The 115,343-nt window shown below is 54.6% G+C and carries 93 protein-coding genes and 1 pseudogene (2 of these 94 running past the window's edge); 49 read left to right on the top strand and 45 right to left on the bottom strand.

Annotated features, from left to right (window positions below):
* Window positions 1–685: the 5' portion of a sialidase family protein gene (locus VN12_RS20610; RefSeq protein WP_146678568.1), read on the bottom strand. It extends 491 nt beyond the left edge of the window; the window shows 685 of its 1,176 coding nt (coding positions 1–685); the start codon lies at window positions 683–685; its stop codon lies off the left edge, out of view.
* Between the two features lie 146 nt (window positions 686–831).
* Here VN12_RS20610 and VN12_RS20605 point away from each other — a divergent pair, with 146 nt between their 5' ends.
* Both VN12_RS20605 and VN12_RS20600 read left to right on the top strand, forming a co-directional pair.
* Window positions 832–3,873 (top strand): DUF1553 domain-containing protein, encoded by a 3,042-nt coding sequence (locus VN12_RS20605; protein ID WP_168164535.1) that lies wholly within the window; start codon window positions 832–834, stop codon window positions 3,871–3,873.
* The gene (locus tag VN12_RS20600; protein WP_146678566.1) at window positions 3,863–5,359 is read left to right on the top strand and encodes a DUF1501 domain-containing protein; all 1,497 of its coding nucleotides are present in this window, start codon (window positions 3,863–3,865) and stop codon (window positions 5,357–5,359) included. The genes VN12_RS20605 and VN12_RS20600 overlap by 11 nt, the downstream gene beginning before the upstream one ends.
* A 35-nt stretch (window positions 5,360–5,394) precedes the next feature.
* Here VN12_RS20600 and VN12_RS20595 read toward each other — a convergent pair whose 3' ends face one another.
* Both VN12_RS20595 and VN12_RS20590 read right to left on the bottom strand, forming a co-directional pair.
* Window positions 5,395–9,513, bottom strand: a complete 4,119-nt coding sequence (locus VN12_RS20595; protein ID WP_168164534.1) for an SdrD B-like domain-containing protein — start codon at window positions 9,511–9,513, stop codon at window positions 5,395–5,397.
* Window positions 9,514–9,691: 178 nt separating this feature from the next.
* On the bottom strand, window positions 9,692–10,867 hold the full coding sequence (locus VN12_RS20590) for a WD40 repeat domain-containing protein (RefSeq protein WP_146678564.1): 1,176 nt from the start codon (window positions 10,865–10,867) through the stop codon (window positions 9,692–9,694).
* 322 nt (window positions 10,868–11,189) lie between these two features.
* Here VN12_RS20590 and folP point away from each other — a divergent pair, with 322 nt between their 5' ends.
* On the top strand, window positions 11,190–12,044 hold the full coding sequence (gene folP / locus VN12_RS20585) for a dihydropteroate synthase (protein WP_240491208.1): 855 nt from the start codon (window positions 11,190–11,192) through the stop codon (window positions 12,042–12,044).
* A gap of 136 nt (window positions 12,045–12,180) precedes the next feature.
* Here the strand turns inward: folP and VN12_RS20580 are convergent, their stop codons facing one another.
* From VN12_RS20580 to eboE, 3 genes are read right to left on the bottom strand one after another with little or no spacing between them, the layout of a single operon-like run.
* On the bottom strand, window positions 12,181–13,389 hold the full coding sequence (locus VN12_RS20580) for a hypothetical protein (protein ID WP_146678563.1): 1,209 nt from the start codon (window positions 13,387–13,389) through the stop codon (window positions 12,181–12,183).
* A gap of 26 nt (window positions 13,390–13,415) precedes the next feature.
* The gene (locus VN12_RS20575; RefSeq protein WP_146678562.1) at window positions 13,416–14,804 is read right to left on the bottom strand and encodes a hypothetical protein; all 1,389 of its coding nucleotides are present in this window, start codon (window positions 14,802–14,804) and stop codon (window positions 13,416–13,418) included.
* A 10-nt stretch (window positions 14,805–14,814) separates the two neighbouring features.
* On the bottom strand, window positions 14,815–16,086 hold the full coding sequence (gene eboE / locus VN12_RS20570; RefSeq protein WP_146678561.1) for a metabolite traffic protein EboE: 1,272 nt from the start codon (window positions 16,084–16,086) through the stop codon (window positions 14,815–14,817).
* 144 nt (window positions 16,087–16,230) lie between these two features.
* On the opposite strand from eboE, the gene aroC reads away from it, so the two are divergent.
* The 3 genes from aroC (at window position 16,231) to VN12_RS20555 (ending at window position 18,785) form a co-directional block, all read left to right on the top strand.
* Window positions 16,231–17,379, top strand: coding sequence for a chorismate synthase (gene aroC, locus VN12_RS20565; protein ID WP_146678560.1), 1,149 nt, complete (start codon window positions 16,231–16,233; stop codon window positions 17,377–17,379).
* Between the two features lie 223 nt (window positions 17,380–17,602).
* The gene (gene ykgO / locus VN12_RS20560) at window positions 17,603–17,755 is read left to right on the top strand and encodes a type B 50S ribosomal protein L36 (protein WP_146678559.1); all 153 of its coding nucleotides are present in this window, start codon (window positions 17,603–17,605) and stop codon (window positions 17,753–17,755) included.
* 13 nt (window positions 17,756–17,768) lie between these two features.
* On the top strand, window positions 17,769–18,785 hold the full coding sequence (locus tag VN12_RS20555; protein WP_146678558.1) for a Gfo/Idh/MocA family protein: 1,017 nt from the start codon (window positions 17,769–17,771) through the stop codon (window positions 18,783–18,785).
* A gap of 79 nt (window positions 18,786–18,864) precedes the next feature.
* Here VN12_RS20555 and VN12_RS20550 read toward each other — a convergent pair whose 3' ends face one another.
* Window positions 18,865–20,430 (bottom strand): DUF4912 domain-containing protein, encoded by a 1,566-nt coding sequence (locus tag VN12_RS20550; protein ID WP_146678557.1) that lies wholly within the window; start codon window positions 20,428–20,430, stop codon window positions 18,865–18,867.
* Between the two features lie 207 nt (window positions 20,431–20,637).
* On the opposite strand from VN12_RS20550, the gene VN12_RS20545 reads away from it, so the two are divergent.
* The 10 genes from VN12_RS20545 to VN12_RS20500 all read left to right on the top strand — a co-directional run bounded on the left by VN12_RS20545 (window position 20,638) and on the right by VN12_RS20500 (window position 29,007).
* Window positions 20,638–20,928, top strand: a complete 291-nt coding sequence (locus tag VN12_RS20545; protein ID WP_146678556.1) for an AtpZ/AtpI family protein — start codon at window positions 20,638–20,640, stop codon at window positions 20,926–20,928.
* Window positions 20,925–21,308: a hypothetical protein gene (locus VN12_RS20540; protein WP_146678555.1), complete on the top strand. Its 384-nt coding sequence runs from the start codon at window positions 20,925–20,927 to the stop codon at window positions 21,306–21,308. The genes VN12_RS20545 and VN12_RS20540 overlap by 4 nt, the downstream gene beginning before the upstream one ends.
* A gap of 15 nt (window positions 21,309–21,323) precedes the next feature.
* A complete protein-coding gene (gene atpB / locus VN12_RS20535) occupies window positions 21,324–22,655 on the top strand; it encodes a F0F1 ATP synthase subunit A (protein ID WP_146678554.1) in 1,332 nt (443 codons plus the stop codon).
* Window positions 22,656–22,737: 82 nt separating this feature from the next.
* Window positions 22,738–23,037, top strand: a complete 300-nt coding sequence (gene atpE, locus VN12_RS20530; RefSeq protein ID WP_409994260.1) for an ATP synthase F0 subunit C — start codon at window positions 22,738–22,740, stop codon at window positions 23,035–23,037.
* A gap of 70 nt (window positions 23,038–23,107) precedes the next feature.
* Window positions 23,108–23,731: a F0F1 ATP synthase subunit B gene (gene atpF / locus VN12_RS20525; RefSeq protein WP_146678553.1), complete on the top strand. Its 624-nt coding sequence runs from the start codon at window positions 23,108–23,110 to the stop codon at window positions 23,729–23,731.
* 57 nt (window positions 23,732–23,788) lie between these two features.
* Complete coding sequence (gene atpH, locus VN12_RS20520; RefSeq protein ID WP_146678552.1) at window positions 23,789–24,412, top strand: ATP synthase F1 subunit delta; 624 nt, start codon at window positions 23,789–23,791, stop codon at window positions 24,410–24,412.
* Between the two features lie 153 nt (window positions 24,413–24,565).
* Window positions 24,566–26,071 (top strand): F0F1 ATP synthase subunit alpha, encoded by a 1,506-nt coding sequence (gene atpA, locus VN12_RS20515; RefSeq protein ID WP_146678551.1) that lies wholly within the window; start codon window positions 24,566–24,568, stop codon window positions 26,069–26,071.
* Between the two features lie 24 nt (window positions 26,072–26,095).
* Window positions 26,096–27,013: an ATP synthase F1 subunit gamma gene (atpG, locus tag VN12_RS20510; protein ID WP_146678550.1), complete on the top strand. Its 918-nt coding sequence runs from the start codon at window positions 26,096–26,098 to the stop codon at window positions 27,011–27,013.
* Window positions 27,014–27,114: 101 nt separating this feature from the next.
* Window positions 27,115–28,569 (top strand): F0F1 ATP synthase subunit beta, encoded by a 1,455-nt coding sequence (gene atpD / locus VN12_RS20505; RefSeq protein WP_146678549.1) that lies wholly within the window; start codon window positions 27,115–27,117, stop codon window positions 28,567–28,569.
* Between the two features lie 42 nt (window positions 28,570–28,611).
* Window positions 28,612–29,007: a FoF1 ATP synthase subunit delta/epsilon gene (locus VN12_RS20500; RefSeq protein ID WP_146678548.1), complete on the top strand. Its 396-nt coding sequence runs from the start codon at window positions 28,612–28,614 to the stop codon at window positions 29,005–29,007.
* A 343-nt stretch (window positions 29,008–29,350) separates the two neighbouring features.
* Here VN12_RS20500 and VN12_RS20495 read toward each other — a convergent pair whose 3' ends face one another.
* The 5 genes from VN12_RS20495 to VN12_RS20475 all read right to left on the bottom strand — a co-directional run bounded on the left by VN12_RS20495 (window position 29,351) and on the right by VN12_RS20475 (window position 34,330).
* A complete protein-coding gene (locus VN12_RS20495) occupies window positions 29,351–30,679 on the bottom strand; it encodes a replication-associated recombination protein A (protein ID WP_146678547.1) in 1,329 nt (442 codons plus the stop codon).
* Between the two features lie 100 nt (window positions 30,680–30,779).
* Entirely contained in the window at window positions 30,780–31,175 is a 396-nt protein-coding gene (locus VN12_RS20490) for a DoxX family protein (RefSeq protein WP_146678546.1), read from the bottom strand.
* Complete coding sequence (locus tag VN12_RS20485) at window positions 31,172–31,645, bottom strand: VOC family protein (protein WP_146678545.1); 474 nt, start codon at window positions 31,643–31,645, stop codon at window positions 31,172–31,174. Before VN12_RS20485 ends, VN12_RS20490 begins: the two co-directional genes overlap by 4 nt.
* 37 nt (window positions 31,646–31,682) lie before the next feature.
* A complete protein-coding gene (locus VN12_RS26500) occupies window positions 31,683–32,438 on the bottom strand; it encodes a YciI family protein (RefSeq protein ID WP_146678544.1) in 756 nt (251 codons plus the stop codon).
* Between the two features lie 116 nt (window positions 32,439–32,554).
* A complete protein-coding gene (locus VN12_RS20475; RefSeq protein WP_146678543.1) occupies window positions 32,555–34,330 on the bottom strand; it encodes a hypothetical protein in 1,776 nt (591 codons plus the stop codon).
* 157 nt (window positions 34,331–34,487) lie between these two features.
* On the opposite strand from VN12_RS20475, the gene ppdK reads away from it, so the two are divergent.
* Window positions 34,488–37,289 (top strand): pyruvate, phosphate dikinase, encoded by a 2,802-nt coding sequence (gene ppdK, locus VN12_RS20470; protein ID WP_146678542.1) that lies wholly within the window; start codon window positions 34,488–34,490, stop codon window positions 37,287–37,289.
* 1,283 nt (window positions 37,290–38,572) lie between these two features.
* Here the strand turns inward: ppdK and VN12_RS20465 are convergent.
* The 3 genes from VN12_RS20465 to VN12_RS20455 form a co-directional block, all read right to left on the bottom strand.
* Window positions 38,573–39,865 carry a dipeptidase gene (locus VN12_RS20465; protein WP_205855101.1) on the bottom strand — a complete coding sequence of 431 codons (1,293 nt, stop codon included), beginning with the start codon at window positions 39,863–39,865 and terminating at the stop codon, window positions 38,573–38,575.
* Window positions 39,866–39,960: 95 nt separating this feature from the next.
* Window positions 39,961–40,728, bottom strand: coding sequence for a DUF1080 domain-containing protein (locus VN12_RS20460; protein ID WP_146678541.1), 768 nt, complete (start codon window positions 40,726–40,728; stop codon window positions 39,961–39,963).
* A gap of 99 nt (window positions 40,729–40,827) precedes the next feature.
* Window positions 40,828–41,919 carry a BadF/BadG/BcrA/BcrD ATPase family protein gene (locus VN12_RS20455; RefSeq protein WP_146678540.1) on the bottom strand — a complete coding sequence of 364 codons (1,092 nt, stop codon included), beginning with the start codon at window positions 41,917–41,919 and terminating at the stop codon, window positions 40,828–40,830.
* Between the two features lie 249 nt (window positions 41,920–42,168).
* Here VN12_RS20455 and VN12_RS20450 point away from each other — a divergent pair, with 249 nt between their 5' ends.
* The 3 genes from VN12_RS20450 to VN12_RS20440 all read left to right on the top strand — a co-directional run bounded on the left by VN12_RS20450 (window position 42,169) and on the right by VN12_RS20440 (window position 45,743).
* Complete coding sequence (locus tag VN12_RS20450) at window positions 42,169–43,434, top strand: hypothetical protein (protein WP_146678539.1); 1,266 nt, start codon at window positions 42,169–42,171, stop codon at window positions 43,432–43,434.
* A gap of 115 nt (window positions 43,435–43,549) precedes the next feature.
* On the top strand, window positions 43,550–44,566 hold the full coding sequence (locus tag VN12_RS20445) for a sugar phosphate isomerase/epimerase family protein (protein ID WP_205855100.1): 1,017 nt from the start codon (window positions 43,550–43,552) through the stop codon (window positions 44,564–44,566).
* A 43-nt stretch (window positions 44,567–44,609) separates the two neighbouring features.
* The gene (locus VN12_RS20440) at window positions 44,610–45,743 is read left to right on the top strand and encodes a Gfo/Idh/MocA family protein (protein ID WP_146678538.1); all 1,134 of its coding nucleotides are present in this window, start codon (window positions 44,610–44,612) and stop codon (window positions 45,741–45,743) included.
* A 1,490-nt stretch (window positions 45,744–47,233) separates the two neighbouring features.
* Here the strand turns inward: VN12_RS20440 and VN12_RS20435 are convergent.
* From VN12_RS20435 to mscL, 4 genes are all read right to left on the bottom strand, one after another.
* Window positions 47,234–47,956 carry a class I SAM-dependent methyltransferase gene (locus tag VN12_RS20435; RefSeq protein ID WP_168164533.1) on the bottom strand — a complete coding sequence of 241 codons (723 nt, stop codon included), beginning with the start codon at window positions 47,954–47,956 and terminating at the stop codon, window positions 47,234–47,236.
* The gene (locus VN12_RS20430; RefSeq protein ID WP_146678536.1) at window positions 47,946–48,764 is read right to left on the bottom strand and encodes a lysophospholipid acyltransferase family protein; all 819 of its coding nucleotides are present in this window, start codon (window positions 48,762–48,764) and stop codon (window positions 47,946–47,948) included. The genes VN12_RS20435 and VN12_RS20430 overlap by 11 nt, the downstream gene beginning before the upstream one ends.
* Window positions 48,761–49,411 (bottom strand): NAD(P)H-dependent oxidoreductase, encoded by a 651-nt coding sequence (locus VN12_RS20425; protein WP_205855099.1) that lies wholly within the window; start codon window positions 49,409–49,411, stop codon window positions 48,761–48,763. The genes VN12_RS20430 and VN12_RS20425 overlap by 4 nt, the downstream gene beginning before the upstream one ends.
* An 81-nt stretch (window positions 49,412–49,492) precedes the next feature.
* Window positions 49,493–49,984 (bottom strand): large conductance mechanosensitive channel protein MscL, encoded by a 492-nt coding sequence (gene mscL, locus VN12_RS20420; protein WP_146678535.1) that lies wholly within the window; start codon window positions 49,982–49,984, stop codon window positions 49,493–49,495.
* Window positions 49,985–50,205: 221 nt separating this feature from the next.
* Between mscL and VN12_RS20415 the strand changes: the two genes are divergently transcribed.
* The 8 genes from VN12_RS20415 to VN12_RS20380 all read left to right on the top strand — a co-directional run bounded on the left by VN12_RS20415 (window position 50,206) and on the right by VN12_RS20380 (window position 60,636).
* Window positions 50,206–52,095, top strand: a complete 1,890-nt coding sequence (locus VN12_RS20415) for a tetratricopeptide repeat protein (protein WP_146678534.1) — start codon at window positions 50,206–50,208, stop codon at window positions 52,093–52,095.
* The gene (locus VN12_RS20410; protein WP_240491207.1) at window positions 52,092–53,117 is read left to right on the top strand and encodes a MotA/TolQ/ExbB proton channel family protein; all 1,026 of its coding nucleotides are present in this window, start codon (window positions 52,092–52,094) and stop codon (window positions 53,115–53,117) included. Before VN12_RS20415 ends, VN12_RS20410 begins: the two co-directional genes overlap by 4 nt.
* 13 nt (window positions 53,118–53,130) lie before the next feature.
* Window positions 53,131–53,565, top strand: a complete 435-nt coding sequence (locus tag VN12_RS20405) for an ExbD/TolR family protein (protein ID WP_168164532.1) — start codon at window positions 53,131–53,133, stop codon at window positions 53,563–53,565.
* Window positions 53,566–53,568: 3 nt separating this feature from the next.
* A complete protein-coding gene (locus VN12_RS20400; RefSeq protein WP_146678532.1) occupies window positions 53,569–55,557 on the top strand; it encodes a prenyltransferase/squalene oxidase repeat-containing protein in 1,989 nt (662 codons plus the stop codon).
* Window positions 55,558–55,670: 113 nt separating this feature from the next.
* Window positions 55,671–56,429 (top strand): creatininase family protein, encoded by a 759-nt coding sequence (locus VN12_RS20395; RefSeq protein WP_146678531.1) that lies wholly within the window; start codon window positions 55,671–55,673, stop codon window positions 56,427–56,429.
* On the top strand, window positions 56,417–57,688 hold the full coding sequence (locus VN12_RS20390) for an MFS transporter (protein WP_146678530.1): 1,272 nt from the start codon (window positions 56,417–56,419) through the stop codon (window positions 57,686–57,688). The genes VN12_RS20395 and VN12_RS20390 overlap by 13 nt, the downstream gene beginning before the upstream one ends.
* On the top strand, window positions 57,663–58,946 hold the full coding sequence (locus tag VN12_RS20385) for a hypothetical protein (RefSeq protein WP_146678529.1): 1,284 nt from the start codon (window positions 57,663–57,665) through the stop codon (window positions 58,944–58,946). Before VN12_RS20390 ends, VN12_RS20385 begins: the two co-directional genes overlap by 26 nt.
* Window positions 58,947–59,268: 322 nt before the next feature.
* Window positions 59,269–60,636 carry a hypothetical protein gene (locus tag VN12_RS20380; protein WP_146678528.1) on the top strand — a complete coding sequence of 456 codons (1,368 nt, stop codon included), beginning with the start codon at window positions 59,269–59,271 and terminating at the stop codon, window positions 60,634–60,636.
* A gap of 72 nt (window positions 60,637–60,708) precedes the next feature.
* Here VN12_RS20380 and VN12_RS20375 read toward each other — a convergent pair whose 3' ends face one another.
* Complete coding sequence (locus VN12_RS20375) at window positions 60,709–62,250, bottom strand: N,N-dimethylformamidase beta subunit family domain-containing protein (protein WP_146678527.1); 1,542 nt, start codon at window positions 62,248–62,250, stop codon at window positions 60,709–60,711.
* 13 nt (window positions 62,251–62,263) lie between these two features.
* Here VN12_RS20375 and VN12_RS26495 point away from each other — a divergent pair, with 13 nt between their 5' ends.
* From VN12_RS26495 to VN12_RS20360, 3 genes are all read left to right on the top strand, one after another.
* Entirely contained in the window at window positions 62,264–63,247 is a 984-nt protein-coding gene (locus VN12_RS26495) for a DUF3467 domain-containing protein (protein ID WP_240491206.1), read from the top strand.
* Between the two features lie 81 nt (window positions 63,248–63,328).
* Complete coding sequence (gene gatA, locus VN12_RS20365) at window positions 63,329–64,807, top strand: Asp-tRNA(Asn)/Glu-tRNA(Gln) amidotransferase subunit GatA (RefSeq protein WP_146678526.1); 1,479 nt, start codon at window positions 63,329–63,331, stop codon at window positions 64,805–64,807.
* A gap of 14 nt (window positions 64,808–64,821) precedes the next feature.
* The gene (locus tag VN12_RS20360) at window positions 64,822–65,508 is read left to right on the top strand and encodes an RluA family pseudouridine synthase (RefSeq protein ID WP_205855098.1); all 687 of its coding nucleotides are present in this window, start codon (window positions 64,822–64,824) and stop codon (window positions 65,506–65,508) included.
* Here the strand turns inward: VN12_RS20360 and VN12_RS20355 are convergent.
* From VN12_RS20355 to VN12_RS20330, 6 genes are all read right to left on the bottom strand, one after another.
* Window positions 65,505–66,392, bottom strand: a complete 888-nt coding sequence (locus tag VN12_RS20355) for a sugar phosphate isomerase/epimerase family protein (RefSeq protein ID WP_168164531.1) — start codon at window positions 66,390–66,392, stop codon at window positions 65,505–65,507. The genes VN12_RS20360 and VN12_RS20355 overlap by 4 nt on opposite strands.
* Before the next feature lie 74 nt (window positions 66,393–66,466).
* Window positions 66,467–68,068: an endonuclease/exonuclease/phosphatase family protein gene (locus VN12_RS20350; protein ID WP_146678524.1), complete on the bottom strand. Its 1,602-nt coding sequence runs from the start codon at window positions 68,066–68,068 to the stop codon at window positions 66,467–66,469.
* A gap of 156 nt (window positions 68,069–68,224) precedes the next feature.
* Window positions 68,225–69,010, bottom strand: coding sequence for an ABC transporter ATP-binding protein (locus VN12_RS20345; RefSeq protein ID WP_146678523.1), 786 nt, complete (start codon window positions 69,008–69,010; stop codon window positions 68,225–68,227).
* A 4-nt stretch (window positions 69,011–69,014) separates the two neighbouring features.
* Window positions 69,015–70,079 carry a FecCD family ABC transporter permease gene (locus VN12_RS20340; protein ID WP_168164530.1) on the bottom strand — a complete coding sequence of 355 codons (1,065 nt, stop codon included), beginning with the start codon at window positions 70,077–70,079 and terminating at the stop codon, window positions 69,015–69,017.
* On the bottom strand, window positions 70,076–71,155 hold the full coding sequence (locus VN12_RS20335) for an ABC transporter substrate-binding protein (RefSeq protein ID WP_168164529.1): 1,080 nt from the start codon (window positions 71,153–71,155) through the stop codon (window positions 70,076–70,078). The genes VN12_RS20340 and VN12_RS20335 overlap by 4 nt, the downstream gene beginning before the upstream one ends.
* A 105-nt stretch (window positions 71,156–71,260) precedes the next feature.
* Entirely contained in the window at window positions 71,261–72,097 is an 837-nt protein-coding gene (locus tag VN12_RS20330) for an undecaprenyl-diphosphate phosphatase (protein WP_146678520.1), read from the bottom strand.
* Window positions 72,098–72,281: 184 nt separating this feature from the next.
* Between VN12_RS20330 and VN12_RS20325 the strand changes: the two genes are divergently transcribed.
* Window positions 72,282–73,295: a hypothetical protein gene (locus VN12_RS20325; protein WP_146678519.1), complete on the top strand. Its 1,014-nt coding sequence runs from the start codon at window positions 72,282–72,284 to the stop codon at window positions 73,293–73,295.
* Entirely contained in the window at window positions 73,292–73,663 is a 372-nt protein-coding gene (locus VN12_RS20320) for a hypothetical protein (protein WP_146678518.1), read from the top strand. The genes VN12_RS20325 and VN12_RS20320 overlap by 4 nt, the downstream gene beginning before the upstream one ends.
* A gap of 1,126 nt (window positions 73,664–74,789) precedes the next feature.
* Here the strand turns inward: VN12_RS20320 and VN12_RS20315 are convergent.
* Together VN12_RS20315 and VN12_RS20310 are read right to left on the bottom strand one after the other, a co-directional pair.
* The gene (locus VN12_RS20315; RefSeq protein WP_146678517.1) at window positions 74,790–75,299 is read right to left on the bottom strand and encodes a molybdenum cofactor biosynthesis protein B; all 510 of its coding nucleotides are present in this window, start codon (window positions 75,297–75,299) and stop codon (window positions 74,790–74,792) included.
* Window positions 75,300–75,334: 35 nt separating this feature from the next.
* A complete protein-coding gene (locus VN12_RS20310) occupies window positions 75,335–76,144 on the bottom strand; it encodes a TatD family hydrolase (RefSeq protein ID WP_146678516.1) in 810 nt (269 codons plus the stop codon).
* 780 nt (window positions 76,145–76,924) lie between these two features.
* Here VN12_RS20310 and VN12_RS25955 point away from each other — a divergent pair.
* From VN12_RS25955 to VN12_RS20280, 7 genes are all read left to right on the top strand, one after another.
* Window positions 76,925–77,476, top strand: a complete 552-nt coding sequence (locus VN12_RS25955) for a hypothetical protein (RefSeq protein ID WP_168164528.1) — start codon at window positions 76,925–76,927, stop codon at window positions 77,474–77,476.
* A 43-nt stretch (window positions 77,477–77,519) separates the two neighbouring features.
* A complete protein-coding gene (locus tag VN12_RS20305; RefSeq protein WP_168164527.1) occupies window positions 77,520–78,467 on the top strand; it encodes a DUF4238 domain-containing protein in 948 nt (315 codons plus the stop codon).
* Between the two features lie 493 nt (window positions 78,468–78,960).
* Window positions 78,961–79,299, top strand: a complete 339-nt coding sequence (locus tag VN12_RS20300) for a transposase (protein ID WP_146678514.1) — start codon at window positions 78,961–78,963, stop codon at window positions 79,297–79,299.
* 47 nt (window positions 79,300–79,346) lie between these two features.
* A complete protein-coding gene (locus VN12_RS20295; protein WP_146678513.1) occupies window positions 79,347–80,264 on the top strand; it encodes an IS3 family transposase in 918 nt (305 codons plus the stop codon).
* Between the two features lie 252 nt (window positions 80,265–80,516).
* A complete protein-coding gene (locus VN12_RS20290; RefSeq protein ID WP_146675160.1) occupies window positions 80,517–80,894 on the top strand; it encodes an IS5 family transposase in 378 nt (125 codons plus the stop codon).
* Entirely contained in the window at window positions 80,801–81,358 is a 558-nt protein-coding gene (locus VN12_RS20285; protein ID WP_146675159.1) for an IS5 family transposase, read from the top strand. Before VN12_RS20290 ends, VN12_RS20285 begins: the two co-directional genes overlap by 94 nt.
* 101 nt (window positions 81,359–81,459) lie before the next feature.
* Complete coding sequence (locus VN12_RS20280) at window positions 81,460–82,515, top strand: hypothetical protein (protein WP_146678512.1); 1,056 nt, start codon at window positions 81,460–81,462, stop codon at window positions 82,513–82,515.
* Between the two features lie 100 nt (window positions 82,516–82,615).
* Here the strand turns inward: VN12_RS20280 and VN12_RS20275 are convergent, their stop codons facing one another.
* The 3 genes and pseudogenes from VN12_RS20275 to VN12_RS26865 form a co-directional block, all read right to left on the bottom strand.
* On the bottom strand, window positions 82,616–85,036 hold the full coding sequence (locus tag VN12_RS20275) for an AAA family ATPase (RefSeq protein WP_146678511.1): 2,421 nt from the start codon (window positions 85,034–85,036) through the stop codon (window positions 82,616–82,618).
* Complete coding sequence (locus VN12_RS20270; protein ID WP_146678510.1) at window positions 85,023–85,220, bottom strand: hypothetical protein; 198 nt, start codon at window positions 85,218–85,220, stop codon at window positions 85,023–85,025. The genes VN12_RS20275 and VN12_RS20270 overlap by 14 nt, the downstream gene beginning before the upstream one ends.
* Before the next feature lie 476 nt (window positions 85,221–85,696).
* Window positions 85,697–85,882: pseudogene (locus VN12_RS26865) on the bottom strand (HNH endonuclease); the annotation flags it as partial.
* A gap of 407 nt (window positions 85,883–86,289) precedes the next feature.
* On the opposite strand from VN12_RS26865, the gene VN12_RS20265 reads away from it, so the two are divergent.
* Window positions 86,290–87,813, top strand: a complete 1,524-nt coding sequence (locus VN12_RS20265) for a sulfatase (protein ID WP_146678509.1) — start codon at window positions 86,290–86,292, stop codon at window positions 87,811–87,813.
* Between the two features lie 650 nt (window positions 87,814–88,463).
* Here the strand turns inward: VN12_RS20265 and cyaB are convergent.
* The 4 genes from cyaB to VN12_RS20245 all read right to left on the bottom strand — a co-directional run bounded on the left by cyaB (window position 88,464) and on the right by VN12_RS20245 (window position 94,084).
* The gene (cyaB, locus tag VN12_RS20260) at window positions 88,464–89,033 is read right to left on the bottom strand and encodes a class IV adenylate cyclase (RefSeq protein ID WP_168164526.1); all 570 of its coding nucleotides are present in this window, start codon (window positions 89,031–89,033) and stop codon (window positions 88,464–88,466) included.
* An 88-nt stretch (window positions 89,034–89,121) separates the two neighbouring features.
* Window positions 89,122–91,422 (bottom strand): efflux RND transporter permease subunit, encoded by a 2,301-nt coding sequence (locus VN12_RS20255; RefSeq protein WP_168164525.1) that lies wholly within the window; start codon window positions 91,420–91,422, stop codon window positions 89,122–89,124.
* Between the two features lie 5 nt (window positions 91,423–91,427).
* Complete coding sequence (locus tag VN12_RS20250) at window positions 91,428–92,060, bottom strand: HAD family hydrolase (RefSeq protein WP_146678506.1); 633 nt, start codon at window positions 92,058–92,060, stop codon at window positions 91,428–91,430.
* Window positions 92,057–94,084: a sigma 54-interacting transcriptional regulator gene (locus VN12_RS20245; RefSeq protein ID WP_146678505.1), complete on the bottom strand. Its 2,028-nt coding sequence runs from the start codon at window positions 94,082–94,084 to the stop codon at window positions 92,057–92,059. The genes VN12_RS20250 and VN12_RS20245 overlap by 4 nt, the downstream gene beginning before the upstream one ends.
* A 265-nt stretch (window positions 94,085–94,349) precedes the next feature.
* Between VN12_RS20245 and VN12_RS20240 the strand changes: the two genes are divergently transcribed.
* Complete coding sequence (locus VN12_RS20240) at window positions 94,350–95,708, top strand: DUF1598 domain-containing protein (RefSeq protein WP_168164524.1); 1,359 nt, start codon at window positions 94,350–94,352, stop codon at window positions 95,706–95,708.
* Window positions 95,709–95,774: 66 nt separating this feature from the next.
* On the opposite strand, the gene VN12_RS20235 is transcribed toward VN12_RS20240, so the two are convergent.
* Genes VN12_RS20235 through VN12_RS20225 form a run of 3 tightly spaced genes read right to left on the bottom strand, consistent with a single transcriptional unit; the run spans window position 95,775 to window position 99,326 of the window.
* Window positions 95,775–97,220 carry a DUF11 domain-containing protein gene (locus tag VN12_RS20235; RefSeq protein ID WP_146678503.1) on the bottom strand — a complete coding sequence of 482 codons (1,446 nt, stop codon included), beginning with the start codon at window positions 97,218–97,220 and terminating at the stop codon, window positions 95,775–95,777.
* A gap of 37 nt (window positions 97,221–97,257) precedes the next feature.
* Entirely contained in the window at window positions 97,258–98,157 is a 900-nt protein-coding gene (locus tag VN12_RS20230; RefSeq protein WP_146678502.1) for a hypothetical protein, read from the bottom strand.
* The gene (locus tag VN12_RS20225) at window positions 98,157–99,326 is read right to left on the bottom strand and encodes a hypothetical protein (RefSeq protein ID WP_205855097.1); all 1,170 of its coding nucleotides are present in this window, start codon (window positions 99,324–99,326) and stop codon (window positions 98,157–98,159) included. The genes VN12_RS20230 and VN12_RS20225 overlap by 1 nt, the downstream gene beginning before the upstream one ends.
* Before the next feature lie 218 nt (window positions 99,327–99,544).
* Between VN12_RS20225 and VN12_RS20220 the strand changes: the two genes are divergently transcribed.
* Window positions 99,545–100,480, top strand: coding sequence for a hypothetical protein (locus tag VN12_RS20220; protein ID WP_146678501.1), 936 nt, complete (start codon window positions 99,545–99,547; stop codon window positions 100,478–100,480).
* Here VN12_RS20220 and VN12_RS20215 read toward each other — a convergent pair.
* Window positions 100,462–101,139 (bottom strand): DedA family protein, encoded by a 678-nt coding sequence (locus VN12_RS20215; RefSeq protein WP_146678500.1) that lies wholly within the window; start codon window positions 101,137–101,139, stop codon window positions 100,462–100,464. The two genes, VN12_RS20220 and VN12_RS20215, sit on opposite strands and share 19 nt — an antisense overlap.
* 253 nt (window positions 101,140–101,392) lie before the next feature.
* Here VN12_RS20215 and VN12_RS20210 point away from each other — a divergent pair, with 253 nt between their 5' ends.
* From VN12_RS20210 to VN12_RS20200, 3 genes are read left to right on the top strand one after another with little or no spacing between them, the layout of a single operon-like run.
* On the top strand, window positions 101,393–102,214 hold the full coding sequence (locus VN12_RS20210; RefSeq protein WP_146678499.1) for a DUF1080 domain-containing protein: 822 nt from the start codon (window positions 101,393–101,395) through the stop codon (window positions 102,212–102,214).
* A 45-nt stretch (window positions 102,215–102,259) separates the two neighbouring features.
* On the top strand, window positions 102,260–105,184 hold the full coding sequence (locus tag VN12_RS20205) for a hypothetical protein (RefSeq protein WP_146678498.1): 2,925 nt from the start codon (window positions 102,260–102,262) through the stop codon (window positions 105,182–105,184).
* Between the two features lies 1 nt (window position 105,185).
* Complete coding sequence (locus VN12_RS20200) at window positions 105,186–106,754, top strand: serine/threonine-protein kinase (RefSeq protein WP_168164522.1); 1,569 nt, start codon at window positions 105,186–105,188, stop codon at window positions 106,752–106,754.
* A 57-nt stretch (window positions 106,755–106,811) separates the two neighbouring features.
* Here the strand turns inward: VN12_RS20200 and VN12_RS20195 are convergent, their stop codons facing one another.
* Entirely contained in the window at window positions 106,812–107,234 is a 423-nt protein-coding gene (locus VN12_RS20195; protein ID WP_146678496.1) for a hypothetical protein, read from the bottom strand.
* An 87-nt stretch (window positions 107,235–107,321) separates the two neighbouring features.
* Window positions 107,322–107,609, bottom strand: coding sequence for a hypothetical protein (locus VN12_RS20190; RefSeq protein ID WP_146678495.1), 288 nt, complete (start codon window positions 107,607–107,609; stop codon window positions 107,322–107,324).
* Window positions 107,610–107,825: 216 nt separating this feature from the next.
* Between VN12_RS20190 and VN12_RS20185 the strand changes: the two genes are divergently transcribed.
* The gene (locus VN12_RS20185) at window positions 107,826–108,485 is read left to right on the top strand and encodes a hypothetical protein (RefSeq protein ID WP_146678494.1); all 660 of its coding nucleotides are present in this window, start codon (window positions 107,826–107,828) and stop codon (window positions 108,483–108,485) included.
* Window positions 108,486–110,387: 1,902 nt separating this feature from the next.
* On the opposite strand, the gene VN12_RS26655 is transcribed toward VN12_RS20185, so the two are convergent.
* Both VN12_RS26655 and VN12_RS26650 read right to left on the bottom strand, forming a co-directional pair.
* Window positions 110,388–110,909, bottom strand: a complete 522-nt coding sequence (locus VN12_RS26655; RefSeq protein ID WP_168164138.1) for an IS5 family transposase — start codon at window positions 110,907–110,909, stop codon at window positions 110,388–110,390.
* Window positions 110,852–111,229, bottom strand: coding sequence for an IS5 family transposase (locus tag VN12_RS26650; RefSeq protein ID WP_146675160.1), 378 nt, complete (start codon window positions 111,227–111,229; stop codon window positions 110,852–110,854). Before VN12_RS26650 ends, VN12_RS26655 begins: the two co-directional genes overlap by 58 nt.
* A gap of 1,498 nt (window positions 111,230–112,727) precedes the next feature.
* On the opposite strand from VN12_RS26650, the gene VN12_RS20170 reads away from it, so the two are divergent.
* Window positions 112,728–113,231, top strand: coding sequence for a hypothetical protein (locus VN12_RS20170; RefSeq protein WP_409994259.1), 504 nt, complete (start codon window positions 112,728–112,730; stop codon window positions 113,229–113,231).
* 329 nt (window positions 113,232–113,560) lie between these two features.
* Here the strand turns inward: VN12_RS20170 and VN12_RS20165 are convergent, their stop codons facing one another.
* Window positions 113,561–114,016 carry a hypothetical protein gene (locus VN12_RS20165; protein WP_146678492.1) on the bottom strand — a complete coding sequence of 152 codons (456 nt, stop codon included), beginning with the start codon at window positions 114,014–114,016 and terminating at the stop codon, window positions 113,561–113,563.
* A gap of 394 nt (window positions 114,017–114,410) precedes the next feature.
* Window positions 114,411–114,950 (bottom strand): DUF1697 domain-containing protein, encoded by a 540-nt coding sequence (locus VN12_RS20160; RefSeq protein WP_146678491.1) that lies wholly within the window; start codon window positions 114,948–114,950, stop codon window positions 114,411–114,413.
* Between the two features lie 316 nt (window positions 114,951–115,266).
* Here VN12_RS20160 and VN12_RS20155 point away from each other — a divergent pair, with 316 nt between their 5' ends.
* A protein-coding gene (locus VN12_RS20155) for a GntR family transcriptional regulator (RefSeq protein ID WP_146678490.1) crosses the window boundary here: on the top strand, window positions 115,267–115,343 show its 5' end (the start). The gene runs 322 nt beyond the window's last position; the window shows 77 of its 399 coding nt (coding positions 1–77); the start codon lies at window positions 115,267–115,269; its stop codon lies beyond the right edge, outside the window.

Below are 115,343 nucleotides of genomic sequence, written 5' to 3'. Positions count from 1 at the left end.
AGACCATGTTCCCAGCTTGCCAACTTTTCCCGTGATCATCGCTGTAAATGGTCGCGGCCGCGGACGGCGCGTGCGCTCCGTCCTTTCCATAGGCAAGCCAAATGGGAACGACAAGTCGACCTGAGGAGAGCTGGACCCCATGACCTGGGCCGGTGGCGATCACGGTCCAAGGATACGAGTTTCGAAACGGCTCGAATGTGGCTGTAATCTCGACCGGCTCACTCCAGGTCGCTCCGTCATCCAGACTGCGCATCGAAAAACATCTCGCATAGTTGATGCAATACAGCATTTCGACTGCCCCGGTCTCTCGATCGACGATCATCACGGGGTTGTTCACCGTTTGCTCTCGCTCTCCCCCAGAGGCTTTCCTCGGATTCCCCTCGATCCGTTTCCCGCGATGCGCAATGTTTTGCGATGGCAACCAAGTCCTACCGCCATCGACCGAACGGCGCAAATGGATTTCGATCTCTCCCCAGTCCGCTTTTGTATTGCGCCGCGCTTCTACATACGCCAACACCGTCCCGTTCGGAGTAACGACCATGCCTGGAATGCGATAGAGGGTCACGCCCTCCATGCCAGCCGGAAAGACCTTCACGGTCTCCAACAACGGCTCGGCGCCAAAGCCTTGGGACACGAGACAGGCGATGGTCCACAACGCAATCAGAGGGGAAATGAGGCGAGTCATGAAGAACTCCGAGAGGATGATCGAGGCGGGCTAACGTAGCTGGTATGATAGTCCATTCTTCCTGCATCGGCTTCCTCCCCTCCTACCTCCCCCAAAAGCCACTTCCGATTGTGTCCTCCCATACCCACCGAAACCATCGAACCTCCATGGAATGTTTTTTAGCGGGGTGCATCGTCTGGGGAATCTCGTTTGTGATCTTCCTCGCGCCGGCCGTCGCGCAGCAGCCCCCGCTCGACACAGCCCCAATCGATATCGCCCCAATCCTCCGGGAACACTGCATCGGCTGCCATGCGGGGAGCGATCCACAAGGTGGACTGGACTTGACCACGCGGGCCCATGCCGAAGCCGGCAGCGACTCTGGACCTGTCTTGGAGTCCGATTCCCCATTGCAGAGCCTTCTTTGGCAAGTCGTCGAACGCGATGAGATGCCACCCAAGAAGCCCTTGAACGCGGAAACGAAGCGATTGCTCAAGCAATGGCTTTCGGAGGGAGCCATCTGGCCCGACGTTCCAATCGATCCGATGGCTCTTTCGAACTCCTCGCGAGCGGGACTTGATTGGTGGTCTTTGCAACCACTCCGTTCCGTCGATTTTACGAACGAACAATTCGATGCACCGACAGGATTGGATTTCTGGATCGATCGGCAGTTGCGTGAAAAGAACCTGGAGAGATCCCCGGAATCGGATCGTCGTACGCTCCTCCGACGCCTTCATTTGGACCTGACGGGTCTCCCTCCTTCCCAAGAACTACTGGATCGATTTCTCGCCGACGAATCGCCGGACGCGTACGAGCGCGTTGTCGATGAACTGCTTGCTTCACCCCATTATGGTGAACGCTGGGGAAGGCATTGGCTCGACGTGGTGCGCTTCGGTGAAACGAATGGTTTTGAATACGATGAGCCGCGCGATCACTTTTGGCACTTTCGGAACTGGGTCATTCGATCGCTCAACCAGGACATGCCTTACGATGAATTCGTTCGATGGCAGCTCGCTGGAGATGCGCTCTTTTCAGACCCTGTCCAGGGAGCGGAAGCGACAGGTTTCTTGGTGGCCGGACCTCACAATACGACCTTACCGGCGGGAAACCCTCTCATGCGGCTCGCCATGCAACAGGATGAACTGGAGGAATTAGTCGGAGTGGTCGGCCAGACTTTTCTCGGGCTTACCGTCCAATGCGCAAGATGCCATGATCACAAATTCGACCCGATATCACAGCAGAATTACTACGAATTCGCCGCCACATTGAGTGGAGTTCGGCACGGTGAAAAGTCTCTGTCAGAGCCTCTTGAGCAAGAACTCGTACAGAAACAGGAGCAGATTCGAACTGCGATGGTTGCGATCGACTCGGAGATCCACTCCTTGCTGCAACAGACGGCTCGAACCTTGCTGCAAAAGGATGGACTAACCGAGGGAGCTCCTCACCCACTCCCCATTCCCCGAGTTGGCTGGTCCGCAACGGATCTTGAACTTGAAAAGGACTCGCCACTCAAGTGGACGCCCCACGGCAAGGTCACCAGGGGAGATGGCTTTGCAGCCTTCGATGGATCGGGCGGGTATCTGGCGAGCCCACCATTCGAGCTGCGAGGAGATTCCAAGACGCTGACCGCTTGGGTCCAACTTTCAGATCTATCCCAATCGGGCGGAGGCATCGTCTCTCTCCAAACGCTCAATGGATCGCAATTCGATGCCCTCGTGTTCGGCGAAAGATCTCCCCGAGAATGGATGGCCGGAAGCAACAACTTCGTTCGCACCCGCGCCGTTCAAGGTGAAAAAGAGGGATCCGCTCTAAACACTCCTGTGCACCTTGCGATCACCTACGCGCCCGATGGAACCATTCAAATCTATCGCAACGGCGCTCGCTACGGAATCGACTATCGCACTCCGGAAAAGCTCCCCACACAAGGAGTACCGTTGCAGCTTCTCGTCGGCTTGCGTCATACCCCACCCGGTGGAAATCGGTCGCTCCATGGGAAGGTATTCCAAGCCGCCTTGTTCGATCGCCTGCTTACTGAGGAAGAATTGAGATGGCTGGCATCAGATCCGAAGCGAGCGATTGCATCGACGGAACAAATGATCGCTGGCCAATCGATCGAAGTGAGAGAGCAGATCCAATCGCTCGAGGGACGACGCGCACAGCTTCAAAGCGAACTAGCGAAATTGGCGGATACGAAAAGGAGAGTTTTTTACACGCATACGGGTAACAGCGTGGAAACCAATCGAATCTTTTTTCGTGGCGAAGTCGCCAGCCCAGGACCTTTGGTGGAGCCGAACGGACTACACGCCGTGAAATGGCCTGGGAGCGATCCATCGTTTCGCGCTTCGAAAACGGAGGCGGACCGACGTGCGGCCGTGGCACGCTGGATCACCGACTCGCAGAATGGACTCTTCGCACGCGTCATGGTGAATCGAGTTTGGCACTATCACTTCGGAAGCGGATTGATACCCACCCCCAATGACTTCGGTTTCCAGGGAGGAGTTCCCAGCCATCCCGATCTTTTGGAACATCTCGCTCGCCAATTTAAGGAGGAGGGTTTCCGACTCAAGCCACTGCACCGTTCGATTGTCTTGTCGGCGACCTATCGTCAAAGCTCTAAGCTGCGAGAGAACGCGAAACAACTCGATACGGACAATAGATGGCTCTGGCGATTCTCCCCCAAACGGCTCGATGCCGAGGAAGTGCGCGATACCTTACTAGCGATCTCGCATCGTTTGAATCGCGAAGTGGGAGGGATTGGTTATCGGGATACGCAGCACGCGTTCGTCAAAGGCACGCATACGTATACAGCGATCAACGAATCCGAGATCCCCTTCCTACGTCGTACCGTCTATCGATTCTCAGCTCGGGGTGGACGCAATCCCCTGCTCGATACCTTTGATTGCCCTGACCCTTCCGTCGCGACTCCTAAGCGAGCCGAGACCACGACACCCTTGCAGTCGCTAGCACTTCTCAACAATCCCCTCCTTTTTTCCATTTCACAATCGATCGCCCATCCTCCCAACCTCTCGCCCGATACGCTCGATTCACCTGCTTCGGTGCAACGTGCGATCGATCGCGTCTATCGCAAAGTCCTTTTGCGTGATCCAGAACCGGAAGAGCGGGCAAACGCCTCCAACTTTGTGACGAAACATGGTCTGGTACCGTTGGTGCGAGTCCTTCTCAATAGCAATGAGTTTCTCTATGTCCGATGAACAAACCGCTGCACCAGAAACATCGATCCACACCACCCAAAGCGTGCTGGCACGGCGTCAACTCCTTTCGTTAGCATCGAACTCGCTCGCAGGAGTCGCTCTCGCATCGCTCGTCCATCGGGAGGCTTCCGCGGAGCCTCCGACACGTTCCCCCGGACGGACTCCTGCCGAAGCCAGCGGCACGCCGCATCATCCGCCCCGTGCCAAGCGAGTTATTCACATTTGTTGCTGCGGTGGTTACAGTCACATTGATTCCTTCGATTACAAACCCGAGCTAACTCGGTTTCACGGGAAGTCCCTGGCTACGGAAGACCGTCCCGTAACATTTTTTGATCAGATCGGGTTGATACGGAAGAACGATTGGGGATTTCGACAACGAGGAGAAAGCGGTCTGTGGATCTCGGACTTGTTCCCACGGTTGGCAGAGGTTGCCGATGAATTGACGGTCATTCGCTCGATGGTGGCGGAGTCTGCAAACCATACGCCTGCTACCTTTGAGGAGAACACTGGCTTTCGATTGAATGGCTTCCCGGTCATGGGAGCTTGGGCCTCCTACGGACTGGGAGCCGAGACGGATGAACTCCCATCGTACGTCGTATTACCCGATGAACGAGGATACCCTGCGGGTGGAGAAATCAATTGGTCCAATGGGTTTCTTCCCGCGCAGCATCAAGGCGTTACATTCCGAAGCAAAGGGACGGTGCTTCACGATCTGCATCCTCCAAAACATTCCATTGCACCGGAGTCGGACCTTGCATCCCGCGACTTGCTTCGCGACTTGAACGAAAGACTGCTCGACCAGACGGGACCGGAAGACGCACTCCTTGCGAGAATGAAGAGCTATGAGCTCGCGGCTAAGATGCAAGTCGCAGTCCCCGTCGTGACCGATTTGAATCGCGAGTCGGTCGCGACGTTGAGCATGTACGGAATCGGTTTCGAGGAAACCGATGGTATGGGGCGGCGTTGCCTCATGGCACGAAGACTGCTCGAGAATGGAGTTCGGTTTGTTCAGTTATTCTCGGGCGGGTCGTTTGGATCCCCTCGGATCAACTGGGATGGTCATGAGGACGTTCGAGAGAATCACACACGCGAAGCAAAGCGAATCGATCAACCCGTCGCAGCGTTGCTCCAGGACTTGCGTCAGCGAGGCATGCTCGACGATACGTTGGTGCTCTTTACCACCGAGTTTGGGCGAACACCTTTCACTCAGTCCAAATCCGATGTGGTGGGGGCGGGGAGGGACCACAACATGCTCGGATTCTCGGTCTGGATGGCCGGCGGGGGACTCAAGAGAGGAATTGCTTTTGGAGCAACCGACGAGATCGGTTGGAAAGCGGTGGAGAAGCCGGTGCATTGGTACGACTTCCATGCGACCGTCCTTCATTTGCTTGGAATCGATCACACGCGGTTGACCTATTACCACAATGGTATCCAACGCCGGCTAACAAACGTGCACGGAAATGTCCTCTCAGACATCTTGGCTTAATACGCTTCGCTCACCTGCGCGGGTTTCCTCGCGCGTTACCTGGTGGCAGTGCGAGCGCTCGGTTCTTGCATCAAGGGAAGGTTGGCATAGAAGGCGGCTTCGTCGACTCCATCACCATCGAAATCGCCGACGACGACGTTCTCTCCCTCTCCTTCGATCTCGAACACTTTGTCGGTCGCGTCCCACTCACCATTGCCGTTGCTGTCGACGATCAGATCGTTGCCGCGAACCACGGCGATTTCATCGAGTCCGTCGCCGTTGAAGTCACCCACGACGGCGATATCTCCCGGCTTGCCGAACTCGAAGAACGAATCGTGAGCTCGTTCGAATCGACCATCCCCGTTGACATCGAGCTTCCAAGATCCGTTATTAAAGACCCCCAGAGTCGCGATGCCATCGCCGTTGAAGTCGCCGGCGATCGGTTGATCGGTATCGCTTCCAAATCGGAAAACGTGATCGATCACATCCGATCGTGGTTCACCGTGCTTGCTTCGCTGCATCAAACGCTCAGCCCGAATGGGTTGATCGGTGGGCGGAATATTCTTAGGCTTCGAGATGCGTCGATTTTCAGGATCGGGTAGTCCGGGTTCGTAGAGCAACGCTTCATCATCCCCGTCCCATTCGGGTCCGTAGATACCGATATCGTCCTTGCCGTCGCCGTCCCAATCGCCAACGACCGGTAAATCACCTTTCTTGCCCAAGCTCGCCCACAAATCGCCGTTATCCCAGACTCCGTTGCCATTGATGTCGAGCAGCCACTCGCCATCTTTGAACAATGCGAGCTCATCCTTTCCATCACCGTTGAAGTCCCCCGCAAGCTGCTTGGCACCAACTACATCGAATGCATCGCGTGTCGTTCGGTTCGGTTGATTGGCTCGTGTGGAAACGATGGTCCATCGACCTTGATCCATCGTATCTATGGTCCAAAGTTCCGGATTCAACACGACAGCGTTGTCCAATACCTTTTGCCGGCTGACAGTCTTGCTCTGTTGGTGACCGCGGGGTTCTCCCGCATTGATCACGCTCAAATGCCATGAGTATTCCATGACATATCCGCCGATCGGATAATCGGGTTGACCATAGACGACCGGTGGCATAACCAGCACATATTCGAACGGAAGCGAAACAGGTCCGTTGACAGGGGGTGGCTCCACATTGGGACGAGGCGTCTCAGGTGGCGGTGCAGGGGGATCGGGAGGATCTTCCGGTGGAAGCATCGTCACGATGATTTCACTGAAGTTGTTCTCGATCGCCTGATCCCCGGCATTGAGATTGATCATCAAAATCGCGTCGAAACGCGGATTGGTTCCCGTGTCGAGAGCAAGCTGTTCAAAGAGGGTTTGCTGCGAGGGATCGAGGCTATCATCTACGTTGATCGCGAAGCTACCGAAACTTGATCCTGCGGTATCACGGCCATCGAAGTAGCCTTCCGGTTGCATTTGATACACGTGGTAAGCGCCGGGCCTCAAGCCACGGAACTCGTAGTAGCCATTCTCGTCTGTTACGACACGAAGCACTTCTCCGTCGTAGATTCCAGGAAGAGCATTGCTCGACGAGATGCGTTCTCCCGTGCGCGTTCGCAACTCCAAGATCACCCCAGCGAGAGGTTTGTCGTTTGCATCTCGAAGCCCATCTCGGATCCCTAGTAGAGAAGCTGGTGGGAGACCATCGGGTGTCTGCAACGCATCGCCGTCTTGGAAGACGTATCCTGCGATCGCTGCCGGAGGAACTTCACAAAAATCCAATTCGGATTGCGTCTGCCCTGATACCAACCGGATCTCGCGAATCAGATCGGGCTGGTCGGTTAGTGCAACACCAGGAGGAGCCGTTTGTCCTCCCTGAAAATATCCTTCTGGTTGCGTTTCTCGTACCGTGTAAATACCAGGACGAAGCCCCTCGAATCGATAGTTACCCTGCGAATCGGTGAAGGTAGTTGCAATGACAACCCCGTCCTTGTTGAGCAGTTCGATCTTCACGCTTGGCAACGGCTGCTCGCCAGGATCTCGGACGCAATCCTCATCCAAATCCACGTATACATTCCCCTGCAATGCCGCTGGGCGAAACTCGCAGAAGTTGTAATTGATGCCTTCGACACCTTGCGGAACATTGATAGACCGGATGAAGTCTTGAATCGAGCCATCTCCGCCGAGCGAACCGGGCTTGGTCCCCCCCTGGGAATATCCCGCGGGCTGCGTTTCGCGAATTGCATAAACGCCGGGCGGGAGATTGTTGAATTCGTAGCGTCCCTCGGAATTCGTGTAGGTCGTTTCAAGTACGGTGCCGTCCCCATCGACGAGCTCGATCTTGACCCCCGCAATCGGCGGCTCACCGGGATCGCGCACACAATCACCGTCCATGTCTTCATAGACATAACCGCTCAAGCTGCTTGGCAGAAGCTCCCCGAAATCATAATCGATCCCGTTGGCACCCGATGTCAACACGATAGAACGGATGGTATCCGATCCGTCCAACGTTCCAACGACTTGTCCTGCGATGGTTCCCACTCGATCCTTGCCGTCGAGATAGCCATCCGGTGTGATTTCAACAATGGTGTAGGTACCGGGCGGTAGATTATTAAACTGGTATCGACCTTGGTTATCGGTCCGAGTCTCGAACGATCCGTTGGTACCAGACAACCGAACGATAACATTTCCGATCGCCGTCTCGCCTACTTGTCGAATCCCGTCGTTATTCGCATCGTGATAAACCGTTCCCGATATTTGCGCAGGGACTAGCTCGCCAAAGTTGTATTCGGTCCCGGACTCGTTCCCTTGAAGCACGATATCCGTGATCTGTTCATTGGTCGTCACGATTCCGCGCGTCTGACTGTTCACTCGCCCTGCGGTATCCTTGCCGTCCATATAGCCTGCAGGTTGCTCCCGCTGGATGACGCGGTAGCGACCGGGTGGCAGTCCTTCAAATCGGTAGGATCCATCGGCGCCCGTTCGGATGGTGCGAGAAACTGTCCCATAGGAGCTTTCCAAGGAAACGATCTGAATCTCGATATTCGCAATCCCGGCCTCACCGGTTCCGCGGATCCCATCGTTGTTTCGGTCGTGGTAAACGAAGCCGCTGATGGATACCGGCTGGGCTTCGGCAAAGTTGAGTTCTGTACCTCGCGAATCGCCTAACGGAATGCTGATGGTTGTGAGAACGTCTCGGTCGTTCGCGACGGTTTGGCCGAGAGAGCCCGCGCCATTCAGCCGACCGGGCGTTGCACCGACACTGAAGTAACCGTTCGGCTGCGTTTCACGGATTTGGTAGGTGCCCGGCATCAATCCCAGCTGTGTACCAAACTCGTAGCGACCATTGGCGTCGGTGGTTGTAGTGAAACCAGTCGAAACATACGCCCCGTTTTCCAAACGAAAAAGTTCCAGACGGACGTTCTCGATCCCTTGCTCCCCGGTCTCTTGAACAAGGTTCAGGTTATTGTCGACGTAAACCGTTCCCCCGAGCGAAATCGGCTTGGGCTTTTGAACGATGCTTGTCGCCGTTCCAGCCGTTCGATCTCGAAATCCACCTTCGTTGTCAGCCGGCAAATTCAATCCGGACGGGCCGACTACGTTGTCGTATTCGCTGTAGTAAATAGTGGAGGCTACGGCGTCCTCAAACGACGGTGCGTTGAAGTAGGCGGTCAGTTTGGAACGTGCGAACTCAGCACCGGAACTAACGGGATCCACATTGTTATTGAAATCCTGAATCGTTCCGCCTGGCGTAAAGAATTGCACTTCGTCCACATCGATGGAGAAGAGGAGGCGGTCGCCCGCTCGAAAGTTATCGAAAGTGAGAGTTAGGAGCATGCCGCCATCGCTTACTTCCGCATGCACATTCGTATTCGAAAACTTCCCGTCTTCCCCAACGACTTGGAAGGGAAACGCCAGGTCCGCACCACGGCCTCCGACTGCGAGATCGAAGAAATTATCTCCCTGCGAGAACCCCGGGATGCCTTGATCCAGGTCGATGACAAGCTTCGTAAGTTTGGTCCCGGCAGCCCCCCCCTTAAACTGGATGTAGAAGGAATCGCCGTGCAAGTCGCTCCCGCCATCCTCCTCGACGTAGACCCCTCCGACCCAAATCGGATCGACATTGAAAAGCTGCCTCGACTCGAGCAACTCGATGACCGAGCGACGTGTTCTGCTTTCTCGCGACTTCATAGGTTGGGTAGCCAATCTCTCATTCGAGAGCGAGTTTGCTTTGTTTGGTTCACAAAGCGCAGGGGAACGCATCCCGAAACTTTTCTTCCATTGATCAATGCGTCGTTTCCAAGACACGATATCGATCCTCTGAATGAAGTTCCTGTAAGGGTTGCGTCGAGTGTGTGAGGGTTCAAGGCTATTGGATAGGAGTCGAAACGAACGAACTCGGGGTCGAAGCCGCCGCGTCTTCGAACTGTGCGGCGACCGGGTGCAAGTACCGACCGTCGCGATCCCGTTCCGTTCTCGCTCTCTCTAAATCCCAAATCCGAATCGTCGTGTCAAAGCCAGCTGAGATAAGAAACTTGTCCGTTCGCTGCAAAACACAAACGGAACCGTCGTGCCCCACCAATTTCGTCTGAGGAATGGAGTCATTCCAACCCACGATCCGAATCGTGTTGTCCGCGCCTGCGACGGCGAACTGATCAGGAGCCAAAGGGATAAGTCCCATCAGTTTGCCCCCTTTGACTTCGGTCTGCCCCACAACACCTTTGGTTTCCACGTCAAAATGGACAATCCGGCGATCTTCGCCCACCGTGGTGATCGTGCTGCTGTCGTCCGAAAACTGAATGGACCGGACGCGGTTGAAGTGAACCGGTGAAGAGGCCCAAGCCGTTTTTGCATCCGCACCAAACAACTGCACTCGCAAAATGCCATCCCGACCTGCATAGGCCAAGTGTTTGCGATTCGGGGACAAAACGATCGCACGCAAATCGCTGCAATCGCTGCTGTGATCGATCGAAATGAGATTCGTACCAAGATCCAACCGATAAATATTGTTGCTGAAGCCGACGGCATAAACCGTGTTGGCATCGGTAAAGGTCAACGCGTTTAAGGCGTGCGGAACCCGGGCATCATGGAGTTGCTTCATCGATTGCGTATCCCAGATGCGTATCGATCCGTCGTTCGCACAGGAAGCGATCCGCTGTCCGTCGTCCGAGAAAGCGATGGAACGCACCCAGTCCACATGCCCTGTCCAAACGGACATTACTCGGCGATCTTGCAGCGACACAAGACGGATTGCATGATCATCCCCCGCTGCCGCGATAAATCTCCCATCCTTCGAAACGATCATCGCCGTGATCACGGGTCGTTCGATCGAGCCGGGCAAGGGTTCTAAATGGATCACCCCCATGCCGTTGTCCAGACCAGCGTTGATCGGAGCCGATTCCGCCGTCTTGGACCGAACCACAACGGACTGCAGTGCATCCTGCGCGGAGACGAAGCTCCAACCGCCGCATGCCAAGGCGGTGAACGCAATGGTTCTCAACATCCCACTGCGAGCAACCTGCATTTCGCGTCGAAGACTTCTCACCGTTGCTTCCTCCCTGAATAAATCGAGCTTTGCTTGGCTAGCAATTCAGAGGTCCTCCGAGACCTTCCGAGACGTACCCAACATCGGTTATCGACCGCAGCGCGCCGGATGCTTTGAGGAACTTGGTAAAATAAGGTGACTTTTCCGATTGCGTCGGCTTTGCGGTTCCGGTTGTAGCGTCGCGGCTTCTCCGCAAGGTAGGGAAACAGCGCAGGCCCCACCGACAACTCCCCAAAAGCTCAAATCGACAAACAGCGATCCCGCAGGGTAGGATAGAGAATTCTTCGTTGCGGGTTATCTTCCACCGGTAAGAACGGCTCCTATGCAATCCTATTCAACTTCCTGGACGCTTCGCAGCAAACGCTTGGATCTCTCGCAAGGCCCTTTGCTGATGGGGATCCTCAATGTCACTCCTGACAGTTTTTCCGACGGAGGGAGACATTTCACCGTCCAATCGGCCGTCGATCACGCGATGCGCATGGAAGACGAAGGGGCGGATATCCTCGACATCGGGGGAGAAAGCACTCGCCCCTACAGCCTCCCGGTCGACGCCGACGAAGAACTCAATCGCATTGTCCCTGTCTTGGAACGCTTGCAGTCCCGCATCCAAATCCCTATCTCGATCGATACGATGAAGGCGAGGGTGGCGAGAGCCGCAATCGATTTGGGTGCCGAGATCATCAACGATGTATCTGGCTTGGAAGCCGATCCGGAAATGATGGAGGTCGCTCTTCAAACCGAAGTGGGTGTCTGCGCGATGCACATGCAGGGAACCCCTCAAACCATGCAAGACGATCCCCATTACGACGATGTCGTCGAAGACATCCTGGGTTACTTGCTGGCTCGCAAGGAATCGCTTTTGAAATCGGGGATCGCTTACGAAAGGATCTGCCTCGATCCCGGAATCGGTTTCGGTAAAACACATGAACACAACATCGAACTTATCCAGAATGCAGCTCGATTCCACGAAACCGGGGCACCGATTCTCGTAGGCCACTCCCGCAAAGGATTCATTGCCAAGCTCCTTGGGAGCAAAGACACACCTAGAGCGATTGGGACTCTCGGCGTCTCCCTCTCGCTCGCTTTGCAACGGATTCAGATTCTGCGTATCCATGACGTGGCAGAGCACAAGCAAGCCCTGAAACTGTTCCTGGCCACCAAACCGCTCCATGGATGAGGCCATTATGGAGTACGGCCGCTATAGGTTTGGCTCCAGGCCTGCTATTTGCATTCGCAGATCCCGGACGCTGGATCGCGTCTGCCTCTTCGAGACAACTCGATGCCTCCACGATTCGTTAGTAATTGCGGAGAGACTATTCCCATCGATACAGACGGACGCCATAGCCAGGCAAGGAATCGGTGAGCTTTCCGTCCCGGCTCTCGAGAAAACGAGATTCACCCAAGACCTCAATGCGAACGCTCGAGCGAGGTGACTCCCATTCCAATTCGGTCGGTTGACCGGCCATTCCAACGACGAAGCAGTAATCGTTGCCGCCATGAGATCGCCAAGTCGCCGCGATGGAGCCATCCCCCTGACTGCTTGAAAGGGACATCAATGCCTTTTGTTCGGGCGAGTTGATGACGGCTGCCAAGGATTGGATTTGTTCGTTGATTTCGGTGATACCAGCCAGCAACTCCGCATCTTGCAACACCGATGCCTCGACAAAGTTGGGCTCGAACTGATGAACGAAGTAAATCAATCCTCGCGACCCATGGACAATAGACATCCATACTTCGGCGCGGATCTCTTCCACGGTCGGCTTGCGTTTCGCATTGCTGATACGACTGCATTCAATGCAATTCCAGACGACTTGCTCGTCCGTCGCCCATTCTCTCAACCGCTTCACCCCCTGCGCGACAAACTCCAGTTTGCCCGCCACCTCCGGTTTGTCATGAACCGCGGGATAGATATCGAAGGAGACGATGTCGCATCCTCGAATGTACTCGGGGTAATCGTCGGGATGGTTGCGTCGCGTCCCTCGCCCGATGTACTGGTCATACGCAACTCCTTGCCCCAAGTTGAGCAGTACCGGACGACTCGGATCCTTCTTTTGGATGGCCTGATAATCGCGGACAATTTTTTCGGGCAGAATAGGCGGATCGTACCCTTTTCCATCTCGCTTCGCCTGCGCGTTGTCCGGCTCATCACCGTGCATCCACGCAATAATAATGTCTCGGTGCTCGGAACGGAGCGCGACATCATTTTGATCGCAAACCACTTTCATGCCAGCTCGATCCAGTTGCTCGAGTTGATCCTCGGTGGGTCCGCTCCATAGTCCAACATAGGTATTGATCCCGGCCGCTCGGTACTTCGCGGCATTGCGAGGAGCTTGAACCCAAACCGCGATGGGAAAGAATGCTGGGTCGGTAGGAGGCCCATTCTCCCAACGCTCATAGCGTTGAGGGGGCGTACCCCACACCCATTGGGCGCAAGCCCCTAGAAGCGACAATCCCACTGGAAGCCCCATTGCACTCAACATCCAAAAACGTCGAGTTGTTTTGCGATCGACTGAACCCATCATCTACTTGCCCTCCTATTGAACGATTGTCACGAATTGTCACGTTTTCGTACTTGCAAGACCACAATCACGAAAGCGGACGCGAGAAAGAGGGACGCGGGACCCGCATAGCGCTCATTCGGCGGCTCGACAAGGATGACCAGCAGCATCTTTCCAAGGCTCCATCCAATCGCCAACCACACGATCGTTTGAGCAGCTCGCATCCTTTCGATCGCTGTCGCGCTGACAGATCTCTCCCCTACCTCGTTCTGCTGAGCGATTCGAGACGATTCCGACCGCTCCTGCATGCGCAACCAATCGTTGCACCAAAACCATCCCACGATAGCGATCGCAACCCATACCAGGGGGTTGCCACCTAAGGAACGCGCCAGTTCGATCGCAGCATGTTTCATCGCCCGCAGGAGCCAAACTCCGTACTCCTTAGGGGAGGCCATTAGGACTTCTCGCGAGAACTGGCTCAAACGAGCATTGATCTTTTTGGGTTCCCCCTCCTCCAATTCGGACGCGATCGGGACCGCGATCTCCCAAACCATCGGATTGAACTGCCGGGATACCGAATCGAAAGCACCGGACGTATCCCAATCCGATCGCTTGGATCTTTCTGCAATGATTCTGTCACCTAACTCTCGCGACTTCTCGGACAGACCCGGCAAATGCTCCGGTGCAACAAATTGTCCTGATATTCCTACGATGTTGTAACCGCCAAAGGAGACTAGTCCAAAATGCCCGACCAGCACCCAGCGCAGGGTGCACCACGCGAAGAAGGGGACGATCGCGATGAAGCTCGCTCGATAGAAACTGCGTCGAGACTCCTGGTCCCAATCGAATAGCCATCCTCTTGCGATCCAAGTTGCGATGGGAAGCCAGGGAAGCAAAAAAAGATAAACGGGCTTGGTCTGATATGCAGCGAACACCCAGACACCTGCCATCACCATCATGCCCCATCGTTTTGGAAAGTAGATAGCGACCAACCATGCGGAAGCGGCCAGGAGGGAGAAGGAGCAGGCGAGCAAATCGGGGGTGATCACCGAGGTATATCGCCAGGCGAAGGGCAATCCGTAGAGGGGGAGTGAAGCCCCTAGCGCCATCGCCCGCGGGAATCGACACGATCGGAGCGCCCCTCCCCAAACTCCGATCGAAATCACCCAAATGACCGACTGCAGACAGGGGAGCCAGTCGACTGCACGGGCTCCCAACAGGGCCCCAGCTATCTTGAGGAATATGGGGTAAACAAATGTCCGCGTCTGCTCCAAAGCGGCTGGGCTTAGTAGCGACGGAAAATTTTCATAACTTTCCGTATCGACTTGCCGGATGGGTTGCAGTGCACCGAGCGACCAAGCCAGCACCAAAAACGAACAACCTGCTGCACCATATAGGAGCATTCCGTCGCGGCGAGAAGACGACAAACGGGATTCCATGTTCGTGAAGTTACTTTCTTGCGTGGTCCAAATCCGATCGATGGGAATGGGCGTCCAGTTTCGCGTCGAGCAATCTTTCGAACCAACTCAACTCCTTGGCGATCCCTTCGCTCAAGGAACGCTGTCTCCATTCCTCAGGCAGGACCGTCCAAGCATACGTTTCGACTTCGAAATGTCCGGCAGGAAAATGGTCCGTTCCGATGCGTGGCACCAGAACGTCGAGGCAGCGCTCGATTTCCGATTGCGTCGACTGCAGGGCCCCGAAAGAGGACTGGTAAATCGGAACGTGAAAGTGAATCCGCCATTGCGAGTCTGTCGGTGCAGCCCCTTGTTTGACGAGCAGATCCGGCAAATCCTCATACAGCGTTCGATGACCTCCGGCTTGCACGTGGGTTTGGTGCAGGTAGCGATCTTCGGCGAAAGCGTGCAGTTGCTTCCAAGCCTGGTCTCGATCCCCCTGATCCATAGAGTGCCAAGGAACGTCGAGGGCCGAGGAGACTTGTACCTTGCCGACACGTATACCCACCTCGAAGGTTTGTGATAACTCGATGGCTTGATCTTCGTACATTACCGCCGCGTGGCAAATATCGTGGCAAAGCGTGACGTGCCGGCGGGCGATCTCTCGTTCCGATTCGCTGGAAAGGGAAGGAAGGAACGACTCGACGTAAAAGCGACGGAACGACTGGCTGTCGGAGAAGATGCAACCGGGTTCGGGTTCGATCGCTATGAGAATGGTGCGTCCCGTTTGCTCACGGAGCGCGTGCAGCCGGCGGGCCAGCTCCGACCACTGTTGGCAAACCCTTTCGATTTGGTTTGCAGTGAGCGGAGGGGCTCCCCAGGCGATGGGGAGGGTGGAAATGGTGCCGATCGCGTCAGGGGGGAGGAGTTGGTGGAGAAGCTCGGCGAGGCTCCATGTGTACTCCAAGCGGGCGGATTGGTACCAAGTCGGCTGATAGACTCGATGCTTGACGATGGGTTCGTGAAAGTCGCCTTGCGGAAACCCGTTGAGGGTAAAGGCGTGCAAGGACTCCGACGCGAGAAACCGACGCAGTGTATCGAGAGATCCGGGCAAGAGGGCTTCGCGAGCAGAGACTTCGGAGAACCAAAGCCCCAAGCCTAGATCTTGCGTAGGACGCGGTGAATCGGGGGTGCGATGTAGCAAATCACGGACAGGGACGGAAAATTTCTTAAGCGTTTCCAGAACGGTGTTAAGGTCGCGCCCGGCGTGAACATTGGTGCAGTACCCGGTTCGGACCGAAGCCTTTTGGGGGGGTGCGTTCAATGGAGAAGATCCCTTCGGTCGGAAAATGGAGCAGATAGGAAGGAGGGGATGGGGCCTGCGGCAGGAAACGCGGCTTGGCTAGTGGGCGCGGTGGACTAAACTATTGGTTTTAGCTGACAAGCCGCTTTTGAGAAACCTGCCTTTATGCTTCGCTATTGGACCGCTGGAGAATCGCACGGAAAGGCTTTGATCGCGCTCGTCGATGGTTTCCCTGCCGGTGTCACGATCGATAACGAATTCATCGACCGAGAATTGAGGCTTCGTCAGGGAGGCTATGGTCGAGGCGGTAGGCAAAAGCTGGAGCAAGACCATGCCGACTTTTTGACCGGCGTTTGGCAAGGGAGCACTCTGGGCTCTCCCATCACGATGCAGGTCGTGAATAACGACTACAAACTGGAGCGGCTCAAGGAATTGGAGCGGCCCCGCCCTGGTCACGCGGATCTGACGGGTGCGATCAAGTATCTCGGTTCGATCCGCGGAGTCTTGGAGCGATCCAGCGCGAGGGAGACGGCCGCTCGTGTCGCAGCAGGGGCCTTGGCTCGATTGCTTCTTCGCGAGTTCGGCATCGAGACGCTCGGCTATGTGGTCGAATTGGGGCAAATGCCGATTGGGCGTGGAGATACGCTGAACCTGACCGTTCCTGATGCGCGGGAACTTCGAGACCAAAGCTCGATTTACGCGGTGGATCCCTCGATGGACAAGGAAGCGGAGCAGTATATCGACCGAATGGCCGACGAAGGAGACACGCTAGGTGGGGTAATCGAAGTTCGCGTCGATGGCCTTCCTTTCGGGCTGGGAACCCATGCGCAGTGGGACCGAAAACTGGACGGGAAACTGGCGCAAGCAGTGATGGCGGTGCAGGCGATCAAGGGAGTGGAGATTGGGATGGGATTTGAGGCCGCGCGCCGCCCTGGTTCCCAGGTGCACGATCCGATCCACTACGACGCAGCTCAAGCACATTCCCCCAATTTGGGCTATGTGCGTCCCACCAACAATGCAGGGGGACTAGAAGGTGGCATGACCAACGGCCAAAGCCTGATCCTGCGAGCCGCGAAAAAACCGATCAGCACCCTGCGAAAGCCGTTGGATTCCATCCGCATGGCGGACAAGGTGTCTCACCGAGCCAGCTACGAGCGGAGTGACGTGTGCGCTATTTCTGCAGCGGCGATCATCGTCGAGCATGTCGTCGCGTTTGAAATCGCCGCCGCCTTCATCGAGAAGTTTGGCGGAGATAGCTTGGTCGAAATGAAGGCCAGGTACCAGCTTTTTCAGGAAATGGCCCGAGGTCGATAGATCGGGATCCCCATTCTCCTCGAGAGTTTGGGTCCAGCAGGAGATGGAGTCTTTTGTTCCTTCTCGTTGGAAAGGTTGGGCTGAGTGAGCCGATTGTGCCGATTTGCATTTGCCGTTGCTCATGCGTTTCGGAACGCTACAATTCGCGTTTCCCGCCTCGGATTTGGCGGTTTTATAACGTTCACTAAGAGAAAACCTCGTTGTTTTCCGGAGTTTAGGAAACATGAAAGTCGTTTCGTCCATCGGGGCGTTGAAGTATCGACATCCTGACTGCCAAGTGGTCCGCCGCCGTGGACGCATTTACGTCATTTGCAAAAGCAACCCCCGCTACAAGGTGCGTCAAGGGAACGCGAAGTGCAAACGCCGAAAGCGGTAGCATTCGGTAGCGTATGAAACTTCGCATCGGAGTTATCGGGCAGGGACGCGATTGGCAGTCGAGATATTTGCCAGCTCTCCGATCGATGCGAGAGAGGTTTCAAGTCGTCGGCATTTACAACAGCGTTCATGCTTTAGCGGAGAATAGCGCCCGCGAGTTGGACGCTTTGCCTTACGCCAGCTTCCGTGAGATGATGGAAAATCCGTCGCTCGACGCTGTCATGGTGCTGGAAGACGACTGGTATCAACTCACTCCCTTGCTCGCGGCCTGTGACTACGGCAAGGCAATCTTCTGCGGTGCCGAGATCGACCTCAGCGCTTCTGCCGCGATGGATTTGAAAAACCGGATCCAATCCGCCGGGATTGCCTTCATGACCGAGCTTTCGCGGCGGTTCGCCCCTGCAACGCTCAGGCTCAAGGAGCTGATCGCAACTCGGTTAGGTCGACCAAGACTCTTGTTTTGCCACCGACGGTTGACTTGCGAGAACAAAGACATTCGTCACGCGCGGTCGCTGGAGGCGAGATCCCAACGCGAGCTGGTCGAGCTCATCGACTGGTGCAATTACATCGTTGGCGAGACTCCGGAATGGGTCCAAGCGATCCGCCATGCCAGCCGCGACTCGGTCGCTACTGCCGATTATCAAATCTTCAGCTTAGGTTTCGGGTCGCCCGAGCAAGACTCCAAGGCAATCCTAGCGCAAATCAGCTGCGGTGCTTATATCCCGGAAGTATGGCATGAAGCCATCACCTACCGACCTCCAGCTGCAATACAGGTCTGCTGCGAGAAGGGACTTGCATTCGTCGATTTACCCTCCACACTCGTGTGGTTCGACGATGCAGGGAGACATCAAGAAGCCTTGGACACCGAGCTATCTGTCGGGCAACAAATGTTCAGCCAGTTCCATCGGGCCGTCACGTCGCTTGTGTGCAATTCGAGCGATCTAGAAGACGCATGCACCGCCCTAGCGATACTCGATCTGGCAAAGAAAAGCATGGGTGCTCAAGCTCGAATCCCACTGCAGCTCCCTTAGCAGAATTCGACAACCGGAGCGGCTTACGAGGCAGATTTCTTTCCACGCTCGGACTCCCTATCACCCAAATCGTGGGCTGTTACAGGTCCTCGACGTCCATCGAGAGCGGTTCCATCACCTTCGTATTCCGCTCCACGGCGATGACCACAGTCTGCTCATCCACTCCATCGCGACTCTTGGCTGTTGCAGGCAAGACTTGTCGACGATCAGGGAGGGGGAGTCGAACAGAGAAACTCCCATCGGAGCGAACCTTCACCGGCTCACCCCCCACATTGACATGGGCATCGGAATGAGTGGAACCAAAGACAATCAACTCAGCATCCACTTCGAAATAGAACTGCTTGTTGCGTTTGAGACTCCCTTCCGCGCCCGATCCGAATTGCGAGAGAACGTCGGTATCCATCGTTCGCTTGAGACGCTCTTCGAACACCTCGGCTAGATCGCCAGATTGCGTGTCCTCGTTATACCCGCCGCTCATGGCGTAGATGCGTTCGGCGTCCTTTGCAATGTCCGCCCAATGATCATCGACGACTTCTTTCGAGCCCGCCATTGGCATTGTGACCGTATTGCTCCGCACGAGCTCATAGAAACGGCCGTTCGAGGTGACATAACCCAGTTGCACTTTGAACGAGCACCCAGGCACTTCGATTTGAAGGTACCAATTGCGCACACCGCCGTGAATCTCGACGTCTTGAAAAACCGTCTCAGCGTTATTCGTCGTCCCATTGTCATCAAGCTTGAGGAGCCGAAGAATCGGCTTCGCCGTGTGCCAATGCTCCGCGATGGAAACCCGGGCCCGCTCCACGGTTTGTCGAGTGATATCCCAATGCGCATGCAGCCAAAACGCGTCCCGCACCATCAGGATGAGGCGATCCTTCCCTTTCTCCAGGGGCGGAACCTGCGTGTTGGAGACGAGGGATGGCTTGGGCGCGGGCTGCGCGAGGTCCTTGCGAGACTCCTTATTAGCCTGCGCCGATCGGATTTTGGCGACGATATCGGGATTGGTGTTGGAAGGGGGCGGTGCAAGCTCGGTTTTCTTGGCAGCCGGCTTCATTGTCTTCGCAGCGCTCGTTGGCTCCTTCGCTTTGACCGCGGATTTGGGGGTTGCCCCTTCTTTCTTGCTCACCGAAGAGGGTTTGACCGGAACAGATGCGGTGCTTTTCGCGGACTCTTTCGACGCTAATGCAGGTTTCCCGCCCTTCGATGGCTTTGGAATCGCAGCCATTTCCTTTGCCTTGGGGATCACCCTCTCGGCCTTGGCATTCTTTGCCGCCTTGGAGGACAGTGGCTTCGATTTGACCGTTCCCGCTTTCTCTTTTACCCCTTTCACTGCGCCACCTTTTGTTTTGGAGGGTGGGGGGGAAGGCTTCTTCGCAGCGGCGATCTTTTTGGTTTCTTTCGCGTCCTTCGGTGCTGCTTTTTGTGCAGATTTCGCTTTGGTCATTCCGTCAACTGACTTCTTAGGGGTCGAACGTGACTTTTCAAGGTTCTTTGCAGCCCCCTTGGCAGGGGGTTTTGATGTTTTCAGGGCTTTCGCGGTCTTTTTCGGGGCGGGAGCTTTGCCCGGGCTCCGATCCCCCCCTTTGGTGGGAGTTTTGGCGAGGTTCTTGTTGGAGCTAGCGGACTTTTTGCGTTCGGTCGACAAGGTAGCTGCTCCCAGCGTGTTCAATAAATCGGGCAAAAGCGGAGGTCACTCGACCGTCCCTGCATCTTTAATTAGTATGCTTAGCGGACTTAGGATTTCTAGAGTTTGGATGGAAAGTTAGCTAGCCCAGCCTTTCAAGCCATCGCGAACAGATTGGATCGGCTTCGCGGGTTGTCCGGGCCGTCCTCCAGAACCAATCGTGCAAATATGTCACACCAGCCTTCGAACGTCGATTCCAACCAGGGGAGCGAACCTGGCAGTGAAAGCGGGAATCGCGGAAACAAAAACTCGATCGCCCTGAATGCCTTCAGTCGCGTGATGGCCGTTTTGTTGCTAATGCTTTTGGTGGGAGTGGGCGGATCGTACCTCGACAAATGGCTTGGGACCACATTTTTAACCCTGACGGGTTTTTTGGTCGGGGGAGCCATTGCGATCGTCGGAATGATGTATGTCGTTCGAGCGGCCGAATTCGAACGCAAAGAACAAAAGCCGTCATGAAGCGGGATCTTTATTGGATCTTCGTTCTTGGGTTGGCATGCACAGCGGTGACGATTGGGATCGACCGGGTGAATCGACAGCCGGGGAGCGATCCCTGGGAAACCCTTCCTGCTCGATTAGGAGGAGTCGCTATTTGCGTTGGAGCGAGTCTCTTTAGTTGGATACTTAACACCGAGTCGTTTGAACGAAAGAACCCGGTTGCATCGGTTTTGCTCTTCACGCTGGTTCGAACGATGGTTGTTCTTGGGGCGCTCGCGTTTGCTACTGCGACAAAATGGAACAATCACAATTTTTTCGCCAGCGCCTTGGTGGGCTGTTATTTTTCTTTTCTAGCATTAGAATCCTGCCTCCAAATTAGTCGTTCCCATTCCCGAATCTAACCCCGCCTCCCAAGCATGGCCTCCGATATCCTCCATATCAAAGACGGATACTATTTCGAGTTGCCAAAGTTCATGTGGCGCAGCTCGCGAGAGAAAGCCGCGGACTTCCCCAAGTGGATGGTAAGGCTTGACTCTGGATTTCAATCCGAAGAGGCCGACACGATCATCGCGGGCCTGAAGGAAATGGGTGTCAGCGACGGAGATTTGACTACACTCAAAGAAGACTGGCAGCATTGGCAGCACGAGTCGGCGGGCAATCATAGTTGGCCGTTGGATGCATACCTAGAGAAACAATCTGCCATCGTTATCTCGCGAGCTAAGAATTGGGCAAAGACCAAAGCTCCGAGCGCAGTCGATGGCGTCAAAGCTTATTTGGCCGAGAATCCACAGCCAAAAATCGAATGGTTCATCGATATCCAAAGCGATGAGGCGACCGCTGCCAAATGGCGAGCCTTGAAGGCTTCGATCAATTCGGACGAAGTGGTTTCCAAGTTCGTCACCGAGGGATCCGGCAAGGATTGGTCTTCGGAAAAAATCGCCGAATACAATCAGAGCCTTCATGGCAAGGTTTTGATCCCTCAACCGTTCGCTCAATTGCGAAACGCATATGAGGTGGAATCGGGGTTCGGTATCAGTCGCTACATGATCATCGAGGTCTTGGTGGCGATTGTCGTCTTGCTCATCTTCCGCTGGCTCGCCAAGAGGGTCTCGACGACGGATGCACCGAAGGGCAAGGCTTGGAATTTGCTGGAGGGATTTGTTCAAGCGGTTCGAAACAACGTCGTCGTACCAGCGATGGGCGAACACGATGCAGACAAGTTCATGCCGTTCTTTTGGTCTTTGTTCTTCTTCATCCTTGGCTGCAACTTGGCAGGGATGATTCCTTGGGTTGGAGCTCCGACCGCTTCGTTTGGTACGACCTTCGCGTTAGCATTGATCGTCTTTATCGTCGGTGTAGCGATGGGTATCAAAACGTTTGGTGTCGTCGGTTATCTCAAGAACATTTGTCCCTCCATGGGGCTTCCCATTTACTTGGCAGTCTTTATTGTTCCTTTGATTTGGATCATCGAGTTTGCTTCTTTGTTTATCAAGCACGGCGTGTTGGCGGTGCGATTGTTGATGAACATGGGTGCAGGTCACTTGGTCCTGTTGGGGATTTTGGGGATCGGTATCAGTTTGCCGGTCGCTTCTTCTCTTAGCACTCCTGCTTGGATGGGAGTCGCGGGGATCTCGGTTTTGGGAACGACGCTGTTGAGTGTGATGGAGTTATTCGTCGCGTTCTTGCAGGCTTATGTTTTCACGTTCCTCGCAGCGCTCTTCGTAGGAAGCGCGATGCACCACCACTAAGAATCCATCTTTGGCTCGTTGGTGAGTCAAGGTCGTTCAGCTCATTGTTTTTCACTTGCTCTGGAATCAGGAGATTTTGAAAGTGTTTAATGTTCTTCGAATTGGCTACATGGCCCTCGGTATCGTTGCTCTGATGGCGTTGCCCGCTTCCGCACAAAGCACTGGCGGAATGCCAGGAGCTATCGGTGCTGGTCTCGCTGTGATCGGTGCTGCACTCGGCATTGGTATGCTCGCCAAGGGAGCTGTTGAATCGATCGCTCGCCAGCCAGAGTCCTCCGGAACGATCCAAGTTGCGATGATCATCGCAGCGGCTCTGATCGAAGGTCTCGCGTTCTACGCTGTGTTCGTTTGCTCGCAACAGAACCCATTCGCTGGATCGTAATGTCGTTTGCCGATCCGAGAGGGTCGCAGCCGTTTTTGAATCGTCTTCAACTTTGTGTTTAGGGCCGACCATGGTTCGCCAGCTTCCAGTTTTCTTGTGCGGATTGCTCATTGCAATCGTTGCCACGTTCGGTGGTGTTGCATTCGCATCGGGTGAAGGGCATGAGGATTTAACTCATGGCCACGCTTCAGCCGATATGAACAATTTGCTCGAGCTCAAGTCGGACAAGGCATTGTTTTCGGCAGTAGTGTTTTTGCTGCTGTTTGCTCTCCTCTACGGGTTGGCTTGGAAGCCCATTTCGCAGGGGTTAGCCAAGCGAGAGGCGGCGATTGCATCGCAGATCACCGAAGCAAAGCTAGCGGCAGAAACAGCTGCTACCAAGCTAAAGGAATACGAAGCGAAGCTTGCTGAAGCTGCCGTTCAAGCTCAGGAGATGGTCACCCAAGCTCGCAAGGATGCGGAACAAGTGGGTGAGCGGATCCGAACCGAGGCACAAGCGGAAGCGGCTCGTTCACGCGATCGTGCTTTGGCCGAGATCGAGTCCGCCAAACTAGCGGCTCTTTCCGATTTGACGACCAAGAGCACGGACATGGCCTTTGCCCTGGCCCGCCGCTTCGTCGGTCGAGAGCTCAAAGCGGAAGATCATCAAAAGCTGATTGCAGAAGCGATCACAAACCTTCCCAGCAAAAATTAGTTGCGTTCCATTCCTCCTCGTTCAACACATTCCCTCCAACGGTTTATTGGTTAACACATGTCAGAGCAAGTGAACCAGATTGCCACGGTCTTCGACAGCGAAGGGCAGCACGTTGGGGAGGTGTACGCCAAAGCGCTGCTTCAGTCGGCTGCTTCGGCGAACAAGGTGGATTTGGTGGTCGACCAGTTGGAATCGTTCGTGACGGACGTTCTCGACAAGAATCAGAAATTCGAAATGGTTCTTGCGAATCCTAAGACAGCGATCGAAGACAAGATCGGCATGATCGATCGCGTCTTCGGAAAGTCGATGGATGCGATCGTTTTAAACTTCGTGAAGGTGGTTTGTCGACGCAATCGACTGCAGCACTTGCGACCGATCGCATCTGCAGCGATTGCTTTGCGAGATGAATGGGCAGGACGATTACGAGTCCATGTCACCACGTCGGCTGAGATGAGCGAACCCTCTAAATCAGCTTTGCAAAACAAACTGAAGAGCACATTCAACAAGGACATCCGCCTCCTCACCAAAGTCGATCCATCGATTTTGGGAGGATTGGTTGTCCGAATCGGCGATACCGTTTACGACGGCAGCGTCGATGGCCAGTTAAAGGCACTGCGCCGCGAGGCGGGAGCCAAAGCAGAGGCAGCGGTTCGCGCCGCATCCGCCGAATTAGCGAGCTAGTACCGGTTTTCGTGCTGGTCACGAGTACCAATTAGTCACAGTTCGCCTGCCGGTGGACTATCGCCCCGTTCGATTTCGAACACATTTACAAATACACAATCGTTCCCACAGATGTACTCGCGTTCTTTCGGAACGCTAAAAGAGGTTTGACTCATGAAGTTCAACTCGGATGAAATTGCAGCCGTCATTCAAAAAGAAATTGAGACGTTCGGCAGCCAAGTCGATGTCCGAGAAGTAGGTACTGTGCTGGAGGTCGGCGACGGTATCGCTCGGGTATACGGTCTTTCGAACGTCATGTCCGGTGAGATGGTGGAATTCCCGAACGGCGCAATCGGTCTTGCGTTCAACCTGGAAGAGCAGAGCGTTGGGGTGATCATCCTCGGCGATTACCTCAACATCCATGAAGGGGATGAGGTCAAAGCTCTTGGAACCCTCCTTTCGGTTCCTGCCGGTGACGCAGTCATCGGACGGGTGCTCGATCCGTTGGGCAACCCACTGGATGGAAAAGGCCCAGTGAATGCAACGGTCACCCGCCCCGTGGAAATCATTGCGACCGGTGTTGCGGAGCGTCAACCCGTTCACGAGCCCATGCAAACCGGGATCAAAGCGATTGACGCGATGACCCCGATTGGACGAGGTCAACGGGAACTGATCATCGGTGACCGCAAAACGGGTAAGACCGCTGTCGCGATCGACGCGATCATCAACCAAAAAGGCAAGGGCGTAAAGTGCTTCTATGTCGCGATCGGCCAAAAGGACTCGTCGGTCGCTCTGGTCATCGACGCGTTGACCAAAGCCGGCGCGATGGACTACACGACGGTCATCGTATCCGGCGCATCGGCTCCCGCACCGTTGCAATATGTTGCACCTTACGCTGGAACGGCGATGGCTGAGCACTTCATGTTCAATGGCGGACATGCCTTGATCGTCTACGATGACTTGAGCAAGCAAGCGGTTGCCTATCGACAATTGAGTTTGTTGATGCGTCGTCCACCAGGACGGGAAGCGTTCCCCGGGGACGTTTTCTACTGCCACAGCCGCCTTTTGGAGCGTTCCGCAAAGCTTTCCAAGGAGCTGGGTGGAGGCTCGCTCACGAGTCTTCCGATCATCGAAACCCTGGAAGGGGAAGTGTCGGCTTACATCCCCACGAATGTGATCTCGATCACTGATGGACAGATTTACTTGCAACCGGACTTGTTCTTCGCGGGTATTCGTCCGGCGATGAACGTGGGGATCTCGGTTTCTCGCGTAGGTGGTAACGCGCAGATCAAGGCGATGAAAAAGGTTGCGGGTGGTTTGCGTCTTGACTTGGCCGCCTTCCGTGAATTGGAAGCTTTCGCTCAGTTGGGTACGGAGCTTGATCCAGCCACGCAGGCCAAGCTGGACCGTGGCTACCGGATGGTGGAGTTGCTGAAGCAGTCGCAATACCAACCGATGGACATTGCAGAGCAAATCATCAGTATTTACGCGGGTACTCGCGGTCACTTGGACGACATTCCTGTGACCAAGGTACGCGATTTCGAAGTTGGATTGCTCACCTACGTTCGCGATCGCAAGCCAGAGTTGTTGACCAAGATTCGCGATGTTGCGGATCTCACCACGGAAATCGAAGAGATGATCAAGTCGGCCATCGCTTCATTCAAAGCGTCGTTCAAGTAACCATAGCCGAAAGGTTGTTTAGCCATGGCGAATATTCGTCAGCTCGATAAACGACGCAAGTCGGTCAAAAACATTCGCAAGATCACGCGAACGATGGAGCTCATCGCAACGGCCCGCTTCAAAAAAGCGATGGACCGTGCAGCGGCAGCGACGGACTACACCAAGCGGATCACGCAGATCGTTCAAGATCTCGCGAAGAGTGGAACGGACGTAACCCATCCGCTCCTCAATCAGCGAGATGAGATCAAGTCGATCGACATGCTCGTGCTGACCGCGAACCGCGGTCTTTGCGGCGGCTACAACGGAAACGTTGTGAAGGCGGCTGTGGCGCGACGGGCCGAAATCAAAGCGATGGCCGAAAGCGGAGAGCTAAGCGTCAGTGGAAAGCGAGGGATCGCAGCGCTGAAGTTCGCTGGGGTGCCCATCGAAAAGATGTACACGGACTTCGAAGACCAGCCCGCGTTTGATGCAGTTGGTCGTATCGCGGATGAACTGATCGCGCGTTACATCACCGGCAAAGTCGATCGCGTCGATGTGGCTTACACCAAGTTCATCAGCAGTTCCAAACAGATTGCCGTGGTGGAAACCTTGCTCCCGTTCGGAGGTTTTGACTTGGCCGTGCAGCCTGCTGGCAAAGCGGCGACGGAGTCGAACCTTTCCGATCCCTCCAAGGGTTCCATTCGCGACGACTACGAATTCCTGCCGGATGCCGGTGCGATCTTGGAAGAGGTCGTTCCTGCCAGCTTCCGAGCACGATTGTTCAAGTGCTTTTTGGATGCGGCAGTCAGCGAGCAAATCGCTCGGATGGTCGCGATGAAGAGCGCGACCGAAAATGCAGGGGATCTGATCAAGTCCCTTTCCCGTACTTACAACCGCGCTCGCCAAAGCAAGATCACCGGCGAGATCATGGAAATCATCGGTGGGGTCGAGGCCCTCGGCTAGCGATAGTCGGCACCCGTTTTCAAGTTCAATGGGATTGCTCTTTAGAGAGCGACCCGCCAACAAAACCACAACTTTCGGATCGTACGAAGTCGAGATAATTCATGAGCGTTGCCACAGGAAAACAGTCAGGCCGAGTGAGCCAGGTCATCGGTTCTACCTTTGATGCGGAGTTCCCCGCGGACAGCCTTCCACCGATCTACAATGCCGTCAAAGTAGAAGGCGAAAAGAAGGGGATCAAAATCAATCTGACCGGCGAAGTCCAACAGCACTTGGGCGGCGGCAAGGTTCGCTGCGTCGCGTTGGGAAGCACCGACGGTCTGATGCGTGGCCAAGAATGCGTCGACCTCGGAAGGCCGGTTTCGGTCCCGGTCGGCAATGGCACCCTAGGACGAGTCTTCAACGTGCTCGGCGACCCAATCGATCAACGCGGTCCCGTTCCAGCCGATGAGTATTGGCCGATTCACCGACAAGCTCCGGCCGTTTCGGAACTCTCCACCAACACGGAAGTTTTCGAAACCGGGATCAAGGTTATCGACTTGCTCACGCCGTTCGTTCGGGGCGGTAAAGCAGGTTTGTTCGGAGGAGCAGGACTCGGTAAAACGGTTATTCTGCAAGAGCTCATCGCTCGTGTAGCCAGCACCCACGGTGGTTACTCGGTCTTCGCAGGGGTTGGAGAACGAACCCGCGAAGGAACCGACCTTTGGCTGGAAATGCAGGAAGCGGAAATCGGTAAGACCGGACGTAAGGTTATCGAACAAACTTGCATGGTGTTCGGTCAGATGAATGAGCCACCAGGGTCCCGACTTCGCGTCGCTCTCTCGGCCCTCACCATGGCAGAATACTTCCGGGATACAACCGGAAAGGACACCCTGTTGTTCGTCGATAACATTTTCCGATTCTCCCAAGCGGGTTCGGAAGTATCGGCGTTGCTCGGTCGTATGCCATCTGCTGTGGGTTACCAGCCAACTCTCGCGACCGAAATGGGTGCTTTGCAAGAGCGGATCACATCGACCAAGAAAGGGGCTATCACCTCGGTTCAAGCGGTCTATGTTCCTGCTGACGATCCAACCGACCCCGCTCCTGCTACCGCGTTCGGTCAGCTTGACGCGTTTATCTATCTCGAGCGATCGATTTCGGAAAAGGGAATCTATCCCGCGATCGATCCACTCGCTTCGAACTCCCGTATTTTGGACCCTGCCATTGTCGGGGAGCGTCACTACGCGATCGCGCGTCGCGTTCAGAAGACCCTTCAGCGATACCGTGAACTGCAGGACATCATCGCCATTCTCGGTGTCGATGAATTGAGCGAAGAGGACAAGACAGTCGTGAAGAGGGCTCGCCGCATCGAGCGATTCCTGTCCCAACCGTTCTTGGTCGCAGAAGTCTTCACGGGTAAACCAGGGGAAATCACCTCCCTCGCTGATACCATTCGCAGCTTCGAAGAGATTTGCGATGGGAAGTGGGATCATTTGCCCGAATCCGCCTTCATGTACGTCGGACCGATCGAGCAAGCGGAAGAGCAAGCCAAACGAATGGCTGCCGCTGCGAAGAAGTAAATTCCACTCCGTTTCCGTTCCTTTTGAAATCGTTGACCGACCATGGCCGAGACACAAGTTCGTTGCGTAGTGGTAACACCGGAAAAAACCGAGCTCGATACGACATGCGACGCACTCACGTTACCGCTCTATGATGGGGAGGCCGGGATCCTCCCCGGTCGCGCCCCTATGGTGGGTCGTCTGGGATTCGGCCTGCTCAAGCTGCGAAACGGGTCGACGTCCACGGAATGGTTCGTCGACGGTGGGTTTGTCCAAGTGACCCGCGAAGCGGTTTATGTGCTCACCGACAGACTGCTCAAACGTGAACAGATCGACAAAAAGCAAGCGGAAGAGGATTTGGCCAAAGCGACGGCGATGAAAGCGACATCGCCGGAAGCCATTTCCCTGCGAGAGCGAACCATCGCTCAAACCCGCGCGAAGTCCCGTCTCGCAAAGTAAGTTTGAACTAGAACGAAGTCCGGTCCGACAGCGTCCCCGGTAAAGAGTCCGTGGATTTGAGTCAACGCAGGTCCATCACGGCCGATCGAGTTCGTCCTCTGCATAGCGTTGCTCTGGTATTTCTTCATGCTTAGTTTCGCGGTGCTCGCAATCGTAATCGTGCTCACCGTCTGGTTGATCTTAAAATCGATTGCACAGCAAGCAGCCATCGATCGCGAGCCGATGGAGTGAAGTCGATCAGGGGCAAACAAGCAATTGGCGTTTGCTGCCTTGAGCAAGAGCAAGAGGAAGTATGGGAGTGCCGGGACTCACCGAGTTACCGACGCATGATAGCATCGGATTTTCACTTTTCGGTGCAGTCTTTCGGATTGAGTATCTGCTGAATGGCATCCCAACGGTCCGCCAACTCCGCTTCGTATCCTCGGCGCACCGGTTTGTAGAACTCTCGATCTACCCCAAGGTACTCCTGCGCTGCCACGCCCTGCGGGGAATCGTGAGTATAGTGGTATCCGACGGCATTCCCCAACTTCTCGGCACCTCCATAGTGACCGTCTCGCAAGTGCCTAGGCACCGGAATGAGCGAACCTTCGCGAACCTCTTTGCGGGCAGCGCCGATGGCAGCCGTCGCCGAATTGCTCTTCGGTGCAGCCGCTAGATAAATCACGAGTTGAGAAAGAGTCAGTTGGCATTCGGGAAGCCCGATAAACTCGCAAGCTTGCATGGCTGCGACCGCGAGACAAAGAGCTTGGGGATCCGCGTTACCCACATCTTCGCTGGCTAGAATGACAAGGCGCCTGGTGAGGAAGCGAACTTCCTCCCCGGATTCTAGGCTACGTGCGAGCCAGTAGAGTGCGGCATTGATGTCGCTCCCTCGAATGCTCTTGATTAACGCGCTAGCTTGGTCATAGTGTTGGTCCCCGGTGGGGTCGAACTGCAGAATCTTTTTCTGCATGCTCTCGCGCATCGCGTCTTGATCGACCCGGATGGGGTCCTGTGTCGAGGAGAGGACGGCCAGCTCTAGCGCACCGAGCGCGCGTCGGGCATCCCCTTCCGAGATACGAGCGCAGTATTCCAACGCATCGTCGTCGACATGGGGTCGGTACATTCCCAATCCACGAGCGGTATCTTCGATCGCGCGTCGGAGAAGTTGAATCAAGTCTTGATCGTTCAGCGGGTGCAATTCGAATACTTGCGACCGACTGAGCAACGCGCCATTGACGGCAAAGAACGGGTTGCTGGTGGTCGCTCCCACCAGGGTCACGATGCCTTGCTCGACATCGGGGAGCAACGCGTCTTGTTGGGTGCGATTGAAACGATGGATTTCATCGATGAAAAGAATCGGTCGCTTTCCAGTCGCGGAGACTTCATCGCGTGCCCATTCCAGCGACTCTCTCAGCTCTTTAATACCGCTCGTGACCGCGTTCAACTGCCGAAAGGCTCCTTGCGTTTCATTGGCGAGCAAGTGAGCGAGAGTTGTCTTCCCAGTGCCAGGGGGTCCATAGAGGAGGATCGACTGAAGTCGATCCGCTTGAATCAATCGTCGTAAAAGCTTACCGGGCGCGAGCAGATGAGACTGCCCGACGAACTCGTTCAGCGTGCGAGGCCGCATGCGCGCAGCCAGAGGCTGCGATCGCTCTCGATTCTTTTTTTCCGATGCTTCAAATAGATCCATCCCATCATCTTACACCATTCTTCGCAATGGATTAATTCAGCAGATCCGACCGCCTCCTAACTGCGGATCGGTCGATTGGAAATGCGGCCGCTTCAGGAACTCAGATGTTTTTCGGTTCCAAACCTTTGCTCGAGAATGCAATTTGAAAAATGCGTGGATCCCGCAGGCCCAACGCGATCCATGCGATGATCCCGATGAGGACCGGCATCAGGAAATTCTCATGGATACGAACGTGAGCGGCTGTGGCTCCTCCCAGGTAGGCCGACATAAGAATGGCTGAAACGAAGGCGAGTCGCGGTACGAGAAACATCAGTGCGATCGCTACTTCGGCGATTCCTACATAGACCATCACTCCTGTGTCCCACCCGAGGTTAGCGAACATTTCATCCTTGTTAGGAAAGTCAAAGAACTTGCCATAAGCGCTCAGCACGCTCAGGAGCAATGCGACCACAACGCTCAGAACCCAACCTACGATCACCGACTTCTTCGACTTCATGTTGTCCCACCAAATGCTTTCTGTAACGTTTCGATATCCAATTTTTTCATCTGCCAGACGGCTTGAAACATGCGTTGTACCGCTTCCGCATCATCGCTCGCCATCCAACGTGGAAGTTCTGCTGGCCAGATTTGCCAAAACATTCCAAACTTATCTTTGAGCCACCCACACGCCAACTCCGCCCCACCATCTGCGGTCAGATTTTCCCATATCCGGTCCAATTCCTGTTGCGAGTCGCACTCGACTGCAATGGAGAAGGCTTCCGTGAATTTCCAATCTTGGCCTGCGTTCAAGGCGATGAATTTCATCCCTCTCAGCTCCAGCTCGACGGTGAGGATCGCATCGGCATGCGGGTTCTTCACCTTGCGGAGAATCTTGGAATCGGGAATGACCGAGACATAGAATTCGGCAGCCTGCTCGGCTTCGTTTTTGAACGTGAGAAAAGGAGTGATGCGTTGGGATTGACTCATGATGGGGCCTTGTGGGGTGGAAATGAAAAGACTTGGTTTAGCTCATCGAATGCAGACCGATTCGATTCCCTTCGGTATCCAGTGCGAGAGCGATGAAGCCGTAGGGACCGATTGGGGTCTTGCCCTGAAGAAGCTTACCGCCAGCCAGCTCGACACGCGATGCTTCCGTGCCACAGTCTTTGCACCCAAAATAAACGAGCGTCCCGGTGGCTCCAGGGGAACATCCCTTCATCTTCGCCAATGCTCCGGATGCACCGTCACCGTTCATGTTCATCGGGAACGCGAACATCTCCATGGCCGCATCGGGCGACTCCAATCGGCTTAACTCGACTTGGAGAACATTCTCATAAAACTTTTTGGCACGCTGCATATCCTCTACGTAGACCTCGAACCAAACGACAGGATTGCGCGGCTTCGGTTGGTTGCGTGCCGAGATCAAAGCATTGGTCGCCTCGTCCGACGGTCGGATTTCGAATGGACCGATGCGAACCCCCGGATGCCGGGACATGAGTTCGACGGCATGTTCCATACTGTCGGCCTCCAGAATCAAGATCCCCCCGATCTGTTCCTTTGTCTCCGCGTAAGGTCCATCGGTCGCTTGAACAGCTCCATCTACGTACCTCAGCGTGATGGCTTTCGATGACTCCTGCAGCGCTTCGCCCCCTGCGAAGTGACCTCCGGCACGAAGTAAATCATCGTATGCAAAACACTCGTCCATCGAGCGTTGAAGTGCCTCGGCCGACATGGTCTGGAATTGGGACATATCGGCATAACCTAGACAGATAAACTTCATGATGCTTCATTTCCATCGAGAAACTAGGGTCGGCGAACAGTTCGCGATTCGAGGAATCGGTTCGTTCGTGGTACTCCAAGCAGTCGGACGCGAGGACTCGAAATCGACAATCGGCGTCAACGATTTGACACTTTTTCTGGCGGCGAAACAGCTTGGGAAGGGAATTGGGTTGGGGTTTGAAGCTCAACCGCTATTTGGGCTTGGTCCAGCACGATCAGACTCAAACGCTCGACGACTTTCCAAATCTCAATGCAACGTTCGAGTTCTTTATCCAATTGCTGCAGTTGTCGACGTCGTTGACGGGGAGAGAAAGGCCCCATCGACTGCCCACCGTCAAGCATCGATTGCATGCGTCCCAACTCTGACTCCGCCGAACGGCGCCCGAGATCCATCTGATCCAGCACGCGACTTGCCTGGCCAGCATGGAGCCAATAGGTCAGTGCATGACGATGTTCGCGCACCCCTGTTTTGATACGAAGTTCCCACCTTCGTGCAGGACGAGACTCAAGCTCGACGATCAACTCAGGAGCCTCCTCTTCCAATGCCACAACCCATTGTTGCGTGCTCTCACCTAGGAGCATGCTGGCGTCGGAGGGAGTGATCGATAAGCCTTGATGCGAGTTATCGATCATCGAAAGGGTGGCGAGACACGTTGCACGCGCAGCAGCAATCGAACTACCTGTCCCGATTCGATGGCGTGCTAGCCCTCCCGATACAGGGAAGACGCGACGAATTCCCTCGGCAACGGATTCGATTTCTAGCAATTCCGAATCCGAGACGTCATCATGCTTCGCCTCCCCATGGAATCCCAAAACCTGATTCGCGGCCAACGGCGTTTGTGTATCCGACACCTCATCCGAGATATGCGATGGCTGCGAAAAAAGAGCTAGATCGATAAATGGAAGGATGGGCTCCTGTTCGACACCCAAGCTCGATCCTCCCATCGTGTTTGCCATTTTCCAGTCTTCATGGATATCGGAATCGAGCAACGCAAGATCCGGATCCGTGACCAACTCGGGAATCTCTCCGAGCTCTTGAGGAATCTCCCGAGATTCGAGCGACGGGAGTGGTTGTGGGAGAAGCGTGGATTCCTTTGACACCCCCTCTTTCTCTTTCTTCTCAGAGATGGTCGGGATGGAATGCATTTTCGTACACGTCGCCGGAACGCCCCTCCGCAGCATCCATCCGATGACGACGACAAGAACAAGGAGCCCAGCGGCTGGAAGCCCTCGATGAACGGCTCGATAACCGGCACGTTTCGAGTTTTTTTGAAGGGGATTGGCAACTCGAGTGGTGCGGTGGACCGCAATCAGAGAGGGGCTCGTGCGCGTTTCATCGATCCGATAAAGAATGCCCACGGATGACGCCAGGATCCAAATGGATTGCGTCTGCAGCCCCAAAATGCCGCATTGCCTTTTCCAATCCGCTAGCACCGGTTCGGGAGGCGTTCCCCAATGTTTGATCAAGTAAGGGAGAGGGCGTAGGGATCGAGCGTGAATTGCGATCCATCGAGGCTCTCTATCACGGACGACTTTTCCTCCCGGGGACCTGGGACTTCCCCACCAAATCTCAAGTTCCCTCGCATCTTCGGCTTTCGTGGATGCGGCGGAACGCGTTCGGAGCAATGGCTCGACGGATGGGGACGGGGCCCACTCGATGTCGCTAGACGCGTCTCGCTCTGCCACGCCAGATTGCTCCCAATCGCGGATCCTGCCCAGGAGGTACCACTCGTTGAGGAGAACTCCTCGCCAAGGTCCTTCTTCATAGACTTCACCATCGCTGGGACACCCCGCGTGCCAATCGGTCGGAGCGATAGGGAATGCGGAGGAGGGAGACGAACGAGGGACCTGGACGTGCGCGGAGAGGGACCCCAAGAGCGTTTGCGGTATCATGGCGTGATAATGCGTTAAGTTTTTGTGGCGCAAGGGCCTACGGGATCGTTGGCCGCATTGACGTGTTTTAACGTTAAACGTAGACTTTCGGCCGAAAATATCTGGGAATTTCCCTAACTTCGATTTTGGCAAACTAAGTGGAGTAGTGCACTCGGCCATGGCTAACAAGTTGATCTATTTCTTTGGCAAATCTAAGACCGATGGCGACGGAGGGATGAAAGCTCTCCTCGGGGGTAAAGGTGCGAACCTTGCTCAGATGACCAAAATCGGACTTCCCGTCCCTTCTGGTTTCACAATCACGACAGAAGTCTGCGTTCATTACTACAAGAATGGCCGCAAAGCTCCACCGGAACTCTCCACCGATTTGGAGAAGGCCGTAAAGTGGATGGAGAAAGAGACCGGAAAGAAGTTCGGTGATCCGAAGAACCCACTTTTGGTTTCGGTCCGATCGGGTGCACGAGATTCGATGCCCGGGATGATGGATACGATTCTCAACCTCGGTCTCAACGATGCGACCTGCGAAGGCCTAGCCGCAGCCACCAACAATCCCCGTTTCGCTTGGGACTCCTATCGCCGATTCTTGCAAATGTACGGCGACGTCGTCATGGGCGTTCAAAAGCGCAGCGAGAACGAGCATGAGCCTTTCGAAGAGGTCATGGATGGTCTCAAGGCGGAAGCGAAGGTCAAAGAAGACACGGAACTCACCGCAGATCATCTGCAAGAGCTCGTGAAGCGATACAAGAAACTGATCAAGGATCGCACTGGCAAGGCGTTCCCGAACGATCCGATGAAGCAACTCGAAGGAGCGATCTTCGCCGTCTTCGGATCTTGGATGAACGAGCGAGCGATCCTCTATCGTCAAAAGTACCGCATTCCAGACGAGTGGGGTACGGCTGTCAACGTCCAGAGCATGGTCTTCGGCAACATGGGTGATGACTGCGCGACCGGCGTGGCGTTCACCCGCGACCCTGCCAACGGCGACAACGTGTTCTACGGCGAATACTTGGTCAATGCACAAGGAGAAGACGTTGTGGCGGGTGTTCGCACCCCTCTCAAGATCTCCGAGATGGCCAAGGACAAGACGATCGGCGCCGCCCACAAGGAACTGGTCGAAGTTCGCAAGACGCTCGAAAAGAACTTCGGCGACGTGCAAGACTTTGAGTTCACGATCGAGAAGAAGAAGCTGTACATGCTTCAAACTCGAAACGGGAAGCGAACCGCCTTGGCCTACGTGAAGATTGCTCACGACATGGTCAAGGAAAAGTTGATGACCCCCGAGCATGCGATCAAATCGGGTGATCCCGAGGCGTTGAACCAACTCCTCCAACCGATCTTCGATGTCGTCGCTTACGAAAAGGCTCGCAAAGAAGGTCGCTTGATGGCCGTTGGTTTGCCAGCAGGTCCTGGGGCAGCTTCCGGCGCCGTGGTCTTCACCGCAGGCAAGGCAGAAGAGTTGGCTGCTAAGGGGCAGAATGTTGTTCTGGCTCGTATCGAAACCAGTCCTGAAGATCTCCGGGGGATGATCGCGTCCGATGGGATTCTCACCGCTCGCGGTGGTGTATCCAGCCACGCTGCTCTCGTTGCTCGCCAGATGGGCAAGGTTTGCGTTGCCGGTGCAGGCGATATCGAAATCGACTACCACAAGGGCACGCTCAAGTGCAAGGGAGTTACCCTGAAGGAAGGGGACTTCATCAGCATCAACGGCACCACCGGTGAAGTGTTCCACGGCAAGATCGCCACGGCCGACAGCGAACTCAAGCAGGTTCTCGTTGGCAAGACGATGAAGCCGAAGGACAGCAAGGTCTTCCAATACTACGACTTCATCATGAAGTTGGCAGATAAGTATCGTACCCTCGGTCTCCGCACCAACGCGGATCAACCTGATCAAGTCACGAATGCCGTGGCTTTCGGTGCCGAAGGAATCGGACTGTGCCGCACCGAGCACATGTTCTTTGAAGGGGACCGCATTATCGCTGTCCGTCAAATGATCCTGGCGAAGAACGAAGACGATCGAAAGAAGGCATTGGCAACACTGCTTCCTTACCAACAAAAGGACTTCGAAGGGATCTTCCGTGCACTCGACGGTCTCCCCGCTTGCATCCGATTGCTCGATCCACCCTTGCACGAGTTCTTGCCACAGCATGACAACAAGAAGGGTCAAGAAGAAGTCGCCAAGCAATTGGGCATTTCGGTCGCGGAAGTGAACCGATTGGTTTCGGAGCTTCATGAGTTCAACCCAATGCTCGGATTCCGAGGTTGCCGTTTGGGTATCCTCCGTCCCGAAATCACCGAGATGCAAGCTCGCGCGATCTTCCAAGCAGCGGTCGCTGTTCTCAAAGAAGGGACCAAGGTCAAGCCTGAAGTCATGGTTCCGCTCGTCGGATTCAAGAAGGAACTCGATCTCCAAGTGGAAATCGTCCACCGCGTCGCAAGCGAAGTTATGAAGGCGACCGGTAAGAAGTTCCAGTACACCGTTGGAACGATGATTGAAGTTCCTCGTGGTGCGTTGACCGCCGACGAAATCGCCGAGAGCGCCGAGTTCTTCTCGTTCGGCACCAACGACTTGACCCAAACTTGCTTGGGAATGAGCCGCGATGACTCGGGATCCTTCTTGCCCGCTTACCAAGGCTTGGAAATCATCAAGTCGAACCCATTCGCTTCGATCGATCGAACCGGTGTTGGCCAGCTCATGCAGATCGGGGTCGAGAAGGGTCGCAAGACTCGCAACGACCTCAAGATCGGTATCTGCGGCGAGCACGGCGGGGATCCATCCTCGGTCGAGTTCTGCCACATGATTGGCCTCAACTACGTTAGCTGCAGCCCATTCCGAGTGCCCATCGCTCGCTTGGCAGCGGCTCAAGCAGCCCTTCGCAATCCTCCGGCGCCAGCGTCGACCAAGGTTGTGAAAGACAGCAAGTCGGCTAAGGGTGCGACCAAAGCTCGTACTCGCGCTAAGTAGTCCGTCTGACTGACACGATCGAATAATCGGAAAAAGCCAAGCGTAAATTGCTTGGCTTTTTTCGTTGGCTCATGCTGCAGGAAAGGGAGGTTGCGCGCCAAGGCGCAACGCTCGCCAAGGGGCCTACCATCAACTCCCTCCCCACCCCACTCCTTCCTTTTGCGCCTTGGCGCCTTGGCGAGAAACTTGGATGCCTGAAGAAGTGGCGCGCCACGGCGCAAAGCTCGCCAAGGCAGGGAACGGCAGAGCATGAACCTCCGCACTCCCGTCAAACGGTTCTGTCGATAGTCCGTCCAGAGGTTCTGTCGATACGATGTTGGAAGTTAGCCAAGGGGCCTACCATCAACTCCCTCCCCACCCCACTCCTTCCCTTTGCGCCTTGGCGCCTTGGCGAGAAACTTGGATGCCTGAAGAAGTGGCGCGCCACGGCGCAAAGCTCGCCAAGGCAGGGAACGGCAGAGCATGAACCTCCGCACTCCCGTCAAACGGTTCTGTCGATAGTCCGTCCAGAGGTTCTGTCGATACGATGTTGGAAGTTAGCCAAGCGGCCTACCATCAATTCCCTCCCCACCCCACTCCTTCCTTTTGCGTCTTGGCGCCCTGGCGAGAAACTTGGATGCCTGAAGAAGTGGCGCGCCACGGCGCAAAGCTCGCCAAGGCAGGGAACGGCAGAGCATGAACCTCCGCACTCCCGTCAAACGGTTCTGTCGATAGTCCGTCCAGAGGTTCTGTCGATACGATGTTGGAAGTTAGCCAAGGGGCCTACCATCAACTCCCTCCCCACCCCACTCCTTCCTTTTGCGCCTTGGCGCCTTGGCGAGAAACTTGGATGCCTGAAGAAGTGGCGCGCCACGGCGCAAAGCTCGCCAAGGCAGGGAACGGCAGAGCATGCACCTCCGCACTCCCGTCAAACGGTTCAGTCGATTGCCCGTCCGGAGGGTTCTGTCGATAGGATGTTGGAAGCTAGCCAGGGGCCTACCATCAACTCCCTCCCCAAACCCTCTCCTTCCCTTTGCGCCTTGGCGCCTTGGCGAGAAACTTGGATGCCTGAAGAAGTGGCGCGCCACGGCGCAAAGCTCGCCAAGGCAGGGAACGGCAGAGCATGAACCTCCGCACTCCCGTCAAACGGTTCTGTCGATAGTCCGTCCAGAGGTTCTGTCGATACGATGTTGGAAGTTAGCCAAGCGGCCTACCATCAATTCCCTCCCCACCCCACTCCTTCCCTTTTGCGTCTTAGCGCCTTGGCGAGAAAATGATCAAAGTTGGAGGCTCGCTTACTGCAGTTATGGGGTCGCTCGCAGCTTCTTCGCGGCCACTTCGGCCTCGCGCAGTACGCGCAGGGCGTTTTTGTAGAGGACCTTGTGAATGTCTTCCTCGCTATACCCCCGCTGTACCAACATCTCCGTGATCAATGGATAAGTAGACACGTCCTCCATACCACGTGGTGCTGTCGAGATTCCATCGTAATCGGAGCCCAATCCGACATGGTCGATGCCAGCCATCTTGATCACGTGTTCAATATGATCTGCGAGAATCGTCGCTTCGCCCGCTGGGTAGGGGTTCTTCACCTGCCATTGCTTGTACTCACGCTCCATCTTTTCTTTGTCGTCCGGATACTTGGCTTGCAATTCCCGCCGAACTTGGAACATCTCCTTCATGATCGCCGCACTCTTGGGAACGACAAATCCCGAGTAGAAATTGATCATGACGACCCCGCCGTTCTGAGGCAGCCTCTTCAGAACATCATCGGGGACATTTCGTGGATGGTCCGCGATCGATCGTGCGGACGAATGGGAAAAAATGACGGGAGCCGTGGAGATATCCAACGCATCGTGCATGGTCGCAGGCGAGACGTGGGAGATATCGACCAACATTCCTAGCCGATTCATTTCACGTACGACCTCTTCCCCGAATGGACTCAGGCCATCGTGTTTCGATTGATCGGTCGCAGCGTCGGCCCAAGCCAACGTATCGGAGTGGGTCAGGGTCATATACCTTGCCCCCATTTCATAGAGTCGACGCAGATTCTGGATGGAGTCCTCGATCGAGTGACCACCTTCCATTCCGATGAGTGACGCGATCTTCCCTGCTTGGCGAGCCTTTTCAATATCCTCCGATGTCAAACAAAGCTGGAAGACATCCGGATACCGCTTCACCATGGCGTGTACCAGTTCGATCTGCTCCACAGTCGTACGATACGCCACTCCTGCGCGCATCGTTTCGGCTGGAACGTATACAGACCAGTACTGCGCGCCTACGTTCCCCTTTCGAAGCCTCTCGATATCGGTGTGCAACTTCGGCTGCGGCTTACTGATATCGCAATCGTCGAACCGCTTGCTGAACTTTCGGATCTCCCACGGAAGATCGTTATGGCCATCGAAGACATAGGCCTTGCGATGAATCTGCATCGCCTTCTCAGAAATGGTGTATTCGGGCTTGGCTTCTTGTGCCCATCCGTTCGATACAAAACATCCTGCGAAACCCGTCGTTAGCATCGACGTGGCCAGCCCTAGGTGCAGTGCCGAGCAAATACTGCGAGCTCGAATCTTATCCAGTGACGACGAAAGTGACTTCATGTGGCAATACCTCTTCAAGGGATGGTGAACCTAAGCGAATGATGATTAACGGGGGCAGTTCCGACGAAATTCCTGCCCTATGGCCTTGGAGAGGTTCAAGGCAAAACACGTACGCGGATGTCTTTGAACTCCACGGGAGCTCCTTCCGCTTCCAAGCACAAATATCCTTCTGCAGGGACGGCATTCCGTCCCCCTGAGACTTCGACTCCGTTCACCCACAAGCGAACTTCGCCGTTGATCGCGCGCACATAGTAGTGATTCCACGCGGGGCTTGGTTGGCTCCGATTCGCCTTGGGAAAGCTGCGAGATCCATCCGGGGAAAGAGGGGGAAACGGCTCGAGTTTGGATTTGCCAACCGGGAAGATATCGCCATGGGTCGTGAACCAAGTCGCCTTCTTTCCCGACGACTTCTCGTAGTTTTCGGTGTAACCGGTATCCAAAACCTGCACTTCGATACCTGCCCCAGGAAGTTTGTTCGGAGGAAGATCTTTCAACGCATCCTCTGGCGTCCACAGGAAAAACCCTGAATTCCCACCCTTGCTCAAATGCCGCCAGTAAGCGACCCATTCCAAATTCTTGTACTGAACCTTGGATCGCAGTACGCCGATTGGCTTCCCTGTGCTGTGCACAGTGGAACCGTCCCACACCCAAGTCTCCTCATCGCAATTCGCGCGAACGAAATCGTCCTTGCCCAGCGTCACCCACTCCGGGCCTTGCCCATCGATGACCGCAAATTTGGCGCCTTCGATCGGAATCAGAGAATTCGCCGCTGGCTCTTGCGCGTTACAAACCGATGCACCGAACACCATCAACAAGTAGGTGCTGCAGAGCTTGGAAAGGGATGGTCGGATGGTGGACTTCATGGCGATGATGCTCGTTGTGGTGGGGGAGGCGGGGGGATGCGGGCTTCGAATAGATTAGCACAACGGGCGCCATTTTGGGGACAAACCCAGCCCAAGTCCTCAAGGGTTCCCCACGAGGCGATGGGCGAGGGCCAAGCACCCGATGACGGGATTTTTTACGAGATGCACGGATTTCGGTGCGGTGTGCGATTGCTTCAACAGTCCTGCAAGCTCGTCGATCAACTTGGGAAAATGGTTAGGAATTCCACCCGCCACGGCTAAACGATAGGAGTCAGCCACCCCTGTCCGCTTCGCAACTTGGGTTACCATCGCACTCCAGCCCACAACGGCTCTGTGCACGATGCATTCGGCTGCGGCATTGTCGCTCCGCGATTGGATCACCAACGGGGCTAAATCCGCAATCGCCTTGCGAGGAACAGGGGTTTGGTAGATCCACCCCACAATTTGCGAGACCGAATCAAACCCGAGCCGCCTGAGAATTGAAACCGTCAATGGGCTGGGGGACACTCCCGCGTCCACTTCTTTGCAGGCTTCCTGCAGGGCAGCGAGGCCGATGGCATAGCCGCTCCCTTCGTCCCCCAGAAGGTATCCCCAGCCGCCTGCTCGGACGATTTGTTCCAGTCCGGCGTCATCCTGAAACTCGCACCGCGCGATGGAGCCCGTTCCTGCGATGAGCGTCACCCAAGGCATCGGAGTACGTGAATTGGGGGCTAGGTCCCCTGCAAAGGGGCTCGGCTTTTCGAGTGCAGTCTCCCACTGGGCCGCCCAGCGGATCGGCTCGATATCGTCGGTGACTTTCAATAAACCGACCAAGCCGCGATCGCGAAGTCGCTTTGCGATGATTTCCTGCTCTTCCATGCGTCCCGCTCCTGCCAATCCGATGCAGGCAGCATGAAGTTGGTCCTTGGAGGCATTCAGGCCCGTTTGCGATTGATACCGCTCCAGAGCATCCGCGACGGCAGTCTCGATATTCTCGCAAGCAGCATCGAATCCAATGGACCGAGGGTTCCCTGGACCGCCAATTCCGCGACCGACAGGGAGATTCAACGCCAGATCTGGCGCCTGTTGGTGGGATGAGAGTGCATGTAGCGATCGAAGGGGGTTCGCTGCGGGAGTGATCCAAGCTGATGTTTTGGTCCCTCCACCGTCGACACCCAACAGGAGGGATGGGCTTTGCCGTGCAGATTCCATACTGTCCTAGAACTCGGGGGAACGCTTTGAAGACCATCTAACCGATGGCCAAGGAATCATAACCTCGAATCCGATTGGGAGATAAAGGTTTCTGGAATCTGGCGTCCACCGTCGTGGAGAGCTTGAAACAGCCGCCCGTCCGGCTTACAACAGTCCCTTTCTTCCCCAAGGGGCGGCGGCTTTCCCTCCACCCCGATTAGTGTTTAAGAACCTTCCAATTCACAGAATTTAGAGAGTTTGAGATCGTCCATGGCCGGTACTGGATTAGATAGTGGGCTTGTGAGCCAAGACAACGTCGCCAAGATTTTGGATCAGGCGCTCGATGCCGGCGAAGGCTTGCTTCGCCTAACTCCTACCTGGGTCCCCCGCAGCTTCCTGCACCCCGGCCGCCGCATCAAACTTTACCCAGGTGATTTGTATGCGTTTGGGGCTGACCGGGGCGGGATCGACGAACGATGGTTTTCCTCCACCACCGAGGCAGCCAACGAAGGACGCGTTTGGCACGAAGGTCTTAGCTTCTGTCTCTTCGAGGGAAAGAAGTTTCTATTGAAGGACGCCGTCGCCGAGCAAGGAAACCGCTTGGTAGGGGCACCCATATTCAACAAGTACAATCGCTGGCCGGTTTATTCGAAGTTCTTCGACAACATGGGCCCCATCCCGCACCACATGCACCAGTCTGCAGAAGATGCAGCACTCGTTGGGCAAGAAGGAAAGCCTGAAAGCTATTACTTCCCTCCCCAATACAACAATGTCGACAACAATTTCTCCTACACCTTCATGGGTCTGGAGCCGGGCACGACCAAAGACGATTTGCGTCGCTGCTTGGAAAACTGGAATAAGGGTGACAACGGCATCCTCGACCTGTCGCGAGCCTACCGACTAAAGCGAGGAACCGGCTGGTTGATTCCTCCCGGCGTGCTGCACGCTCCGGGCTCCCTTTGCACCTACGAGCCACAATGGGGCAGCGATGTGTTCGGCATGTTCCAATCGATCGTTGAAGGTCGTTATGTGCCTTGGTCCCTCCTGGTCAAAGACATGCCAAAAGAGAAGCACCAAGACCTCGACTTTATCATCGGCCAACTTGACTGGGACAAGAACGTCGATACGCACTTCAAAGACAGCAACTACATTGAGCCGGTCGTCGATTCCGAAAGATCCGGCAGCGGTTACACCGACAAGTGGATTGTCTACGGATCGATCGACGGCAAACAACTCTTCAGTGCGAAGGAACTGACCGTCGAGCCGGGGGCCAAGTGCATTCTGCGAGACAACGCTGCCAGCGGCTGGATCACGGTTCAAGGCAAAGGTCGCATCGGGAAGCTTGCACTGCAAACTCCAGCGATGATCCGATTCGGTGAAAATACCGAAGATGAAGTTTTCATCAGCCATGAAGCTTCCTCGCGCGGTGTCGAAATTGAAAATACGGGCTCGGAACCACTCGTTGGATTGCGATATTTCGGACCCGATGCCCATTCCAACATGCCTCAAAATGGGGCTTGGAAGAACAACGCCTAAAAAGCCATAAAAACGGGGTAGCTCCCGTTCTGTTTCTAACGCGAAGAGGTAGATCTATCCCTCTTCGCGTGGTTTCTCCCTTCCCCATTCTCTCCTAACTCATTCGAGTATCTTCATGACAAAGTTAAAGCTTCATAATGCGATGTGGCCCGGTTTGGTTGGCAAGGGAGATGGGCCCGACCAGGAGCCCCCAATTAGCTTGGACCGCATGCTGGAGCTTACCGCAGCAGCCAATGTGAATGGCCAAAAGTTTGATGGAATCGATTACTTCTTGTTCTTCCCTCACACCGATCCCAATGCCAGCGATGAGGAACTTATCAAGATCGCTGACAAGATCGCCAGTCACGGCTTCGCCGTCGGTTCTCTCGTTGCGCCCGTTTGGGGGGGCACCGTGGGAGACTCGGCGATGGGAGACGCGGCTTCCCGGGAAAAATTCCTTTCCGCAGTGAAAATGGCCTGCCGTATCGCTAACGTTTTCGAAAAGCATGGGGTTCGCAAGTATGGTGTGATTCGCATCGACAGCGCGGAGTTCGGCATCGAGAAATGGCGATCCGACAAAGTGAACAACACCAAGAAAATCGTCGAGACCTTTAAGGAAGCGGCGAAGATTGCGAAAGATGCGGGCCAACGACTGGCGGCCGAAGGAGAAATCTGCTGGGCCGGGATGCACTCATGGCGCGATATGCTCGACGTGCTCGAAGGAGTCGGTATGCCGGACGCACTCGGATTCCAAGCGGACTTGGCTCACACCTACCTCTATCTGCTCGGCTACAACGCTCCGGAGTACGCATTGCTCAAGGAAGGTTATAGCCAAGAAGAATTCTACGCCGCCTACGAAGCGATGACCGATAAGCTCCGCCCTTGGACGATCGATTTCCACGTCGCACAAAACGACGGGCAAGTCCACGGAGCGGGATCCCACGACAAGACCGGCAAGCATTGCCCTGCAGACGATCCAAACGGCAAACTCGATATCGTTCGATGCTCCAGCTACTGGCTCAAGGATGCGGCATCGCGCGGCATTCAACATATTTGCTGGGACGGATGCATGTTCCCCAATGCAACCCTGGAAAAACCCCAGACATGGAACTCCATCTTGGATGTGATGATTCGTGTCCGAGATTCCCAATAACAGACAATCCCACCATCCCTCCAACCATTTCGGAATAACCTCGATGAAAGAACTGCGCATCGGAATGATCGGGTACGGCTTCATGGGTAAAGCCCACTCGAATGCGTACGCACAAGCCAACCACTTTTTTCCCTGTGAGTACAAGCCGGTTCTCAAGGCTCTGTGCGCCCGCAATGCAGAAAAGGCCTCGTCCTTCGCGAAGAACTGGGGTTACGAATCCATTGAAACAGATTGGCGGAAGCTGCTGGAACGCAAGGACATCGATGCTGTCGATATCTGTACCCCCAACAACATTCACAAAGAGATCGCCATCGCTGCCGCAAAAGCGGGCAAGATGATTCTTTGCGAAAAGCCACTCGCGATGAACACCGAAGAAGGCCTCGAGATGTGCGAAGCGGTCGAAAAGGCCGGCGTCGCAAACATGGTTTGGTACAACTATCGTCGCATCCCCGCCGTCACGCTCGCAAAGCAAATCATCGACTCCGGGAAATTGGGACGCATTTTCCACTACCGCGCTAACTTCCTCCAAGACTGGACGATCAATGCAGACGTTCCACAAGGCGGGGCGGCCACGTGGCGTCTCGACGTCGAGGCTGCAGGTAGCGGTGTAACAGGAGACTTGCTCGCCCACTGCATCGACACCGCACTATGGCTCAACGGATCGATCACCGACCTATCCGCCGTGACCGAAACCTTTGTCAAGGAACGAGTCCATGCGGAGACCGGCAAAAAGCAGCCCGTTGGAATCGATGACGCTTGCTCGTTCTTCTGCCACTTCAAGAACGGGTCATTAGGGCTCTTCGAATCGACGCGATACGCGCGAGGCCACAAGGCTTTGTACACGTTGGAAATCAACGGTGAAAACGCATCACTCGCATGGGACCTCCACGACTTGCACCGCCTCAAGTACTTCGATCACAGCGACGAGTCGATTGTCCGCGGATGGCGAAGCATCCACGTATCCGATGGCAATCAACCCTACATGGGCAATTGGTGGGTGCCTGGACTGCAAATCGGCTACGAACACTCGTTCATCCACCAAGTCGCCGATTTCTTGAAGAGCCTTGAGACAGGCGAACCCGCCCACCCAACCTTCCGCGACGCGCTGGAAACCCAAAAGGTCTGCGACGCAGTCCTTGAAAGTGCGAAGAATCGCCAGTGGGCGAGCATCTCCTAGATCGAGTCGGTCTAATAAAAGTGCCTGACATGCTAGAACGGTCGAGGACGACCGTTCGACAACGTCGATCTGTTGTCCTCAACAGATCAGCATCGCCTGACGCACCGCGCCAGTTAAGAATCTTTACCCCGGGCGATTGGTCCGAGAGCTTGGGGGAAAGGTGGTTTGGTCGATAGAGCGGTGGTCTATAGCGCTTGAACGGTCGAGGACGACCGTTCGACAATGTCGATCTGTTGTCCTCAACAGATCAGCATCGCCTGACGCACCGCGCCAGTTAAGAATCTTTACCCCGGGCGATTGGTCCGAGAGCTTGGGGGAAAGGTGGTTTGGTCGATAGAGCGGTGGTCTATAGCGCTTGAACGGTCGAGGACGACCGTTCGACAATGTCGATCTGTTGTCCTCAACAGATCAGCATCGCCTAACGCACCGCGCCAGTTAAGAATCTTTACCCCGGGCGATTAGCCCGAGAGCTTGGGGGAAAGGTGGTTTGGTCGATAGAGCGGTGCTCTATAGCGCTAAAACGGTCGAGGACGACCGTTCGACAACGTCGATCTGTTGTCCTCAACAGATCAGCATCGCCTAACGCACCGCGCCAGTTAAGAATCTTTACCCCGGGCGATTAGCCCGAGAGCTTGGGGGAAAGGTGGTTTGGTCGATAGAGCGGTGCTCTATAGCGCTAAAACGGTCGAGGACGACCGTTCGACAACTTCGATCTGTTGTCCTCAACAGATCAGCATCGCCTGACGCACCGCGCCAGTTAAGAATCTTTACCCCGGGCGATTGGTCCGAGAGCTTGGGGGAAAGATGGTTTGGTCGATAGAGCGGTGGTCTATAGCGCTTGAACGGTCGAGGACGACCGTTCGACAATGTCGATCTGTTGTCCTCAACAGATCAGCATCGCCTAACGCACCGCGCCAGTTAAGAATCTTTACCCCGGGCGATTAGCCCGAGAGCTTGGGGGAAAGGTGGTTTGGTCGATAGAGCGGTGCTCTATAGCGCTAAAACGGTCGAGGACGACCGTTCGACAACTTCGATCTGTTGTCCTCAACAGATCAGCATCGCCTGACGCACCGCGCCAGTTAAGAATCTTTACCCCGGGCGATTGGCCCGAGAGCTTGGGGGAAAGGTGGTTTGGTTGATAGAGCGGTGCTCTATAGCGCTAAAACGGTCGAGGACGACCGTTCGACAACGTCGATCTGTTGTCCTCAACAGATCAGCATCGCCTGACGCACCGCGCCAGTTAAGAATCTTTACCCCGGGCGATTGGCCCGAAAGCTTGGGGGAAAGGTGGTTTGGTTGATAGAGCGGTGGTCTATAGCGCTAAAACGGTCGAGGACGACCGTTCGACAACGTCGATCTGTTGTCCTCAACAGATCAGCATCGCCTGACGCACCGCGCCAGTTAAGAATCTTTACCCCGGGCGATTGGCCCGAGAGCTTGGGGGAAAGGTGGTTTGGTTGATAGAGCGGTGGTCTATAGCGCAAGAACGTTCAAGGACGACCGTTCGACGGCTTCGTTGCCAAGATCCAATACTGCGCTCCCAACGGGAACCGGGACAACCAAGGCTCGAGCACTCGAAGCCCTTTTAGAATCCTAGGGAAATAAAAGGCACTTCGACTAACACGAACCCGAAATCCGGCTTGCTCAATGAGCCGTTTCGATTCAAGGATGCTCAAACAAATCGCATCCCTGTCGAATGGAATGCGACTCATGACCCACCGCGTGCCGGGATTCCATGGATTGTTTTCCCAATAAGCGAAACAACCTCCCTCCACCAATCGCTCGTGAATCCATCGAAACGCATCAAGCCGATGGTCGGGAGGGATGTGATGAAACACTCCGTTGCAAAATGCCAAATCGGCGCGATCATCCCACCTCCAGTCTTCCGGAACGCACCACTGTACCCTTTCGTCGGTTAACTTCTGTGCAGCGATTTGCAATGAAGCTTGTGACGGATCGACACCGATAACGCGTTGGCACTGGAGCGTTTCGAGCAGATAGGGAACGCTATTTCCTATTCCGCATCCAAAATCCATGGCGAAGGTGGGTGTGAATCCGATTCGTCGCAGAGTATGCCTGGTTATTTCGATTCGGGTCGATGCAAAGAAATCGGACGATTCCCCGGAGAGTGAAACCCCCTTGGCGAGTGCTGCTTCGTATTCCGCAGCGTAGGAATCGAAGCTGGGGGGCGCGGGTTGATGGTTAGAAGCCATTGCGAGGCCTTGGCATTCGGGCGGAATGTCTTGGATCGAAGCGTTTGCCTCGCACCCAAGCAGCCCAACTGCGAGCGAAATCATACCAATTCAAACGTTGAGGCCTGCTGGAGATCAAGTACCCGAATTGATTCGGATCGCGGCGAATGACCAATTCCGCTAACTCCCGTTGATTCCGTCGAAACGGATGTTGGATTGCCTCGCTCCACTCCCCTTTCGATTTCAAGCCGCCTACATCGACTCGGACGGGAGCACCGAACCGAATGAACACATGGGGGCGAGCATCATCCCAAAAGGGATATTCGATGGCGAGTGGCAGAAAGACTGTTCTCTCTACCTTGGTCGCTAAATGCGCGAGCCCCGGCATGAGCGGTTGGCTCATATCGCGTACATCGCAGAATCGTCCCTCTGGAGTAATCCAAATCGAAGTATTGGGCCGTGCGAGAATCGCCTTGCTTGTCGATAGGAAATGGTGTGCACCTGAGAAACTTTGAAGCTGTACACCGTAGAAGCCCATCTTTTTCAGTACAGCGTAGTTTTCGAGCTGCTCGGCATCGATAGGAGCGTAGAAGGTTCGCTCAGGCATTAACGCTTGCCGGAGGAGCATCGCCACGATGGGATCCCACCAACTGGCATGATTGGCGCAGACCACCAAGGCGTCGTTGGGATCGATCCCGGTCAATTCCTGTTCGGTCGCCCAGCCAAATGAACTGAACTGCTTGCGAACCATGCCGCGCGCGTACCAACAAAATCCATCTACCAGAAACTTCTGGGAAACGGGAACCGAATGCGAGGAATGGCGGGTCATTCGCGATACTCGATCACATGCTGTCGAGAGAATCGAACTTTCTTGGCCAAAGCATATTTATCATCCGTATGTCGGTACCCGAGCGCGCAGCCCACGACCGTTCCATATTGCGACCCGTCTAGACCGAGTATCCGGTCATACTCAGAACGCACAATCCCCTCCATCGGGCAAGCATCGATGCGCATCGAAGCAGCAACCGCCATGACTTGTCCGAGCGCGATGTAAACTTGGTTCGTTGCCCATTCAAAATGCTTCCCCTCTTGGTTTTTCAGAAAGCCGAGCAGTATCTGCCGGTACATGGCAAGGGTATCCATTGAGACCCCTCGGCCATCGCACACAGACTGGAGAAAGGAATCCACATACTCCTCCGTCACTTGCTTCAATGCCGCGAAAGCAATCATGTGGGAGCAATCGCGAGGCTGCGTTTGGTTCCAGGAGGCACCTTGTAGCTGCTCTTTGATATCAGGGGATGTGACGACGATGAATTTCCATGGTTGCAACCCAAACGAACTCGGTGTTAGAACCAAACTCTCCTCGATGTCATTCCAATCGTCCGCCGGTATCTTTCTCGTCGCATCGAATTGTTTGACCGCATAACGCCAATGCAGACTGGTATTCCCCATTCCATTTCCTCGTGTGAATTCCATTACCTTGTGACTGGTTGCATGCGGCGGGGCGATAGCCGCCAGTGAAGGATTGCAAAACCAGGCCCTGTACCTCGAAGCAGATTACTCGGCACGCCGAGGTGCTGACTTGGCGAGCGCATCTCGGATCTCGCGCAGCAAGAGGACATCTTCTGGAGTTGCAGCCGGTGCCGCCTCTTCCTTTTTCTTCATGCGATTCATCACCTTGATCACCATGAACAAGGCGAACGCGATAATGATGAATTCGAATGTCGTCTGGATGAAGGGCCCGTACTTGAGAATATCCGGGTCCGTCAAGTTCATGACGGCGTTGCCGTTTGCATCGAGCTCTGGGGTCCCATCTTTTTTCAAAACGGGAAGCTCTATCTTTCCACCTGTCAAATGGGAGTACTTCAATGACAAGCCGTTGAAATTCACACCACTTTTGGCCGTGATCAAGTTCAGAGGCGTCATGAATACATTCTCGACCAGCGAGTTGATGATCTTTCCAAATGCGCCGCCGATGACAACACCGACCGCCAAATCGATGACGTTGCCTCGCATGGCAAACGCTTTGAATTCTTGAAAAAGACCCATCTAAAGAGCTCCTGCAACAGCCGAAAAGAACAAAACGGAATTCAGCCGCCAAGCTTACCGGATTTTCCGGAAATTGGGAGCAACCGAATTCTCCCCTTGAAACGCTCGGTGGTTATTTCGTATCGACAGAGGAATTCTCAAGTCGGAGATCGCAGGCTGCCAAAGCGCACCTCCATGACCTCCCACCCTCCTTATCCTTCGCACTTTATCGCATCCGTCCCATGAATTCGAACCAGCAGGACAGAACTTCGGTGCTAGCGATCATCGCTTGCTGCCTGCTCGCGTTTTTCCCTCCCCCCTTCGCGATCGGCCAGGCCCCCCCTCCGCGCCCCCCCGAAATCGCGATGACCTTTCAACGAGCGACCGAAGCCTTTGCCCAAAAAGACTTCGACCACGCGAGGCGAGATTTTTTGGCGGTCGCCCTGGCAACGCCTCGCTCCGAGCTTGGGATCCAAGCCGAGTACTTCGCCGCGTTGGCTGGATGGAACCTCGATCCCTCAGACAAAAGTGCCTCCGAAATTCAACTCTGGCTCGAACACGCTGCTCTCTTTGAAACGCAAACCCGATCCAGTGGCAAAGCCATCGTTTCCACTTCCTGGGATCGCTGGGTCGAGACGGCCCATTTGCTATTGGCCAAGGTTGAAATCACGAAAGGATCACTTCGTGAGGCAGAGCGACGGCTTCGACACCTTTCTAGCCCTCCGACCGATCCGAAGGGAAGTGACTCGCCTTCCCGCGAGGCTTGGCCAACCCAAGGTCCTTGCTCTCCCCACGTTTGGCTCGAACTCGGGAGCTTGCTCCGCCGAGAAGATCCAACGTCGGACGAAGCGCTGAGGTGCTTTGATCAAGCGATCGGCGCTTGCAAACAACAGCCCAGTCCATCGCAATCCCTTCTCCACACCCTCGCGTCTTGGAACGCAATTGAATGCGTTGCAGCAAAAAAACAATGGCAGGAAGTATGCGATCGCTTGAACGCATTCAGCCAACAAAATCCTTCCGATGAACTCCGCATTCGAGCCAAGCTGCTGGAGGTCGCCGCGAAAAAAAACCTCTCCCAGTCGGTGGATATTGCCAGAGAAATCGAGCCGCTGGTTGATCTTGCACTGGCTGGAAATATCCCAGCACAACTTCTCTATGAACTCGCGATTGCGCTAGCGGACGCCGGTGCGCGAGAATCGTCGGAGGCCTTGTTCGTGGAGTTGATTGAGAAGCACCCGAAAGCAGGGATAAGCATCGAAGCTCGACTCCGGCTAGCTCGCGACTGCGCTCAGTCCGATCGATGGGACCAAGCGATTCAATGGGCCGAGGAAGCAACCGAGTTGGGATGCCCCGACGCTTGGAAGTCGTTCGCGTGGTACATCCGAGCCAAAGGGCATGCGCGTGCCAAGGAGAATACCGAAGCGATCCAATGCTTGGAACGAGGACTTGGCGAGGGGCAGCTAAACATCGAACTGGAGATCACCTTGAGAGTGGAGTTGCTGGAGCTCCTCTACCAATCTCAGAACTGGTCGAAACTAGTGCCTCACGCAGAATGGCTGCTCGCATTCGCCGAGAAACAACCTGCTCCCCCGAACTGGCTGCCGCTGGCCTTGCTTCGGCAAGCCGAAACGCTAGCAAATCGTAACGCGTGGCAGGAAGCCGAGACGATGGTTTCAAAGCTTTGTCGCGATTTTCCCGAATGGAAGAAAGCCGACGAAGCCGATTACCTCTTAGCGCGGTGTTGTATTGCGAGAGCGGATTTCCAAGGGGCTCGAGAGCGACTCGATCGGATCGTGCTCGCATCGAACAACTCGAACGCAACGCTTCTGGCTCGAGCGGGGTGGATGGCAGGCGAAACGTTCATGATGCAGCGTCGGTATGCCGATGCCGCCGCGAGCTATCAACGCGTTTTGTCCATTCCTGGTGAAGAGCATTGGCATGCGGCCAGCGTGTTGCAGTTGGGCGTTTGCGCAGAAATGAGCCAAGATCCCAAGGCGGCGGTCGAATGGTATCGACAAGTGCAGGAAAGATACCCTAAGTCTCCATTTGCAAAGACGGCAGGCGAGCGTCTGAGCAATTTGATGACGATGGCCCAACAAGCAGAGCGAATCGGTTCAGGGAAGAAGCGATGAGTTTGCATATCAGGACGATAATGAACAAATCGATGAGCTTGGGGATTCTTTGCGTTTGCACAGCCATCGCTTCTACCGCGACAGGACAAGTTCCAGGGGGTACCGGTCCCTACCCGGGAGCGCCGGTTGGCAATATGCCGCAGATCCGCCAGAGTTTCTACAACACTCCTGTGCAGGCACCACCGGTCAGCTCGAATGGCCTCAATCCGGCAGGAACCGTCGCGGGTAGCTCCGGCTGGGTAAACGGTCCGGATGCTCGGCTCGCAGCCAATCCAAACCCAACCTCGGGAGCAACGGTAGGCACACCGGCTTCTGATCCAGTGGGAAGCGAAGAGGGCAAGATCCCGGTCCGCAGTCTGTTACAAATGTTCCATGATGGCGGGATCATGATGTACCCCATCGCTCTTTGCTCCTTCGTCCTGATGGTCTTTTCATTCGAACGATTCATTTCGCTTCGAACCGGGCGAGTGATTCCACGTCCTTTTGTGAAACGATTGATCGAGCAGCTTCAACAACAGCAGATCGACCGCGACGAAGCCCTTGAACTATGCGAACGCAACCCGAGTTCCATCGCGACGCTGCTCGCTGCGGCAGTAAAGCGTTATGGCCGACCTGCCGTTGAGATCGAGCAAGCTGTCTTGGATGCAGGTGAGCGTGAAAGCAATAACCTGCGCCGTCACATGCGATTGCTCAATGCGATCAGCAATGTTGCGCCCCTTCTTGGACTTCTCGGTACAGTCATGGGGATGATCCAATCGTTCAATGACATCTCGGGATCGCAAGCGATGGGGCGTCCGGAAATGTTGGCTGGCGGGATTAGCGAAGCGTTGTTGACCACGGCAGCGGGACTTCTGGTCGCGATTCCTGCCTATCTGATGTACATGTACTTCCTCGGTCACACGGACCGTTTGATATCCGAAATGGATATGCACTCCCAGCGTTTGGTCGATGCGATCAGTGCGGAGGGCTTGCAAGAAAGCGATTCCTCGCGAGGTCGAACTCGATCGCGCAAAGCCGCTTGATAAAGGATTCGCTATGCCGCTGAAACTGAGTCAAGAAGAGCTTCCGTCTATCAATCTTACGAGCATGATCGATGTCCTTTTTCTTCTGTTGATCTTCTTCATGGTCGGGACTCGTTTTTCGGAAAACGAAGGATCGATCGAAATCCACCTACCGAAGGTGGCCAATGGCGGCGCCATGATGACGGCCCCACAAGGTAAAGTGGTTGCCCTCCAGAGCGATGGCGGAATCCGGTTCGACGGTACCCCCCTATCGCTCCCGCAATTGCAGGTCGTATTGTCGGAAGCCACTCGAAACTATCCTGACTTGAAAGTGGAATTTGAAGCAGACGGTAATTGCTCCCACCAAATGGTCTGCGAAGTCCTTGCGATCATCCAGAAAACAGGGAATAAGAATCTGAATCTCCGTTATGCCAGCAGCCAGATGCCTAGCGCGTCCATGCAGCGGTAAATCATGATCCCCATCCATCCAACCGCAGCACTCCCGCTCGCAGCCATCGGAGACATCTCGACGAGCCGCTGGTGGGCGATCGTGCTGGGATGCCTCTTCGCCTTGGTCGCTCTGACGCTCCTCATCGCGTCTTGGACCCGATGGGGGCAAACCAAATCGCTGACCAAGTGCATTGCTCTGGCATTCCTCGCTCACGTATGGCTATTGATGTACGCATACGGAACGCGAATCATCACCCCAGGTGCAGGGGGTGGTTTCGGTGGTGGTGCGTATCGACCCGGTGTGGTTCAAATGACTATCGAAGCCAACGCCGCTTCCACCCCACCTCCCCCTTCGTCTGAATTACAAAGCGTCGACGAGACCGCTTCGTCCTCCGACGAATTGCCAACCCAGAGTCCCATCGACGCGTCGGATCAAGAACCTGAGATTCGCCCCTGGGAAGCTCCCCTGGCAACCGCCGAGTCGGATCTGTCCCCCTATTCAGTGGCCGACCTTCCACTGCCGGAAATCCCTACCCCAGAACCGGTTCCCGCCTCTTCTATCGAGAACCCGACTCTCGTAGCAGCCCTTCCGCTCGTGGAACCGGACACCGCAGCGCTCGCGGAATTCTTGTCCGAACAGGCTGCTGCACCTGCGTTGAACGAACCTCCAGACGAAGGCGGAATCCTACCACCTTCCCGATTGCCCAATCAGGTCTCGCCCACCCTTTCATCCGTACCTCCTGCCGGTCTTGCAGTCGCTCCGCGGGCGCACGCGACTTCTTCGCCCCCCTCCTCGGCGAGTCAGTCATCCTATCAAAACCGATTCGCTCCAAATCGGATGGATATCGTGCGTGCAGGTGGAGGGGATGAGAACACGGAAGCGGCGGTTCAGAACGCTTTGGAATGGTTGGCGCGCTCGCAAGGCCCTGACGGGGGATGGAATGCAGCGGAGTATGGAGGGGGCAATCCCATCATGATCGGTCGTGCCGGACCGGATGGTGAGATCCGGCAAAATGCCGGTGTTCGCGCCAACACCGCCATGACAGGGCTTGCGATCCTCGCATTCCTGGGGGCCGGGCATCACCATCTCGATGGCCCCTATGCGCCGACAGTTCACGCAGGACTTCGGTACCTTCTCGGTCAACAGCTTCCCTCCGGGGATATGTCCGGGAGGGATCAAGTAGGGCGCGAGGACGCGGTTCGATTTGCTCGTATGTACAGTCATGGGATGGCATCACTCGCCGTGGCCGAGGCCTACGCGATCACTCAAGATCCGCAATTGCTACCTGCTACCCGGTTAGCGTGCCAATACTCGATTCGAGCCATGAATCCTCGATCAGGAGGATGGCGGTACGAATATCCGACGGAGGATCCGGGGGACACCAGTCAGTTCGGATGGCAAGCCATGTTGCTTCACAGCGCCACCCAAGCCAACGCATATGACATCGGGGCCGATACTCGATCGAAAATGCTTCGCTTTCTCGATTCTGTGTCGGTGGGCCAAGACGGTGGTCTTGCCACCTACCGACCTCGTATGGGGAATTTCTCGAATGCCGAACAAGCGACCCCATCCATGACCGCCGAAGCGATGGCCTCACGCTTATTGCTGGGTTATCCCATTCGTCCCGGCGCAGCACACGAAGCACAGCGACTCCTACTGGCCAATCCGCCGGGCCGTGGGCAAGACAATTTCTACTATTGGTACTACGCCACGCTAGCGATGTATCAATCGCGATCGACATCCACGAATCAAATGGATGCTGCCATCTTCGAGTCCGCTTGGAAGAGTTGGAACGATGCGCTCAAGTTCCGTTTGTGCACCACGCAAATTGCAGACGGCCCCGCGAAAGGTTCTTGGAATCCAAGCTGTGTTTGGGGTGCATATGGGGGGCGAGTTTACACCACCGCCTTGGGTTGCCTCAGCTTGGAAGTCTACTACCGCTACCTTCCTATCTACCGCAGTCAGATCGCCAGTCAGCCCTGGAATCCCGACACAACGCTTCGCAAGTGATCGAATCGCCGCAGGAGTCGTCAGTTTCACTTTTTTGCCCACCTCACCCTCGCATGTGGGGAATCGAGTAGAATAAGGATTCCTCAGCCTCCCCCTCGATCCCACCTGCCTGTATGCTTTTTGCGAATCAGTCTTGGCCTTCCCTGGAGAAGGTATCTCGCGACACACCGATTGTCTTGCCGGTCGCCGCCATCGAACAGCATGGTCATCACTTGCCCGTCGGCACCGACACGATGCTTTTGACCGCGATCGTCCATCGAATCGAACAGTCACTCTCGGAAAAAGTTCTCATCGCACCCGTTCAATGGCTCGGAAACTCCCACCATCATTTGGATTTTGGGGGCACCCTTTCGGCCGAACCTCGCAACTATCTCGACATGTTGCGATCGTTGGTACAGAACGTGGTCATGGCGGGGTTCCGACGTATCGTCATCATCAATGGGCACGGCGGAAACGATGTTCCTGCGAAACAAGCGTTGTTCGAGATTCGACAGGATTTGCGAACTCGCAGCGACCTCCTGTTGCTGATGACGACCTATTGGTCTCTCGGTTCAGAACCTTGGGTCGATCTTCCTGATATTCATCAGCGCGACATGGGTCACGCCTGCGAATGGGAAACATCGATGATTCTCGCGTTGCATCCCGAGTTGGTAGGAGATTACCAATCGGCTGCACCGGTGGATCCAGGAAACGCATTTCGCCCTGGCTATCGCGCTTGGACGACCCCCGATCGAAGCAAACCGGGGCACATCGGCTGGCCCCATCTCGCAACGCGAGAAAAGGGTGAGCATTTATTGCAATGCTTTAGCCGCGATGTCGTGCAATGGCTTGAACGCGTGATCGATTGGGATGGTCAATCATGGGATGGATAGCCGCGAAAGATGGCGATAAACCGGCGGGAAAGCTTTCCAAACAAGTTGTCTTGATCTGTTTGTTTTTGTTGTTCGCATCGGCGATCAACTACATGGATCGACAAACCCTCGCATCGGTTGCGACGCGCATCACGACAGAACTCCAATTGACCGAAAAGCAGTACGGTGCGGTCGAAGCTAGCTTTGGCTGGGGATTCGCCCTGGGATCCCTTGTTTTCGGTTTCCTCGTCGATAGCTTGCCTATCCGATTTATGTACCCGATGGCCATTCTGCTTTGGTCCGCCGTCGGATTCCTTACTGGCTATGTTCGAGGCTACGACGATCTGTTGATTTGCCGTGGGTTGCTTGGGTTTTTCGAAGCCGCTCACTGGCCGTGTGGGCTCAAGACAACTCAGGCCCTTCTCACCTCGCGCGGTCGAGGTCTGGGGAACAGCGTACTGCAAAGCGGTACTTCGATCGGAGCATTCGCGACTCCGTTGCTTATGCTTTGGCTTTTAACGCCCACGCCAGGTAGCTGGCGTATCGGGTTTCAAGCGATCGGGGCTGCGGGAGTGGTCTGGATTGCAGCTTGGTTTGCTCTCGTTCGAGATTCCGATTTGCGATCTACGGGAAACCTGGAGCCCGTTATGGGTAAGCCTCGCGCTTGGTGGAGAGAGGTCTTCTGCTGGAAGCTGTTCGTACTCCTGCTGGTACTCCTTGCCATCAATACGACGTGGCAAATCCTGCGGGCGTGGCTTCCAAAGGTGCTGCAACAGCAGATTGGTTACAGTGAGACCGAGACTCTCGTCTTCACTTCTGCTTGGTACCTGGTGACCGATATCGGATGTATCGGAGCTGGAGCGATGGCCTTTGCTTTGGCGAGTCGCGGTTGGAGTATCAAGGGATCGCGCACTGCGACGGTAGCCGTTTGCTCGCTCGCGTGCGCCCTCGTTGCCTGTGTTCCCTGGATTCCAAAAGGACCGCTGCTCTTAGCGGTTTTGCTGGTCGCGGGAGCAGGAGCCCTCGGCCTCTTCCCCATGTACTACGCGTTTTCGCAAGACATTTCGAGGAGTCATCAAGGCAAAGTGACCGGCATTACCGGCATTCTTGCGTGGGCATTCTCGGGTGTTGCGCAAATGGCGTTTGGTAGCTCCGCCGATGCAACCCAAAGCTTCAGCACCGGATTGATCGTAGTAGGACTCTTACCACTCTTTGCAACTTTGAGTTTAGTTTTCTTTTGGCCGGGAGACCGTCATGAATCCAATGTGGAATCGCCGTGAGTTTATTGCAAGTACAGCTGCTTTCTCGGGTGCAACGATTGGTTTACAATCCTTGCTGACAGCAGACGATAGCAAGCCAAGAAAACGCATTGCATTTCTCGGGACCGAAGTCCGAACCCACTCGCATGCCCAACACTTCCTCGATCGCCACGCAATGGGATATACGTGGGGCGGGAAATGGCAAAAGCCCCAATTCGATATCGCATCGGTGTATATCGACCAACATCCAGAAGGCGACTTAGCGCCGGGGCGAATCGCCAAGTATGGCTTGAAAGACTTCCCCACGATCGAGGAGGCACTCACCTTGGGGACGTCGAAACTTGCGGTCGATGGTGTGGTAATCATCGCCGAGCATGGCAAGTATCCCGACAACGACAGGGGCCAGAGGCGATATCCGCGATACGAGTGGTTCAAACGGGTCGTGAAGGTTTTTGAGGATTCCGGAAAGAGTGTGCCGGTATTCAACGACAAACACCTATCAACGGTGTGGAGCGAATGCCGCGAGATGGTCGAGGACTCCAAGCGACTGGGCTTTCCCTTTCTTGCAGGCTCCTCCCTCCCCGTGACTTGGCGAATGCCGTCAATCGACATGCCGCTCGATACACCACTCAAAGAAAGCGTGTGTGTCTGCTACGGTGGCGTCGACAGCTACGACATCCATGGCTTGGAGACGGCTCAATGCATGTCCGAGCGAAGAAAAGGTGGCGAGGTGGGTGTGCGCTCGGTGCAAGCATTGCGCGACGAGTCGTTGTGGCAGGTCTTGTCAGGGGCGGATTACGGCGACACCCGCAAATTGATCGTCTCCGCGTTAACGCGAAGCCACAATCTCCCCGTGGAGACGGGTTACCCAAGTGCTCCGGTCGATTGGGACTGGGCGGTCAAGACGCTATCCAAATCGATCGGCTACGTGGTGGAGCATCGAGACGGGTTCCGCACCACCCTTCTATTGGCTCCGATCCGGGATTTCAATTACGCGGGCATGCGGTCCGATAACGGCGAAATCATTTCCTGCCAGATGTACCTGCCGATGCCGACCCATGGATCGACCACGGCAGACTTTTTCAATCCGTTGGCCCACCATATCGAAACCTTGGTGGTCGATGGAAAGACACCGTATCCTGTCGAACGAACCTTGCTCACCTCCGGGATGGTAATTGCCGGCGTCGAATCCCTTTTTCAAAAAGGGAAAACGATTGAAACTCCGGAACTTGCCGTTCCCTACCGCGCGTATCCCGACTCCGCCTACTGGCGTGTATAAAAGCTCTCATTAGGAAAGCTCTGGCCACACAGCAGAGCGAGATCCGGGTTCGGCCTGGCTCGCTTGGCTCGGCCCACAGTCGATGCGAAAGGGACTGCGTGTCTTCTTGGCGGACTTGGCGCCTTGGCGCGAAACCTCTTCCTTCCTGCGAACCTAGGCAAACTGCGTCGAGTTTGCTTGATTTACCGAAAGCACTGAGGATTCCGGCCGTAACGTCTCGATAACTTGTTCCGGGTAGCATCATCAACTACTACGTCGTCAATGTGCAGCTCCCCAGTGTGCTGCATGCCGGAACACCAGCCTCGAGCGGTACGAGACCTTTATGAAATCAGCCAAGTTGCAACAAGAACGCCGACGTGAATTAACACGAATGGTTCGGTCTTTGACCGTCGCATGCACGGTGTGGTTTTCTAGTGCCCTCGATTCGAACGCGATAGCACAGGAACCCACCTGCGGTTGCGAGACAAGTCCTGCCTGCGATGGCGCATGCGGACATACCCATCGCAAAAAGCCGAAGTCGCTCTCCTTCGCGGAAAAGATTCTCAAGCACTTTGATCATGTCGGCGACAAGATCGAAGCCGAATCCCGGCATCAAGCGACGCGAAGATGGACATTGCATCGCAGCACAGCGCACTGCGGTGTCGAGGCCAACTGCGGTGTCGAGGCCAACTGCGGTGTCGAGACAGCTCCTTCTTGTGGGTGCGAGCCCATGCCAACTGGCTGCGATTGCCCAGCTTGTGCTGTACAACAGCCAATGGCTTTTGCCCCTGCAATACCTGCCCAGCCGTTCACCAGTGCCTATGCTTTCCCTCCGCCCGTCCTCCAGCGTGCCCCTAGTACGCCGATGCACCCCAATGTGCCGATAGAAAAGCAGGCGATTGGAAAGATCAGCGATAAGTCCTCAAGTCGCTCCACCGCACCTTCGCAACCTCCCGCACAACTCCCGGTTCGCAAAACCGACCCCATCGCGACACCGGAAGAACCACTGCCAGAGGCACCTGTCCAAGCCATGCCAATGCCTCAGGCGTTGAACGAACCCCTGAATGCACCGAAGCCCATCATCGAGAAGGAAGCACCGATTGCTCCGATGTCCTCTCCGTCGCGATCGGAAAAGTCGCCAGAGCCCTTTCAGCCTCGTTTTCCAAAGGGCACGACCGACGCCCCGAGCCTTCGCGACATCCCTTCGGAACTCAATGCACCCAAGGAATCGGCCGAATCGGTTTTGGAAACTCGACCTGCAGCAAAGCAACCTGCTTCCCAACTGCCATCGTCTGGCCTTCCTCCTGCGAATTTGCCTCCCGCGAGCCTGCCTTCCTCAACGGGGAGAGAGCTTCCAGACGTACTCGTCGATCCCTTTGAGGACGATGTGACTTGGCAAGGAAAGCGGAGGCAAATGAATGGAATCCAATTAACCGTCGGGGCAGACCAGACCAATTCAGCATCGAAGCCTGGCCTGGAAAAGGAACCGACCAAACTAAAAAGCGTTCCCCCTGAAGAGTTAGAACAATCACTTCCCATCATTCTGACTCCCGCGGGTCCTGCCTCCTCGGGAAATGTGGTACCGACATCCTTTAGCGAGCAAGTCCCGGCAAGGGTGAATCAAGCTCCGAAGGCAAAAGTGATTCACTTCAAGACCTCCGAAGACTTGGGGCCTAGCGTGAAGCGAGTTGCTGTCCCTGCAACCAAATGACCTGGATCCCGGATTGTACCCGGATGAATGGTGCCTGTTCCATCTCCGCCTGAGCTTTGCAGGCTCGAAGGTTTATTTGGAACGCAACATGCGATCGAGTATGTTCTTGGTGATCCGTTGCACTCGCGAGTCGACTCCTTGAGGTGAAGTATAAACACTCGGGCTTTGGTAACCGGGTGGAGCGCTGAGCCCGTCGGCCCACCAGCATGTGGCTGCATTGAACACCAAGTTTCCTTTGGGCCCAGGATAAAGCGTGGCGGTGTAGGTTCCGCCATTCAGGACGCCAGGAGCCGACTGCGTAGGCCCCGTCGCAACGATCTCCAACCCAGAGATCGATGCGGGGTCGCCATGGTACTCCCAACCGATCAATCCAGGGATGCGATCGCCTTGTTGCATCCCTGTCCCTTCATAGATCCAGTGCTGGGGGGCGGAACAGACCCAGTCCGCTCCCCCAGTAACTGGACCTGTACTATGCGCCCCGATCAGTTCGTTGGCGTAAGGTCTTTCGTGTATCAAGCTGGACATCGCGTCAAACTCGCGAGTCCCCCCCGGCGGCCCAAATACTCCTGTCCGACGAAACGAACGAGTCGCTTCCTCCCATTCCACTCTTCCGCAGACCGCGTTTCCACTAAAGAAACCAACACTCGTTCCTTGCTCGACGGCCGATTGAACGTGACGATACATTTCGAGGGTCCAGTACTCGTCATGTCCGACGCTTAAGAACCCGCGACAGCGAAGTGGAGTCTGAGGATCGCGGTGGGTATCGGTGTTCGAGACATACTGCACGTCATACCCCTGCTGTTCCAACCAAAACACGAAGGGGAATTCCCACAGAAAAAACTCCCCCGATCCCAAGGAAAGGGGGGCATCGAGAATTTGGCAGTACTTTCCATATGGCCGCGCGAAACTAACGCGCGACGCATCCCCCCAGTGCCAAACATTGACCCCGTCATCGTAGAGGGAGTACTGCGATGGCCAACGATTATAGGCCTGCCATGTGTGATCGCTGCATTGAAAGATCAAATCGGATCGCCGTGGATTTCGAACGACAAAGATAATGTAGCTCTGCAATCCCTCCGTTCCTTCCGTCAGCTTCGCAACATACACGCCACTGGTCCATGTTTCCGGGACGCGAATCTCCAGCGAAGGCTCCCATTCGCAGAACATCAAACGATTCTCTCCCATCGATGGCATGGGTTGCGGTCTGCACGCAACGCGTTCATACCGTCCTACGCTCCGGCCCCCTAAGCCTTGGTAGTATCCCAAACGAAACAACTCAACTTCGACGGTCGTAGGAGTCGCGGTGCTGATCATCAATTGCAATGTCTCGCCCGATTGAATGCTCGCGTACGACGCGTAGCCTTCCACCCAAGGACATCGATACTTGGTTGAGGGATCGATGCGAATCTTTCCCAGCTTCCAATTCAACGTTCCCTGTTGTTGGTTTTCAAGAACGATCGGATTGGCTTCCTCGGTGGAAACCGAAGTGGCGTTCGAGGTGGAACCGCCCGCGGAAACCAACCCGCAGGCACCTGCCGTCGCGAGCCAATGTCTGCGAGTGGAGGAAACCGAATGCGATGCAAACGTGTCCGATTTATTAGATTGATTCTTCATAGCAAGGTTCAGGGTGGGGGGATTCGAACCAAAAAAGGAGGGGCAAGCCACCGAGATTAACCAGATGGTGTCCGGTGCAAGCGGAAGCGATTATGGTATCATCCTGATCTTTCTCCTGCTGGATTGTTCCTATCCAACGTTTGGTTTTAGCATGGCGTTTCCACCGAATTCCGACGATCGACCCGACCCAATGGAAAATATGCCCGCCGTCCGAGCGCGCGTGCCCGAACATGTCGCCCGTGGGGAACTGAGCACCGGCGTTATCGTAGTGACCGGCGGAACGGAATTCGTGCTAGACTTTGTCCGCAATCTGCCGCGCCCCAGCTGCGTCGTTTCCCGGGTCGTGCTCCCCCATTTGGTGATGCCCCAATTCATCGATGCGCTGACCACAAACATCGATCTTTTTCGTCAACGCTACGGCGAACTGCCGGGTTCACCGAGCCCTATTGTTCAGACTCCCACAACGCCTCAAGACGATATCACACCTCCAGTCGATCCCTTCGAACCGAACTTTTCAGAAGATCCGCTCGGGCTAGATGACGACAATGTCGACCCGTCTCCCAAAACCGCTCCCAAACCAGAGATGAATTCAAATCCAGGCCCTGGCATAAGTGCCAAAGGGGTAGGACCGCTTCCATCACCGTTAGAATCCAATTCAATCGATGTCCATGCCGGCACCCCGACCGGTGGGGGGGCTGCGAGCCCTCCGCCAAATCCAGCTTCCTCAAACCAAGGCCCTCGTCGTCAAAATCCACAGGAAGTCTACGACGAACTGAAATTGCGAGACGAGATCTTGAGCGGCGCGTATGCCAATGCCGTCATGATCGGTCATGGCCCCTACGAGTTCAGCTTTGACTTCATCACGAACTTCTATCCACAGTCCGCAGTTAGCAGCCGCGTCTTCATGGCTTCCGGCCATGTGGGCAGATTGCTCGACTCTCTCAAGGCATCTTGGGAGCAGATCCGAGGTCGATACGGCTTTCCACCGAAGCCATAGAGCTGGGTTCTTATTGCAAAGTGGTGCACCTAAGAGGTTGCGTCTGGCTTCCTCCTTTCCAAGACTATCTCGTTCACATTTATGGACCTTACATCCCTATCATCCATCCAGCGGCAGCTCGCCGATCGATCCCTGTCCAGCCGAGAGCTAACGCAACACTATTTGGATCGCATTGCCAAACTGGATGGCGACATCCACTCGTATTTGCATGTCGACCCCGAAGGCGCTCTGCGAGCCGCGGATAACGTCGATGCGAAGCGTGCCAACGGGGAATCGATGGGAGTGCTGGCAGGGATTCCCATTTCGGTCAAGGATATTCTGTGCACGCGCAGTATGCCCACTACGTGCGCATCGAAGATGCTCTCAGGCTACATGTCGCCGTTCGACGCACATGTGATCGAAAAATTACAACAGTCCGATGCAGTACTGCTGGGAAAGACCAACCTCGATGAATTCGCCATGGGCGGTTCGACGGAAACAGGCTATCAAGGTCCCAGTCGCAATCCATGGAATCTAAATAGAACTTGCGGGGGCAGCAGCGGAGGTTCTGCGGCCAGTGTTGCAGCCGGGTTAGCGGCCGCATCGATCGGTACGGACACGGGTGGATCCATCCGGCAACCCGCCGCCTACTGTGGTGTTTGCGGTTTGAAACCCACCTATGGTCGGGTGAGCCGTTACGGACTCATCGCCTACGCAAGCAGTTTGGATCAAGCCGGCCCGTTTGGCCTGACCGTGCGCGATCTCGGCTTGGTATTGGAGGCGATTGCAGGGCATGACCCGAGGGATTCCACGAGTCTCCATGTCGACAACGAGCGTTTCTCAGAAGCGGCCGACAAACCGGTGGCCCCGTACCGAATCGGTTTCGTTCCAGAACATCTCGCTTCCCCTGGGTTGGATCCCGAGATTCGCGGCAAACTGGTTGAAGCGATCGCTTTGTACAAGAAGCTTGGTTGTCAAATCGTCGAATTGAAGCTGCCACACCACCGATTCGCCATTCCTACGTACTACATCGTCGCGCCTAGCGAGGCGAGCAGTAATCTGTCTCGCTACGACGGCGCCCATTATGGATTTCGATCAGAACCCGATAAAAACCATGGCTCCAGCGAAAGCCCTCTCGTCGCGATGTACAAGCGATCTCGTTCCCAAGGCTTTGGGAACGAAGTAAAACGTCGGATCATGCTCGGCACTTACACCTTGAGTGCGGGATACTACGACGCCTATTACTTGAAGGCTCTCAAAGTCCGGCGCTTGATCCGGCAGGACTACGATTCCGCGTTCGAACAAGTCGATGCGATCCTCGGTCCGACCACCCCCACCACTCCCTTCGAACTGGGAGCCAAAAAAGACGATCCTGTTCAAATGTATCTCGAGGATCTCTACACCGTTAGCGCGAACCTAGCGGGCATTCCTGCTCTTTCCATCCCAATTGGACTTCACTCCAATGGATTACCCATGGGACTGCAACTGCAAGGTGCACCGCTCTCGGAATCCAAACTGCTAACCATCGCAGGGGCGTACCATCGCGAAATCGACTACCAACCTCGACTCGCGCTGGCATAAACGAACAACTTCGCATGACAACCATTCCGATTCTATTCGAAGACAATCACTTGCTGATCGTCAATAAACCCTCAGGCTGGGTTGTCCAAGGAGCGTCGCCCGATCAACTTAGCCTGCTCGATTGGGGGAAGGGCTATATCAAAGAGAAGTACAACAAACCCGGAAATGTCTTTCTCGGAGTCGTCAGTCGACTCGACTCCTGGGTCACCGGAGCCGTCCCTTTCGCTCGAACTAGCAAAGCGGCTGCGAGGATCAATGAACAGTTGCGAGCTGCGATGGTCTTGAAATTGTACTGGGCCCTCGTTGAAGACAAACCGCCAAGGCCCGAAGGCACGTTGGTGCATTGGCTTGTTCGGGACGACCGCGAAGCCATCACGCGGGCTTATAATGGAGAGCAACCGCACTCTCAGAAGGGGGAGTTGCGATACCGTACACTCGGAGAGACGGATCGCGGTACTCTGCTGGAAGTCGAACTCATAACGGGACGCAAACATCAGATCCGCGCCCAACTGACGGCGCTGGGTTGTCCTATTCTCGGGGATCGAAAATACGGTTCCACGCGCCGAATGACCGAAGGAATCGGATTGCATTGTCGGCGTCTGGCGTTCGAGCACCCCACGCTGGAGCAACGCATCGATGTGGTGGCACCATTGCCGAAGTCCTGGCCGGAGGTCTCCCCGCACCAGGACGGAAATCATTAGGCCATGAGTGGCTTGAGCTGCGCAATCCATTTCGGGATGGCTTCCAAAGCCGGTTCCTTCGCCTCGTACTCGAGCGCGACCCATCCGCTGTAGTGAGAATCTTTGAGGATCTGAATAACTCGCTTCAGATCGGTTTGCTCATGCTGGCCGTTCGGATAGATATCGACTTTGACTTGCGCGTTAATGGCATAGGGGGCGATCTGTGCAAGTTCCGCGTAAGGATCCGCAGTGGATCGGAAATTGCCTGAGTCGAAGTTGACGCCGAACGATGGAGCTTGAACCTTCTTCACGATCTCTAATAGTCCCTCCGCCTTGGCCGTCACGCCGCCATGGTTTTCGAGTCCCAAGTAAACGCCCTTGGAAGCCGCGTATTTCGAAACGGTTTCACAGACTTTTACGCAGCGCTCGACCGTGGGCCCCCATTCCTCCCCCTTGGGCTGATTGCCTGCGAAGATGCGAATGGCAGGCGCGCCAAGTATCGCATAACGGTCGATCCACAGTTTGGTGTGCTCGATATCTGCCTGCAGCTTGGCCTCATCCTTTTGGCAGTAGTCATTGCGAATGGCACCTCCCGAAATGGTAACGCCCCGGCGGTGGCAATGTTGCTTGAGCTCGACCAAATACTCCGTGGTAACTTCTTTGGGGAAGTAGTAGCTGGTCAACTCGGCACCGGGGAGACCAAGTTCATGGCAGTAATCCACGAATTTGAAAAGGTCCCACCCCGAGTCGGGTTTAGTCAGCAGATCCCGCAGCGAATAAGCGGCTAGACTCAGTCGCAACTGAGCGGGCTTCAGGCGTTGAAACGGTTCGATAGCATGCAGAGAGGATGCGGCATAAGCTGCGGTGCATAGAGTTGTTCCGGCGAGGAAAGAGCGACGTTTCATAATGGACAGGAACTCCCAAGTTCGAGTGGAGAAGATTGAGTCAGTAAGCGTAAGTGGGTCCAAGAGCGTTGAGGTTATCGAGGCCATTCCAGCACCAGCGGGAGATGGTCGGAGGCGTCGGTCATAACGGATCGGGGTAGAAATTCCGTTCCCTCTTTCGCTCCTTTCACCAGCACAAAGTCAATTTGCCTTTTGGGATCTTGGGATGGAATCGTCGCGATGGGGGAACGATAGGTTGGGGTCGACCATGCCTTGAGAATGGTTTGCATCGGGACCGACTCCTTCACAGCGTTCATGTCGCCCGCGAGGATTCCAAGTCCATCGGCGGGGACTGAGATCTTTGCTAGCTCCTCAGCTTGCTGGATCCGCAGCGGTTCGTGAGCGTGGTCCAAATGCGTACCGATGACTTGGATCGATCGGGTTCCATCGCTGGTTGTACCGATCAAAGCGATGCGTTGCTCGCGTCCAGGGAGATTAGCGAGCTGTTGAACACGATGGTCGCTCCAAGGATGCTTGGACAAAAGGGCTTGGCCATACGCCCCTCCCTGCAAATCGATCGCTTTTCCAAAGACCACATACATGTCGGTCAATCGTGCCAACTCGGCTGCTTGATCGACACTGCCCGACCGAGTGACGTTCTGGTCGACTTCCTGCAACGCTACCCAATCGGGATCAGCATCGCGAAGGATCTTGGCAATCCGCAGCAGATCCACTTTTTCATCCATACCTCGGCCGTGATGGATATTGTAAGTCATCGCGTGAAAGGTTCGAGGAGAGGATGCTGGTCTTAGAATGGCCGTGACGGGGAAGTGATCCGATGGCGTTCTCTCTTCTTCGTGGGTCCGATCGATGCGAGCGGTCCGAATCGACCAATCTTGGGAAACGGCGATCCAGTCGATCCTCGCACCTTTCCGATTCGAGACATCGAAGTTGCAAAAGGTCCCTTCCTCGGAATCCGGTTGCGGACTCTCTGAATGCGTATAAGTATCAAACAGCTTGATGTCACCGGCAGTGTCGACGGTATTGTGGAAAAGAGCATCGTGCGGCTTCGATTTGACACCCGCGTTGAAGTCACCGGTAACGACAACCCGATGCCCGGCGCCCAACTTGGCAACCTTGGCTCGGATCAACTTGGCGGATTCGTAGCGGGCTTCGTCCCCACGGTGATCGAAGTGCGTATTGAGGAAAAGGATCGGCAAGGATTCGGGAGAAAGCCGATCGCGAAGTTTGACCCACGTCGCAATGCGTGGGAGGGCCGCATCCCATCCTTTGGACCCAATCTGGTCGGGGGTCGGACTAAGCCAGAAGTGACCGCCATCCAGCTTCTCAAATCGATCTTTGCGAAAGAATAGGGCTGCCATTTCACCTTCGTTCGAGCCATCGTCTCGTCCGACTCCAAAGCTCTCCAGAAAGGGGAGTTGAGTGGCGACATGCTCCTTTTGAAACGCGAGCGTTTCCTGGGTTCCCAGCAAATCGGGATCGAATTGAGCGATCGTCTCGATCAAGAGCTCTTTGCGGTGGTCCCAGTGATTCGCACCGTCCTTGGCAGTACCGTAACGCAGATTGAAGCTCATGACCCGAACAGGCGGTGCTTCCCCGTAAAGCATACCGAATGGCAACCAGGAGATGACGAACGATACGAAAAGCGAAAGGAAAGCGAATAGAGATCGGCGCATGAGAGAGATAGCTCGTTGTAGGAAACCCCCACATGGGGATCGAGTGAGTCGGGGAGGTGGGAACGGGCGAGTTTAAAGGGACTGGCTTTAAAAGTCGGACTTATTGTAATCGAGATCCCGCACCCAGGAGGGAGGTGTTGACCGGTTCCCTAGGGTCTACGCTTCATCCGGAACAATCGTGGGTAGCCCGTTGATCGGATTCGTGAAGACTTGAACCCGGATTCCAAATGCCTGTTCCAGCAGTGGGGCCGTAAGGACTTCCGCAGGCGTTCCGAACGCGAGGAGACGCTGCGACGCGAGCAATGCGATTTTGTCGCCAAACATGGCGGATTGCTGCAAGTCGTGAATTGATAGAAGCGCGATGAGCTGTCGAGACTTCACGAGCTCGCGAATCTTGCGCAGAGACTCGTATTGATAACGCAGATCCAGTCCCGCCGTGGGCTCATCGAGCAAGAGCACTCGAGCTTGCTGAGCCAACGAACGGGCGAGGATCATCCGCCGCCATTCCCCTCCCGATAAGGTGTCGAGCGTTCTCTCTCGCAGCCCCCACATTCCGGTCGTTTCTAATGACTCTCTCACCAAGCTTGCGTCGAGCGTGGACCACGGCTTGTACCAGCCCACATGAGGAGCTCGGCCCAGCATCACAACTTCTTGTACCGTCAGAGAGGTGTCCCGATGCTCGAACTGCGGCATGAGCGAAACGCGTTGGGCCAGCGTTCGCCGCGTGAAAGAATGGATATCGGATTCATCGATCCAAATCGCTCCGGAATCAGGCTCTAACTGCCGTGCTACGGTTCGTAATAGAGTCGTCTTGCCCGCTCCATTCGCTCCGAGCAATACGACCATCTCCCCAGGTAATAGGGTCAAATCCAGGCCTTTGAGAACCGGCGTTTCGGTGTAGGAGAACGAAAGGTTCTCGATGCGCAAGGGTTTGGGATCCACGCCTTCACCCCCCTCTTCGTCCTAAAAGGGAATGTGACCTGCCGCGTCGCATGAGCAATCCCAAGAAGAAGGGTCCGCCCAGCATTGCCGTCAAGATACCGACCGGGAGCTCTGCCGGGGCAACCACGGTTCTTGCGGCCGCGTCGGCGATCAAAGTGATCGTGGCTCCGAGCAATCCGCTCATCGGAATCAACAATGTATGCCTCGTACCAATCAACAATCTTGCGATCTGCGGTGCGATCAATCCGACAAAGCCAACCACTCCCGCCGTTGAAACCGCAGCGGCAGTCGCAACGCTCGCCGCGAACACGACCGACAAACGCAATCGGGAGAGATTGAGTCCAAGCGATTGCGAAGCGATATCGCCGAGCGAATAGGCGTCCATCTGCCTCGCCATCATCCATAGCCAAACCATGCCAAAAGTCGACAGCACGACCAACGTGGGCAGCGATTGCCAGTTCGACGCGGCGAGGGACCCCAAGAGCCAATTCAATATGACCATCGTCTTTTGCCCGTCGTGCACAAACATCAACAGCGAAACGAGAGCGTTCGCCAGGCTGCTAATTGCGACTCCGGCGAGAAGCAACGTCAACGAGGATGCCCCTCGGTTCGCGGACCCGATGACAAAAACTAGCCCAACGGTGAAGATGGAACCCAACATGGAGAACATCGATGTGGGGCTCACCCCGAACATCGACCATCGCCATCCGATGATCACCGCGATGGCCACTCCCAATGCTGCACCGCTCGACGCGCCGATGACATAGGGATCGGCCAAGGGGTTTCGAAACAGACATTGAAATCCAACGCCAGCGATCGCCAGCGCGGCGCCTGTCCACAACGCCGCTAGGACTCGTGGGAGACGCAGGCTGGTCAGAATGGTAAACTCCATTTGCTGACCCTCGCTCGAACTTTGCGTTAACCAATCCCAAATGGTCCCGATGGAAATCGTCACAGGACCGATCCCAAGACTGACCACCGATAGGATTCCAAGTATCAAGAGAGAGGCCAATAGGAGCCATTCGCTCTTACCACGAATGGCCTTTAGAACGGGATTCGTCGGTCTCACGGCTTCGATCCCGATGGGTTCGGTGCAACGATGGATTCATCCACGGGCAACTTCGGTGCAACCTCTGGATATACCGCTCGGATGATTTCATGCAAAGCCGAAAGCATGCGAGGCCCACATCGAGAGACGAGATCGCCATCGATGACGTGAATCCTTTGATTTTTCACCGCGAGCATCTCACCCCATCCGGGACGTAACGCCATCTTTTGCACATCGACTTTTTGACTATGTGTCGTCGGAGCTAGGATCACATCCGGGTTCCGTTGAACGAGCGCTTCGCGACTAACTCGAGGATACCTAGCCTGCACATCAGCGAAAATGTTTTCCGCATTGGCCAAGCTCAGCAATTGGCCGATGAAAGATTCAGGGCCAGCGGTCATGAGAGGATCGTCCCAAACTTCGTAAAACACGCGAGCCCGCTGGGATGGTGCGATGTCCGCGACCAACTGCTGCAAGCGTTTCAATTGGGAGGCAAATCGATCGGTGAAATGATTCGCATTGGCTTTGGTACCCGTTAACCGTCCTAGCAGTTCGGCTTCGGATAGCAACTCATCCACCGATTCGGGACCGATGCCGATAAGGGGAATGCCAAGGGGTTCAAAGGTCTCGATCAACGCCTGATGACTATCCCATTTGAAGAGAATAACGTCCGGGCGCGCCGCTAGTATGGCTTCTCGACTGATCCCTTCAATGGTCCCTTTCCCGACGATGGGAATCTTTGATGCCCCCTCGGGGAAATTGCAATATTCGGTTCGTCCCACAAGCTTGCTCTCAGCGCCGATGGCGAAGAGGAGTTCGGTCGTGGACGGATTAAGGGAGATTATTCGTTCAGGACGATTTCGGATCGTGACCTTTCGATTCAGACGGTCGGTAAACGTGTAGGGAAACTCGTTAGAAGCGATCTGAGACGAGGACGACTCCGGACTAGCGTTCGTGGAAAAAGACTGAGGTTCTTTCGAATCGCAGCCTGGCAGGCCCCATCCCATCACCATCGCAATGCAGAGCGAGAAAAGGGTGGACAAAGCGTTGAGACAGGGGTACATCCAGTCTGTCGAGAGTCGCCGAGTTGACAGCATGGAATCGGCCTCAGGGGTCCAACCGGATGGAATAACAACGTTCAATGACATCCGGGGTGATGCTATCGGTGCCCCTATGGGTTGTCAATGAAATCAAAGTCGTGGCTATCGCAACCAAAGCCAGAGCAAAAGCCCTGTCCCGGCGATCACCCGATACACGGCAAACGGAACGAACCCGCGAGAGCGGACCCATTGGATGAACCATGCGATCACGCCATAGGCGACGACAAAACTGGTAACGAATCCAATCGCCAAGCTCGTCCACTCTCCTCCAGAAGGCATCGGTTCGGTTGCCAAATGTTTCACGAGCTTGAACCCGGAAGCGGCGAACATCACAGGGATGGCAAGAAAGAAACTGAACTCCAGGGCCGCTGATCTACTCAACCCGAAGATTTGCCCCCCGGCAATCGTCGCCATGGAGCGACTCGTTCCAGGAAACGCGGCAGCCAGAATCTGAAAAAAGCCGATCGCAATCGCTTGCCGGAGACTCATTTCTTCCAATCTCTCGGTTTTGGCGTGATCGGAATAGACGCGATCGATAACGACCATGGCAATACCTCCGATTACCAGCGCAATGGCAATGACCCACAGGCTCTCCAGGTTTTCACCGATGATTTCATCGATCAAGAAGCAAGGGATGGCGGTGACGACAAAGCTCACCAGCACAAGCGCCAATGGATGACGGTACGATGCTTTCCAGTCCGATTTCAGAGAAGCTCGGAACGAAACCAGAAATGCAGCTAACCTAGCCCGAAAAAAGGCGATGACGGAGAGGATCGCCCCCAGTTGAATCACTACGGCAAACATCTTCCAAAACGGCAGTGTACGATCGATTCCGAGCAGCTCCTGCGTCAGGATGATATGCGCGGTCGAGCTCACCGGAAGAAATTCCGTTAGTCCCTCCACGATGCCTTGGAGTAACGCAGCGATGTAATCGTTCAATGAAAAGACTCTTGGGGAGGGTTGCTTACCGTGTTCGGGGTTTGACGATTCTGGCTGCCAGTCCGCGACCCGACGGGGATTCTAACGATGAAATTCCAGGCTGAAAGCGGTTGATTGGGGAACTTTGTCGTTGGTAACGGTTGTGCGGCTTGGCAACGGCAGCCCAGCGAATACACTGCGACGTATGAAGCCGAGATTTAGACTGTGGGGAAAGAAAAAAGGGGGCCGGATGACCGGCTGGTGGATCATGGGCTCCCTGGGAGAGGCCACATTCTTCGCCACATGCTTCCTCGTCGGCGTTCTCAGTCTTAGTACCTTTGTCAGCTGGCTCAAGGTCGGGTACGGATTCTGGCTATCCGTCGGAGTCTCGGCGGCTTTGGTCGTCTTGGGTGCCGTTGGTTTCTGGGTCCGTGTTTTGAAAGTCGCCATGAGCGACGAACACCGAGAAGCGATCGCGAAGAGCGGTTTGCTGCCTCGCCCACGACAGACCAAGAAGGCTCCTCCGCCGATGATCCCATCGCTCGAGCCTTTCACAGACAGTCCGGGCGCGAAGCTGGCTTATCGACTCCCAAGCCCGTCGCACGACTTGATGGCGTTCATCGCTGTTGGGGTCTTCGCTATGGCTTGGAACGCCATGCTAGCTATCTTCTTTGTCGTCGCTGTACAAGGGTTCCTTGGCGGACGAACTCCGATAATGTTGCTACTGCTCCTGTTGCCTGGCGCCTACATCGGTCTTCGTTCGACCCAGCTGTTCTTCAAGACTTATGTGCAAGTGCTCGGGATTGGATCCACTACGGTTGAGATCGAAGACTTACCGCTGGTTCCCGGTCGCACTTACAAGATTCTATTGGTCCAGTACGGCAGGCTGGTGATCAAGAAACTAACCGTTCGACTAGTTTGCGAGGAGGAAAGCACGTATCATTTCGGAACCGACATTCGCACCGAGCGATCCATCGTGCGCGAGCAGGTGGTATTGGATCAAGGTCGTACGAGAATTGATTGGGGGCGTCCGCTAGAACTGGAGGGCGTGCTGAGTATCCCTAACGATGCGATGCACTCGTTTCAGAGCTTGCATAACGCTGTTCATTGGAAGATCATCGTCGAAGGAGAGGCAAATCGATGGCCATCGTACTCCCGAAGTTTCCCCGTAGTAGTGTACCCGCACGCGCTAGACAAAACGTTGAATCTTCCGTCATGATCCGATTGCTTGGACTCCAACCCACTTACATGCCTAACGATGTACTCGAGTTCGAGTACACCGTTTCCAACATCGATCGATCGACCATTGCTGCCGTAGAAGTCTCGGTGATATGGCTTACCGAAGGCAAAGGCTCCGAAGACATGGGAGTCCATTTCTTTCAACGTGTTAGTGGCAATTCGCTGGCAGCGATCGAGTGGTCCAATCCGCGACGGCTTCAAGTTCCCTTGCCGGAATCACCTCTCTCCTACGAAGGAAAGATCCTGACAATCTCCTGGTGCGTTCGCGTTCGCTTTTACTTGAGCGACGGCACCGAATTGGTGGCACAAGAACCATTCTATCTCGGCACCATCACCAAAGCCGTTTAGAACTCTCATCCTGCAGTCATTGGATGCATCATCCTCGCGTCCACTCGCTACCCATCTTTGCGAGCGTCGCGCCACTTCTTCAGGCTTCCGAGTTTCTCGCAACGGCGCCAAGGCGCTAAGTGAAGAGGAGATGGGGGGAAGGAGAACCGGGGAAAGTTGCTAGAAAGTTCGATTCGAACCGCCATCGTATCTCGTATCGCAATCCGTCATTCACCCTTATCCTTTCACGTCCGTCCCTGGTTTTCGCTTTGCGATCTTTGCGCCTTGGCGCGCCACTTCTTCACGCATCCAAGTTTCTCGCAAAGGCGCCAAGACGCTAAGTGAAGACGAAACGAGGGAAGGAGAGTCAGGTGAAGCTGCTAGAAAATTCATTTTGGACTGCCATCTCATTTCTTATCCCAATCCGTCATTCTTCCTTATGTTTTCAATTCCCTCCCTGTCTTTCCCTTTGCGATCTTGGCGCCTTGGCGCGCCACTTCTTCACGCTCCAAGTTTCTCGCCAAGACGCCAAGACGCTAAGTGAAGACGAAACGAGAGAAGGAGAGTCAGGTGAAGCTGCTAGAAAATTCATTTTGGACTGCCAACTCATTTCTTATCCCAATCCGTCATTCTTCCTTATGTTTTCAATTCCCTCCCTGTCTTTCCCTTTGCGATCTTGGCGCCTTGGCGCGCCACTTCTTCACGCTCCAAGTTTCTCGCAAAGGCGCCAAGACGCTAAGTGAAGACGAAACGAGGGAAGGAGAGTCAGGTGAAGCTGCTAGAAAATTCATTTTGGACTGCCAGCTCATTTCTTATCCCAATCCGTCATTCTTCCTTATGTTTTCAATTCCCTCCCTGTCTTTCCCTTTGCGATCTTGGCGCCTTGGCGCGCCACTTCTTCACGCTCCAAGTTTCTCGCAAAGGCGCCAAGACGCTAAGTGAAGACGAAACGAGGGAAGGAGAGTCAGGTGAAGCTGCTAGAAAATTCATTTTGGACTGCCATCTCATTTCTTATCCCAATCCGTCATTCTTCCTTATGTTTTCAAATCCCACCCCGTCTTTCCCTTTGCGATCTTTGCGCCTTGGCGCGCCACTTCTTCTTCCTCTTCTTCTTCTATTGCGATCTCGTCGGTGCAAATAGATGTTTTTATTTACCGGCGTGCATGACCAAGTGAGGGAGTTCAGGGAGGATGAGTTTCTCCATGGCCAGCCGGACGCCGGCCGTTGATCCAGGCATCGTCAATACGATCTTGGTACCGATCCGCCCGCCGCTTGCGCGACTCAGCATGGATGCCGATCCGATCTCTTGATAGGAAAGCATTCGAAAGAGCTCCCCGTATCCTGGGATGGCGGAGTCATAGATCCCTTCGACCGCATCGACAGTGCAGTCTCGGGCTGCGAGACCTGTTCCGCCCGTAATCAAGACCGCTTCGCAATCCCTTTCGGCCAGCAATTCCAATACCGCCTGCCGAATGGCATCTCGCTCATCCTTCACGATGCGTCGATTGCAAACGGGAAAGCCGCGAGCGTGGCAAAGGTCTTCGATCAGTTGCCCGCCCCCGTCGGTTTCTAACGACCGCGTGTCGCTTACGGTAAGAATCGCAACGGTGACCTGTTCACCCGCCGTGCGTCGATGCTGATTCGTCGATTCCGACATGCTTCCTCTTTGCAATGAACCCTTCGCGGTCCGTTTCAGACGTCTTGGAACAAACCTGGCTTGCTCTGCGAGAAGAAGGTTACCGGGTTCTCATATACCACCCTGCGAATCAATTCGCGGGAATGGCCTCGCTTCTTAAGCTCCATGATGAGATCCGGAATGGCGGTCGGTTTGCTCGGCCCCCAATCGCCGGCGGAGTTGGCCATCAAACGTTCTGGCCCGTACTTCTCAATCATGTCAGCCGCCCGCTGCGGAGTGCATTTGCTGACTGGGTACAAAGTCATACCGGCCCAGAAGCCATTTTCCAGGACCGCTTCGATGGTGTGCTCCTCGACATGGTCGACCAAAACGCGCGAGCGATCGATTCGAGAATCTCCCATGAGCATATCGAGGATCATTCGAGTCCCTTGGTACTTGTCTTCCAAGTGAGGGGTGTGGATGAGGATTTGCTGGTTGTACCGAATTGCCAGTTCCAAATGTTCCAGAAAGATGATCGATTCATTTCGCGTGTTTTTGTTGAGACCGATTTCCCCGATGCCGAGGACATTGGGTTTGTCCAAAAACTCAGGGATCATCGCGATGATTTCTCGAGAGAGCGAAACGTTCTCCGCCTCCTTGGCATTGATGCAAAGCCAAGTGAAATGCCGGATCCCATATTGAGCGGCCCTTCGAGGTTCGAACTCCGTCAATTGCCGGAAGTAATCGCGAAAACTTTCAACGCTTCCGCGGTCAAACCCTGCCCAAAACGCCGGTTCGCTCATCGCAACACACCCCATTCTCGCCAACGTCTCGTAATCGTCCGTTGTGCGCGAAACCATGTGGATGTGGGGATCGATGTAGTCCATCTTGTCTGTATCTCCTTATTTCACAGGGCTTTGCAATTCGTGCCGCATGAAATCTTTCACGAGTTATCGGTTCAGTCGGGTAAAATGGCTGTGCTTGGAAGCGATTTCCCCGTTTGTTTTTGTTCTTCTAGGATACCACCGTGAAGCCTGGTCCGAATCCCTAAGTCCAATACTGTAGGTCGAAAAAGGCCTACCGCTGCTCCATCGCTGGCAGCCAGCACATACTTGCTAACGGGCCGGACGACGCACCAAACGGGAACACCTATCTTGCTGCCCTAGACAGGTTTCGCAAGCTCGTAGCCCAAGACGACGAGATTGGCACTGATGGATATCTCATTTCCGAACTGATTAACCAGTACAGAGCACATTTGAAGGCAACCCGGACAAGCTGCGTTCCAGGCGTGTTCGAGGCCATAGCCCGCCGCTTCATCGTTGTGTTCGGTAAAAAAAGGTCTTCGAGCTGAAGCTCAACGACTTTGACCAGTGTCTCACCGAACGGGAGCCGTGGAATCCAACCAGCAAAGCATAAGCGGATGCCCTGATCCTCGGTGCCATTTCGTGGGCACGGAAGAAGGAATTCATTCAAACAGCCCCGCTGACGGGGAAGGTGGGGAAGCCGCGGCCCATTCTTCGGGGACGTGACGCACGCATGGCTGACGACCTCTGTGACCTGCTCATATCGGAGTGCTTTGAGCGGGGGACGTACAATCGCAAAACAAAACCGACAATCCAGAGGTTCATTTGAAGAATATCGGCTTTTGCGAGCAGTTTGGTAGTTTCTTGTGGTTGCTACGAATCACTGGAGCACACTCTGTCGAACTGCGGAATGCTGAGGAATTCAGCTACCAGAACGGGCGGCTCGTCTTTCGGTGGAACGCTACGAAGGGATATGTACACAAAACGGCAAAGAAGACTCAGCGTGATCGCGTGATGATTCTGACACCCGAGGCTCCGGCATACACCGAAACGTGCATCAAGAAATACCCGGATGGCCCGATCTACCGAACGGATCGTGGTGCGAAGCGGGTGCAAACGAACTGCACGAAAAAACGGAGGGGATGGCTGCTGAAACGCCCAAAAGTTCTCACCTATATCGAGCAGCATGGAATCGACGCGAACCAAGTAAAAATGTACAACTTTCGACACAGTTTCGCGTGCAACTACCTCGACCGGACCGGCGAGATCTTCTCGTGCGTCATGATGATGGGCACATCAGTCAAACATCCCCAGACCCGTTACTTCCACATGGATGAGGACAAGCTGCACGAAAAATTCCCGCGATACCATGAGACGCTGGAGGCTCCGGCACTTGCTTCCGAGGAAGCGGGTTAGAGTACGGCAAGCAATTTCTCGTGGCAGTATGAGTATGGCCGAGATGATTCATCCCAAACACCAGCATTACGTCCCTCAGTTTCTGTTGCGGAACTTCGCCGACAGCAAGGGACGAGTTGCAGTGTTCGATAAGGCCACCGGACGGTCGTTCACAACCTTGCCGAGAGGCGTAGCTGCGGAGGCCCGTTTCTACGATTTCATTGATGGGAATGGTAACACGCAGACGCTTGAGTACGAGCTTGGAAAGCTGGAAGCGAGCATTTCAGGGATGTTCGCAGAGATAATCAAGAAAGAATCCCTTGCCCACCTCACGAACGACGAGAGAGCTGAGCTGGCTTACTTCGCCGCCGTCCAACAACTGCGAGTGAAGGCAATTAGGGAACGGGCACAGAGTCTAAACGCGGGGATTCTTCGGGTGCTTGAGGAACGCAGAATTGATGGGGGCGATGTCATTAAAAAACTGAGTGAGAATGACCTAAAGAATCACGCCGCATTGGTTCTACAGACCGCACAAAAGATCGGCTGGTACTTCTTCAATAAGATTTGGATTCTTCGCCGCGCCCCCGCCGATACGCCGTTCTGGATTTCAGACAATCCGATAACGCTGCACAATGTCGTCGATCCGAAACAGCGAGGGCTGGACAGCCCAGGAGTCGAAATCCTCCTGCCGATCAGCCAGGAGTTTTCAATCTGCTTCATGTGCGAGGGGCATCGCCGAATGCTCAAGCAGGGGATGCTCGATCTGCAGAGGTACGAACAACAATTCGGGCGGCCACACGAGGGCGCAGCAGAAATCCGGCACCTAGCCGAGGTGATCGAGAAAGGGATTCCCGATTTTCTTACTTCCGAAAGTGTCGATCATCAAAATTTGCTACAGGTTCAATACGCGTCAAGGTTCGTTATCGCACCGCAAGTTGACTTCGATCTAGTGAAGAAAATGATTGAGGTGAATCCGACGCTGAAGGAACCTCCCGGGTTCACTGTTTGGTAGACCGTGCGGCCGCCTTCGGATCGCGTAAATGCAATGTGGCTTCTCGCGCGAGGCAGGTCATACGGCCGCGTGTTCTGTTTTAGTGCAAGTCACAATATCTTCGTCTCAATCGCGCGCTGCGTTCGGCCAGCCGCGAGCCAGAATCATGACCATCCTTAAGAGGCCAACGCAAACGTAATAAGTCGAGCACAACGCCAAGAAGGCGGGGGATGTGTGTTTGTCGAAGAAACTCCAAACATTCAAATCTATCAAACCAACAGTCCCTTACCCCAGCAGACGCAATAAGAGACTAGCAACCTGAACCTGCTGTGGCAAAGAGCCGAAAGACGGCCAATGTACACTAGGCTCTGTTTGAAAACTGGTGTTTTCGTAACTTTGCGAATTTGCGATAATCGACGGATCGCCAATCAAGGAGGATACGATTGTCTTGCCTCTCTAGAAAGTGGAATTCCCGCTGATTAGGCTAAGATAACCTGATCTTAGGAGGATTCCGATGACCAAATCACGTAGAAAATTCACCGCTGAGCAAAAGGCTGTCATCGTTCGACGGCACCTCAAGGGCAAAGAACCCATTTCCACGATAGCTGAGGAGCTCTCAATCCAACCGACGCAGATCCATCAATGGGTCGCCATGGCGCTCGATCAAGTGGAGCGAGCTTTCGAAAAAAACGCCAAATCCGAGAAAGCATCCAAGTTAGCAGAGGCCAAGATCAACCAACTCAAAGAGCAACGAATCAAAAAGCTTGAAGAGAAGCTCATGTACAAGAACGAGGTGATCGCAGAACTCATGGAGGAGAACGTCAAAGCAAAAAAAGCCAATGGGGACCTCTAGAAGGCGTTTGGGTCCCTCACGACATTCGAGACAAGATTGTCGACTACATGAAGTACTGGACCGAGCGATCTGAACTGCCTTGCAAGGCCTTGCTCAAATGGGCCAAACTCTCCACCAGCAATTACCACAAGTGGCTCAAACGCTACGGAAAGGCCAACGAACACAACGGTAAGATTCCGCGTGATTGGTGGCTCGAAGACTGGGAGAAGAAGGCTATTCTAGACTTCCACGAAAAACACCCGCTGGAAGGCTATCGACGATTGACATTCATGATGCTCGACGACGACATCGTCGCTGTCAGCCCAAGTACAACGTATCGAGTTCTTAAGACCGCTGGTCGTTTGGATCGCAAGATCGTTACTCCCAGCAAGAAAGGAACAGGCTTCATTCAACCAACGAAAATCCACCAGGAATGGCACGTGGATGTCAGCTACATCAACGTTGGCGGCACGTTTTACTTCTTGATATCCGTACTCGATGGATTCAGTCGCTACATCGTTCATCAAGAACTTCGCGAGACGATGAAAGAACAAGACGTCGAGTTGGTAATTGCAAGGGGAACGGAAAAGCACCCGGGCGTGAAGCCGAGAATCATCAGCGACAACGGCCCGCAATTCATCGCTAAGGACTTCAAAGAATTCGTTCGCGAGTACGGCCTTACACATGTACGGACCAGTCCCTACTACCCGCAAAGCAATGGAAAGCTGGAACGCTGGCACGGTTCACTCAAGAGCGAGTGCATTCGTCCAGGTTGCCCTGCAACAAAGGATGAAGCCGAGAAGCGAATAGCCAACTACGTGCATTACTACAACACAGTACGTTTGCACAGCGCAATCGGTTACATCACCCCCGCCGACTGCCTAGCAGGACTAAGCGAAGAGATATGCAAGGAACGCGATCGCAAGCTTGAAGCAGCACGCCAGTTGCGACAAGAAAAGCGAGCTGCGGCAAAACAAGTTGCATAGCCCAAGCTGAGCGATTACAACCAAAGCGGCTTCACGAAGGATAGGGCTCTGCAGAGGTGCAACCTGAGCGTCGTGAAGCCCGAAGTCGGAATGCAGAGCGGACCTTCACCAAGGACCGCTCCATTCCATTCCGACTTTGAAAGTATGCGATAAACCTTCGCCGCACGATGCGGCGAAATCCCCAAGCAGGATGCCTTCATACTGCGTTAGCTGAGAAGTGGTCGATTCCATTTACCGGTGAACCAAGACACGATGGCACGTCACAGATTAACCGATTTGCAATGGGAATGCATCGAGGAACTGTTTCCGTCTCCGAAGACAACGGGGCGGCCTCCTACGAACTACCGCTTAGCGTTTGATGCCATTCTTTGGATTCTGCGCACCGGATCGCCTTGGCGCGATCTCCCTGAAGAATTTGGGAAGTGGAGAACTATCTACGGCCTCTACGATAAATGGAACGGTGATGGAACCCTTGACGCTGTTCTGAATAAGCTTCGTTCAGCTCGCATTGATGATGGTGCAATCGATAGTGATCTATGGTGTGTCGATGGGAGCGTCATCCGTGCCCATCGATGTGCTTCTGGCGGTGGAAAAAGGGGGCGCCAGACGAGCCAGCTGATCATGCACTAGGCCGTTCGCGAGGCGGATATTCAACCAAAATCCATCTTCTCGTGGATGGCATGGGCAATCCTCTGGCATTCACCATTACGGGAGGGCAAGCTCATGAGACCACAGCACTGCTCGAGGTCCTCGAGAAGGCCGACAACGATCTTCATGACAGCGAAGGTCGCCCGGTTGCTTGGCCAGTGAATCTTGCAGGAGATAAAGGTTATCGAGCCGAATGGATCGACGAGACGCTCATCGATCTTGGAATCAATCCGATCATCCCGTCGAAGTCGAATGAAGATCGCGACGCACGAACGGCACAATTCGACGGGGATTGTTATCGACGCCGGAATATTGTCGAACGCTCCATAGGTTGGCTCAAAGAGTGTCGACGCGTCTTTTCGCGATTCGAGAAGACCGCCATTAACTACGCTGGGATGATTAAAATGGCGATGATCGAACGATTCCTCCGAATGATGTGTAGTTAACAGTTTTCAAACAGTGCCTAGCGTATGCTATTATCAGTGCCACAGCCTTCACCTTCGTGCAAACACTTTTTTTGATAGCCAGACTGGATGTGTCCCGGCCAATGTCATTGCAACAATTCAGCACTGCGCACCAATACCGAAACGCGCCGGCCCAACAAATCATCGAGCTAACGAAGGCTCGGATCGACGCTCGCGCGGTTGGACCGCGCAACCTCAACGATGACGACAAGATGTTCGGCCCCGCAAACAACGGCATTATTCTTGCGATAAGCCATCGAGATCCAGCCATCGCTGGGCTGATTTTCATCGAAGTTTACGAACATGCCTTGGCATATCAAGAGAAGAACAATTGCCAGATTCACAAAGGCTCAATAACCTTCAACATCGGCATTGCTCGAATTCGGTCGGCGGACTTCACGTCGGCTATTCACTTTTTCGAATTGGCGCAGGAAGAGACGCGGCTGACGACCGGCAAAAAGACCTGGAACATCTTTCTGAATCAAGAGCTGTTCGACACGAACTTCTGGGACACACTCGATTTGGCAGAAGAGAAGTATCCTCTAACGCTCCATAATGACCTCTGGGGAGTTCCGTATTCAAAGGACGCTGGAAAGAAGAGCTGGCGAAAACTTTCCGGCCCATCGAAACTGCTCTACATCGTTTCTGCGGCACGGAGAATTCACCTGCGACATTTGGTAGATAGTTCCCACTGGCAGGAGTCAAACAGTATTCGAATTGAATATTGGAACCTCATCGCCGACCTTGCAAGACTGCTGGAGACCGAAGTGTATCGGAAGGCAGATATTGCCACACCAAAGCCCTGGCAGCTTAAATCGCTACTTAAGCAAGGATTCGCCGCAACTCAACGAGGCGACATTTCGACATTGATTGACGGATACATGAATGCCCGCAATGTGCATAACACCGCCACATTCAATATGTATTATCCGGCTATCAAGGCGGACATCGAGAATGCTGGCTTGACAAAGATCGAGAGGATCGCTCACGCGGCGCACCTTCTATACGTCACAAGAAATCAAGTGCAGCACCATGTGGATAGGCGTTTGATTCTCTACAAGAACATCGAGGAAGCTAAATTCACTTCGGACGTTCTGCTTTCGCTGTGTCGCCTTAGCGCATGGGCGAAGAAAGCGTGAGGCAATCACCTCAACGGTAACTTATTCTTCTTCGGCCTGCCCCTCGGCCTTACTGGGGGTGGCGATTCGCTGCTGATGGAGTCACTGCTCGACCGAGGCGTTAGGCCGTATCTCCCTTCGCCAGCGTTAACTTCTTGCAGCTACAGACGAAAACATCCTTATCGTATTTCACGTAACCAACGCATTTGTCTTCCCCGCACTTCACCATCGCAATGATGTCTTTCCACATCTTCACCACCTCGCTTATTTCTGGTGTTGTGAATGGTGTCGAGGGATTCTTCCAGTGTGAACAGAAGTTCCGGAATGACGAGTTCGCGTCCAACTGTTCTAGCGCCTTGCACAGCTTGTGCGCCGGCTTCAGCTTGTCTTTTACACGTGCGATAAGCCGGGTGAGAAGTGGTTTCAGCGTGTGTTCGTTCTTGCGGGTATAGGCGACAGACGCTTCAAATGCTTCGCAAAGTTCCTGAAGGTCACGCTCCAGAATCGGCCCAAGCGATCTGCCTGCTCTCGTGGGTTCATCAATGTCAAGGTCTTGCTCGACCTTCTCCAGTTCGCAGCACCCATCCTGCAACATCGGCCCAGTATTCACATCGTAACGAAAGATTCGTTTCCTGACCCACTTGGGGAAGCTGGAAAATAATTGCTCGCACCAAATATCATCGTGGGTCAGAACCAGAAACTGGAAATCGTCAAACTCGGTCTTCAGAAGTTTAATCAGCTGCGGGCGTTTGTAACCGTCAAAGCTATTCACGATGTCATCCAACAGCAAGAACCGGAAGTTGCCATTGAACCGACGGGCCGTTGCCAGAAACAGCGCAAGGCCGAAGCTGTTGAGTTGTGATTCGCTCAGATATTTGTAAGCGGGACTGATCGCTTCGCCACGGAACTCGATTTCGAGTGTTACCGCTCTGTCTTGGTCAGTTTGTAGCCGCAGCACGGGCTTTCCCACGCCGTCCGTGTGTTCTTCGAGGATGCCAAAGTATTTCTCCACTTCAGCGGAAATGCTGTTGAATTTGGACTCTATGTCTGCGTTGCTCGTTTTGATGTAGTTATCCGCGATAGCCTGGAAGTCCGCACCTTTTTTCATCACTACGATCTGTTCAGTGGCAGCTTTGTCCCACTCTTCCCATTGCTTGAGTGCGCCAATAATCTTGCCCTCGGCCTCGACCAGCCTGCTCCGCGCCCCATCATCCTTCAGGGATTCGATCTCTTTGTCGAGCTTTTCCAGCAATGCCTTTTGCGCCACATCAAACAGTTGTGCCTTATTCTTTATAGCGGCGGCAGCAGTGCGTATTCCTGCGGGTGTTTCGTCAACGATGTTTTCTGGTGAGACTTTCAGCAATGGCCCCAAGTCCGCGAAAGGGGCGTCCAATGCATTGCAGGAATCAGTGAGGTCTTTCAGCAATTCCGCCGTTGCTACGGCGTTGCCCTTGGTTCCAGCCTCCAGTGCTTTGGCGAGCTTGCCAAAGGGAGTGATGGCCGTGATCAGCTGTTTTCGTTTCGCGTCAACCTTGTCCTTGGTCGCCTTCAGAGTTTGAAGTGCCTCCAGCTCGGCTTTGATATGGTCGGCAAGGCTTCCCTCAAACGGAATGCCGCACAGCGGGCAGGGATCGCCCTCTGCCAACTTCCGCTTGTCAACAACCTCTTTGCCCTTCTCATACAGCCCAATCAGAATCAGATCGACTGCGTTGCCCTCCGCACTTTTGAATTCCTCCATCTCCGTGGCATAAGCAATGAGGTCGGCCTCAACTGTCGCCCCAGTCTTTAGCTCAGCCACGCACTTACGAAGGGCGCTGTGGTTTGCAAGAGCCGCAGCCCGCGGGTCGTTCTTGATTCGCTCCTTCAGGCCCTCGACTGCCTTCACAGCGTCTTCTTTGGTTGCTGGAGCGGTGTCCCCGGCGTGAACGAACTGCTGCTGCAGAAATGCCAACAGCGTGGCCGCGTCGGGTGCATCCCCGATCATTTCCGCCAACTTGCTATTTTCACGGTCGGTAATGGCTTTGCGCTTGGTTGCTTCCTCCTCCAGCTTACGGGAGACCCGCCGGAGCATCTTTTGATACTCCACCTGCGGCGTGAACCCCATCAGCACAGCCAGCGCATCATATTGTTCGGCTTTTGTGTAGAAAACGAATCGTGTTAGGTCTTCGTATCGCAATGAGCATGGATACGGTGCCACCTGTCGAAATGCGTCAACCGCACCATCCTTTGTGGGAATGGTGATCTTCTTTTGGTTGAATGTGATCTTTCCCGAGCCTAATGTGGCGAACTCCACCTCGATGTATGACTCGCCGTTCTTGGCTGAACGGTGGGGAAACGTACTCGCTCCCGCACCCTCACGCCCAAGCCGTTCGATTTTATCTGTTTGCAGCCATTCCCAAGCGTCCGTTAGCGAGCTTTTTCCGTAACCATTACGCCCAAACAAAGCCATTGATGTTGGCTTGCCGCCGTGGACGAACGGCAGCTCCACCGGTGTGAGAATGCCCCGGAACCCGGACACCGTGATTTTCTTAATGAACGTCACTTGGCACCTCCTTCTTCAAAAGATCCTTGAGCAACGCCCTGAAAATCGCATCGTCGTTGGAAGTGCCGCTTTTCTCATGGCTCTCAAGCAGAGCAATCATATCTTGATTGAGCGAGGCTTCGCTCTTTGCCTTCTCCATCCAATTCGACACGAAACTCTTCGGGTCTGCGGGTTCGGTAGACATGCGCGGCTCTGGTAAATCGCGGCCCGCAGTGGCCGGAACGGGGGCCTCCTCGCGGACTGGCTAATATGAGGGTGTCAATACAAGCCAAAAGAGTACCCGCCGCCAAACTTAAATACCAGTAGTGCAAGAACGTTCCCGGCTATCAAATAACCAGCTTCCCCAGTTTTCCGCTGAATGCCCACCGCTGTGCCAGCCGTTTCGCATCGCAGGCATCCTCGCACACGTCGAACCAAAAACCGGCTTTGCTCCGCCGCTTGTCGGACATGCGGAAGAACTACACCTCCACACCATTCACCTCTGCACGGCGGTTGTTTGATTCATACGCGACAGTTAGGTCACTCCGTTGGCCCGCCTGATTCGCTGCAACTGATTTGCTCGCTATCTATTCATCCTTTTCAATTCTTTCCAATTTTCGCTTTGGCAGGCTTTACAGCCTCGATTCCCCTCGCATCGATCCGCAGATTATCACCGGAGAGTTAATGACCTCGCTTGCGGTGTGTTTTAACCGCGGCCTTCGCTGCGAGCACAAGATAAAGAACACCACGATCGGTGTTAGTCTTCATCGAAACGCATTCTAGGTGCACCGGACTTTCGCAGGACAGGTTGCGGCAAAGGTCAAAAATGACCAGCCCAACCGGGATCGGCCCGATGTGGCGATTGTAAGACCAGCGATGCTAGTGCGAGTCCCTCGAGCCGTTCCAGAACCGCCCGTTGCCGTCATGCATGCGGCAGCTACGCCATTCCCAGCCGCCTGATTCTGCCTTTTCGACCTTGGCCATAAACCGGTTGAGCGGATTTCGCCTAATGCGCTCATAGACACCTAATGGCATAGCCCCTGCTATTCAGCCTGTTCGAAAAGCAGAAGCATTCCGAGCGCATTCAAGTAAGCGTCAAGGATGGCCGCCTCCTTTTCACGTTCTGACGCGTCTTACTTTCGCATTTTCAAAATGGCTCGTAACCTCCAGAATACCACAATGGCCTGTTGCCCCAAGACCTGCGCTTCCCAGTATCATACGGATCGTCCGGAAAGTGACGTTTCGCGCAAGCTCGTTCAGAGGTTCCATTTGCCATGCATCGACTTCCCCTCTCCCTAGGGATGCTGCTTTTGCTAGTCTGCTGCCCTATCGCTCCTGCTGCAGACAGCCGCCCCAATGTCCTCTTTATCATCTCCGACGACTTGAACAACATGCTCGGATGCTACGGGGATCCTCTGGCCAAAACACCGAATATCGATCGGTTGGCAGCTCGGGGTGTGCGATTTGATCGGGCGTATTGCACGTTCCCCTTATGCGGTCCAAGTCGTAACTCGATGCTTACCGGCCTCTACCCGAACTCGACCGGAATTCTCGCCAATGCCCAGATATTTCGTCAAACCATTCCGACGCACCGAAGTCTCCCGCAAGCGTTTCGCAATGCGGGCTACTTTGTAACGCGCATCGGAAAGCTATATCACTACAACGTTCCTCGCTCGATCGGAACCAACGGGCATGATGATCCCGGTAGCTGGGAAATGGAAATCAACCCTGCCGGCGTCGATCGGTTGGTAGAAGAACCGCAGATCTATTCTCTGACTCCCGGACAATTCGGCGGTACGCTGAGCTGGTTTGCTTCCCCTGAACCAGATGCCAAACATACCGATGGATTGATGGCTTCGGATGCGGAATGGGTGTTGGAACGTTGTTCCAAACAAAATGATCGGCCCTTCTTTCTGGCCCTCGGATTCTTTCGCCCCCACACGCCTTACGTTGCTCCCAAAACGTACTTTTCCAAATACCCCCGAGAATCGATGCCGGTCGTTCAAGGGATCGACGAAGATCAAAAAGATATCCCAGCACCCGGCTTGGGGAGCTATAAACGGGAGCAAGACAAGTTGACGGATGAACTTCGCCAAGAAGCTCGGCAAGCCTACTTGGCCAGCATCAGTTTCATGGATTCCCAAGTAGGCCGAGTCGTCGATACCCTGGACCGATTGAAACTATCCGAGAACACCATCATCGTCTTTACAAGCGACCACGGATACCACATGGGCGAGCATGGGCTGTGGCAGAAAATGAGTCTATTCGAAGAGAGCGCACGGGTCCCCCTTTTGATCGTGACTCCCAACTCAAAGCAAGCAGGACAAGTTGCGAAGACGCCCGTCTCGCACGTCGATCTCTATCCGACACTTGCGGAACTATGCCAAGTCCCGACGCAAGACGCGTTGCAAGGCGAGAGTCTCGTTCCTATTTTGAATGCCCCGGAAACGAAAGGACGTGGCTGGGCTTTAACGCAAGTCATGCGGGGTGGCGGGCAAGCAGCCGCGGCGGTGACGACGAACGTCGGTGCTGATGGAAAGCGATTCTTTGGATACAGCCTGCGTACGGATCGATATCGGTACACCGAATGGGCCGAGGGAGAACGGGGCCGCGAACTCTATGATCATGACAAGGACCCGCATGAAATCCGAAATCTTGCGAACGAATCGGATTTCGCCTCGATCCGAGATGAACTCTCAAAACAACTTCAAGCGGCCGTGAAAACGACCTATCCGCCATCTGGAGAAACTCCCTCGCTCAAACCCGGGCTCTGGGCACCAGACCTTACCAATCCCTAATGACGACGAAACTCGACTGGAGAGAGTTCCTCGCCAAGGCGTAACTGATTCAAGCTCCAAGATTCTCGCCAAGGCGCCAAGACGCTAAGGCAAGACAAGTTTGGGGTAATGAGAGCCGGGTGAAGCGGCTAGAAAGTTCGTTACGAACTGCCATCGTATCTCTTATCACAACCCGTCATCCTCCCTTATCCTCTCACATCTATCCCTGAATTCCCTCTGCGAGCTTTGCGCCTTGGCGCGCCACCTCTCCACGCATCCAATTTTCTCGCAAAGGCGCCAAGACGCTAAGTGAAGACGAAATGGAACACCTGTTGTTGGTTGGTCGTTTATAAGCTAATCGACAAGCGAAAGTATACAGACAGAACCATCTAACACGCTTCGTTTTCCCTCTGCGAGCGTTGCGCCTTGGCGCGCCACTTCTTCATGCTCCAATTTTCTCGCAAAGGCGCCAAGACGCTAAGTGAAGACGAAATGGAACACCTGTTGTTGGTTGGTCGTTTATAAGCTAATCGACAAGCGAAAGTATACAGACAGAACCATCTAACACGCTTCGTTTTCCCTCTGCGAGCGTTGCGCCTTGGCGCGCCACTTCTTCATGCTCCAAGTTTCTCGCAAAGGCGTTAAGACGCTAAGTGAAGACGAAACGGGGGTTAGGCTTCGTCGGTCGATTTCTCGAGGAGGAGACCAAGGTAACTACGTCGCTCGACCCCGTGCAGACCTAGAAGTTCAGCCAACGCAAGGATGTCGCGTTGAGCCATCTCAGCCTCCTCGCTGCTTCCTACGACTCGTTCGATTTCGGCAAAGACCCCAAGATTATCCACGCGATCGATCGTAACGGTTAGCAATCGACCTTCCTGTTCAACCTGGTATATGTCTCGATGTTTCTCTACCTTGGCAGCGATTTGAAATCCAAGACATTCCCAGATTTGAAACCATTCGGTCGAAGTATCAGGTACCAATGGGAGCTCGATCTCCGGTCGAATCTTGATCGGACCCGGTTGACGCGGGCCTTTGTACGTGACGTGAGGCCGCCCGTCGATTTCTCGAATCCGAAGCGCCTCGTCGGTCGTGCGAAAGTCGCGTGCTGGATGCCGCAGATAGGTATCGCAGTGATGCTCCCTTCCCACGAATTTTGCGTGGACACCAAGCAGTTTGGCCTCTAGATGGGCTGCATTCTCCACGCGAAACTTGCATTCCGCTTCCAGCGGTTCTCTTCCCACAGCTTCCTCAGACTTGCATATCGAAACAGGTTCAAACTGGAACGTGTGCGATCGTTCCCGACGGTCGCACATCTTCGCTTGTACTGTATCACAAGATCTTGCGGACGGATTGCAACAGGGCTGGCAATAAGACTAGATTGCCAATCATCCCTCCTAACATCGTGCATGCCGCCGTCGTTCCGAATACAACGGTCGGCAAAAAGTCGCTCATCGCTAGTGCTCCAAACCCCATCATCAATGCGAAGGTCGAGAAAAAGACCGATAGTCCGATTTCCGACTGAGCCGCTTGCAAAGCCTCGTCGAAGCTCTCGAGCTTCTTTCTTTCCCGATGGAAACGGGTCAGATAATGAATGGATGAATCGACGCTCAATCCCATCGACACCGCCGCAATCATCGCTGCCCCTAAATTGACTTGCGTCCCTGTCCATCCAAACCATCCGAGAATACAAAGGCTAGGGATCGCGTTGGGGATCAAGGCAACGGTCGCATAAACGAGGCTGCGCATGGCCAAAGCGATTGCCAACCAGATCCCGACGGATGCAATTGCAAAGCAAATCCACTGATCAGACACCACACTTCTAACAAGTTCTGCCAGGAGAACGTAGTAGCCAGAAACGAAGGGTTGCACCCCAGTTCGCGATGGAAAAGTATCGATTGCTGATCGAACCGCTTCAATCAATTTCTCTTTCCCCATAGCGTCGGTCTGCTCTCTCGCACGGAGCATGATCCTGAGAAAACGGTTAGCGCCATCCATTTCGCCACTCGATTCGGCAAGCAGGCTGTCAAAGAAGCTACCCATGGCGGGCCGCATCCCAATCAATCGGCCTTCAAACCCAATGGGGCTCAACCAAGCGTTTCGGCTGACAATGTCGTCTGCATCGACCAAACTCATGGCGCTGGTCAATCGAAGCGGTCCATCCTCTGACTCGATCGCGATCGAGCGAAGTTCCCTTTCAAGCTCGCGGATGGCTTGCAAATCCTCCTCCCGCGCAGGCTTAGGAATCGGAACGATCACATCCCAAACCCCCGCCCCACCCAATTCGTTTTCGACAGCCCGGTAAGCGATCGCGATCGGTGCATCCCTCCGAAAGTTTTTAATGAAATCCGTTTCGACCTGGATTCGCAAACTTCCGATCAATGCCAAAACCGTGATAACCGAGGATCCAATCATCAGGAAGTGGGGGAATCGACAGACCCAACTTTGGACCTGCAATAAAACCGGTTTGAGCCAATCCTCTTCGAGCCAGGGCAAGCCTTGCATGGCGGGTGAAAGGTATACGCGTTCTTGCAAACGATCAGGTAGAAGCGGGATCAATGCCAACCCGGGAATACATAGAACGATACCGGCTAAGACGACCAAAGATGCCAGGGCCATCATCCAACCGTAATCTTGCACCGGCCCAACGTTGGAAAATGTCAGCGATGCAAAACCAATCGCATCGGTGATGCACGCCCAAGCGATCGGACCTCGAAGCGAATAAAAGGAACTCTGCAATGCTTCTTCGGGGCTCGCTCCTAGTCGGCACAATCTTTGGTAGGCCAACATCCAATGCATAGCGGTCGCCACCGCGATCACCGTCACGATCGACGCCAACATCGACGAGACCATGGTCAATTCCCAATCGAAGAGAACCAGCAAGGCTCGAGTGACCACCAACGACCATTGCACCACCACAATCGTGATGAGTGCCCATCGCAACGATCGAATGCCGACGGTCAGAAGAACGACCAATGCACCGCCGACGTAAAAGCTCAATCTCCTCCCATCCTCCTCGATCGCATCAAAACCCTCCTCAAGCATTACGCGCTGCCCCACCAACAGCGGCCGCTGAGACGATTCCAAATCCACGGACCGGAGCTCCGCGAGAACATCGCGATACCCCTCTGGCAAACTGTTTTCCTTCAGAATGCAAGCGACGGCAACCAGATCGGAATCGGCGGCATGCGTTTGGCCTTCAAAGAGCTTTTTCAGATCCTTTGCAATCTCATTCTCTTCATCCAGCAATGGACGCTTGCTGGTCTTCGCACCCCCTAGTGCACCCAAGAACCCTGAAGGGCTAGGTTGAAGACTTGAGAGCATTCCATCCAATTTAGAAAGGTCGAGCGCCGAATCGATTCCGGGTATGGATTCAATGCGCTTTCGAATGCGTTGCAGCCGTTCCAATCCGCTTCTATCTTCGGCCCAAAGATCAGGATCGCGGTAAGCAAACACGATCAACTCGGAGACGCCAAAGATTTGTTCGAGACTTTCAAAGGCAATGCGCGTCGGCGCGTCATCCGGAAACATTTTCTCCAGCGACCGATCCAATCGAAGCTGGCTCGACGCGGGTAGGGCCACCATAAATGCGATGGCCGCGATACAGAGTCCCAACCACCGGAACTGGATCATATCAGCTACGCGACCGGGATTCTCTTGGCGGTGTAAAACGATCGTATATCGATGCAGGGCATCCCGGCGCGGCGCGCGGCCTCGACACCTAGATCGGCATCTTCGAAGACCAAGCATTTCTCCGGCGCAACCCCCATACGACGAGCGGCCTCGAGAAAGACATCGGGCTCAGGCTTGTGCCGCGAAGTGTCTTCAGCCGTGACGATCGCATCGAACCAGTCGAGACACTCAATGATCTCTAACTGCCTTGTAATGATTTTCCGGAAACCACCGCTGGCAACCGATATAGGCTTAACACCTCGATGCGCCCGAGCAATCTCCAACACCGAATCGATTGGCTCGAGCAGATGCAACCGCTCCAAGAAGGCTTGTTCTTTTTCGATGGCTGCGTGCTGGGCATCCACTTCGACCGATTGCTCTGCGGCTAGCATCTCAATGATGCGATGGCTCGGCATTCCCCCCAGCGCATAAAAACGATCTTCAGGTAGTCGTAGTCCGTAACGGAGCATGGTCTGATGCCAAGCCAAAAAATGGAGGGGCATGGAGTCTACGAGCGTTCCATCGCAGTCGAAGATGAGCCCGCCAGCAGATTCCACCAAGGGTATGTACTGTGTGGGAAAACCCGAGGACTGGATCATGGGGAATCGCTCTTCTGTCGTTTGATTTTTCGGTCGAGGGTAGATCGTTCTATGCCGAGAATAGCCGCAGCTCGGTTCTTTTGTCCACCCGTGTATTCGAGGGTCGCGGCGATATGCTCCATCTCGACATCCTCCAAAGTCCGCTCCTGGTACCCTGCCGGCTGATTTGCGGCAGATTGCCCTCCCAACGAAGGAATTCCGGGGATCTGCAGATAAGAAAGTGCCAAATCTTCGGGATCGGCCAAAACCCCGTTGCAGAGCACAAAGGCTCGCTCCACGGCATTGCGAAGCTCGCGAACGTTCCCGGGCCAATGATATGCTCGCATCGCAGCTCGAGCGCGGTCACTAAAGCCCTCGGGACCGTGCCCGCTCTTCGAGCGAAACTGAGCGAGAAAATGTTCGGCGATCGGGAGGATATCGTCGGGACGTTCGCGGAGGGCCGGGATCCGCAATTCGATCACCCGGAGACGAAAGTAGAGATCGGACCGAAACGAACCATCCGCGACCGCTTGCTCCAGATCCTTGTTCGTCGCCGCGACCACACGCACGTCGACTTGAATGGGCTTGCTTCCACCTACGCGCTCAAACGGTTTCCCTTCCAGCACCCGAAGAAACTTCGCCTGGATCTCCAAACTCATTTCGCCTAACTCGTCGAGCATAAGCGTACCTTGATGAGCCTGCTCGAACTTTCCTAGTTTGCGTTCCGTGGCACCGGTGAACGATCCCTTTTCGTGGCCGAACAGTTCGCTTTCTAGCAACGTCGGAGTGAGTGCGGCGCAATTGATGGCAACAAATGGCCCCGCAGCCCGTTGGCTTGAGTCGTGGATGCTGCGTGCCACCAACTCCTTGCCCGATCCGCTTTCGCCTCGAAGCAAGACCGTTGCGGAGGTAGGACCGACCCGAGCGACCTGCTCACGCAATCGATCCATCGCTTGCGAGGAGCTGATCCATTCCTCGGAACGTCCCAGCTGTTGTTCAAGCTCGTTGATCCGGCTTCGCGAAGATTTGAGTTTGATTTCAAGCTGCTGTTGCTTTTGGATGTTCGCAAAAAAAGTCCCGACGACATCGGCTATTGCGAGCGCAACTTCCAGGTGCTCCGGAGCCAAATCGGGCTCCCCGACGCGGCTGTACAAGTGTACGAATCCGACACACTCAGCCCCTTCGCGAATGGGGGCCAGGATTGCACTGGACGTCGCGTGGACCTGACTGTTGGCCATCGTATTGCCATAGGATACGCCGCCGGCCAATTCGCTGTCGTGAATATTGCGAGCCAGCAAAGCATTCCCTTCGCGAAGAACGCTCGCCGCGAGAGAGTCGGAAACGGGATGATACGCCTTTCCGGAACGCTGGACCGCGGCCAGAACTTTGCGTTCCGCATTACCCGATTCGGACGACTCGATCTTGAGAATACCGGCCGACTGGCATTGGGTTTCATCCAACAGTCGATCCAAAGCTCTTTCGCATCCCCGGAAGAGGTTGTTTTCACGAGCCAGCTCGAAGGCCAACTGGAGGAGTGCGATGGCGGGGGCAATCGGAGGGGCCAAACTGGCCATCGGCTCCCCGACGCGATCCTTTCGGATGACTTGCTGAAACGCCTCGGGATCCAAAATGGCCGATTTCGACTGGCGATGGATGATTCGCGAGACCTCGATTCCCCCCTCTCGCGTCGATTCTGGGCCCGGACCTTCCACCTCCAACGGAGGAGCGACCTCCTCCAAACTGTTCGTAAATGTCATCTTGCAGGACGCGACGGCGATGGTGCTCCCAGGGTTCAACAGCTGGGACTGCTCAATTTTTCGACCGTCGACAAAGGTCCCGTTCCTCGAACCGAGATCCCGCACGTACCATCCATCGTCGAAGTAGATCTCCGCATGCCGGCGGCTGGAGCGATCATCCGCCACGGGAATCTCGTTGGAGGACGCTCGGCCGACAATGAGCGGGCGACCGGGTTCCAAGCGAAAAACATCGGTCCATCTCGATCCTTGCCGAATTATAAGGTAGGCGGAACTATTGTTTTGTTGCATCGCGAATGGCTTGAAATTACCCTAGAAAACGTCCGTGCGGTCGCCGTCCCTTCGGAAAGAAAGACTGTTCCCGATTTTTCCAGCAGTTATGGTGGAAAGTCAAAGGCGGACGATCCACAATAAGATACAGTTTGATCGCCCTCGGCGTTCGCCCAAGATCTAGTTTCTCATTCGACTTATTTTTGCAAGCCAATTGATTGGAGTTCCGACTATGGGTTTTCGAAGTTTGTGCGCAACTTCCCTGGGCGCGCTTGCGAGCCTCCCGGTGGCCAAGCGTTCGATTCCCTTCGCCATCGCGGCCGGTTTGGTATTCTCTTCGACTCCACTCTTCGCGCAGAACTTCAATAACAACGGATTCTTCGGACGCGCCGTCGGGGGGGTTCGGATCGATGCAGATGGGGTCATGCGCACCATCACCGAAGAAGACGCATCCGATGCTCTGGAGCAAACTCGAGCCAATTTGGTCGGCCCCACCGGAGAGCTTCAACAATCGGTCGAGCTGCGATTGATTTCTCTCAAAGGAATCCGTAACGCAGTTCAGGAAAGCATCGCAACCGGAAAAGCATTGCCCGAAGAAGTCATGTTCCTCGGCGGCCTCACCCGTGTGGAAAAGATCTTCGTTTATCCAGAACGAAACGATATCGTTTTGGCCGGTCCTGCAGAACCTTGGACCGTCGGTCCAAACGGAACGATCGTCGGCGCGAAGTCTGGGAAGCCATCTGTTCATCTCGATGACCTGCTCAACGCATTCAAGACGGTTGAGTCGGCGCGACAAACCGGCATCTCGGTCTCGATCGAACCGACAAAGGAAGGAAGTGCACGGCTATCCCATTTGCTCTCTCAAAACCGAATCAATGCTGCCCAAGTCAATTGGCAGTCCCTCGAAGCAGCGATGCGACAGGCCTTCGGTCCTCAGCAAGTGAAGCTGGAAGGGGTCGCTCCCGACAGCCACATGGCTCGTGTCATCCTCGCAGCCGATTACAAAATGAAGCTGTACGGCATGAACCTCGTGAAGGCTCCGGTTTCGGGTCTCCCCAGCTACCTGGAGATGGTCAGCAATTCGGCTAGCAAGAATCTTCAATCCCGTTGGTGGATGGCCTGCGATTACAGTTCGATCGAGCACAGCAAAGACAAATTGGCTTGGCAACTAACCGGTAAAGGGATCAAAACACTGACCGAAGTCGAGCAAATCTCCTCCGATGGCACGCGCGTCGCCAAAGGCAAGGCAGATCCTATCGCGAAGAAGTGGGCCGATCTCTTCACCTCGAAACTAGACGAATTGGCGGTGAAGGAGCCAGTCTTTGGCGAACTTCGCAACGTGATGGACCTGTGCGTCGTCGCAGCGATTATCGAATCTCAAGGTCTGGAGGACATCGCAGGATGCGACCTCGCAAGCTTGCTCGGTGAAAAAGCCTCCGTACAACTCAATAAAGTAGAGTTCCCAACCTCGCTCGATCCCCAATGCAGCTTTGTTCGAACCGCCCAAGGATTCTTGGTATCTGCCAGCGGTGGCGTGATGGTCGATTCCTGGAACGTCATCGCTAGCGTCAGCAAAGAGAACGATCAGCTCAACACCGCCGATGCGGGCAAGAGCTGGAAGAACGACCAACGCGTTTGGCAATAGTTCTCGCAAACCCTGCAGAGCTAGTCCACTTCACACAAACCGGAGCCCTCAAGGCTCCGGTTTTATTTACCGCACCTTGCAGTCGAATCGGACGACGCCGCCATTGCCGGGTTTGATACCCTCGGTGATCTCCCACCGGAGAACCTCCGACCCGACCGCGTTTGGCGTGGCCGTGAATGTCCCTTTCAAACTCGACTTGTCCGAGCCTGGGATGAATTCCAAACGAGGTGTCAGCGAGTCGGTGATCACCAAGTTCGACAGGTGCTGTTCTCCGACATTGTCGAAACGAATGGTGAAGGAAATCACATCGCCAGGATTGGCCATCTGCTCGGATGCGACTTTACATAGCCGAATTCGAGCCCCTTTGTACTCGTAAAGCACAAGGTCCTGGGCACGCTTCGCCGAAGACGTCTCTGTCGCTTCAACACCATCGACCAGCACGTTGATTTCTTCGACGTTTGCCCAAGCTTGAGCGGCCGCCGTCCCAACCGCGAGTTTGGCTAAATCCGTACTCTTCAAATCGCCCGATCGGAATAAAGCAAGATCTGCATAGGGTGCCAACACTTCGCTGATCTCTAACATCGGAAGAACCATTTCCGCCGGTACGGGTCCCCGTCGATCGCGAACCGACTCGACCACGTGCACGCGGTCTTGCGCAACCGAACGAGTGGGTTGCATCACATCGCGCGATGGTAGTTTGTCCACGAATTGACCAGGGCCGTACGGTTGGTCGGTCGTTCGAAGTCGCTGCGCAACGTCGCTCTGGGCGATCGATGTCTTTTTACGGACGCTTGCGAAACGCGGTGCATAGATCGATACGCGGCAACCGCTCTCCACCAACGTGCGGCCATCGGCCGTGTCGTACTGAATGACCGTGTCTTCCGGATCGAGTCCGGTCAGACTATTGTCTTTGCGAACGCGCACCAAGGGCTCATGATCGCCCCCATCGAACAAGTATTCCTGCGGATCGGACTGACGAGGAACGGCATAGGCTTGAGGCTCGCACGCGTCCCATTGTCCGCCATCGAGTTGTGGGTAGAGCGGACGATACGCACCTCCTGATGGATTGCAGCATTGGCAGCCGCCGCCCGAGTGTCCTGAATGTCCATAACCAGCGGGTGCACCATAAGCGGGTGTGCCATATACGGGTGGTGGATATGCTCCAGGTTGAGGAACCGTTACCATCGGCTCCCTTGGGACACTGTAGGCCTGGCCACTGGGCTCCGTATGTTGGACCAACTGGATATCGTTCGCGTTGATCGTAGCCCCCGGGGCCTGTGAGGATCGGGCTATGTTTGCAGGCGAAGGAGTGGCGAGGCCGGAGGGTGCAGCTTGTTGTTTTGCTGCAACTGACTGCGCCAGTGGAGTTTGGGCATAGCTCTGCTGACGAGCTTGCCGGCTCTCCGGTGTCACGAAGGACGATGGAATGGACTGGCAACCAACAACAGGAATGGTCGTCGCGAGCAAGCATCCCCATCGCATCCAAACCGAATGTAGCATCGTGTGTTTCATGACCGTGGTGCAGTGTTGGTTCTGGTGGGGGAATGTTCTAACGGCGATCGCTGATGGAACCGCTGTTTGCAGTCGCGGGCCATTTGCCTTGATCGATCAGCATTTGTTTGTCGGGGATCGGTTTTAAGGTCACCCAAGCCGGACACCCAAAGAGGAACGCGTCCCAATCCTGACCTTCCGATACGTTGGGGACGCGAGAGCCGATGCGGAGGATTGCGACGGGGCGGCCCATTCGGTCTGCGGTTTGCAATGCGTCTTGCGAGGGACGAAGGTCGAGAACGCGTTGGGGATTGCCTGCGGTATCGACTGGATCAGCGATTTGATTGTCTTCCAGATAGATCACTTTCATGATCATCTCGCCTCGCATCGCGTCGTCGAGGTCATCTTCGTCCAGCTCGATAGGAATGGGGAATCGATGCTCTCGCTCGGCAGGTGGATGAATTCGATCGATGATCTCGAGCGTAGGGTAGAGAGCCGTTTCCTCTTCGAATGGGAGTCCAGAGAGACGCATTCGGTAGGGGTATCCGACCATCACGGCCAAGCGAGCTTGAGCAAGGTCATCGGAGAATTGACCAGCATCCGCCATGCTGACTCGCATGCCGGCTGGGCCTTTGATCTCAATCGCTTGCCAAACTCCTCGCAATTCGGGTTTCCGCGCCAATTGGATCGCTCCGACTTCCCCAGGGGGCATCGTGTCGCGCAAAAGCGGATGCGTGTTCTTAGGGAGCCGCGAACCTAGGTCTTGAGCTTGTACGCCACCCGCGATCACTGCCAACATGCAAAGGGTGATGGCAGTGAGCCAGGTGACGAGCAGCGTTGGAAACGAAACTCGTTGGAACATCGGGTTGACCAGTGCCGTTGGAAGAGAGATGCGGAGAGTCGTTAAAAAAGCTGGCCCATCGAGATGGGCCAGCTCCGTTGTCCTATCGGTTCGCACTAGCGAACTTGACCAGGTGGGCAGTATTCGCCAGCGACGCCCGCTGGTTGGCTGCTGAACTGATTCGGGGCCACTACGCGGCTCGCGTTGTAGAACCCTGGCGCACCGGTTGGAAAACCGGGGTGGATGTTCTGCTCTTTGATATGAGCCTTGCTAGGTGGCTGCGGATAGCTGTAGCCCGGTTGATGTCGAACCGAAATATCAAGCTTCTTGGTCGGATCAGGAATGTTCATGTGCGTTCGGTTACGCATCACGTGTTGCTGTAGACCTGCAGGATGCCCCAACGGAATATGAGGAGGTCCAGCCAAACCAATCGGGGTGCCTGTATACGGCATACCATATTGAGGCGCCGTCACCCCAGCAACCATGTTCGGTGGATTGTGTTGGGGGCCGAGGGGCATCCCATCCGGTCCACAAACCATTCCATCGGGTCCCATCATTCCGCCAGCGTAAGGAAGCGCCGCTCCCCCAACACCTGCTAGCTCAACGTCCTTGTTTCCAAGCCGAATGATGGCGAGAATCGATCCGCGCCGGTCTGCTTCGACAATAGGATCCAAGCCTGGTTCCAAACGGTTGCTGACGAGCGTGTCGATACCCGAGATCGCTTCCCCTTGGAATTCTGGATCGGGAAGGTAGATGACCTTGGTGACGAAATTGCTCGAGAGCGCTTGATCCAAATCGTCTTCGGTGAACTGAATGGCTAACGCATTGTGGGCAAGATAAGCAGCGGTTCGGTAGCTCGCCAATCCAAGTTCAATCGTCGGATAGAGCTCGACCCCTTCGCGACCGGGGATATTGGTCAGCTTCAAGCGGTAGATGCCGCCTTGAGCAAACTCAACACGACCAGGAACGACCAATGGATCGCTGCCGAAGGTACCATCACCGACGACATCATAAAGGATGTTCATCGACTGAGGTTGATTGAAAAGGATCTGGATCGTGGGTGCAACAGCTGGAGCTCCGTACCCAGGGACCGGAATCGTCTCGGGCATCAGCACGCCAGGGCCAGGACCTCCAACCATCGGACCTGGCTCGGCCAAACGGGAGGCGGGTGGCATATTGTGGCGTTTTCCAAGATCGCCAGCGTTTGCAGTCGGGATAGCCAATTGGGAGAGCAAGCAGGGAGTGCCCAAGCCCATCATAGCCATGAGTTGTAATCGTTTACGCATTTTCATTCGAAATACCCCTGGAATTTGGTGGGTCAAGCCGGCTCGCCGTAGGGTCTATGAGACCGACGTTTTCAACCTGGACAGTACGCCAGCGATCAACCTACAATCCGCTCCGCGCGTCCCTATCGCTATGTTCGGCACAGCCGATCTGGTTTCTTTGATAAAACCGATACAACTTGCCCATGCGGCTCGCGAATCTGTTCGCTAGCAAATCCAATATGCCATCCCAACCTCGGATCCTTCAGCTCACCATCCTCTCTATTGGAGTGATCGGCAGCTGGATAGGTTCTGGAATGGGTGACTTGGAAGCCCAAGAATCGCCTGCGATCGCTGCCCCGCTCGTAGCTTCGAACAGCAAATCCCCCCGGGTCACGACCGACCCGAACATCTTGGTCTACAACGCCGTTCAGCAAGCGGTATTTGGTCCCCCGCTCGCCGCCAAGGTGTATCAACAGAGCTTGGCCTATGGCCAGCAAGTCATCCTGAGCGGCGAATACAAATCCTTTGGAAGCGGGACAGGTCAGTTTCGCTACACGGCCCGGCTTTCTTCCGGTGAAACAACCCTCGATTCCATCCAAGTATCCGACGGTCGACTGATGTACACCCAGATCGACAAGCAGCCTCCGCGAATCGTCAATGTCGAAAAGATTCGAGAGAAGCTCACTCCCAAACTCCATCAATTGCAACAGTCTCCAGAAGTTGTGCTCCATCTCGCAGTCGGCGGCCACGCTGAGTTGCTTCGCAATTTGTATCAGCGGTACCACTGGTACGAGGTCGCAGAAGGGACCATCAGCGGAATCGATGTCTGGCAGTTGGTAGGACAATTGCGAACCGAACCGCCACGCATTGCAGGCACCGCTCGGATCGATCGCGAGAACTTGGCCGTCCAACCTCAGAACGAAGGACTTCCAACAGCCGTGCGACTAACGCTCGGTCGATCCTCGGCGTTCCCTTACTTCCCCTACTCGGTCGTTTACTTCCGAGTGAAGAAAGACAAAGAGGGGAGACCGCAAGGCCACGTGCCAGTGAGTGTGATCAAGTACAACGATCCTACTTCCAACGTCACGTTCCAAGAGTCCGACTTCCTCTATCGTCCCGACGCTTCCACGGACAAGACCATCTGGGAAACGGATCTTTATGACCCTGCAACTTGATCGTGCGTCGTACCCTGTATCCGCTTCTTTTCGCGGCGATGCATCCACCATTCCAAGGCGATGGGAATAACGCTCACGGCTATGATGCCGAGGGTAACGAGGAAGAAGTTCTTTTGAATCAATTCGATCCTGCCTAGGAAATAACCTGCCAGTAAGAAGATCGCGACCCACGCAATCGCCCCGATGACGTTGTAAATCCAAAAGCGAAAGAAGTGCATCTTTCCAATGCCCGCTACGAAGGGGGCGAAGGTCCGAACGATGGGAACGAACCGGGCCAAAACGATTGTCTTCGCACCGTACCGACTATAAAACGCTTGGGCGCGAGTCAGATGCGCTTTACTCAACCACCACGAACTCTCGCTGGTGAAAACGCGAGGTCCAATCCAAGCCCCAAGCCAGTAATTCAGAGCATCACCCAGGATCGCGGCGACGATCAACAATGGGGCCATTACGTAAATGGATAGTTTGGCATCGTCGATAGCGCACAACGCCCCGAGGGCGAAAAGCAACGAATCCCCAGGAAGGAACGGCGTGACGACCAATCCGGTTTCGCAAAAAACCACAGCGAACATAATCGCGTATAGCCAACCGGGGCCGATTGTCCCAATGAGATCATTCAAATGTTTGTCGAGGTGCAAAATCCAGTCGACGAGTTGCATCGCGATTTCCAAGTGATTTGAGCCCTTTGATGGGAAAGTTTGGATAGAGGAGCCGGTCACGAGTCAGCGTGCCGATGGGGCGTTATCAGCCCCGGAAGACTAGCCCCGTAGAATTGTCGAGTACAATAGACCGTCTCAGATTGTGGCGGCCCGATACGATTTTGATCAGTCCAATTCGTAAAATCGCTACGATCGGTATACTTGCAACTCTCACTCTGCTGCCTCCCAAATCCCTTACCCAGCCGATCCTCCCATGAGACGAACCTTTTTGATGAATCTGGCCCTCGCCGGTGCCGTAGGCGTTACCCTCTCCTTGGGTTCTTTTGGAAGGGCGCAGGACGGAGGAGCGAAGACGCCTGCCAGCTCAGGAGAATGGATTCAGCTTTTCAACGGCAAGGACCTTACGGGGTGGACACCGAAAATCCGATACCACAATCTCGGTGAGAACTTTGCCAATACGTTTCGAGTTGAAAACGGGGCGCTCAAGGTCGGGTACGAGGGATATAGCGAGTTCAATGAAACCTTCGGCCATCTCTTTTACAAAGATGTATTCTCCAACTACATCTTAAGAATCGAATATCGATTCGTAGGGGAGCAAGTGCGAGGAGGGCCCGGTTGGGCTCTTCGCAATAGCGGCGTCATGCTCCATGGCGAGCGCCCAGAAACCATGACCAAGGACCAAGATTTTCCAGCTTCAATCGAAGTCCAGTTCTTGGGCGGCGACGGCAAGAATCCTCGGACAACTTGCAATCTCTGCACCCCGGGAACCAACGTGGTGATGAACGAAAAACTGATTCTCAATCACTGCACCAATTCCAAGTCGAAGACGTTTCACGGAGACCAATGGGTCACCGCTGAAATCGAAGTGCGTGGGAATGAGGTGATCCGACACAAAGTAAACGGCGAGCTCGTCCTGGAATACGCAAAACCCCAACTGGACGACCGCGATGCGCATGCCAAAGAGTTGGCGGAGAAAGCGGGTACCAAGATGCTTTCGTCGGGAACTATTTCTCTCCAATCCGAAAGCCACCCGATCGAGTTTCGGAAGGTCGAGCTATTGAATTTGGACAAGTAGTCAGTCCAAAGTTGTTCATTCATCACACCAACATCAAAGTCGTGGATGTCTCCCATTCAGCGTTCCGTCATCGTCGTTCCCAGCTATGCTATCGAAGACTTGCCAACAGGCGTTGGACATGAAACGGCGGCCGATTTTCTAGCTGCTTGGACAGTCGGGTGGGACCCGAGACTTTTAGTAGCGTTGAATTCCCTACCCGAGTGGAAACGCTCCGATTCGAGTTCCTTGGAACTCGAATCGTCTGTCGTCGTCATACCGGAGTGGAGTCGAGACAAGGTGGATCAACCGCAGCGAGAGCGGTTGACGCTGGGCAAGTGCTTGACCATCGACAGCAATGGTAGAAAGCGCTCAGACTTGTTCGAAGCCATCGCCAAGGGGCTTGCAGATGAAAAAGTCGAAATTCCGAACGCGATTCCTCTGTGCTTGAGTGACTTTTATGCTCTTGGATACGCAGTCCTGCAGATCCAAATCATGGCGAGAAAACTGCGATACTCGTGGAACTTGGATTGGCTCGCGTTTTCTGAACAAGTTCTCTCCGCAGCGAAAGCCGCTTTGGCTGGGGACGCCGAGGAAACCGAGCGATGGATCCAGGCCGCCTTCGATACGGTTTCGCAAGAGCGGGATCGCTATTGCTCACAACAGATCCATCTCCTCGAAGTCGTTCTACTCGCAGAGTCAACCTTGGGCGAGGCATTTTCAAGACAACTCGATGCACCTCAATCGATCGGGCTACTTGCTAATGGATCTCTGCTGCGGAAGCTTCACGACGAGAAGCCCGAGACTTGGCGTCGCCTTCGACAAAAGCTGGTGGAAAGCGAATGGGAGTTGATCGGGGGTTTCGAACGCGAATTGCAGTCGAGTTTTTCTACCCACTGGGGGATTGACCAAGCCTTCAAGGACGGAGCGGAATCGTATCGGACGCTGGGAGTGGAACCTCCCACCATATTCAGCCAGTTTGCCCCGGGTTGGAGTAGTTTGTACCCCGATCTATTGCTCAGCCATGGCTACCGCGGTGCACTTATCCACGCATGGTCAGGTGGCATTGTCCCTGAAAAGGATTCAGCAAAGATTCGCTGGCAAGCCCATTCGGAGGGAGATGCGATCGATGCGGTATTGGGGCATGTGGTCGATGCGTCCAATGCAGAAACTTTCCTGCATTTCACTTCCCACCTTTCCAAACAGCTCGACTATCACCACGTCCCCACATTGGTCTTGGCACATTGGCCCGACCAAGTCGCAGATGCGTATGCGGATCTCGCTGCCGTGATGAAGCGTTCCCCTGCGTTGGGATCGTTGGATCGAATGGAAAGATTCTTTACCACAACGAATCAACCCTACAGCTCGGACGCTTTTCAGAATCGCCAGTTCCGAATTCCGTTGGTAGGGGATGCTCCCCAGATTGCAGCTCAACAACGGGAGCATCTTGGGGCATACGGTCGATTCGTTCGAACCTCCCGCCTCCGATCGCTCGCATGGATATGGCAAAATGTTGCCCCGAAGTGCATTACGAGAGATTTCGCCCAATCGATTCTTGCGATAGAGAGTAAAGCGCATCGCTGTAAGGACTGTACCGCTTCGGCGCAACCGGATGTTTTCCGTTCGTCGGAGGAACTGGAAGCAGATTTCTTGAATGCGAAGAGTCGGTTGTTAGAAATGATTGCAGGGGCTGGAGTAGCCGCGACCGAATCTGGGTCGCCAAATGGTTATTTGATTGTGAACAACAGCAGTCACGCTCGACGCGTTTTCTTGGAAAGCATTCCGGGAGAAATCGATTCCGGCTCGTCGACACGTATCGTTGGGGCAGTCACCCAGGGCAATCGAAGTCATTTGGTTGCGGATCTTCCTCCTTTTGGATTTGTCAAAGTGCGAGCTGCCGGGCTGAATGAGGCAACGGGGCCTGTACGACCCGTCCTTTCCAGACCAGGTGTGTTGAGCAAACTCACTGGAAAGCGGCCCGGCATCGCAGATTCGGACTGGACCCTCGCCAATGAATATCTCGAAGTGCAGATCGATCCGAAGAAGGGGCATTTGCGATCGGTCTTCGTGCCGAACAAACGGGGAAGCCGGATGAGCGGGATGGCCTCGATTGTTCTGGGAGAACAGGGTGCTGGCAAGAAATGGCAGGAAGCGGATTTCTTGCCCCGTGACAAGACCGAGCTGCGTCTGATTGAGAACTCTACTGTTCGAGGGGTTATCGAAACGACAGGAACAACGGTCGTACCCGGGGTGGGGCCTGTCAGACTGACGACGCGCTACACATTGTGGAAGGGGGCGCGATGGATCGACATTGACGTCGAGTGCGACGCCCCCCACGATCATCGCTTTCAGTGCGTATGGCGAACCGCTTGGGCAAACGAATCGGCAACTCTTTCCGCTTGGCAGCAAGGAACGAAGGGTAAACTCCCCGCTCCCATGCAGGCGACCGTGGAGTTGGTAGAAATTGACGACATTGAGAACAAGATCTACCTGGCCGCAGGCGGATTGTCGACTCACCAGCGATTCGACCATCGCTATCTGGTAACCCCGTTGCCACACGATGGCCCCAGATGTGCGAGGTTTGCGTTGCGGTTGGGCATGGACTGGCCACGCCCGCTAGAGACCGCACAGGACGGAATCGATCCAGCCTATTGGACGGCCGTTCGATTGGCATCCGACGAAGTCGACTCCGGAGCTTGGTTGGCCCAAAGCAATCTTCCCAATGTCGGCATCGAAGGGGACGATCCTCGGGACGGAACGATGTGGGTCGACGAGGACGCTCCGCGAGAATCATTCGATTCGTTGTTCTGGGTGCGAGAGACGCGAGGGAAACGAGCCTCGACCAAGCTGAGTTTCTTGAAAAACGCAGAGGAAGCATGGCGAATCGACGCACACCATCGACAATCGACTAAACTGGATGTGGAAGACGGCCAGGTTCTCATCAATCTTCGACCTTCGGAACAATGTCGAATCGCCGTGCGTTGGAGCCGCTAGTATGTTCAACCATTCATCCCCAGAATTGACCAACAAGACCGTTGCCGGCTATGCGATCCTGCATCGACTGGGGGTCGGTGGGATGTCCGAGGTATATCTGGCGTTTCAACAATCGCTTCACCGACACGTCGCGCTCAAAGTGATGCGATCCGATTACGTCGGTTCGCAAGACCATGAGCAGCGTTTCCTCCAAGAGGCGAGGGCTGTCGCATCATTGATGCACCCGAACATTGTCCAAGTCTACGACGTCGGGAAGTTCGATTCGATCCATTACATCGCGCAGGAGTATGTTCCCGGCAGCAATCTCCACGCTTATATCCAAAGACGCGGTGCGCTCCCGCTGGCGGAAGCGATCTCGATCCTCTGGCAAGCCACTGCGGCTTTGCAAAAGGCATCATCCATCGGACTTGTTCATCGCGACATCAAGCCTGATAACCTACTTCTTACACCCGATGGTGAAGTCAAGATCGCCGACTTTGGATTGGCCAGGGCGAGGGGACAATCGCAGAACTTGACGGCAGTCGGTGTCGCGCTCGGTACGCCTCTTTACATGAGCCCGGAACAAATCCAAGGCTTGGCCGTCGATTCCCGTAGCGACTTGTACTCTCTCGGCGCGACGGCGTATCACATGCTCTCAGGGCGTCCTCCCTTCTCAGGGGAAACACCCTTGGCCTTAGCCATGCAGCACGTACAGGCGATTCCCGTATCTCTCAAGCAACTGCGCCCTGACTTGCCAGACTCCCTGGTCGATATCGTACACAAGCTACTGAACAAAAGTCCGGAAGAACGATTCGCAACCGCTGCCGAACTGAGCAGGTCGCTGCGAGGTGTGATCGATGAAGTCATGGGTGGCAGCATCGATAAGATGATTCCGTTCACGGGTTTGGTAATCGAACATCAACGTCTGAGCAATCTGGCAGTAACGCAGCAATTGCAACAACTCGCCACCGAGCAAAACAAGAATATTCGCAAAGGTGACAAGCGAGCTTGGGCAGCGCCCCTCTTACGTGCAGCGGCTTGTTTAGCCGTCGGCCTTGCAACCATGGGTATCGTCTATGGAGTCACTTATCACGATCTGTTCGGTGGCCCGGTAACAGGAGTGGGAGTTCCTCGCCAAGAGACCATCGAGAAACAATTTGCCTTGGCCATTCTCGAAAACGACCTTCGCCATTGGAATGCAATATCCGAGTACTACCCACCCAAAGACGCGGTAAGCAGAAACTATTACCTCAAGGCCGAGCTTCAAATAGCTAGGCTTCACATAGAGGCTTCCAATTACGAAGAGGCTCGAGATTCGTTGCGAAAGGTGCTGACCTCGGGGTTTCCGGATACGGACAAAGTCATTGCGGCGATTGCGAACATTGAAATGGGATGGATCGAACGTAGAGGGAACCCCGACAACGCGTTCGCGGAAGCATTCTTTCAAAAAGCAGAAACCCTTCTGAGCGAATTGAGTGACCAGCCGGACAAGAGACAGCTTATCCTTGGATCACTTCCCAGAGCCATCCGCGTGGCTTGGGATCAGCGCGAGATGACCAAGCAGACCACGGAAGCAGCCACGGCTTCATAGGCCGGAATAGGTTACTTCAAATCTTCGGCAACAACGCGACGACCGCTCGCGTTCTCGCTATCGCGTCTTGGTCGCGCTCTCAATCAACAGAAAGTTTTCGCCGTTGAATTCGGTAACTCGAGCGCTGTTGACCAACCAAATCACCTTGCGATCTTCGTTTTTCTGCGAATCCAAAATCCTTTGAAGCCAAAGATTCTCCAGGCATTTCATCGATCGGCTGGCCCCCTCTTCGGTAAACAAAATGCGATCGCCCGATTGACGAAATCGTCCCCGCAACTGAGTAAGGGGAGTGTCTTCACGGAGCAGAGATTCCTTGTCTTCGCTCGAACGATTCTGAACCGGGCTAGCGCCGATCTCGCTCCCCCAAGTTGCTACGGATCCAGCAGTTTCCGACCTCCAATTGGATGCGCCTGCAATCGCCGCTGCGCTGAGCAAAACCCAAAGCGCAGGGGATCGGACTGTTCGCCACCGATTTCTCATGATGAGGAAATCCTTTTCCAGAGAAGGTCGACAAGGAGGAGTAGACGAGGAGCGCACTTCAAAGTGCCTTACCGCAGGGTCTTCGCTTTACGAACGCTTTGGGAGCACCATGGCATGCAGAGCCATCACCCCACCTGCCGTGAGGAGAACAAAACCAACCCAGTTCGGCGGCTTGATCGATTTCTTGGGAGTCCCCATCTCCATATACATGTTCGTTGCGACATTGTTGTCCGCAATCTTAGACTGTTGCGCAATTTTGTGTAACGTGCGCGTGCTACTCTCGTTCAGGACAAAAGAATCCACGAGCCGAAATTGGAGACCTAACAGAAATAGGATTACTCCGAACATGAAGTAGCGGTTGCGGTCGATGTCCATAGAACCCGATTCTCGTGAGAGACAGTGGTACGGTCCTTGATCCATCGGACGTTCGCCGCCAAGGCTTCAATCGTCGACCAAAATACCGCGCACGCAGACTGGGAAAAATGGGGAGGCGAGGGAGGTTTGAACGGGAATCTTGGCAAGATTTGCTGATTGTAGGGATTATGCGAGCCGATACTCCCCCTGGTAGCCAACAACCTTGGGAGTCAAGACATGAGATCAATTGCGTTCGGATGGGTAGCCTTGTTCACGCTTGCATTGCAGATCGGCTGCTGCGGAATTCAAGTTGTCGATCGCTACGGTAACGCATGCGGGACGGGATGCGACGTCGGTTGCGATGGTTTAGGACTGCGCAATCGCATCGCCTCTCGACTATCCGTCAATCATTGCAACTCGGGGTGTGGCGAGGTGTATTGGGACGAGCAAATCAACGAACCACCCGTTTGCGATCCTTGCGGATGCGATAACACCTTTATTGGCGGCGATTCCTGTGGGCGATGCCCAGGCGCACTCAGCCGTTTTCGAGAGCTTTGGGGATTCCAATATGTTCCCAATGACTGCTCCACCTGCAGCACCGGTCACGTTGGTGCATCTGGATGTTCAAGCTGCCAATCATCCTATGATTCGGGAATGATCGTCTCCGAAGGTGACTATGCTCCAGAAAGCGTGCAAGCCATTCCCGCGTCTCCGAGCAGATCCAATCGCCCGAGTGGATCCATGCAGCCGACGCCCGCCAAACCAAGGCTGGAATCGGTCCCGGCACCAGCACCGTCCCCTACACCTGACGAGAACGCTCGCTATCGATCGACACCTTCGAAAGTCCAAGTTCGCAACGCATCGGCCCCATCTAGTCGAGTAATCCGAACTCACTAGGGACATCAGGGAAAGGCAACAAAAACTCGTCTCGCGAGACAATGGTCCCCAGGGCGAGACAATGGTCCCCAGGGCCATCAACTGTTTCCTCCCCTCCAAAAGGTGGGTGCCCCCAAATCTCCGTTGGTTAGGTGAGCGTTGGTTAGGTGGGTGCCCCCAATCTTTGATCAAAGGGTTGGTTAGGTGAGTGCCGCCAATCTGCGATCGAAGGGCACTCCAGAACGTGGATGCCCTCGATTTCCCTCCCCCCATTTGGTGGGTGCCTCCTATTTCGGGTCGAGTAATCCGAACTCACTAGCCTGATCTCCTTCCCCCCCCCCAATCTCCGCCCCTCCCCGCTTGCATCATTGCGCCTTCGCGCGAAACCTCCCCTCCCCCCCAAAAGGTGGGTGCTTCCTATTTGAGTCCCTTCCTATTTGAGTCCATTGAACAGTCCATTGAACTGCCCCCCAATAGGTGGGTGCCCCCAATCTACGATCGAATGGTACTCCAGAACGTGGGTGCCCTCTATTTCCCATCGGCTCCATCGATTCGAGTAATCCGAACTCAATAGGGACAGTAGGGAAAGGCGACAAAAACTCGACTCGCGAGACAATGGTCCCCAGTGCGAGACGATGGTCCCCAGGGCCATCAACTGTTTCCTCCCCTCCAAAAGGTGGGCGCCCCCAATCTCCGATCGAAGCGTACTCCAGAACGTGGGTGCCCTCTATTTCCATTTTCATTCTCCAAAAGATGGGTGCCCCCAAATCTCCACTTGCGCCTTCGCGTGAAACCTCCCTCCCCCCAAAAGGTGGTGGCTTCCTATTTGAGTCCAATGAACTGCCTCCCAATAGGTGGGTGCCCCCAATCTTTGATCAAAGGGTACTCCAGAAGGTGGGTGCCCTCGATTTACCTCCCCCCATTTGGTGGGTGCCTCCTATTTCGGGTCCATTTGGTGGGTGCCTCCTATTTCGGGTCGAGTAATCCGAACTCACTAGCCTGATCTCCTTCCCCCCCCAATCTCCGCCCCTCCCCGCTTGCATCATTGCGCCTTCGCGCGAAACCTCTCCTCCCCCCCAAAAGTTGGGTGCTTCCTATTTGAGTCCCTTCCTATTTGAGTCCATTGAACAGTCCATTGAACTGCCCCCCATTAGGTGGGTGCCCCTAATCTACGATCGAATGGTACTCCAGAACGTGGGTGCCCTCTATTTCCTCTCGGTCCTCCAAAAGATGGGTGCCTCCTATTAAGGTGCTAGGTGTTGCAATTACAAAAGATGGGTGCCTCCTATCGGGGAAGGCACCACCAATAGGTGGGTGCCTTCTATCGGAGAAGACAAAAGGTGGGTGCCTTCTTATTGTTCCTCCCCCCAAAAGGTGGGTGTCTGCTATTCACTCCCCAAAAGGTGGGTGCCTGCTATTCACTGTTATGGGTGGGTGCCTCGGATTTGGTGATCGCGTTTCGTTGCGTCTTGGCGCCTTTGCGAGAAACCTCCCCTCCCCCCAAAAGGTGCGTGTCTGCTATTCACTCCCCAAAAGGTGGGTGCCTGCTATTCACTCTCGGTGCCTGCTATACACTCTCCCCCCAAAAGGTGGGTGTCTGCTATTCACTGGGGGCCTGCTATTCAGTCACCTAACGGACCTGCTCTCGACCAGTTGGCAGTCCACTCCAATCTCGCTTGGCCGGCGACCGCTAATTGTAAGTGTCATTTACTAGGTGGCCGAGTGAAACACTCGAAGTGGTCAACGTCCGCTCAAGATTTCGGCAATAGAGTCGACGATGTGAGAAGCCGGGGTTTTCGCATCGTGGAAAAGACGGATGCCAACGCGAATAGTCCTTGAACGGGGCGATTAACTGGCGTCCTTGATGAATTAAGATTAGTAATTACCAATTCCTAGCGGTGACTAGGCACTGTTTGAAAACTGTTAACTACACATCATTCGGAGGAATCGTTCGATCATCGCCATTTTAATCATCCCAGCGTAGTTAATGGCGGTCTTCTCGAATCGCGAAAAGACGCGTCGACACTCTTTGAGCCAACCTATGGAGCGTTCGACAATATTCCGGCGTCGATAACAATCCCCGTCGAATTGTGCCGTTCGTGCGTCGCGATCTTCATTCGACTTCGACGGGATGATCGGATTGATTCCAAGATCGATGAGCGTCTCGTCGATCCATTCGGCTCGATAACCTTTATCTCCTGCAAGATTCACTGGCCAAGCAACCGGGCGACCTTCGCTGTCATGAAGATCGTTGTCGGCCTTCTCGAGGACCTCGAGCAGTGCTGTGGTCTCATGAGCTTGCCCTCCCGTAATGGTGAATGCCAGAGGATTGCCCATGCCATCCACGAGAAGATGGATTTTGGTTGAATATCCGCCTCGCGAACGGCCTAGTGCATGATCAGCTGGCTCGTCTGGCGCCCCCTTTTTCCACCGCCAGAAGCACATCGATGGGCACGGATGACGCTCCCATCGACACACCATAGATCACTATCGATTGCACCATCATCAATGCGAGCTGAACGAAGCTTATTCAGAACAGCGTCAAGGGTTCCATCACCGTTCCATTTATCGTAGAGGCCGTAGATAGTTCTCCACTTCCCAAATTCTTCAGGGAGATCGCGCCAAGGCGATCCGGTGCGCAGAATCCAAAGAATGGCATCAAACGCTAAGCGGTAGTTCGTAGGAGGCCGCCCCGTTGTCTTCGGAGACGGAAACAGTTCCTCGATGCATTCCCATTGCAAATCGGTTAATCTGTGACGTGCCATCGTATCCTCCTTGATTGGCGATCCGTCGATTATCGCAAATTCGCAAAGTTACGAAAACACCAGTTTTCAAACAGAGCCTAGGTTACCGCCTCGATATCGTGGCATCAACGTAGAGTCCAATCTAGATCGACATGACTCAACCGCACACCATTTTGTTCACTCGAAGACGATGGGATCGCCTGTTTGCATTCGGGACAGTCGCCGCAGTGATTGTCGCTGGACTTTGCATTGGTCTCACTGGCCAGTATTACTCCTGTGCGGGGCCTTTTGTGTTGCTAGGGATGTGGGGATACGTTCGAAAAACGACCCCAGTCTCTGGTTCTCGAATCGAAACGATTGAAGGGAATCCATGGACAATACGCCTTCTTGTGTTCCTGGGAGTCATATTACTATTGACACTTTGTTTTTATACGTTCGACAGATTCGTGCTGGAGCACCCTATAAATAAACCTTGGCGCTGGTACCACTGGTGCTTTATGACTGTAACGATCGCAGCCATGATCATAGGGGGACACTTCATCGACCAAGCTTCGAAGCGCGATCGCGTGAAACGAATAAACGAGGAACCGATTGACAATTCTAGCTCGCAGGTCATGGGTAACTTGGATCCGTAACTTTCGGCGACATGGTGATCGCCACCCTTGCTTGCACAATGCGACAACCACGAAACAACTCCATTCGATTGCTTCTCTTTCGCACCGCAAACGTTGCTGTTGTGCTATCTCTTGTACGGATGGCGAGAAACGCGTCGATAGAATTTCCTGTCAATTGGCGCGTCCGCGTGTGGGATCTCTACACGAAGGAAGGCATGGTTGGCGACCTTTTCCGAATTGCCTAGCAAAGCGTTTCGACATTGACTGGATCGCCCGGGTGAAGAATTTGGTTTGCAGAAGAAACGAGACTGGAAGACGCACGCACACAAGGCGACCTCTGTATTATCGAGTACCAATACCTGCTTCGAAATTCATGGAAACGTTTATTCGTGACGGGGAGTTGTGGACATCACCACCTGCATACAACTTGCTTTGACTGCCAATCGGTCTTGTGACCACAAAGCAAAAAATGGCTTGAGTCATGGAACGCGCGAACAACTTTCGGGCTGTTTTGATTTGCGCCGAGTCAACTCTTCGTGCTCGATCCAATTAGGGAGCCGGGGTGTTCCGTGACCGCCGCGGATTTGAATAGCTCTGCAGGATTCGATAGAATCATCCGGTGTTTCGCCCCACCCAGCGTCAGAATTCGGAACTAGTTACTGAAAGCAAGCGAATGGTACTGAACAATCGCATGCACCTGTGTGGGGCTCGTGCGTTTGCAGGATGAAGGCATCTCTGACGGAAAATCGGTGATGCAAGACGTTCGTTTTCTCCATCCATCTGAGGTAAAAATTATGGGCCTACTAATCGAGAATTCCGAGATTCCCTCGAGGACAAAAATTGGTGGACTTCCAATGGACGTCTCAGGCTTCAAGTGGCCCGTTTGTCGCGCATGCAGCCGGTCCATGCAGTTTGTCGCACAAATCATGTTGTCGGATTCAACCGATCCGATTTGGAATTCGCGGCCCGAATCTTTACTGATCTTTATGTGCCAGAACGATCCCGGAATGTGCAATGACTGGGATGCGAACTCAGGCGGCAATGCGGTCGTTGTCGCTACTCCAGGATCAGTCCAAATCCATGCACCGGAAAATGGAGAAACGGTTCTCCCGCTAGAAACCTTCGTTAGCTTGAAGCCTTATGATTCAAGCGTGAAAGATCAAACGGACGACGATAACTACGTCGACGCCGTCAACGAGAACGAGTTGGTGCTTGGCAAAATCGGCGGAGATCCTCTTTGGATTCAGGCCGATGAGACCCCCGAGTGCGACTGCGGTTCTCGAATGAGATTTGTTGCATTGCTGGAAGAGCGTGGTGGCGGAGGGATTAATTTTGGTGGTGGTGGCGCCGGCTATGTTTTCGCTTGCACCGATTGCAGAGACAAAGCGAAGTTCCTGTGGCAAAGCTGAAACGCTCTTTCCAAAGTAATCATGCTGTCGAGCGGAGCTAGCGAGGTCGCGGATGCAATAAAGCCCGATTGTTGTCGCATTGGTGGTTACCTGTTTTTCAATGGGAGTCCCCAGAACACCTTAAGGGGTATCGGTGAGGTGAGAGTATCGTTACGGTTGATAACTTTACAAATTCCAAGAGGACGAGAGCTTCGAAGGGCGCTATGCGATCTTCTTTTGCGTCTCGGCGCGTTGGCGAGAAAAACGCTAGCCACTCACCTTGAACCACTCAAAGGTTGGTGCGTTCTATTTTCTTCTCATGAATTGCGTTACGACCTCCTTGTTCAGCCTCATTGATTTGCGGATTCGCTCGCTTGTTCAGACTGTGTGATTGCCGCTGGGATTGCAAGATTCCCGGTGGGCATGACGGTCGAGAAAAGCGGGTTCAGCATCCAGGCAAAAGAAAACAACAACGCGACTGCGAGGCAAGAATGAACCAAGTGGGAATAGGTTGAGAGCCAACGAGGTTGATACTTGGACACCATCACGATGATCAGTGCGTTCGCGGCGATGATTGCCAACGAGATCAGCGAGTAGGCGACAAAGAGATCGGAGATGTGTTCAATACGATTATATACGGGTGTTAGCGTTACCCCATTGCTCGCGTAATGTAGCTTGAGGCTTGGAACAAATCTCGTCAGCGTTAGGTAGAGCACACAAAAAGCGATCAGATGACTTGTGAATATTCCAACCAGTCCAAGCCATTTTTGTGAGTCGTGTTGCTTGAAATCTTCTGACGAGGGCATTGTTACGTTCCTTGCGTTAAGGCGCTCTTGCTACCAAAAGGAATGGGGGCACGACGAGAGACCACCGTCGGCGTGCCGCACCATCGTTCTCAGCATCGAGGTCAGGCCGCTCTTGGTCGTCTCGTTCACTATACCTGAGCTGCGATTTTCATACTGCGATTCGAATACACAATCGAGTCGGATCTCGGTACGAATCCAAATCGCAGCAATAGTTTTAGAATGGGTGGCGACTCCATCGATTGGATCGTTGATGCTAATCCACGAGGAAGCCCCCTAGAGATGCGTTTCTCGAACTAGGAGAGCTACATCTCCTCTCGGATGTGAGGGATGGCGATATAGGGGGGCAGTCCCTGCAAAGGTGTGACGTATATTGTCTTCCGTTTCGCGGTGTGGATCAATCGACCGCCAGCAAGGAGACCAGGTTTTGGATTGTGGTGAAGTTTCGAGCCGTCGTAGGGACACCAAGTCTTCGTTCGACACCTGCAGCGAGTTTCGATCGTCCTATGCCGTCCGGTGCATGCAAGTAGAACACGTTTCCAATCAACTGAAAGCGCTCGGTGGGCGCCGCGAGTTCCACTATGTCGGTTGGGTTTGGTGATTCCGGTATGGCATCGAGAAAGAAGAAATGAAGCGACTTGGGTTCAGCCACCGACTCCGCGAATGGATTTTTAGCGACAGCATCACGAAAGTCCGCTGCCGTCAGCAGAAACACATGGGGACGAAAACCGAACTTGCCCTCGATGGCGTTACTCAACTTTTTGTTGAGGTCACGTTTCGATCGGGAGGAAGACGAAAAGACAACGTTGCCGCTTTGGATGTAGGTGCGGACGGAATGACAGTCTGCGGACTCGAACGTGGTAGCCAGATCCGACATCGACATCCTATTTCGGCCCCCGACGTTAATGCCGCGGAGCAATGCGACCCAGGTCTGCATAGTTTGTTCGTCTAAGTTGCGTTGAGAAAATTAGGTAAACGGTTGTCCCGAGCGGAAATCATTGCATCCCGTTAGCCTGACGAATGGCCCCGAACGCGTCAAGTTTCGCCGCTCTGTCCAATTCAAAAATGCTCGGCCAGGCAGCAGCGATTTCATGGGGCTCTGTACTTGGATAGTCTCGATTCCCCTTTCACTGGTCTAGGGCCCTCCCCTCCGTTGGCACTCGGAAGAATCCAGATCAAAACGTCAAAGTGGCTTGACTGTGCGGATTCAAAACTGTATTATTACATGTAGTACAGAAGATACGGAGGGACGCATGGCTTTCACAATTCGGATCGTGGCGGGGAGTACCTCGCCCATTTACCGCCAGATTGTCGACCAGATAACACGAGG

This window comes from Pirellula sp. SH-Sr6A, assembly GCF_001610875.1.
Classification (GTDB): Bacteria; Planctomycetota; Planctomycetia; order Pirellulales; family Pirellulaceae; genus JBKCUI01.
This window is presented reverse-complemented; position numbering and strand designations above follow the sequence as displayed.

Bases quoted from the DNA above. Each gene is read 5' to 3' on its own strand.
- VN12_RS20200 (WP_168164522.1), top strand. From the start codon at position 105,186: ATGTTCAACCATTCATCCCCAGAATTGACCAACAAGACCGTTGCCGGC.
- VN12_RS20485 (WP_146678545.1), bottom strand. From the start codon at position 31,645: ATGAGTCAATCCCAACGCATCACTCCTTTTCTCACGTTCAAAAACGAA.
- VN12_RS20310 (WP_146678516.1), bottom strand. From the start codon at position 76,144: ATGGACTACATCGATCCCCACATCCACATGGTTTCGCGCACAACGGAC.
- atpA (WP_146678551.1), top strand. From the start codon at position 24,566: ATGAAGTTCAACTCGGATGAAATTGCAGCCGTCATTCAAAAAGAAATT.
- VN12_RS20540 (WP_146678555.1), top strand. From the start codon at position 20,925: ATGAAGCGGGATCTTTATTGGATCTTCGTTCTTGGGTTGGCATGCACA.
- VN12_RS20385 (WP_146678529.1), top strand. From the start codon at position 57,663: ATGAATCCAATGTGGAATCGCCGTGAGTTTATTGCAAGTACAGCTGCT.
- VN12_RS20545 (WP_146678556.1), top strand. From the start codon at position 20,638: ATGTCACACCAGCCTTCGAACGTCGATTCCAACCAGGGGAGCGAACCT.
- ykgO (WP_146678559.1), top strand. From the start codon at position 17,603: ATGAAAGTCGTTTCGTCCATCGGGGCGTTGAAGTATCGACATCCTGAC.
- VN12_RS20285 (WP_146675159.1), top strand. From the start codon at position 80,801: ATGGTGTGTCGATGGGAGCGTCATCCGTGCCCATCGATGTGCTTCTGG.
- VN12_RS20215 (WP_146678500.1), bottom strand. From the start codon at position 101,139: ATGCAACTCGTCGACTGGATTTTGCACCTCGACAAACATTTGAATGAT.
- VN12_RS20320 (WP_146678518.1), top strand. From the start codon at position 73,292: ATGATCCGATTGCTTGGACTCCAACCCACTTACATGCCTAACGATGTA.
- VN12_RS20300 (WP_146678514.1), top strand. From the start codon at position 78,961: ATGACCAAATCACGTAGAAAATTCACCGCTGAGCAAAAGGCTGTCATC.
- VN12_RS20600 (WP_146678566.1), top strand. From the start codon at position 3,863: ATGTCCGATGAACAAACCGCTGCACCAGAAACATCGATCCACACCACC.
- VN12_RS20335 (WP_168164529.1), bottom strand. From the start codon at position 71,155: ATGCTGTCAACTCGGCGACTCTCGACAGACTGGATGTACCCCTGTCTC.
- VN12_RS20605 (WP_168164535.1), top strand. From the start codon at position 832: ATGGAATGTTTTTTAGCGGGGTGCATCGTCTGGGGAATCTCGTTTGTG.
- VN12_RS20490 (WP_146678546.1), bottom strand. From the start codon at position 31,175: ATGAAGTCGAAGAAGTCGGTGATCGTAGGTTGGGTTCTGAGCGTTGTG.
- VN12_RS20255 (WP_168164525.1), bottom strand. From the start codon at position 91,422: ATGATCCAGTTCCGGTGGTTGGGACTCTGTATCGCGGCCATCGCATTT.
- VN12_RS20450 (WP_146678539.1), top strand. From the start codon at position 42,169: ATGGCCGGTACTGGATTAGATAGTGGGCTTGTGAGCCAAGACAACGTC.
- VN12_RS20500 (WP_146678548.1), top strand. From the start codon at position 28,612: ATGGCCGAGACACAAGTTCGTTGCGTAGTGGTAACACCGGAAAAAACC.
- VN12_RS20170 (WP_409994259.1), top strand. From the start codon at position 112,728: ATGCAGTTTGTCGCACAAATCATGTTGTCGGATTCAACCGATCCGATT.
- VN12_RS20445 (WP_205855100.1), top strand. From the start codon at position 43,550: ATGACAAAGTTAAAGCTTCATAATGCGATGTGGCCCGGTTTGGTTGGC.
- VN12_RS20280 (WP_146678512.1), top strand. From the start codon at position 81,460: ATGTCATTGCAACAATTCAGCACTGCGCACCAATACCGAAACGCGCCG.
- mscL (WP_146678535.1), bottom strand. From the start codon at position 49,984: ATGGGTCTTTTTCAAGAATTCAAAGCGTTTGCCATGCGAGGCAACGTC.
- VN12_RS20235 (WP_146678503.1), bottom strand. From the start codon at position 97,220: ATGAAACACACGATGCTACATTCGGTTTGGATGCGATGGGGATGCTTG.
- VN12_RS20315 (WP_146678517.1), bottom strand. From the start codon at position 75,299: ATGTCGGAATCGACGAATCAGCATCGACGCACGGCGGGTGAACAGGTC.
- ppdK (WP_146678542.1), top strand. From the start codon at position 34,488: ATGGCTAACAAGTTGATCTATTTCTTTGGCAAATCTAAGACCGATGGC.
- VN12_RS26655 (WP_168164138.1), bottom strand. From the start codon at position 110,909: ATGTGCTTCTGGCGGTGGAAAAAGGGGGCGCCAGACGAGCCAGCTGAT.
- VN12_RS20440 (WP_146678538.1), top strand. From the start codon at position 44,610: ATGAAAGAACTGCGCATCGGAATGATCGGGTACGGCTTCATGGGTAAA.
- atpB (WP_146678554.1), top strand. From the start codon at position 21,324: ATGGCCTCCGATATCCTCCATATCAAAGACGGATACTATTTCGAGTTG.
- VN12_RS20225 (WP_205855097.1), bottom strand. From the start codon at position 99,326: ATGCGTAAACGATTACAACTCATGGCTATGATGGGCTTGGGCACTCCC.
- VN12_RS20290 (WP_146675160.1), top strand. From the start codon at position 80,517: ATGGCACGTCACAGATTAACCGATTTGCAATGGGAATGCATCGAGGAA.
- VN12_RS20495 (WP_146678547.1), bottom strand. From the start codon at position 30,679: ATGGATCTATTTGAAGCATCGGAAAAAAAGAATCGAGAGCGATCGCAG.
- VN12_RS20360 (WP_205855098.1), top strand. From the start codon at position 64,822: ATGACAACCATTCCGATTCTATTCGAAGACAATCACTTGCTGATCGTC.
- VN12_RS20350 (WP_146678524.1), bottom strand. From the start codon at position 68,068: ATGCGCCGATCTCTATTCGCTTTCCTTTCGCTTTTCGTATCGTTCGTC.
- folP (WP_240491208.1), top strand. From the start codon at position 11,190: ATGCAATCCTATTCAACTTCCTGGACGCTTCGCAGCAAACGCTTGGAT.
- VN12_RS20410 (WP_240491207.1), top strand. From the start codon at position 52,092: ATGAGTTTGCATATCAGGACGATAATGAACAAATCGATGAGCTTGGGG.
- VN12_RS20435 (WP_168164533.1), bottom strand. From the start codon at position 47,956: ATGGCTTCTAACCATCAACCCGCGCCCCCCAGCTTCGATTCCTACGCT.
- VN12_RS20555 (WP_146678558.1), top strand. From the start codon at position 17,769: ATGAAACTTCGCATCGGAGTTATCGGGCAGGGACGCGATTGGCAGTCG.
- VN12_RS20415 (WP_146678534.1), top strand. From the start codon at position 50,206: ATGAATTCGAACCAGCAGGACAGAACTTCGGTGCTAGCGATCATCGCT.
- VN12_RS20380 (WP_146678528.1), top strand. From the start codon at position 59,269: ATGAAATCAGCCAAGTTGCAACAAGAACGCCGACGTGAATTAACACGA.
- VN12_RS20265 (WP_146678509.1), top strand. From the start codon at position 86,290: ATGCATCGACTTCCCCTCTCCCTAGGGATGCTGCTTTTGCTAGTCTGC.
- VN12_RS20205 (WP_146678498.1), top strand. From the start codon at position 102,260: ATGTCTCCCATTCAGCGTTCCGTCATCGTCGTTCCCAGCTATGCTATC.
- VN12_RS26650 (WP_146675160.1), bottom strand. From the start codon at position 111,229: ATGGCACGTCACAGATTAACCGATTTGCAATGGGAATGCATCGAGGAA.
- VN12_RS20455 (WP_146678540.1), bottom strand. From the start codon at position 41,919: ATGGAATCTGCACGGCAAAGCCCATCCCTCCTGTTGGGTGTCGACGGT.
- VN12_RS20295 (WP_146678513.1), top strand. From the start codon at position 79,347: ATGAAGTACTGGACCGAGCGATCTGAACTGCCTTGCAAGGCCTTGCTC.
- VN12_RS20400 (WP_146678532.1), top strand. From the start codon at position 53,569: ATGATCCCCATCCATCCAACCGCAGCACTCCCGCTCGCAGCCATCGGA.
- VN12_RS20195 (WP_146678496.1), bottom strand. From the start codon at position 107,234: ATGAGAAATCGGTGGCGAACAGTCCGATCCCCTGCGCTTTGGGTTTTG.
- VN12_RS20575 (WP_146678562.1), bottom strand. From the start codon at position 14,804: ATGGAATCCCGTTTGTCGTCTTCTCGCCGCGACGGAATGCTCCTATAT.
- VN12_RS20390 (WP_146678530.1), top strand. From the start codon at position 56,417: ATGGGATGGATAGCCGCGAAAGATGGCGATAAACCGGCGGGAAAGCTT.
- VN12_RS20405 (WP_168164532.1), top strand. From the start codon at position 53,131: ATGCCGCTGAAACTGAGTCAAGAAGAGCTTCCGTCTATCAATCTTACG.
- VN12_RS20220 (WP_146678501.1), top strand. From the start codon at position 99,545: ATGCCATCCCAACCTCGGATCCTTCAGCTCACCATCCTCTCTATTGGA.
- gatA (WP_146678526.1), top strand. From the start codon at position 63,329: ATGGACCTTACATCCCTATCATCCATCCAGCGGCAGCTCGCCGATCGA.
- VN12_RS20165 (WP_146678492.1), bottom strand. From the start codon at position 114,016: ATGCCCTCGTCAGAAGATTTCAAGCAACACGACTCACAAAAATGGCTT.
- VN12_RS20395 (WP_146678531.1), top strand. From the start codon at position 55,671: ATGCTTTTTGCGAATCAGTCTTGGCCTTCCCTGGAGAAGGTATCTCGC.
- VN12_RS20160 (WP_146678491.1), bottom strand. From the start codon at position 114,950: ATGCAGACCTGGGTCGCATTGCTCCGCGGCATTAACGTCGGGGGCCGA.
- VN12_RS20425 (WP_205855099.1), bottom strand. From the start codon at position 49,411: ATGGAATTCACACGAGGAAATGGAATGGGGAATACCAGTCTGCATTGG.
- VN12_RS20190 (WP_146678495.1), bottom strand. From the start codon at position 107,609: ATGGACATCGACCGCAACCGCTACTTCATGTTCGGAGTAATCCTATTT.
- VN12_RS26500 (WP_146678544.1), bottom strand. From the start codon at position 32,438: ATGAAGTTTATCTGTCTAGGTTATGCCGATATGTCCCAATTCCAGACC.
- atpD (WP_146678549.1), top strand. From the start codon at position 27,115: ATGAGCGTTGCCACAGGAAAACAGTCAGGCCGAGTGAGCCAGGTCATC.
- VN12_RS20305 (WP_168164527.1), top strand. From the start codon at position 77,520: ATGATTCATCCCAAACACCAGCATTACGTCCCTCAGTTTCTGTTGCGG.
- VN12_RS20185 (WP_146678494.1), top strand. From the start codon at position 107,826: ATGAGATCAATTGCGTTCGGATGGGTAGCCTTGTTCACGCTTGCATTG.
- aroC (WP_146678560.1), top strand. From the start codon at position 16,231: ATGCTTCGCTATTGGACCGCTGGAGAATCGCACGGAAAGGCTTTGATC.
- VN12_RS20375 (WP_146678527.1), bottom strand. From the start codon at position 62,250: ATGAAGAATCAATCTAATAAATCGGACACGTTTGCATCGCATTCGGTT.
- atpH (WP_146678552.1), top strand. From the start codon at position 23,789: ATGTCAGAGCAAGTGAACCAGATTGCCACGGTCTTCGACAGCGAAGGG.
- VN12_RS20475 (WP_146678543.1), bottom strand. From the start codon at position 34,330: ATGATACCGCAAACGCTCTTGGGGTCCCTCTCCGCGCACGTCCAGGTC.
- VN12_RS20245 (WP_146678505.1), bottom strand. From the start codon at position 94,084: ATGCAACAAAACAATAGTTCCGCCTACCTTATAATTCGGCAAGGATCG.
- VN12_RS20210 (WP_146678499.1), top strand. From the start codon at position 101,393: ATGAGACGAACCTTTTTGATGAATCTGGCCCTCGCCGGTGCCGTAGGC.
- atpG (WP_146678550.1), top strand. From the start codon at position 26,096: ATGGCGAATATTCGTCAGCTCGATAAACGACGCAAGTCGGTCAAAAAC.
- VN12_RS20595 (WP_168164534.1), bottom strand. From the start codon at position 9,513: ATGAAGTCGCGAGAAAGCAGAACACGTCGCTCGGTCATCGAGTTGCTC.
- VN12_RS20355 (WP_168164531.1), bottom strand. From the start codon at position 66,392: ATGAAACGTCGCTCTTTCCTCGCCGGAACAACTCTATGCACCGCAGCT.
- VN12_RS20250 (WP_146678506.1), bottom strand. From the start codon at position 92,060: ATGATCCAGTCCTCGGGTTTTCCCACACAGTACATACCCTTGGTGGAA.
- VN12_RS20270 (WP_146678510.1), bottom strand. From the start codon at position 85,220: ATGTCTACCGAACCCGCAGACCCGAAGAGTTTCGTGTCGAATTGGATG.
- VN12_RS20580 (WP_146678563.1), bottom strand. From the start codon at position 13,389: ATGATGGGTTCAGTCGATCGCAAAACAACTCGACGTTTTTGGATGTTG.
- VN12_RS20465 (WP_205855101.1), bottom strand. From the start codon at position 39,865: ATGAAGTCACTTTCGTCGTCACTGGATAAGATTCGAGCTCGCAGTATT.
- atpF (WP_146678553.1), top strand. From the start codon at position 23,108: ATGGTTCGCCAGCTTCCAGTTTTCTTGTGCGGATTGCTCATTGCAATC.
- VN12_RS20325 (WP_146678519.1), top strand. From the start codon at position 72,282: ATGAAGCCGAGATTTAGACTGTGGGGAAAGAAAAAAGGGGGCCGGATG.
- VN12_RS20460 (WP_146678541.1), bottom strand. From the start codon at position 40,728: ATGAAGTCCACCATCCGACCATCCCTTTCCAAGCTCTGCAGCACCTAC.
- VN12_RS20430 (WP_146678536.1), bottom strand. From the start codon at position 48,764: ATGACCCGCCATTCCTCGCATTCGGTTCCCGTTTCCCAGAAGTTTCTG.